Origin of the sequence: Planctomyces sp. SH-PL62 (assembly GCF_001610895.1) — a bacterium.
Lineage (GTDB): Bacteria > Planctomycetota > Planctomycetia > Isosphaerales > Isosphaeraceae > Paludisphaera.
Genome location: NZ_CP011273.1, coordinates 864,386 through 979,728, shown reverse-complemented (window position 1 = coordinate 979,728; position 115,343 = coordinate 864,386). Strand labels below are relative to the sequence as shown.

Below are 115,343 nucleotides of genomic sequence, written 5' to 3'. Positions count from 1 at the left end.
GCATCGAGGCCGGCGCGGGATCGACCGTGAGGATGAGGGTCTCGGATACCGCCTCCTCGTTCCATGCATCGCCCAGGTATTGGAATGTGATCGCATACTCCCCCGACCGGGGGAACGTGGCGGCATAGGTCACGGTCGACGGACCGGCCTCGCTGGAGCCGGGCCTCACGACACGCGCGGCACCGATGTCGTCGCCGATTCCGCGGATCAAGACGTAGCCGATCGGCCTGATCGATCCGCCCGGCTGGGCGAGGGGAATGATCGCGGACAGGTCCACCGGCCGGCCCGCCTCGATTCGCGTCGCCGGCGGCTGGAGCTCGACCGTGACGAACGCCTTGTGAATCGTCTGCCTCGTCTGGACGGAGCCCGAGCCGAATACGGGGTCGTCGGCCCCGTCGTAGATCGCCTCGATCCCGTAGTCGCCCGGCCCGAAGGTGTTGGCCGGGAACGTGAAGGTCGCGACGCCGTTGTAGACCCGGGCCGACGGCCTCATCGGGTCCATGCGGAGCTCGACGACGCCTCCGTCGGGCACTCTCGGGGTCGAGCCGTCCGAGTGGAGGCGCACCGCGAAGGTGACCGACTCATAGTAGGAGACGTAATTGTCCGAGACCTCGATCGTGATCAGCGGCGTGGCCTCGGCGACGGTCAGCGTCGCGGCTCGGCTGACGACCGTCTCGCCGCCGCCGTCGGTGAAGACGGCGCGGTACTGCTTCCCCGAATCGGCCAGGGTCGGCACGAAGGAGAGGTAGGGGCTCCGGGCCTGGGGGACGTCGGTCCAGGTCGAGCCGCCGTCGGCGCTCACCTGCCATCGCGCCGTGATCCCCTCGGCCCCGCCCGCGGCGGCGGTGAACGTGACCGTCGTCAGAGGGCGACCCAGCTGGTCGACGGGGTCCGTCACCACTTCGAGCCCCTGGGGCTCATGATAGACGACGACGGTGCCCTGCTCCTTGTTGGCCCCGACCGTCGCCCCGGGGGCGGCGACGGCAATCGTCGCGCCCCGGACGGCGATCTGGGTGCCGAAGTACGCCTGGTCCGCGTGGTCGGGGAGGGCCAACTTCGCGACCTGAGTCCAGGTCGAGCCGGAGCTCTTGAAGACGTAGGCCGCCCCCGAGTCGGCTCCGCCCGGCCCTTCTCGGCGAGGCGCGCCGATTACAGCCGTCAGGCCGTCCTGGCTCAAGGCGGTCCATTCGCCGTACGAGCCCTGCAAGGACGGCTCGGGATCGACCAGCTCGGCCGTCTGGATCCAGGCGGATCCGGATTTGGTGAAGATCAGCCCTTGATAGACGAGCCCCCCGGGGCCGTCCGAGGCCAGGCCCCTGGTGAGGAGCACCGAGCCGTCGCCGTTGAGGGCGACCTTCGCCCCGAGGGACGACCCCTGCGGGGCGCGCAACGTGGTCGCCAGCGCCCAGCCCGATCCCGATCGTTCGTAGACGTACACGCCCCCGAAGCCGAAGTCCTGCGAGGAGCTGCGCGAGAATCCGACGGCCAGAGTCTGGCCGTCGCCGCTCAGGGCGGTCGGCTCGCCGGAGATGTCCCCCGGCGCGCCGTCGGGCGCGACGACCGGTGGCTCCATCGCGTAGACGCCGTCCGTCCGCGAGAAGACGTAAGCGGCCCCGACTGCTTCCTCATCGAACCCAGCCCCGCCTGCGATGACGCCCCCATCGTCGCTGATGGAAATCCAGCCGCCGAACCCGTTGCCCGTCTCCATCGTCACCGTCTGCGTCAGGTTCCAGTCGGATCCCGATCGCGAATAGACATGCAGCGACGCCCCTCCGGTCCTCCATTCGCCTACCAGGGATGTAACGGCCAGGGTGGTCCCGTCGCCGCTGATCGCGACGCCCAGGCCGAATCGGTCGGCGGTGACGCCCGTGGGGGGCGCGAGCCTGGCGGTCTCGGTCCAGACTCGCTCGTTCTGCGCGTAGACGTAGACCGCCCCCGGCGTCGAGTCATCTCCGGGCGCTCCAATCGCCAGGGTCTCGCCGTCCGAGGTCAGCGACGTCCCCCACCCGAACTGGAGATCGTCGCCCGAAACCGGGGAGGTCAGCTGGGCCTGCTGAAAATAAGTATCGGTCGTCGATGAGGACGAGACCTGGACCGGCGGGATCGGAGCCCCGTCCAAAGCCGCCCAGCCCCCGAGGCCGGCGCCACTCGGCCCTCCAGCAACTCGGGCCGGGGCCGCAGCGAACGGCGACGGCGGGCGCCCGTGCGGGCGGGTCTCGACGCGGGGGCGGCCGACGGGGTCCCGCTCGCTCGGTCTGCGACGACGATCATGGGCGGCTCCCGGCTGCGAGGACGGGCGGCGGCTCGGCGTCCCTTTCGGTTTGGGACCCACTTCGCGGCCGCCACGCCCCTATTATGCAATCACGATCCCCGCCGTCCACCTGTCGGCATGGACGTTTCCGAATTTCATCGGACCGATCGTGCGGGCCGCGTCGGGATCGTGATTCAGGACTCGGCCGGATCCCCCGTGGGGGGGGCGAACCTTTCGAGCCCGCTTCTGAGCCTCGCCGAAGGCCGCCGGGGGACGGGGCCGACCGTTCCCGGGCCCCCCCCCGACCGCCGTTTCTCATGCTCCGCGATCCGTCCGTCCCGATCGCGCTCGCCCCGGGTCAGGGTCGGGCCGATCGCAGGGCGGGAGGCCGACGCAGGGCGAGCCTCGCCAGCCGCTCGGCCCTCGCGGTCGCGAACGCCGTCCGCCGCATCTCGGCCGCGGCCAGCGACTGGTCCCGCCGGGGGGACGGCGGGGCGGCCTGGCCGGAAGGCCCTCCCGAGGCCGGGATGGGATCGGCCAGCACCAACTGACGGAGGTGGTTCGACTGGCCCGTCGGGAAGCCCCCTCCCCCGAGGAAGACGGCGGTGATCAGGTATTCGCCGGGCGCGTCGAAGCGGGCCGCGAGCGTCGCCCGGCCGTCGGCGTCGATCGGTCTCTCCGCGATCGGCTTGAGGCCGAGATAGAATCGGACCAGCCCGGAGGTTGGCCGGGGCGAGCCCGACCCGCCGACGACGCCGCCAACCTGGGCGACGAACTCCAGCGCCTGGCCGGCCCGGATCGGGCTCGCCGTGGACCATACTGCGACGGCGGTCGCCGCCTCCGTGGGCGGGGCCGGGCGGGGGGTGACCTGCTGCACGACCTGGTTGGAGACGCTCCCCTGGAGGTTGCCCGACTCCACGAAGACGGCCGTCAGGGTGTAGCTCCACGCCGCGAGGTAGTAGGTCGGCACGCTCACGCGGCCGCCCGGCCCGAGCGCGTACCTGCCGGTGAGGCGACTCCCGACGTACAACTCGACGAACCCGGACGCCGGCGCGAAATCCGAGGAGGCGTAGCGGACGGTCGCGGTGACCAGGGCCATGTCGCCCTCGGCCACGGACGGGCGGGCGGTCTCCAGCGTCACGGTCGTCGGGGCCTTGTAGACGCCGATCGCCGCGGTGATCTCGCGGCTTGCGTGGAGGCCGTCCGGGTCCGTGTAGGTGAACGTCACGGAACGACCGCCGGCGGGCAGCCCCTGGATCGGGATCCTCGCCCGGCCCTGCGCGTCGAGGGCGAATTCGCCCGGGCCGGTGTAGAACGGGGACCGGACGGAGACGAAGCCGGGGGCCGGGCGGAGGTCGTCCGTCGTGACGGTCACCGTGTAGAAGACCGCCTCCCCGTAGTCGGCGTACTGCGTACCCGAGGGATCGAGCTGGATCGAGGTCGGCGCGGGATCGACCGTGATGAAGAAGTTGCCGGAGGCCAGCGGCTCATTCCAATCGTCGCCCGCATAGTAAACGACGACCGCATAGTCGCCCGGCCGGGTGAACGTGGCCGTGTAGGTCACGGTCGACGGCAGCACGGGGGGATGGGGGGGCCGTTCGAGGAATGCGGCGCCGAGGCCGTCGCCGAGGCCGTAGAACAGGGCGTAGCCCGTCGGCCCGGTCCCGTCGAGCAGGTCCGGCTCGACCTGGGAAATGATCGCGGACAGGTCGACTGGCCGACCCACGACCGGTCGCGTCGCGAGCGGTTGGGTCTCGACCTTCACGAAGGCCTTCTGGATGACCTGCGTCGTGTAGCCGAAGCCCGAGCCGAAGACCGGATCGGCGGCCCCATCGTAGGTCGCCGTGATGGTGTAGATCCCCGGCCGGAAGACGTTGGCCGGGATCGTCAAGGTCGCGACGCCGTTGTAGACCCGCACCGTCTGCTTGAACAGTTGCATGCCCACCTCGACGGCGCCGCCGTCGGGCACCCTCGGGGTCGAGCCGTCCGAGTGGAGGCGCACGGTGATCGTCATCGGTTCGTAGAAGAAGACGTGATCGTCCGAGACCTCGATCGTGATGAGCGGCGTGGCCTCGGCGACGGTCAGCGTCGCGGCCCGGCTGACGACCGTCGCGCCGCCGCCGTCGGTGAAGACGGCGCGGTACTGCTTCCCCGAATCGGCCAGGGTCGGCACGACGGCGAGAGAGAGGCCCCGGGCCTGGGGGACGTCGGTCCAGGTCGCGCCGCCGTCGGCGCTGACCTGCCATTGCGCCGTGATCCCCTCGGCCCCGCCCGCGGCGGCGGTGAACGTGACCGTCGACAGGGGGCGGCCCAGCTGGTCGACGGGGTCCGTCACCACCTCGAATCCCTGGGGCTCGCGGAAGACGAACGCCGCGCCCCCGCCGGCGGGGTTGTCCTTCGTGGGGTCGCCGACGACCACCGAGCCGCCGCCGATCGCCACCGAGGCCCCGAACCGGCTCCCGACGAACGCCTCGGGATCGGCCAGTTCGTCGATGCGCCCCCAGTTCGAGCCGGTCCGGGCGTAGACGAAGGCCGAGCCGGGGATGAAGCCCCGCCCGTCCACCCCGATGACGGCCCGGGTGCCGTCGGCGTCGATCGCCAGCGCCAGGGGGAGCCCGCCGGCATCTTCCTCGACCCCGACGAACGCGCCCTCGGCCACCCACCCGGACTCGTCGCGTGCGTAAGCGAACGCCCTGGAGTAGACCCGCTGCACATCCTCATCAATTTGGACGCCCCCCACGAGGAGGTGGTCGCCGTCCGCGCTCAAGGCGGTCTTCGGCCCGTCCCAGTATCGTTCGGAAGTCCCGATCCGGCTGGCGAGCCCCCAGCCGGCGTCGCCGTCCTCGAAGAGGAGGACCGAGCCGGACGCGTCCGGGGGGTTTCGGACGCCGACGGCCAGCGTCCTGCCGTCCCCGGAGAGCGAGACCGAGGTCCCCATCCCGTCGCCCCGGCTTTCCTCCGGGAATCTCAATTCGGCCGTCGACGACCAGGTTCCGCCCGATTCCTCGAAGGTTCGCACGAGTCCCCGGGCGTTCGGGTCTTCGGACCCGCCCGAGGGCAATCCGACCGCGATCACGCGGCCGTCGCCGCTCATCGCCAGGGCGCGATGGAAACCGGAGTCGGGGATCGTGATGGTCTGGGTCGAGGTCCACTCCCCGCCCGAGCGGTCGTAGACGCTCATCACGAGGGGGCCGCGCACGCTCTCGGTGGAGATCGCGAACACCAGGCGGTCGCCGTCCGCACTCATCGCCACCGTGTCTGTGTGCCAGGGGCCCCCCTCGAGCTCGGGAGGAGCGAGGACGGCCTCGCCGGCCCAAACTCCGTCCTGTTTCGTGAAGACCGTGACGCTCCCCGGCCCGGGGTCGCCCACGCGGGAGTCCGAGGTCGCGGCGATCGTGAGGCCGTCCTGGGAGATGGCGACCGATCCGGCGAGTGCGGCGTTCTGCGGCGGCGGAGTCGCCGCCAGTTCCGCCTGGAAGTAGAACGGGCCCGTCGTGGCGAGCACCAACCGGTCTTCCAGCAGTTCGGGCCGGGGCCGCAGCGAACGACGACGGCGGGGGCCGATGCGGGAGGACCTCGACGAGGAGGCGGCTGACGGAGTTCCGCTCGCTAGGTCGGCGACGACGATCATGGGTGGCTCTCGGCTGCGAGGACGGGCGGCGGATCGGCGTCCCTTCCGGGTTGGGACCCCCGCCACAGCCGCCACGCACCTATTATGCAATCACGATCGCCGCCGTCCACCGGTCCGACATGAACGTTTCCGAATTTCATCGGACCGGTCGTGCGTGCCGTGACCCGATCAAGATTCGACCGGATCGGCCGTGGGCGGGACGAACTTATCGAGGAGCACGGCGACAGTCATGTCGCCCAGGACGTTGGAGGTGGTGCGGCAGCGGTCGAGGAACCAATCGATCGTCAGGAGGATGGGGATCTTGTCGGCGGGGAGTCGCACGGCGGCGAAGATCAAGGGCATGGTCACGAAGCTCCCGGACGGGATGCCCCCCGCGCCGACGCTGGCGACCAGGGTCGTCAGCACGACGAGGATCTGGTCGGTCAGGCTCAGCGAGAAGCCCAGCGCCTGGGCCATGAAGAGGGCGGCGGTCGCCTGGTACAGGGCCGTCCCGTCGTTGTTGAAGTTCGTGCCGATGCAGGCGCAGAGCTGGCTCGACTGCCGCGAGACGCCCATCCGGTTCAGCGACCTGAGCGTGATCGGGATCGTGGCCGCCGTGCTCGCCGTGCTGAACGTGTTGGCCATCACGTCGGCCGCCCCGCTCAGAAATCGGATAGGGGACACCCGGGTGAAGACCGCCATCTGGAGCAGATACCAGACGACCTGGCAGCCAAGGCCAAGGACCACCACCACGACCAGCCAGATCAACGACAGGAAGATCCGCATCCCGTCCTGCTGACCTACGCGAGACGCCACCACGCCCAGCACCGCCAGGGGGACCAGGGCCACCACCCAGAGCAGGACCTTCATGAGCAGCTCGAAGCCGATCGAGAGCAGGTCGACCACCGTCTGGAACGACTCCTTGCCGGCCAGTCGATGGGCGTTGCGGATCTTGACCAGGCCGATCCCCAGGGCGAGCGTCAGGACGACGAGCTGCGCGATGTTGTTGGTGGCGAAGGCCTCGCCGATGCTCCGGGGGATCAGCTCGACGACCAGCTCGCTCGCGGACTTCTGGGCGATCGGCGCCGCCGCCCCTCCCGCATCGCCGAGCGACGCCCCCAGGCCCGGCCGGATCAGGTTCGAGAGGACCAGGCCGATCAGCATGGCGATCAGCGTGTTGATCAGGTAGAGGAGCATCATCACCCCCCCCTGCTTTCCCCGGATGTCGTTGGTGACGATCGCGTGCAGGATCGCCATCACGACCAGCGGGGCGGCGAGCGCCGTGAGCGCCCGCATGATCAGGTTCGGGAGCAGCTCCAGCGCCTGCGCCCCCTCGCCCCAGCCGAGCCCGATCGGGATCGCCAGACCGACCGCGATCAGGACCCAGACGTAGAGCGGCAGCCCGCCCGGCCGGCTTTCGGGCTCGTCCTCGACGACGAGGGCGCCGAAGGCCGGGTCGAAAACCGGGTCCTGGAACGACTGGGGCGCGTCGTGGTCGAACTCGCTCGGCGGCATCGCGGTCTCCGGAATTCGCGGGGGGCGTCGGAAGCGGGCGGGTCTGGTCCGAAGGAGAGGAGAGCGATTATGACCGCTGGCCGTCGCGATCGCGAGGCCGACGCCGATCAAGCGCCCCTCATTTCCCCTCGACGGCCTGCACCGGCGACCCGTCCTCGTCCACGAAGCGGACGTCCGCGGCTTCGGGAAGCTTGCGCAGCTCGGGCTCGATCGCATCGCGGTCGCCGACGATCAGCGTCGTCATGGCTTCGGGCTTCAGATAACGATCCGCGAGTTCCTGGATCCGCGCCCGATCCACGGCCTCGACGCGACGAAGGTAGGTCGCAAGGTAATCGTCGCCGAGGTCGTAGGCGGCCGGCTCCGAAAGCTGGTCGGCGACGTCGAACGTGGTCTCGAACCGCGAGGGGAATCCGTACACGACGCGCCGCCTGGCGGAGTCGAACTCGGCGTCGGTGATCGGCCTGGGGCCGTGCAGCTCGGCCAGCTCGCGACGGATCTCCTCGACCGACTCACGCGTGACGGCCGTCTGGACCGATCCCCGGACCTCGAACCAGCCCGGGGCCCGGAGCGACCGGAAGTCGGAGCCCACGCCGTAGCTGTAACCCTTCTCCTCGCGTAATTTCATGTTCAGGCGGCTGGAGAACTGGCCGCCGACGATCGCGTTGAGGACGCCGAGCGCCGGCGCCTCGGGCGACTTCCGCTCCACCCCCAGCCGTCCGATCGCGAGGACCGACTGCGCCGCGCCCGGCTTGTCCACGACGAAGACCGCGTCGGGGTTCGTCGTCGGGGGCGTCGGGACGACTTTCGGGGGCGCGGGGCGGGCCTTCCAGCCGCCGAAGCGGGCTTCCAGCGTCCGGGCGATCGCGTCGGGATCGACGTCGCCGACGACGATCAGGGTCGCGGCCGAAGGGATGAAATAGGCCTCGTGGAACGCCGCCGCGTCGGCCCGGGTGATCGATGCGACCGATTCCTCGGTCCCGAACTGTGGGCGTCCGTAGGGATGCTCGCCGCCGAAGAGGAGCTTGCGGAAGAGATCCTCGGCCACCTCGTCGGCCGAATCGCGCCGGGATTCGAGATCGGCGAGGCGGAGAAGCTTGCGGCGTTCGACCTCGTCCTCGGGGAACGTCGGGGCGAGGATCGCGTCGGCGAAAACGTCGAGCGCGCGGTCCATGTGGCGGAGGAGCGTGGTGACGGTGGCCCCGCTCCACTCCAGTCCGCAGGTCAAATCCAGGCTCGCGCCGATCTCGGCCAGCGCGCCGGCGATCTGGAACGAGTCTCGACGCTTCGTCCCCGCGTCGAGTAAACCGACGGTGAGCGAGCCGAGCCCTTCCTTGCCCCCGGGGGCGGACGTCTCGCCGAAGCCCACGACGAGCCGGAAGCTGACGATGGGAAGCTCACGACGCGGGACGATCCAGATCGGCAAGCCGTTCGACAACGTGCGACGGACGAAGGCCGGGGGCGTGAAGGCCGGAGGCGCCCCGACCTCGGGCATCACGACCGAATCGTCCGCCACGCGCGTCTGCGGCGTCGGCTCGAAGGGCGACGGCTCCGGGCGGGCGACCTCGGGCTCGGCCGGACGTTCGGGAGCCGGGCCGGGCGTCACGTCGAGCCGGATGAAGGCGTCGGTCAGGTAGTGGTTCGCCACCCGCCTGACATCCTCGGGCGTGACGGCGAAGAGACGCTGCAACTCGTCGCGGTAGCCCAGCGGATCGCCGGAGACCGCCTCATAGAGGCAGAAGACCTCGGCCCTGGCGAGCACCGATTGCAGGCCCAGGATCAGGCCGCTCTCGCGGGCGTTGCGGCTCTTGATCACCTCGTCGAGGGTCGGCCCCTCGCGCTTCAGGCGGTCGATCTCCCCCATGGCGATCGCGACCACATCATCCAGGTCGCCTCCCGGCGGCGCGAGCAGGTCGACCTCGAAGGAACCGGACAGTTCGAGCGTCGGGTGCTGCGCGTGGACCTCGGCCGCGAGGCGGCGGTCGTGCATCAGGGCCCGATAGAGCCGGTTCTCTTTGTCGAGCTGTCCCAGGACCGCCGCCAGGACGTCGAGCGCCGGCTCGTCCGGATGGTGGCTCGGGACGGTGGGCCAGACGAGCTGCGCGCGGGGGAGTGAGACCCGGTCGGTCTGGGCGATCCGCTTCGGACCGTCGAGCCTCGGGACCCACGGCGCGGGCCGATCGATCTTCGGGCCCCTCGGGATCGGGCCGAACGACTTCTGGATCCAGCCCTTGACCCGCTCCCGGTCGATATCGCCGGCGACGCACAGGATGGCGTTGTCGGGGGCGTAGTACGTCTGGAAGAACGCGGAAACGTCGCCCAGGTCGGCCGCCGAGAGATCGGCCATCGACCCGATGACCTCGTGCCGGTAGGGATGTCCTTCGGGATAGAGCGCCCGCCGGAGCGCCTCTTCGGCCAGGCCGTACGGGACGTTCTCGACGGACTCCCGGCGCTCGTTCTTGACGACGTCGCGCTGGTTGTCGAGCTTCGCCTGGGTGATCGCCGGGATCAGGAAGCCCATGCGGTCGGCCTCCAGCCAGAGGGCCAGCTCCGTCGCGTTGCTGGGGACCGACTCGAAGTAGACCGTGCGGTCCTCGGTGGTGTTGCCGTTGATCTCGGCGCCGAGCTTTTCGAGCGGCTCGAAGTAGTCGCGGTCGTGGTGCTGGGAGCCCTGGAACATGAGGTGCTCGAACAGGTGGGCGAAACCGGTCCGACCGGGCTTCTCGTCCTTCGAGCCGACCTTGTACCACAGGTGGACCGCCGCGATGGGCGTCTTGTGGTCCTCGTGCAAGATGACGGTCAGGCCGTTGGGAAGCGTGTATTTCTCGACGGCCAGGGCGGGGACCTCGTGGGTCCTCGCGGCGTCGGAAGGCGCCTGCTGAGGGCGAGCCGGCGTGGCCCCGAGGCACAGGAGCAGAGCGAGCGAAGCGCGCGCGACGAGCCTCATGCTGGCGATCCTCGGGGCCGTTGGCCTGATGAACCGGCGGGGGGGAAGGACGGCCTCGATCAATCGGCGGGGCGGGTCCCGGCCGGGACTCCCGTGACCGACGACCGCTGGAGGACGGCGACGGTGAGGTCGTTCTCGACGCGGATCTGGCAGGCGAGCCGGTAGCCGGGCAACTGGCCGGTGTCGCGCTCCAGCCGCTCGCGCTCGGCGTCGCCGATCGGCGCGACGTCGCCCGCCAGGATCTCGACCCGGCAGGTGGTGCAACGGGCGTTGCCGCCGCAGCGATGCATGATGTCGATCCCGGCATCCTCGATCGCCAGCACCAGCTTCACGCCGGCCTCGACCTCGAACGACTTCTCCCCGTCGACCGTTACCGTTGGCATCTTTTCCGAGGCTCCTGAGGGTGCGTGATGGGTGCTGGAGTTGATCAAGTCCCCGATCATGCCACACGCCCGGCGGCCGAGACAAGGCGATCGAATCGAGGCCCGGAGGTCGGGCCGGCAGGGTCTTGCAACGGCGTGAAGGCTGTGCCATAGTTCAGGCTCACGCCTCGCCCGGCCGGAGCGCCGGTGCGCACTCGCGCGGATCGACGCGGCGAGGCCCCGCCCGACGGGTCGCGGGATGGATTCGTCCGACGTCCCGAGTCGGGCCTGCATCGACGGCGATCGCAACCAAGGACGTTCGAACATGCCCTGGCAGGTGGGTCTCTACACGGCCGCCGTCTTGATTCCCCTGGCGGCCTTCCTCGTCGAGATCCTGTTCATCCGAACGCTGCGGCGGCACAACGCCGTCATCGCCACGGGCGCGATCGCCGCTTCCTGCGTCCTCAGCGCCATCGGCTTCGTCGACTACTTCCTCATCGAGAACCGCGCGGCCCTGGCCGAACCAGCCCACCATCAGGCCGTCGAGCCTGACGCCCACGCCCACTCCGGCTCGCTCGCCTGGAAGGGGAGCGTCGACTGGGTGATCCTGGAGACGCCGGAGTCCGACCGTCGGCTGTCGCTGCCGCTGGGCGTGCACATCGACAACCTCGCGGCGATCATGTTCCTGATGGTCACGACGGTCGCGACCTTGATCCACGTCTATTCGATGGGCTACATGGCCGACGACTCGCGATACCCGCGATTCTTCGCCTACCTGTCGCTGTTCTGCTTCTCGATGCTGGGGCTGATCGCGGCGTCGAACCTGTTCATGATCTTCGTCTTCTGGGAGCTGGTCGGCGTCTGCTCTTACCTGCTGATCGGCTTCTGGTATGAGGAGAAGCCGAACGCCGACGCAGCCAACAAGGCGTTCGTGGTCAATCGCGTGGGCGACGTCGGCATGCTGATCGGGCTGGGAATCCTCTGGTCCGCCCTCGGGACGTTCGACTTCCACGAGGTGAGCGCGGGACTGCGAGACGAATCGGGCCGTCTGAACGCGCCGAATCGGTTCGATCCCGCCGACGTCGTCCCGCTGCGACCGCCCGGCGCGGTCGCCGAGGACGACGGGGCGTCGAGCCGGTCGATCCCCTACGCGATGTTGACGATCGCCGGACTGGGGATCTTCGCCGGCTGCGCGGGGAAGAGCGCCCAGTTCCCGCTGCACGTCTGGCTGCCCGACGCGATGGCCGGGCCGACGCCCGTCTCGGCGCTGATCCACGCGGCGACGATGGTGGCGGCGGGGGTGTATCTGGTCGCCCGCTTCTTCCCCGTCTTCACGCCCGAGGTGCTGCTCTACATCGCCTACACCGGCGGCGTCACGCTGTTCATCGCCGCGACGATCGCGATGGTGCAGACCGACTACAAGAAGGTGCTCGCTTATTCGACGATCAGCCAGCTCGGGTTCATGATGCTGGCGCTGGGCGTGGGGGGCTGGGCCGCGGGGGTGTTCCACCTGTTGACGCACGCCTTCTTCAAGGCCCTCCTGTTCCTCGGCGCGGGGAGCGTCTACCACAGCGTCCACACCTATGAGATGGCGAGGCTCGGCGGGCTGCGTCGGAGGATGCCGATCACGGCCGGGACGATGCTCGTGGGGACGCTGGCGATCTCGGGCGTGCCGTTTTTCAGCGGGTTCTACTCGAAGGACGCGATCCTGGCCGCCGCGCTGGCGAGGGCCTGGCAGAGCCCAGAGCACGCCTTGCTGTTCGTCCTGCCGGTCGTCGGGGCGGTGCTGACGACATTCTACATGTTCCGGATGTGGTTCCTGGTGTTCGCCGGCGAGCCTCGGGGCTTCCCCGATCCGCACACGGCCCGCGTGGTCCACGTCGGGGACGAAGAGAACGTGCTGGCCGAGGAGGAGGCCGAGCACGGCGTCGGCGCGCCGTTGCACGACCTGAACCCGGCGGCCCACGCACACGAGAGCGAGCCGGTCATGACGCGGCCCTTGATCGCGCTGGCGGCGCTCAGCGTGTTCGCCGGCTGGACGATGTGGCTCGGGCTGCCGTTCGGAACTCCGGTCCTGGAACGGATGATCGCCCACGGCCAGCCCCCCGGCGTCGTCGACTCCCACTGGGCCCACTGGTACGCCGTGGGGACCTCGCTGCTGATCGTCGCGCTGGGCTTCCTGCTGAGTGCGCTCTACTACGGCCCCGCCGGGCTGCCGTTCGTCGCGACCTTCCGGTTGAGCCCCGCGAAGACGGCGGCGCGGTTCCGTCCGCTGTACGCCCTGTTCAAGAACAAGTGGTACTTCGACGAACTCTACGCCGCAACGCTGGTCCGGCCGTGCCTTCGGCTGGCGAAGGCCTGCGCGGGGATCGACCGCTATCTGATCGACGGGATCGTCGACGGTTCGGCGAGGTCCGTGGAGCTGCTCAGTCGGCTGGGGGGGCTGGTCGACCGCTTCGGCGTCGACGGCCTGGTGAACAACCTGGCGACGGCGGTGTACGTCGCCGGGGACCACGCGCGGTCCATCCAGACGGGCCGGATCCGTAATTACCTGATGTACCTGGCGCTGGCCCTCATCGGCCTGTTCGCCGGCGTCTACGCCTGGGTCGGCTGACGTCGCGACGAGGCCGACCGCGACCCGCACGCCCGATTCCCCCCTTGCCCGGTGCCCCCGCAAATGAGCGACAACCTGCTGCTGACGTCCCTCTGGCTCGTCCCCTTGATCGGCGCGGGGGCCGTGCTGCTCATGCCCAGGGGATCCGAACGCCTGGTCAAGTACGTCGCCACGGGCTTCACGGCGGCCGGCTTCCTCCTGACGCTGGTCGCGCTTTTCGCGTACGTCGGCGACGATCGGGCCCGGGCCCCGCTCGCGGAACGGGCGGCGAGCAACGTAGTGAGCTACGACGGAGGACTCGTCGCGGTCGACGAGTCGCGCGGCGAGGGCGACCTGGTCGTCCGCCGCGCGTGGATCCCGGCGTTCAACATCCAGTACTACCTGGGGCTCGACGGCGTCAGCGTCGGCCTGGTCGTGCTCACGGGGCTGGTGAGCCTGCTCGCCTGCCTCGCCTCCTGGGGGATCGAGAAGCAGGTGCGGGGCTATTACTCCCTCTTCCTGCTCCTGGTCGCGAGCATGACGGGCGTGTTCCTGGCGCTCGACCTCTTCCTGTTCTATGTGTTCTTCGAGGTGATGCTGCTGCCGATGTACTTCCTGATCGCCCTCTGGGGGGGCGAGGACCGGGAGTACGCGGCGATCAAGTTCCTGCTCTACACGCTGTTCGGCTCGGTCTTCATCCTGGTCGCGATCCTGATCCTGTACTTCTGGCCCGGCGACGCGGCGGCGGGGACGTTCCGGGGAGGGACGTTCGACATCCTGGCGCTGACCTCGATCGCGTCGACGACGGGCTATTACGGGCGCTGGATTCAGGACTGGATCTTCGCCCTGTTCCTGATCGGGTTCCTGGTCAAGCTGCCGTCGTTCCCGTTTCACACCTGGCTGCCGGACGCGCACGTCCAGGCGCCGACGCCGATCAGCATGATCCTGGCGGGCGTGCTGCTGAAGGTCGGCGGCTACGGCCTGATCCGCCTGGCCTGGCCGCTCGCGCCGGCGGGCGCCTTCGACTGGTCGTACGTCGTCGCCGCGCTGGGGGTGTTCAGCATCCTCTACGGGGCGCTCGCGGCGATGGCCCAGACGGACTTCAAGAAGCTGGTGGCCTATAGCTCGGTCAGCCACATGGGGTACGTCACGCTGGGCCTGGCGGTCATGAACCTGAGCGGAGGCGCGGGCTACTACGCGTACGGCGTGAACGGCGCGATGTACATGATGCTCGCCCACGGCGTGACGTCGGCCGCGATGTTCTTCCTGGTCGGGGTGATCTACGAGCGCGCCCACACCCGCGACCTGGACAAGCTCGGCGGGCTGAACGACGTGATGCCGGTCTACGGCGCGGTGTCCTACGTGATCTTCTTCGGCTCGATGGGCCTCCCCGGCCTCTGCGGCTTCGTGGCCGAGATCTTCGTGGTGCTCGCCGCGTTCCATTACAGCGTGACGCTGGGCGTGCTGGCCGCCGCCGCCGTGGTGCTGACGGCCGGTTACATCCTCTGGACGCTCCAGCGCGTCTTCCTGGGCCGCAACGAGACCTGGAAGGGCCTCCCCGACCTGACCGTCCGCGAGATCGTCATCGCCGCCCCGCTCGTCGTCCTGACCGTCCTCATGGGAATCTTCCCGCAGCCTCTCATCCTGCGCTGGATGAGCCCCTCGGTCGACCGGATGGTCCAGTCCGTCGCCGAGGGCGCCGAGCGGAACGCCCAGGGGCCGATGGCGTTGAACGAGGGTGCTCAACTCCGCGAGGCACCAGGCGGACGAGACGTCGACCTCGCCGCCAATGGACGGGCCTCCGCCGAATGACGGGGGCGGACGCCGTCTCAGGAAGCTGCACCGCGAGCGGCCCCCCGAATTCGGAGAGCCGTCCGCGTCGACGATCGCGACGGGGTCAGGCCACGAACCCGATCACATACAGCCAAACCCCCGTGAGGGACGTGAAGACCGTCCCGGCGAAGACCCAGTAGCCACGTCGGCGATGCACGGCTGAAAAGAGCTGCGGGTGCAGGTCCATCCGATGCTTCCAGGCCAGGACGACGAGCCAGGCCCAAAGCGCGAAGCTTGAGACGGCGACGGCGACGTGAGTGCGGAGCAGCCACTTCAGCAGCGAGGAACCCGCGTAGGGACTTCCCTCCAGGAACGCCTCGGTCCCGCCGCTCAGCCGGATGTCGATCTCGAAGAGGACGACCGCCACGAGCAGCAGCGTCAACAGGCAGGTTTGCAGGTTGCGGTGCGCCTTGTATCGCCCCGATCGGGCGAGCCGCACGGCCCAGAGAAACAGGAAAGGCGTGAGCACGATCGCGACCAGGACCGCGTCCATCAGGACGTCGCCGCGCGTGCCGAGGAACCCCTGGGGCAACTTCATCAATTCACCTCATTCCTCCCTCAACGCCGACCCGCCGGTCCGGCCCCCGGCCGTCGAGGATGCGTGAAGCGGACGACCGAGGAGGAATCGACCTCGACAGGCCCGCCGAATAGGACCGCCCCGACCGCCGCCGACCCTGCGACTTTTGAAGCAAGGTCCGGCGGCGACCGGGGCGGCACGAAGGATCAGGTCGCCTCCCGGCCTCCCCTGACGCGAGGGAAGGCCGGAGGGATCGACGGTTTTCAGGCTTCGACCTGGACCCAGTTGCGGGCCTTGGCGCTCTGGGCGATGGCCTCGCAGATGCGGACCTCGCGGTCGCCCTCGGCGAAGGTGGGGAAGTTGGGTTTGCCCTGGCAGCCACCCTGGATGTAGGTGTAGAAGGCCAGGTCGAGCTGCTTGAAGGCGTCGGGGAAGCCCTCGGCGTGGCCGCCGGGGTAATGGCTGAAGTGGCCGGCCTCGGCGCTGAGGATGGAGGGGTCGCGGTTCATGAGCTGGTTGGGGGCGCCGCGGCGGCCCAGCCAGAGCAGCTCGGGCGACTCGCTGTCCCATACCATCGAGCCTTCGGTGCCGCAGATTTCCAGGTACAGGCGGTTCTTCCGTCCGCCATGCATCTGGTTGACGTAGAAGACGCCGCGCGCCCCCTGCGAGAGGTGGAGCATCACCGCGCCGTAGTCTTCGGTCGTGATCTTCACGGCCTCGGACGCCTTCTTGGCGGCGTTCGGGCCGGAGTAGGTCTCGGCGCCGCCGATGGGGCGGTTGCGCTCGGGATGGAAGGTGGCGAGGTCGGCGTTGACCGACTCGATGTGCCGGCCGGTGATGAACTGGGCGAGGTCCATCCAGTGGGTGCCGATGTCGGCGATCGCGCGGAGGTTGGTGTGGCCGTCGGGCTCGACGCGCCAGTTGTAGTCGTCGACCATCAGCAGCCAGTCCTGGGTGTAGGAGCCGGCGACGGAGATGATGCGGCCCAGGTCGCCCCGGGCGACGCGGGCGTGCATCTCCTGGGCGAGCGGATAGAACCGCAGGTTGTAGTTCACGCCGGCCGCCTGGTTGGGGCGGCTCGCGGCCAGCTTCACCAGCTCGGCCGACTCGTGCGAGCTGACGGACAGCGGCTTCTCGCAGAGGACGTGCTTGCCGGCCTCGAGCGCCATCTTGGCGTGCTTGAAGTGGATGTCGTTGGGCGAGGCCAGGTGGACGGCGCCGATCTCGGGGTCGGCGAGGACCTCCTCGATGGTGTTGTAGACCTTGGGGATGCCCAGCTTCTCGGCCTGGGGGCGGGCCTTCTCGGGGGTGATGTCGAGCAGGCCGGCGACCTCGACGCCGATCCGGCGCAGGGCCTCGGCGTGGACCGGACCGATGAAGCCGCCGCCGATCAGGGCGACCTTCGGGGGGTTGGAAAGGACGTAGGGAGCGCCCATCGCAGGATTCCTCTCGCTTCGCTCGACGCGGACGACCCTCTCGGCCGGCCGGATCGTTGGGATTGGGTTAGGGGTGCGGGGATGAACGGCGGCGAGTCCTCACTTGACCTCGTCGAGCGTCACCGGGCGGCGTTCGATCGCGGAGATCATCGCGGCTTCCAGGACGCGCTGGGTCTGGTAGGCGTCCTCGAAATCGGGGAGCGGGACGACCGGCTCCTGGCCGCCGAGGACGCGGAGGATGTCGTACGCCTGGTTGGTGAAGCCGTGCTCATAGCCCAGGACGTGGGCGTCGGGCCACCAGTTCTCGGCGTAAGGGTGGTCGCCGCCGTGGGTGCACATGATCGTCGTCCAGCCCTGCACGGCGCGGGGGCGGGTGGCGTCGTAGAACTGCAATTCGTTCATGCGTTCGAAGTCGAACTTGAGCGCGCCCTTGGAGCCGTTGATCTCGAAGCCGTTGCGGTTCTGGTTGCCGGTGGCCTGGCGGGCGGCCTCGAACGACGCCACGCCGCCGCCGGAGGTCCGGGCGAGAAACAGGACGGCGTCGTCGACCGTCACCGGCCCGGTCTTCTCGGCCCCGCCGACGCCCGCGGCGATGCCGCCGGCGGTCGGCCCGGTCACCAGCTTGCGCTCCTTGATGAACGTCTCGGCGATGGCGCCGGCGATCTCGACGATCTCCTCGCCGGTGACGAACCGCACCATGTCGACGATGTGGGCGTTCAGGTCGCCGTGCGAGCCCGCGCCGGAGCCTTCCTTCTGGAACCGCCAGATCAGCGGGATCGACTCGTCGGCCCAGTCCTGGAGGTAGAACGCGCGGGCGTGGCGGATCGTCCCCAGCGCGCCGGACTTCACCAGGTTGTACGCCGTGGCGACGGCCGGGCAGCGGCGGTAGTTGTACCAGACGAAGGTCTTGCCCGGCGACTCCTTGGCCGCGGCGACCATCAGCCGGGCCTCCTCGATCGTCCGGGAGATCGGCTTCTCGCAGGCGACGTGCTTGCCCGCCTTCAGCGCGGCGAGCGCGACCTCGGCGTGCATGTTGTTCGGCGTGACCACGTCCACCAAGTCGATCGCCGGGTCGGCGACGGCGGCCTTCCAGTCGGTCGACGACTGCTTCCAGCCCCAGGTGTCGGCGAACGCCTTCGCGGCCTCGGCGTTGCGGCCGAAGACCGTGTGCATCACCGGCATGACCGGCGGCTTGAAGAACCTGGGGATTTGCGACCAGGCGTTCGAATGCGTCCGCCCCATGAACCCCTGGCCGATCATGGCCACGCTGATCTCACGCATAAATGACCCTCGATGAACGGACGGGAGAAGGACCAGGGACCGCTCCGGGACGCCGGCGATTCGTCCGACGCGATCGGGATCATGCCGGGGCGTCGGATCGACGACCGGTCGGCGCGGCGATCCAGGCCAATATAGCCGTCCCTCCGGGGCCGTCCAAGGGCCGACCGCCGCACGTCGGCCCACCCGCCGAAACCGAGGCGGCAGGCCCTCCGCGACGTCGCGGGCTCGACCGAGGGCGCCTGATCGGCCCGATCGACGCAAGCCCCCGAGTCGCACGCAGCCTTCCCCTTGCGGCCCGTCCCGTCGCGCGGCTACGCTCGACTTGCGACGCGAGCCGGATCGGGTCGATCGAGCCCACGACGTCGGAAGGCCGCCATGATGAAACGACGAAAGCTGCGGGTGGGGATGGTGGGCGGGGGCGGGTCGAACAGCTTCTTCGGGGCCCCCCACCGCCGGGCGATCCTGATGGACAACACGTCCGACCTGACCGCCGGGGCGCTGCGGAGCAAGCCCGACGATTCGCTGGCCGCCGCCGCGGAACTCTACTTCCCTCGCGGGTATCCCGACTGGAAGACCCTCGTCGAGCGCGAGGCGGCCCTCCCCGACGACGAGCGGATCGACTATCTGACGATCGTCACGCCCAACGACGCCCACGTCGGCCCGGCCGAGGCCGCCGCGACCGTCGGCATCCCCGTGCTCTGCGAGAAGCCGCTGACGACGAATCTCGACGAGGCCCGCCGCCTCCACGCGGCGGTCCAGGCCGCCGAGATCCCGTTCGTCGTCGCCCACACCTACACCGGCTATCCGATGATCATGTTCGCGCGCGAGCTGGTGCGCGACGGGCTCGTCGGCGAGGTCCGCAAGATCGAGGCCTGGTATCCCCAGGGCTGGCTCGCCTCCCGTCGCGAGGAGACGGGGAACAAGCAGGCGTCGTGGCGGACCGACCCGGCGCAGGCGGGCGCTTCGGGCTGCGGGGGCGACATCGGCTCTCACGCTTATGAGTTCATCCGGTTCGTGGCCGGCCTGCACGCGACGAAGCTGTCGGCGAGGATGAAGTCCGTCGTCCCCGGCCGACCGCTCGACGACGACTTCGCCGTCTTCGCCGAGCTGAACAACGGCGCGATCGCCACCGTGACGGCCTCGCAGATCAGCATCGGGGCCGAGAACGACAACGGATTCCGCGTGATCGGCACCGCCGGCACGCTCCAGTGGCGGCACACCCACTTCACCCAGCTCGAGCATTTCGTGGCCGACCGCCCCGTCGCGGTGTACCGCGCCGGAGCCGACTACAGTTACATGCCGGCCTCGATCCGGCCCTATCTCCGGATGCCCTGCGGCCACCCGGAAGGTTTCCACGAGGCCCTCGCCAACCTGCACCGCACGATCGAATGGTCGATCCGGGGCCGTCGCGGTGAGGACGCCCCGAAGCCGTTCGACCACCCCGGGATCATCGACGGCGTCGCCGTGATGGCGTTCCTGGACGCGGCCGTCGCCAGCGCCCGCGAGGATGGCGCGTGGGTCGACGTGCCGTTCTCTGGCTGAGAGCGTCCACACGACGCCGGGAGGATCGAGCCGTGAAAGAAAGCCTGGTCCGTTTCAGCGTCGCCATCGGCGGCGAACTGCTCCGAAAATTCGACGACTACCGCGAACGTCATCGCTACGCCAACCGCAGCGAGGCCGTCCGCGGCCTCATGCGCGACGCCCTCATCGACGAGGCGATCGACGAGGGGGCGACCGACGCGATGGGGGTCGTCACCCTGATCTACGACCACCACGCCTCCCGGATCGCCAAGCGACTGACCGAAATCCAGCACGAACACCTGGAGATGGTCGTGACCACCACCCACGTCCACCTCGACTCCGCCCGTTGCCTCGAAGTGATCCTCCTCCGCGGCCGCGCCTCGCTCGTCCACCGCCTGGCCGACGCCCTCATCGGCACCAAGGGCGTCGAGACCGGCCGCCTCGTCCTCGCCGCCGCCGCCCCCGTCGCCGACGGCCACCCACATTCGCACGGGCACGACCACCCGCATCCGCATTGAGGGGGACTTCGGTCTTCATCACCTCCGGCTCGCGGATCGAGGAGCGAAGACCGACGCCGTCGGGCGCACGACCGACCAGGCCCCTCGGCCGATCTCCTAAGGACGCGGCCCGACTCCCGGGTGCTGGCCTCGTATGATATAATGGACTGGACGCGGGTACACGAAGAATCCGCGTCATCCCCCCGCATGGAGCAAACCGGAATGTCGAGCCGACCGTTCTGCCATCTTCACTGCCATAGCCATTACAGCTTGCTCGACGGGGCGAACAAGCTGCCGGACCTGGTCAAGCATGTGAAGGCGAGCGGGATGTCGGCGGTCGCGGTGACGGACCACGGCAACCTGTTCGGCGCGGTGGAGTTCCTCCGCGAGGCGAAGTACGCCGGGATCAAGCCGATCGTGGGGATCGAGGCGTACGTCGCGCCGGGCAAGCGGTCGGACCGCTCGACGAACGGGTCGGGGGACGAGAAGTTCGCGTACCACCTGACGCTGCTGGCGAAGAACGGCGTCGGGTTCCGCAACCTGCTGCGGCTCTCCTCGCGGTCTTACCAGGAGGGGTACTACTACAAGCCCCGAGTCGACAAGGAGTTGCTCGCCCGCTACAGCGAGGGGCTCATCTGCCTCTCGGGCTGCGTGGGGTCGGAATTCTCGCAGCACCTTTTGCGAGACCGCTTCGAGCAGGCCGAGAATCTGGCGATCTGGTATCAGAAGACCTTCGGCGAAGGGAACTTCTACATCGAGATCCAGGACAACGGCCTGCAAATCCAGCGCGACGCGCGGGAGCGCCAGGTCGACGTGGCGCGGAAGCTCGGGATGCCGATCGTCGCCACCAGCGACGCCCACTACCTCCGGCAAGACGACAACCTCTCGCACGACGTTTTGCTCTGCATCAACACCGGCAAGACGATCGACCAGCCGCTGGACAAGCCCCGGTTCATCAACGACGAGGGCCGGATCTCCGACCAGTTCCACGTCCGTTCGCCGGACGAGATGTACGCCGCGGCCCCGGGCTTCGAGGAGGCCCTGAAGCAGTCGGCCCTGATCGCCGAGATGGTCGAGGAGAATTACACCAGCGCCGAGCTGGGCAAGCGCCAGTTCCCCTCGTTCCAGCCCCCGGACGAGAAGTCGCCCGAAGCGTACCTGCTCGAACTCTGCGAACAGGGGCTCCGGGAACGCTACCCGGATCCGCCGCCGCCGGAGGTTCGCGCGCGGCTCGATCACGAGCTGGGCACGATCAACCGAATGGGCTTCGCGTCGTACTTCCTGATCGTCTGGGACTTCGTGCGATACGCGCGGGAGAACAACATCCCGGCGCTGGCGAGAGGATCGGCCTGCGGCGCGCTGGTCAGCTACGTCCTGCGATTGAGCGACGTCTGCCCGATCAAGTACGACTTGCTGTTCGAGCGGTTCCTGGACCCCAACCGCTCCGAGGCGCCGGACATCGACATCGACCTCTGCCAGGAGCGCCGGTACGAGGTCATCGAGTACGTCCGCCGCAAGTACGGCGACGCCAACGTCGCGCAGATCGGCACCTTCGGCACCATGAAGGCCAAGGCCGCGATCAAGGACGTCGGCCGCGCGATGAATCTGCCGCTGTCGCGGGTCGAGGAGATCAACAAGCTGATCCCGACCCGGCTGAACATCACGCTCGACGAGGCGATCGTCGAGGAACCGGCGCTCAAGCGGATGGCCGAGCAGGACCCTGAAATCCAGAGGCTCCTCGACTTCGCCCGGCGGCTCGAAGGCTCGGCGCGGAACGCCAGCACGCACGCGGCCGGCGTGGTCATCGCCGACCAGCCGCTGGAGTCGCTCGTGCCGCTACAAGTGATCCGTCGCGGCGACAAGGAGGAGGTCCTCTGCACCCAGTGGGGCATGGGGGACGTCGAGAAGGCCGGCCTCCTGAAGATGGACTTCCTGGGCCTCCGCAACCTCACCACGCTCCAGGCCGCCGTCCGAATCATCGGCGAACGCTTCCCCGACAACCCCCTCGACATCGGCTCGCTGCCGCTCGACGACGCCAAGGCGTTCGAGCTCCTCCAGCGCGGCGAGACCAAGGGGGTGTTCCAGCTCGAATCGGCCGGCATCCGCGACCTCCTGGTCAAGATGAAGCCCGACCGCTTCGCCGACATCATCGCCACCAACGCCCTCTACCGCCCGGGCCCGCTCAACGGCGGCATGGTCGACGAATACGTCGACGTCAAGAACAAGCGCAAGCAGGCCTCGTACCTGCACCCCGTGTTGCAGGACGTCCTGGAAGAGACCTACGGAGTGATGGTCTACCAGGAACAGGTCATGCGGATCCTCAACCGCCTGGGAGACATCGAACTCTCCAAGGCGTACGCCTGCATCAAGGCCATCTCCAAGAAGAAGACCGAGATCATCGCCGAGGGCCGCGGCCAGTTCATCAAGGGGGCCGTCGAGAAAGGCCTGGAGCGCGACAAGGCGGCGCGGATCTTCGAGCTGATCGAGTTCTTCGGCGGCTACGGCTTCAACAAGTCGCACAGCACCGCCTACGCCTTGGTGGCCTACCAGACGGCCTACCTCAAGTCCCACTACCCGACCGAGTACATGGCCGCCGTCCTCTCGTCCGAGATGGGGGGCGCCGAGCGCGACAAGTTCTTCGTCGAACACATCGAAGACTGCCGCCGGATGGGGATCGAGGTCCTGCCGCCGAACATCAACCAGGGGGGGGCGACCTTCACCGTCCATACCGAGGGGAAGGTCGAGTTCGGCCTGGAGGCCATCAAGGGAGTGGGGGGCAAGGCCGTCGAGGCGATCCTCAAGGCTCGGGACAAGGACGGGCCGTTCCTGAGCCTCGAAGACTTCTTCGAGCGCGTCTCCATCAAGGAGGTCGGTGCCGGGGCCGCCGAGACCCTCATCCGCGCCGGGGCCTTCGACTTCCTGGGCGCCCGCCGCTCCCAGCTCCTCTCCATCCTCCCCCGCGCGATGCAGGCCGGGCAGTCCAAGCAGGAGGACCGCAAACGCGGCCAGCGTGGGCTGTTCGACGAGGTCGACGTCCCCGGCGACGGCGCCTCCTCCGGCGCGGCCCCGGTCGCCCACCTGCCGGACATCCCGGAGCTCCCCGACGTCGAGCTGCTCGGCGGCGAGAAGAAGGCGCTCGGCTTCTACATGTCCAACCACCCGTTGAGCCGCCATGCCGACAAGCTCCAGGCCCTGGCGACCCACCGCGCGGCCGACATGGCCGACGCCCCGAGCAAGTCGGAAGTCACGCTCGGCGGGATGATCACCAACGTCCAGGTCCGCAACGTGCAGAAGAGCCGGTCGGGCCTCACCCGCATGGCCAAATTCACGTTCGAGGACCTCAGCGGATCGACCCCGGCCATGCTCTGGCCCGAGGAGTTCGCCAAGCTCGGCGACCTGATCGCCAACGACGCCATCGGCTTCATCAAGGGGACGATCGACCGCCGACGCGAGCCGGCCGAGATCGTCGTCAGCCGGTTCATCCCGATCGAGAACGCCGACGCCGAACTGGCCCGCGGCGTCATCATCACGCTCCACAAGGGCGTCCAGCAGCAGGAAGACCTGGAGCGGCTCCTGCGGATCGTCCGCGTCCGGCCCGGCAACCTCGACCTCTACCTGGAGATCTTCGGTATCGAGCACGTCCGACGCGTGATCTACCGCGCGGGGTCGTCGCTGAAGGTCCGCTTCGACGACCGCATGGTCTCGGAGATGGGACAGGTCGTCGGCGTGGGGAACGTCCGCCTCCTCGGCGCCCGCGGCGCCACCGCCCGCGCCGACGCCTCCTCCGCCGCGCCCGCCCGGGCCCCGGTCGCCGTCGCCGTCATGGCCGGCGCCGACGCGATGGACGACATGAACGACTCCGACGACGACTGATACCTCGATCGACGGCCCCGAGCCGGCCCCTCCCCCGACGCCGCAGTCCCCCGCGGCGAAACTTCTTCATTTCCTCATATAAGCTTCGCCCCCCATTCGTCGTTCGCGCGGCTCGACCGGGTACAGTACCTCACGTCAGTCCTTCGACGATCGTGGAAGCTCCGGCGAGCCCCGTACGACGCCCCGCATCCGACCTCCCCCAGGCCCATCGCCTGGCGGGACGGTCGCGGCGACGGCCCGCGGTCTCGCCGCGGCGCATCGAGGCGTCGAAATTTCGACCACCATTGCGAATCGACCCCGCACGGGTCGGCCGCGGGCGTCCCGGCCCGAGCGGCGGGAGCTGGAGCCGAGAATGAGCGAGCATCCGATCGGAAGCCTGGCGCGATGGCTCACGGCTGCGGCCCTGGCGGTGGGAGCGGCCGGCTGCGGCGAGTCCCGGCCGGAGGTGGGCGTCCCGACGTACCCGGTGCAGGGCAAGGTCGTCCTCGCCGGCGGCGAGCCCCTGACCTCGGGCGTCGTCGTCTTCGTGCCGGACGGGGCGCAGACGCCTCCGGTCTCGGGGACGCTCGGCCCGGACGGGTCCTACACGCTGATGACCGACGGCGTCGTCGCCGGTGCGCCGGCCGGGGAATATAAGGTCCGAGTGGAGATCGACCCGGACGCCACGCCCGCGGCCAAGGCGCCGAAGAAGCGCGGCGGGCTCCCTTTCCCGGCCAAGTACAGCAAGGAATCGACCTCGGGCCTGACCGCCACGGTCAAGGCCGAGCCCGCGAACGAGCTACCCGCCTTCGAACTTAATTGATCCCCCACCGGCCTGGAGTCGGGACCGGCCCCATTCGGGCCTGCCGACCCCCCGGGCGAATCCGCCGACTGGAGTCCCGTCTCGATGAGTCGACGTCCTTTCTTCCCCGTCGCCCGGCGCTCAGCGTTCACGCTGATCGAGCTGCTGGTCGTGATCGCCATCATCGCCGTCCTGATCGCCCTGCTGCTGCCCGCTGTGCAGGCGGCGCGCGAGGCCGCCCGCCGGGCGCAGTGCACGAATAACCTGAAGCAGATCGGCCTGTCGCTGCACAATTACGAGAGCGCCAACAGCGCCTTCCCGCCGGCCGGCCAGGGGACCGACTTCACCGCGTCGCCGCCGCGGACGATCTTCGACGAGCCGGGCGTCTTCGTCCGCCTGCTGCCCTACCTGGAGGGCACCAACATCAGCAACGCCTACAACTTCAGCCTCCCCTACACGCACACCTCGGGCTCCAACAAGACGGCCACCGGCACGGTGATCAACGCCTACATCTGCCCGTCGAGCGTCCGCGACGGGTCCGGCGGCCTCGACCCGCTCGACCCGGCCGAGGCCTCGCTGCCGGCCGGCCTCCGGTTCGGCTACGGCTTCCAGGACTACGGCGCGCCCTGCTACACCGACATCAGCGCCCTCGGCGCCGCAGGCGGCGCCGGCAGCACCGCCATCACCCCCTATCGCAACAACTTCGACCGCGCCGACGGCCTCCTCAAGGTCAGCATGACCCGCATCGCCGAGGTGTCCGACGGCACCAGCAATACGATGATGATCGCCGAGGACGCCGGCCGCGACGCCCGCTACATCGCCAACACCATGTACGCCAACGGCGTCTCCTCGCCGCTGCACGCCCCGGCCAACCCCGCCCGCGACCAGTACTTCGACGCCGGCCTCCCCCGCCGGTTCTGGCGCTGGGCCGAGGCCGACGGCGCCTTCGGCGTCTCTGGCCAGATCAACAACAACAAGACCCGCATCGGCCTGGGCCGCTACAGCACGCCCTACCCGGCCGCCGGCCCAGACCCCAGCGACAACGGCCTCAACAAGGTCAACAACAACGCCGCCAACAACGACGAGATCTTCAGCTTCCACCCCGGCGGCGCCAACGTCCTCTTCGGCGACGGCAGCGTGAGGTTCCTCAAGGAGAGCACCAGCGTCGTGGTCCTTCGCAACCTGGTGACCCCCAAGGGCGGTGAAGTCATCAGCTCCGACGCCTACTGAGTCCGGCCCCCCCGTCGACTTTCATTCGGCCCCCGGAGACCCGTCCCACGACGGGTCTCCGGGGGCCTCTTCCTGCGCCCATCCCCCCCCCGGCCCCGTCACTTCTCATACAACGGGTCGAGCTGGACGATGCGGGCCGAGTCGCCGTCGTGGACGGCCATCTTGCCGCCGGGATAGATGCAGCCGCCGGCGAACGCGCCATCCTTGGAGACGGCGTAGAACGAGACGTTGAACGTGGTCTTGCCGTCCGGCCGCCGCCGCTTCGGGTCGCGCACGCTGGTCTCGGCGATCCGCTTGAGCGCCTCCATCACGGCGTCCTTGGGCCCGAGGCCCCGCCGCATGTTCTCGACGACGAGGTAGCTGGAGAGGTTCAGCAGGTTGGCCTCGCCGATCCCCGTCGACCCCGCCGAGCCCACGGCGTTGTCCAGATAGAGCCCCGCGCCCAGGATCGGCGAGTCGCCCACCCGCCCGGGGATCTTCCACGACAGGCCCGAAGTCGTGGTCGTGCAGCCCAGGTCGCCGTGGGTGTCCAGCACGGAGCAGTGGATCGTCCCGGTGACGCGCCTTTTCATATAATCATGAAGGTAGGCGGCGACCTCGGCATCGGGCGGGGGGACCCAATCGTCGTTCGGGTCGCGCGTCTCTTTCCAGTGCAGCCACACCCGGCGCGATTCCTCGGTGAGCAGGTCCACCTCGGGGAATCCGTGGGCGCGTGCGAATCGCAACGCCCCCTCGCCGACGAGCAGGCAGTGCCGGGTCCGCTTCATGACCAGCCGGGCGACGGCCGCCGGGTGCATGATATTGCGGATCGAGGCGACGGAGCCGCCGCCGTGGGTCGGCCCGTGCATGACGGCCGCGTCCAGCTCGACGACGCCGTCCTCGTTGGGGAGCCCGCCGTAACCGACCGAGTCGTCCTTCGGATCGGCCTCGACGATCGCCACGCCCTCGATCGCCGCGTCGAGCGGGTCGACGCCCTTCTTGACCAGCTCGATCGCCTTCTCGACCGCCCGGAGGCCGTTGCCGCTGGAAACCGCCACCGGCCGACGGTCCCCCGCCGGCCTCGGCTCCGACGCCCCGATCGCCAGCGTCCCCAGGCTCGCCGCGGCCGTCGTACCCATGAACAAGCGCCGATTCACGGTTCTTCTCATCCCGCCTCACCCCTAGGTTCCGGACGTCGCAGCGGAACCCGATGCGACTTACGTGGAAATATTCGCCGACTCTTGACATTCTTATTCAGCGACTGCAAGATCACCACGTCCAACCGGCGGAACGATCGGGAATCGCCACCTCTCCCGACCGTCCATCGCATCGCGGCGCTTCCCGGCCCCCTCGAATATCGGATGACCGTCGATGGAACGCCAGATCGCCGAACCCACCCGGGCGGCCGCGCGGCCGTCCAACATGATGAAGCTCTCGCTCCTGCTGAACGCCATCCTCCTGGCGTGGGTCGGCTACGCCCAGGTCGGCCGCCACCTTCTCGTCGGGGACGGCGTCTCCATCGTCCTGGCGAACGACACCGAATCGACGATGCTCGATCCGACGATCGAGTTTCCCGGCGGCTCCTTCCACCTTCCCGAGTTGGCGGCCTGGAAAGCCGTGGGGACCTCGATCCAGGTCCCGGGCCAATTCGACGCGACGCTGACCTACAAGGACGCCGACGGGGGTTCGCAATCCCGGAAGTTCACCATCAAGCCGATCGGCGAGCTTTTGGTCGTCCTCCATGTGATCCCCGGCCCCCCTTCGGCCCCGGTCGATGCGAGCGAGGCCGCCGAGGACGCCCTTCCCCCTTCCCCGCCTCGCGGCCCCCGCGTCATCGTCTCTTATCAAGGGGAGAACACCAACATCTAGGTCCGGGCCGCCCTATCCGCCGAGGTCGGTGACGCGGTCCCGCTCTTCTCGATCCGACCGCTCCCCGCGTCCAACGACGACGCCTCGCGACGCTCGGGCCCTCGAAGCACGACAAGTCTCGCGTTCGGGTGCGTCCCTTCGCCCCCGCTCCTGGGTTGGCGAATCCCTCACCCGCCCCCTTTTGAAGAGGAGTCCACCACCCCATGTGGAGACTGAAGGCGCCGCCCCGCTCCCTGACCCTGGGCTCCCTGATCGTCGCTTTCTCGGCCGGGCTGCTCCCCACGGCCGGCTGTGGCGAGCCCGAGGCCAAGGTCCTCTCGACCGACAAGGGTCGCGACGAGTTGCAGAAGGACATCGAAAACCCCTATGGGGTCGAGGTCAAGCAGACCAAGCCCAAGTCGCGCTCGCGACGTTGAGCCGACGTCGCCGGCCGTCGCCCGGGCCGGATTCCGAGGACATGGCACGAGGTTCCGAACGACCCCCGAATCTCCCTTCATCGCACGTCATGAACCAGGAGGTCCCGATGGATCGATTCCGATCCCGCCCCCGCGGCTTCACGCTGATCGAACTGCTGGTGGTCATCGCCATCATCGCCGTGCTGATCGCCCTTCTCCTCCCGGCCGTCCAGGCGGCCCGCGAGGCCGCCCGCCGCGCCCAGTGCGTCAACAACCTCAAGCAGATGGGGCTGGGGCTGGCGAACTACGAGAGCACGAACTCCCGATACCCGATCGGCGCCTTCCACCGGGGCACCCCGTGCTCCGGCAGCCACGAGCACAGCTTCCTGATCTCGATCCTCCCCTACATCGAGCAAGGCCCGCTGTACGACTCCCACAACTTCATGATCCACTACACGGACAACCAGATCAATCGGACAGTCTACTCTACGGGCGTTCAGGCGTTCTGGTGCCCCAGCGACGGCGCGGCGGCGACCCCCGACACGCGGAGCATGGGGTATCCGATCTACTTCACCAACTATCGCGGCTCCGCCGGGACCGCCTTCTACGTGGGGCGCTACAGCGAGCCGAGCTGCGACGGCACCTACGGCACCCGCTTGGCCCGCGCCGACGGGATGCTCTACTACGACAGCTCCGTCTCGATCTCGGCCATCACCGACGGCACCAGCAACACGATGGTGGCGGGCGAGGTCGCCTACGGCAAGATCCCGGCCGACGTCCGCTGGGACTGGGTCTGGTGGTACTCGGGCAACAACGCCGACACCCTGGCGAACACGCTCTATCCCATCAATCCCCAGAAGAAGCTGAATGAGAACTACGTCAACACCAATCAGCTCGGCATCAACGTGCAGATCATGTTCCACAGCTTCTCCAGCTTCCACCCCGGCGGGATGAACGCAGCCTTCGCCGACGGCTCGGTGAAGTTCCTCAAGGACAGCATCAACAGCGCGCCGTTCGACGCCGCGACAGGCCTCCCCCTGGCGATCGTCCCCGATTCCAACGGCGTCCTCCAGGTCACCCCGGGCCAGCAGCTCGGCGTCTGGCAGGCCCTCTCCACCCGCGCCAGCGGCGAGATCATCAGCGCCGATTCGCTCTGATCCCGGCCCCGACGGATAACCGAACCGCCCGACGCGCCCCCATCGCGCGTCGGGCGGCGTCACGTCCCGTTCGCACATCCCCCTCCTTCCCCGGACGAACACCGATGACCCCGAGCGTGAACCGCCGCTGTTTCCTCTCTTTGGGGACGACGAGCCTGGCCGCCCTCTCGATCGGCGCCCTGCCGGACAGGCCGCCGGGACCTCGCAAGCCGATCGTGATCGCCAGCGGTTGGGAGAAGACGGTCGAGATCGCGATGGACCTGGTGCGCAAGGGGGCCGACCCTCTGGACGCGGCCATCGCCGGCGTGGCGATCGTCGAGGCCGACCCCAACGAGCATTCCGTCGGCCTCGGGGGGACCCCCAATGAGGAGGGGGTCGTCGAGCTGGACGCCTCGGTCATGCATGGGCCGACCCACGGCGGCGCGGGGGTCGCCGGGCTCCGCAACATCGCGCACCCCGCGGCCGTCGCCCGCTGCATCCTCCAGCGCACCAAGCACGTCCTCCTGGTCGGCGACAACGCGCTCAAGTTCGCCAAGGAGCACGGCTTCTCCGAGCAGGACCTCCTCACCGAGGAGACCCGCAAGGCCTGGATCGCCTGGAAGGAATCCAAGCTCCGCGGCGCTCGGATTCCCCAGTCCGTCGCCTCGCTCGACCCGCCGATCCGCGAGTTGGTCCAGCGCCCCACCCACGGCACGATCCATTGCTCGGTACTGGACACCCACGGCGACTTCGGTGCCGTGACCACGACCTCGGGCCTGGGCTACAAGGTCCCCGGCCGCGTCGGGGATTCGCCGATACTCGGCGCCGGCCTCTGGCTCGACAACGCCGTCGGCTCGTGCGGCTCGGTCGGCCTGGGCGAGGTCAACCTGATCAACTGCGCCTCGTTCCTCGTGGTCGAGAACCTCCGGCGCGGGGCCAAGCCCAAGGACGCCCTGGTCGCCACCACCAAGCAACTCGTCGAGACCACGCTCCGCGATCCAAGGTTCCGCACCGAGGACGGCAAGCCCGCCTTCGACGTCGTCTTCTACCTGCTCACCAAGGACGGCAAGTACGCCGCCGCCAACATCCACGGCCCGGCGAACATCGTCGTCGCCGACGGAGACACGATCAAGACGGTCGACTCGGCGACTCTTCTCGACTGAGCCCGGAACGGACGCAGCCCGCCGAGGGGAGCGCGATCGCTCGCCCCGGCGGGCCGTGTGATTCCAGGGCTCGCTCGCAGGCTCAACGGCGCGTAGCTTCGGTCCGCGTCGCGGCGATGGCGGCCACCTTGGAGGGGGAGCTCAGGCAGCAGAGAAAGCTCTCCACCGCGCCCTCCTTGGCCTCGGCGGCCAGACGATAGCCCCGGTAGACGGTCTTGGCCGGCTGACCTTCCTCGCGGATCGTCAGGGCGATCGAGCAATTGCGATCGGCGCCACGGATCTTGACGTCCTTGAGCTCCACCAGGACCTGGCCGTCGGGCTTGACGTGGAGCGTCTGCGCCTTGAAGACGCACGCGGGGTTGCCCGGCTTGACGTCGATGTCGCAGCCCTTCGATCCCAGGCCGGCGATCGCCAGCTTGAGCTCGATGTCCCGCCCCTGCCCCTTCTCGGCCGAGGCGGCCGTCGGCGTCTTCTCGGCGGCCGCGGGCCTGGAACCCTGCCCGAAGCTGAAGGGGACGAGGACGGATGCGGTCACGAATCCCGCGGCCAGGGCCGACGCATTCCAGAACCTGAGACGCATAACGGTTCGACTCCATTCTCAAAGGGCCGGCCGACCCATCCTGGGCCGCCCGTCGTCGCCCGGTCATCGGGGCGGGGATTCCAACGCCGTCCGTCGACCCGTCGCGTCCGTCGACACGGCGATCCCCACGAGGCGGATCGACGGTCGCGGGGCGGGCGCCCGACGCCGTTTCCAGGACCACGCTCGACCGGGTCGGCTGGGGCGACCCGGTACTTGAGGCTCCTTCGAGGTGGGCCGCAGATTACTACGCCGGCCCTCGCCCGGCAAGAGCAAGATCGGCGTGCGGAGGGGCCGGAAACGCCGAAGGCCGACGGCCCGCCCTGGGGCGGCGACCGTCGGCCTTCGACGCTTGCTTGTTGGATTACCAGAGTCAATTCGAGAGCTCAGTCTCGGCTGTTGGCGATCTTCTGGAGCAGCCGGAGGATCTCAAGGTACAGCCAGACGAGCGTGACCATCAGGCCGAACGCCCCGTACCATTCCATGTACTTGGGGGCCTCGCGGCGGGCGGCTTCCTCGATGAAGTCGAAGTCGAGCAGCAGATTGAACGCCGCCAGGCCGACCACCAGGAGGCTGAAGCCGATGCCCATCGGCGTCGCGCTCCAGATCAGGGGCATCGTCACGCCGAACATGCGGAGGAGCATCGAGACGACGTAGAAGAGCGCCAGCGCCCCCGTGGCCATGATGATCCCCGACCGCAGCTTGTCGGTGACGCGGATCGTCCCGCTGGCGTAGAGGAACAGCATCACCAGCGTCACGCCGACGGTCAGCGATACCGCCTGCAAGGCGATCCCCTGGAACTGGCCGTTGAGCCCCTGCTGCGCCCGGACCTGGGAGTCGATGATCTGCGAGAGGCCGCCGAGGAACACGCCCTGCATCGCCGCATACACCGGCGCGGTCCAGGGGGCGAACGTCGGCTTGAAGATCGTCACCAGCGAGATCACGAAGCCGGCGAGGGCCGCCCCGATCATCACGCCGATCGACATCTGGCCGGTGCCGACCGCGTTCCACGACCAGAGGCCGGTCGCCGACAGGATCGCCAGGAGCAGGAAGGTCTTTCCCATCGTCCCCTGGACGGTCGTCGTCAGGCTCCGAGGCGCGCCGTACACCTGGTCATAGCCGGCGAACATGTCCTGGGAAAAGGCGGGATTGCTGGACGTCACGATTTAGATCTCCTGAAGGAACGCGACGGTTGAGGTCGGTCGTCCACGGCGGCGGTCGTCCGAGGCGGGCCGCCGAGCCGAGGGCCGTCGTCGACCCTCCATTCTCGGCGACTTCTCCAGATCCGGCAAGCAGAACCGCCGTCGCGCGGCACCGCCTCCCTACTCCTTATCATACGACCGGTTCTGCAACGAAGTTCGCCGAATCCGCCGCGATCTTGCGGTCCTGAACGGAAACTCATCCGGCCCCGATCGATCAGCGCGCCGTCGCCCTCGGCCAGGCGACGTCGACCCCCTGAGATTTCAGCTTGTTCTGGAACGTCGCGAACCGATTTTCGTCCGCCCGGATGGCCTTCGGCGTCTCCTTGGTCGCCAGGGCCTGCGCCACGACCGCGCCGGCGGCCTCGCCGATCAGCCACTCCACCGGGTGCAGCCGGTAGCAGCCGTTGGTGATGTGGGTCACGCCCAGGTTCTTGCAGGCGGCGAGGAGGTTGGAGACCCGGACGGGGAGGAGGGCGCCCAGCGGGATCTGGAAGGGCAGCGAGCTGACGTCCACGTAATTCCTCCCGCCGGTCGCCGGGTGGAGGTCGATCCGGTAGCTGCCGACCCCCACGGAATCCCGGAAGGGCTCGGCGTCGACGTCCTGCCTTCCCAACTTCATGCGCCGCGCTTCCAGGCCGACGTGCTCCTCGGTGACGGTGAATTCGGCCTTGATCCGGCGCGCCTCGCGGATATACGGGGCCTTGGCGAGGCCGTCGTCGGTCCCCATCATGTCGGGACGGAGGCGCAGCCCCTTCCAGCCGGTCCCGCCGTCAGGTCGCGGACATTCGGTCTGCAACCAGTAGAAGAGCGACAGGCTGAGCTGCCGGGCGCGGCGGACGCGCGCCTCGGCCTGCTCGGCGGTCTGGCCTTCGGCGACGAGGGGCCCCAGGAGGTAGTCGTTCTGCGGCCAGTTGACCAGCGTCGCGCCGCCGCCGTCGTACGCGCCGGGGCGATAGATGGAGGGGTCGAGGATTCGGCGGTAGAGCCACAGGCCCTGCCCCTTTCCCGAGGGATCGAACCCCAGGTTCATGGGCTTGAGAGTGACGGGGTGAGTATAGGTCAGGTCCAGGAGCTTGCCCGGCCACGGGGGGGCCAGTTCGGGGACGAACCCTCGCCAGAAGTCGTACTCCTCGGGCTTTTCAATGGTGTGATCCTCGCCGTCGCGATACTCCATGGCGAAGCAGACGGTGAACGCCTGCTGGACGCCGGGGTCGGCTTCCGTCGGGGCGTGAAGCTCGCCGGTCTGCGCCTGGCTCTCGGCCCCGACGACGTGCTCGACGCCGGCCAGCGGCAGGAGGTCCCCCAGCTCGGTGGCGTCGAGGAAATAGGGCGCCGTGAGCGCGACCTCGGCGCCGTTCCGCTTGTTGCGGACGTACACCGCGCGGATGCGGTCGCCGTCGACCTCGGCGCGGGTCGGCTCGTGTTCGAGCAGCGTCGCGAGGCGGCCGAGCGAGGCGAAGGGGGCGAGCAGATCGGTCAGCACGGAAAGACCGACGCGGGGCTCATGGCAGAGCCGGGAGACGGTGCCGCCCCCCGGATTGAGGAACGGGTTCGAGAGCGCCTCGACGGTCAGCGGCGAATGCTTCTTGTAGTACTCGCGGACCCCGGTGCGATAGCCGCGGTAGCTCAGGGAGGAACCGAACTGTTCGATCCAGGGGTGCTCGTCGGGGGGGACGGCCTGGCTGGTGAGCTGGCCGCCGATCCAGTCGGTCGGCTCCGTGAGCGCCACGCGGAGGCCCTGGCGAAGGGCGGAGAGGGCGGCGGCCACGCCCCCACCCCCCCGCCGACGATCACCAGATCGACGGCCAACTCGCCGCGAGGGGCGGCGAGCGCGGCGAGGGCCTCGCGACCGAACAGGGAGGGGCCGAGGAGCGGCAGGAGGGAGAGGCTCCGGCCGCAGCGCCGAAGCAGCGCGCGTCGCGTCGTCATGAGACTGACCTCTTGGGTGCGGACTACGATCCTGTTAGGATAAGCCCGGGCGGCGAGGTCCGCGATGGGATGCCCTCGCGAGAGTGGCGGAATTGGCAGACGCGCAGGATTTAGGTTCCTGTGCCGCAAGGCGTGAGGGTTCGAGTCCCTCCTCTCGCATTCCCGCGCATCCCCTTTCCCGATCCCGTTCGCGACGTCTTCGCCGGGACGTGTCGCCGCGATCGCGTCCCCGCGTTTCCGGGCGCCGCCCCCTCGGGGCGGGGCGATCGCCGCGGTCTGGGACGAGCCGGCCTCGCAGCGACCGACGAGCCGTCCGGCGTCGGTGCGGGGCGGATCCGTGATTGGGGCTTCTCGCGCATGGGCGAGTTTGAGCGGAAATCGACGCCTCCGATCATCCTGGTCGCCGTGGCCGCGACGGCCGCGGGCCTCGGCGGATTCGCGATCGAACGGCTGGGGCGGGTCGCGAGCGACCCGGGCTCGACCTCCCACGCCTGGCACCTGATCGCCATCCAGGGCCTGATCCTGGCGGTCCTCTGCATGACGGGCGTCGCCCTCTGGCATCTTCGCCGTCGCGACGAGGCCGAGGCGAGCGGTGCGGGGCTGCTGGCCGTGCTGGAGGCGGCCCCCAACGGCGTTGCGCTCATCGACGGCTCGTGTCGGGTGGTGCTGGTCAATGCGCGGGTGGAGTCGATGTTCGGCTACCATCGCGACGAATTGCTGGGGCGGCCGATCGAAATCCTGCTCCCCGAGGCCGCCGAGTTCCTCTGCCGTCGCGCCGCGCCAGAGGCCCCTCCGGTCCTTCGCCGCGACCTGGGGGCGATCCGGGGCCTGGAGACGCAGGGCCGACTCAAGGGGGGCGGGACGACGCCCGTCGCCGTCAGCCTCGGCATCGTCGAGCTGCGTGACGCCCCCGTGGCCGCGTGCATCGTCCACGACCTCTCGGACCGGCTCCGCGAGGAGGCCCGGCTCCGCGACGCCTATCGCGCGCTCCGGTTCGCCAACGCCCGCCTCCGGGGCGTGGTCGAGGGGACGACCGACCAGATCGCCGCGCTCGACCGAGACCGCCGATTCATCCTGCTGAACACCGCGTACAAGTCGCGATTCGCCGCCCTGTTCGGTCGCGAGATCGAGCAAGGCATGCGCCTCGACGACGCCCTGGCCGGCCGCACCGACGCCTTCGCGCGACTGGCGGCTCGCTGGGACCGCGCGCTGGCCGGGGAACGCTTCCAGACCGTCGTCGCCTATCCCGACGCCGATGGGGGCGTGATCCACCTGGAGTTGACGTACAGCCCGATCCGCGACGACCAGGGCGATCTTTTGGGCGCCAGCCAGATGGTCCGCGACGTCACCGACCGCATCGAGGCCGATGAGGCCCTCCGCCGCAACGCCGCCCAGCTCGAAGCGCTCGGCGCCTCGCGCGAGAAGGCGTACGCCGCCCTCCAGGCCGCCTACGACGAGTTGAAGCAGGCCGAGGGGCAGTTGGTGCAGGCCGAGAAGCTGTCGGCCCTGGGCCAGCTCATCGCCGGGGTCGCCCACGAGATCAACAATCCGCTCGCCTTCGTGGGGAACGACCTGGCCATCCTCCAGCGCGACGTGGCGGGGCTCGTCGAACTCGTCCGGCTCTATCAGCAAGCGGGATCGACCCTCGCCGATCGGCATCCCGAACTCGCCGCCGAGATCGACGCGCTCGCCGACCGGATGGACCTCGAATACTCGCTCGAAAGCCTGGAAAGCCTGACCAACCGGGCGCGCGAGGGCCTGGGGCGGATTCGTCGGATCGTCAAGGATCTCCGCGATTTCGCCCGCCTCGACGGGGGGGATCTGGAGGAAGCCGACCTGAACGCGGGGATCGCCACAACCCTCAGCATCATCGCCGGGCCGGCCCGCGATCGCCAGGTCGAGGTCGCGCCGGACCTTCAGGAACTGCCCGCCGTGACCTGTTCGCCGGGCAAGATCAATCAGGTGGTGCTCAATCTCCTGATCAATGCCATCGACGCCAGCCCTCCGGGCTCCTCGGTGACGCTCCGCACCCGGCCGCACGGCGACGGCGTGACGATCGAGGTGATCGACCAGGGCGTCGGCATCGCCCCGGACTTCCGAAGACGGATCTTCGACCCCTTCTTCACGACTAAGCCCGTCGGCAAGGGGACCGGGCTGGGGCTCTCCATCAGCTACGGCATCATCCAGGACCACGGTGGCCGGATCGAGGTCGAATCCGCCCCCGGGGAGGGCTCGCACTTCACCGTCTTCCTGCCGCTCTCGCCCCCCCGAAAAGTGCGACTTCCCGTCGAGGCCGCCCCCGTGTCCCGCGACGACGCCTGAACCCGCCGAGCCTTACCCCCCGGCCCAGGCGTGGCTCAGGCGAAGGCGTTCTTGATCGCGGCGAGCCCGCCCTGGTAGATCCCGTCGAAGAGTCGGATCGCCTCGTCGTCGGCGATCCCCACGGGGGTGAACGTCCCCGACCATTCGACGACCGCCGCCGACTCGTCCGCCGCCTCTCGCACCCGCAGCGTCGCGAAGTAGTCGCGCACCGAGAACGGCGACTGGACGAACGAGTACGAATAGGAGCGGTCGGCCTCGCTGAAGGCTTGCAGACGCTCCACAATCACGACCCCGTCCGAGGTCTTCAAGGTACGGATGCGTCCCCCCTCGCTGGGCGTGCTTTCCGAAATCAGCGGGAGCCAGTCCGGCAAGGAATCGAACCCGCCGATGAGTCGCCAGACCCGCTCGGCGGAAGCCGGGATTTCCAGGGAGGCCGTCGTCTTAAGCATGGGCTTCCTCCAGGTCCTTTTCCCTCTCCCTCCCCACGCGGACGCGGGAGGAGTGATCGTCCGGCCGATCCTCAATCCAGCGGCCGCCCCTGGCGGGCGCGGCGATCGGCCCGCCGATCCTGCCGGCGCTGCTGGCGGATTTCCTTCTGGAGTTGACGTTCCTCCGGCGTGCGCGAGAACGGCAGGCGGAAGCCGGGGAGCAGGAGTTCGGCGTCCGGATCGAGGCCCGGATTCGGCGGGGGAGGCGCGACGTCGCGATCACGAGTCGCGGGCGGAGGCGGCGGGGGGGCGTCTCGGGGGGCGCCTCGCTCGGGGCCTTCGAGGGGGGGGACGACCTCGACGGGGGGAGCAGGCTGCGCCCGGCCCCCGCCGCGTCGGAACAGGTCGCCGATCCCCGCGCCGACGCTCAGGGTGGTCTCCAGCAGCGACTCGCCGAAATCCTTGAATCCTTCCTTGATCCGCTCGCCGTTGATCTTGGGGTTGTCCAGCGTGCCCGTCAGGGGGACCTGGATCCGGGCGTTCTCCAGCAGCAGCGAGACGACCGGGATGTTGCGCTGGGGAGGAACGACCGCGAACGTCGCCAGCATGTCGATCCGCTTGTCGAAATCCATCCAGCCCTCGATCCCGATCACGGCGACGTCGCCCACCGGCAGGATCAGGCCCTCCTGATAGATCGTCCGGCCCAGGATCCGGATCGAGACCGGGTCGCGCAGCACGAAAATCGCCTTCCGCTCCAGGTTGAACGTGTTGATCAGCTGGTCGACCAGCGGGCCGGGCATGAATCGCACGTCGTCGAACTGCACGTCCCCCTCGACCTGCGTCTTGGTGGCGTCGCCGTCGAGCGAGAAACGGGCGTCGACCAGATCGAACGACACCTTCCCCTCGACGCGCGTCGACTGATCGAGCACCGGGGCGACATAAGCCAGGACCCGGTGCGACACCTCGTCGTTGACCACGGCCTCGGCCAGCGATGAGCCCCGGCCCAGAGAGAGCCAGCTCTTCCCCATTTCATCCTTGGCGATCGCGGGATCGAGCTTGAGCCGGCCCCCGTTCAGCATCGCGTCGATCGGCGAGATCTCCAGCTCGCCGTCGACCGTGCGGATGACCAGGGTCGTCTTCTCCAGCCTCATGCCGAAGACGTCGACGAGATCGAGCTGCAGCCCGGCCTCGCCGTCCAGGGTGGAGGGTTCGTCCCTGGCCTTCTTGCCCAGCGGGATCCGACCGGCCAGGCTCCAGGGGTGGGGCCGTCCCCGGACGGAGGCGTTGGGCTCGACTCGCGAGGCCAGCTCGCGAGTCAGCCGCTCCCAATCGGGGGCGAGCATCCCGTGGAGGTCCACCACCGGGGCCTCTCCCAGCTCGGTGACGGAGCCCTGGGCGTCCGCACGGAGGTAAGGGGTGTCGAGGGCCAGCCGCGCCAGGTCGAGCCGTCGTTCCTTCACCGCGATCTTCGAATCGAGCGTCAGCGTGACTTCTCCAACGTCCCGCTTCCCCCCATTGGCCTGGAGCTGCACCAGCTCGCGGACCTGGACGACGGCGTCGAGGTCCCAGAGGTCCCCATTTTGCTTGCCATCCACCTCGGCCGCGAGCAGCCCGGCCGCCTGGGGCTTCGTCATGCCGACGACGTCCTGGATCGCGACCAGGTCGCCCGAGAGGTCGACCTGGAACCAGGCCGCCCCCTTCGAGCGGAAGCCGCCGGCGAGCACGTGGTCGACCGAGAACGCCGGCGGCTTCTCGTCGGCGCCCGCGTCCGGGTCGCGACGGGTCAGCTTCAGCTCGTCCTTCTTGACGTCGTAACGCGCCGAGCCCCGCCAGACGTAGGGCTCCTCCGGGGGGATCGTCCCGCCCGGTTCGGCCACCGGGGCGGACGAGACCTTGAGGTTGCTCGCATCGACCGATTCCGGGCCGGCGACGACGCTGCCGGCGACCTCGACGATCCGCTTCGCGTTGTCGCCGCCGAGGTCCATCGTCGTGCGGGCCAGGGCCTTGACCATCGTCGGCGTCGGCTTGTCGGCGTCCGACGTGGTCTCCAGTTTCAACTCATCTTCCGCGCTCCGGCCCTGGAACGAGACGTAACGCCAATCGCGGGGGAGGCCGGACGGCTCGGCGTCGCCGCGCACGGCCAGTTCGCCGCGGACCTCGGCACGCGTCAACGTCTCGACGACCGGCAGGCCCTTCAGGACGAGCGCCCGGATCGCGCCGTCGGCGTCGAGCAAGTATCGGCTTTGCTCACGACGATACCGCGCCTGGAGCGTCCCCTGACCAGAGGCCTCGAAGGCCCCGACGTCGACCCAATCGCGGAGCCGCTTCTGCGCTTCGGCCAGGTCGTACGCAGCGTCCACGACGATCCCTTCGTCGAGGTTCCCCTTGCCGGTCGCGGTAAGGAACGGGGTCTGGACGTCGAGCTGGTCCAGGGTGACCGCGTCGGCGGTTCGATCGAGGCGGACGACGAGCGTGGTCGCGTCGTTCCAGACGATCTGGCTCGCCCCCTTCTTCGCGGCCAGGTCGGCGAGCTTCGCGGTGACTTCGATCCGCTGGCCGGCGGCGGGGTCGGGGCGGGCCTTCGCCTCGGCGAACAGTTCGACGGCGCCCTTCTCGATCGTCACGTCGTCCTGGAGCCGGAGCGTCCGGCGAAGTTGCCCCGCGAGCGCCGCGAGGTCGACGCGCCCCTGGAGCTTGGCCGAGCGATCGGCGGCCGGAGGGAATTCGCCGACGGCGGAGAGGGTCGCGGCCGGGGCGTCGAAGGCGAACCGCTCGATCTGGTACACGCCGTCGCGGCCCTGGGCCTTCCAGCCGACGTTCAGCTCGGCCTGGCGGAACTGGTCGCCCGAGAGCTTCGGCCCTTCGGCGAGGAAGTCGTGGATGTGGGCGTCTCCCTCGGTCGTCAACACGCCGTCGATGGTCCCGGCGGCGAGCGAGCCCGAGAACTCGCCGGAGGTCGCCAGCCCTTCCAGGTCGCCGAACGTCGGGGTGATCCGCCAGGGCCAGCCGTCGCCGGTGACCGCGAGCGACGCGTTCCGCATCAGGCCGTCCAGATCATCGGCGCGGCCGAGGCTGCCGGCGATGTTCATCCGGCCGGGCTCGGCCGCCGGCTTGTCGCGGGCGAGTTTCAGGTCCCAGGAAATCGGTTCGGGATAACGTGCCAGGTCGATCGCGATGTCCGCGTGGTCGGCGTAGAAGGGGTCGGCCACCCCTTCCTGGGTGAACTTGAGGGTGGCGCCCTCGATGCGGATCTGGATCGTGTGCGGGGGCTTGTCCTGGAGGATCGGCTTGAGGGTCTCCAGCAGGTCGACGTCCCCCTCCGTCGATCGGCCGATCTCCACCGCCCCCTTTTGCAGGGCCAGGGTGCCGACGACCGGCCTGGCGAACAAAATCTGCCAGAGGTTCCAGGAGAACGTCCCCGTCGGCGCGGCGACGAGCCTGGAGCCGTTCGCGTCCAGCAGCGCCGGGGCGTCGATCTCGGTCGGCCGGAACCAGGAAACGCGGATCCGATCGAACGCCACTCCGCCCGGCGCGAGGACCCGATTGGCGGCCGCCTCGATCCTGGGCTTCGCCCACGGCGAGCTCGCGATCCACGGCAGCGCCGCGAACAGCGCGACGGGGACGGCCAGGATGATCAGGGCCAGCCCGACCCAGAGCCGCCACCGCCTCGGCCGACGCGCCGGAACCTCGTTCGACATGCTCATGGAGTCCGCTCTCGATCCGCAAGGCCGAAGGTGTCCGCCGGCCGATGCTCCCGGCCCACGGTCGTCCACTATAACCGGAGGCCGCCGCGACCGTCCCGCCGATTCCGTCGGGAGCGGCGGCGAACCCCGGGCGGGGCCGGGATGTCCCTTGACCGTGGGGGCCGCCGGTTTCGACAATGAAGGACGGCGTCCCCGAACGTCGTCCACCGTGCCACCTCGCGAGGTCGCGACCCGATCGTCCTCGATTCGCCCAGACTAGACTAAGGATCGCGCGCTGATGTCCCATTCCGCCTCCCCCGAATCGTCCGCCCCCCCGACGCCCCGGCAGACGCCCGACGCCCTGGGCCGCTTCGGCGAGTTCGGCGGCCGGTTCGTGCCCGAGACGCTGATGGACGCCCTCAACCAGCTCTCGGAGGCCTACGAGGAAGCCAAGGCCGACCCCGAGTTCCGTCGCGAGCTGGAAGACTACTGGAAGGACTACGTCGGCCGCCCCTCGCCCCTCTATCGCGCCGACCGGCTGACGAAGTTCGCCGGCGGCGCCGCCATCTACCTGAAGCGCGAGGACCTGAACCACACCGGCGCGCACAAGATCAACAACGCGCTGGGCCAGGTGATGATCGCCCGCCGGATGGGCAAGACGCGGGTCATCGCCGAGACCGGCGCGGGCCAGCACGGGGTCGCCACGGCCACCGCGTGCGCCCTGTTCGGCATCCCCTGCACGATCTACATGGGGGAGGAGGACATTCGCCGCCAGAAGCTCAACGTCTTCAACATGCGGACGATGGGCGCGACGGTCGTCGGCGTTTCCAGCGGCTCGAAGACCCTCCGCGACGCCACCAACGAGGCGTTCCGCGACTGGATGGGATCGTCCAAGGAGACGCACTACACCATCGGCAGCGTCGTCGGCCCGCACCCGTTCCCGATGATCGTCCGCGACTTCCAGTCGGTCATCGGCCGCGAGGCCCGCGCCCAGATCCTTGAGAAGATCGACCGCCTGCCGGACGCCGTCGTCGCCTGCGTCGGCGGCGGCTCGAACGCCGCGGGGATCTTCTATCCGTTCATCGGGGATGAGGCCGTCGAGCTGGTGGGCGCCGAGGCCGGCGGCCGGGGCGGCAAGGTCGGCGACCACGCGGCGAGCCTCACCCAGGGCAAGCCCGGCGTCCTCCACGGCAGCTTCAGCTACGTCCTGCAGGACGACGACGGCCAGACCCAGGACGTCCACTCGATCTCCGCCGGGCTCGACTACCCCGGCGTCGGCCCCGAGCACGCCTACTGGAAGGACCGCGGCCGCGTCCGCTACGAGAGCGTCACCGACGCCGAGGCCCTCGCCGCCTACGGCGAGTCCGCCCGCCACGAGGGCATCCTCCCGGCCCTCGAATCGAGCCACGCCATCGCCCAGGCGTTCAAGGAGGCCCGCCGCCTCGGCCCCGGCAAGGTCCTCATCGCCTGCCTCTCCGGTCGCGGCGACAAGGACGCCTACGAGGTCGCCCGCCTGCGCGGCGAACCGATCGCCTGAGGCGTCACCGTCGTGATAAGGTACTTCTGAAAGCCATCGTCGCGCCGACGCGGGTCGTCGGCCGGCTTCGCGGGGGGGTCCGCCCGTCTTCCCCCCTCGACGAGCGATCCATTCAACGAGACGGGCCGCCTTGCGCAGCCGCCGGCTTCCCTCATGAACCGCATCGACGCCCTCTTCAGCCGCCTCAAAGCCGAGAACCGGCGCGCCCTCATGCCGTTCCTCACCGCCGGCGACCCCGACCTGGCGACGACGGCCCTCCTGATCCAGGAGCTGGTGCGCCGAGGGGCGGACCTGTTCGAGGTCGGGATCCCGTATTCCGACCCCGTCGCCGACGGCCCCGTCATCGCCGCGAGCTACCACCGAGCGCTGACGCAGGGAGTCCGGGTCGGGCACATCTTCCAGACCCTCCGCACCCTCCGGGCCGAGGGAGACGAGGCGATCCGCCAGACCCCGCTGATCTCGATGGTCTCGTACTCGATCGTCAACAAGATGGGCGTCGACCGATACCTGAACGACGCCGCGACCGCGGGCCTCGACGGCCTGATCATCCCCGACCTCCCCGTCGAGGAATCGGCCAAGCTCCAGGAGAAGGCGACCCTCCGCGATCTCAAGCTGATCCAGCTCATCACCCCGACGACCCCGCGCGCCCGGGCCGTCGAGATCGCCCGCCTGACCACGGGCTTCATCTATTACGTCTCGGTGGCCGGCATCACCGGCGAGCGCAAGGCGCTCCCGCCGGAACTGAAGGAGAACGTCGCCTGGCTGCGGACCCAGACCGACCTGCCGATCTGCATCGGCTTCGGCATCGGCTCCCCCGAGCAGGTCCATGAGCTGGCCGAGGTGGCCGACGGCCTCATCGTCGGCTCCGCCCTCGTCCGCCGCCTCGCCGACGCCCCCAACCGCCCCCGCGCCGACGTCGTCAAGGAGATCGGCGAATTCATCGGCTCGCTGGCCGACGCGCTGGGCGACGCGACAGGTCGTTGATCGTCCAGCCGCCGACCGTCGACCGTCATTTCAACGGTGGCCAATGTTCAGCCTTCGCGGGGCTTCTTGACGACCGCCTCGCCGACGCCCCTGGCGCTGGCGGGGTTCTGGCCGGTGATCAGGCGGCCGTCCTCGACGAGATGGCTGCCGAAGGCGAACCAGGCCTGGGAGTACTCGGCCCCTCGGTTCTGGAGTTCATCCTCCAGATTGTACGGGACCGCATCCTGGCGCTGGACCTTGGCCTCCTCGTTCCAGGAGAAGCCCGTCACCTTCTTGCCGGCGAGCAGCGGGGTGCCGGCGACCTTGACGTTCAGAAGCCCGGCGGGGCCGTGGCAGACGGCCGAGACCACCTTGCCCGCCTCCCAGAAGTCGGCGACGAGCTGCTGGAGGTCGGTTGAGTCGGGAAAGTCGAACATCGCACCGTGACCGCCGGCGAGGAAGATCGCGTCGTACTTCGCAGGGTCGACCTCCGCGAGCGTCATCGTCCGATCGAGCCGGTTCATGTAATCTCGGTCCTGGTAGCGTTCCTGCGTCCCCCCCTCGGACAGGACGCCGTGAGCCAGGCTCTCGGGATCAAGCGGCGCCTTGCCTCCTCGGGGACTGGCGACGTCGACGGTGAAGCCCGCCTCCTCGGCGACGTCGGTGAAGTGGGTCAACTCGCCGAGCCAGAGGCCCGTACGATAGCCGAGCTTCTTGTACTCGTCGGCGCTCGTCACGATCGCCAGGAGCTTGTTCGTCGCGGCCACGGTCGGTCCTCCCCTTCGTGTTCCGGATGTCGTTCGAGTCTCCCGACGTCTCCTCCCGATCGATGGTCCAATCCTCCTCGACGTCGGGCGAGGTCAAGTCGGGCTCGATAGAATGTCCCGTCCCCGTCGAGTCGGCGAGGATGTTCCTCGGCGGTCGATCGCACGCAGGATTCATGCCGGAGCTTCCGGGCTCCAGGACGCCCCGTTCGGAGAGGAGAAACACGCGATGATGATGTCCCGGCTCAAGGAGGCGACGCGCCCGCATCACGAGGCGATCGAGGCGAGGCTGGACTTTTTCAAGCTCTCCCGATCGATCGAGGGTTACACGCGCGTCCTCCGTCGGTTCCACGGCTTCCACCGTCCGGCGGAGGAGGCGTTCGACAGGCTTTCCGGCTGGGCCGCCGTCGGGATCGACCCGGCCGAGCGCCGGAAGACGCCGCTCCTGAAAGACGACCTGAAGATCCTCGGCCTGGACGAGGCGGCGATCGACGTCCTCCCCGTCTGCCCGACGCTCCCTCCCCTGTCCGACCTGCCCGAGGCGATCGGGTTGATGTACGTCCTGGAGGGCTCGACCCTGGGAGGCCAGTACATCCGCAAGCGCGTCGAGGCGACGCTCGGGCTGACGCCGGGGCGAGGGTGCTCCTATTTCGCCAGCTATGGCGACCGCGTGGGGCCGATGTGGAAAGCCTTCAGCGCCGCGGTCGACGCCTTTGCAACCTCCGAGCCCGCGCGCGAGGCGATCGCCCGATCGGCCGTCGCCTCGTTCGGGGCGATCGACGCCTGGTTCGCCGAGGATGCGCCCGGGGCCCGATGACGAGGGCGGATCGGCGCTCTAAATTGATAGGGTCGTCGTCGACGTATGGCCTTGAGGGATTGGGCCTATCGACGCCATACTGTTGAGTCTCGCGGGCCGGGCAGCCTGAAGATGGATCGATTGCGCGGGTCGCCCGAGGCCGTCGGGCGGTCGATCAATGGAGATCGGCCGTCGCGCATCCAACGCTTCGCCATAGGGGAACGCATGGTCGGTCAAACGAAACTCCTCGACAAGCTCAAGGAACTGGCCCGCAACCTCTGGTGGTGTTGGCAGGCCAACGTGATCGACCTGTTCCGCGAGCTCGATCCGACGCTCTGGCGCGAAGTCGACCACAACCCGGTCGAGTTCCTGAAGCGGCTGCCGACCGACCAGCTCGAACGCCGGGCCGCCGAGATGGCCCTGGACTCCCGGATCGACTACGCCTTCCGGCGGCTCTCCGAGTACCTGAAGGACTCCGACTCCTGGGGCGCCATCAACGCCACGATCCTCCGAGCTCGGCCGGTGGCCTATTTCTCGGCCGAATTCGGCCTGCACGAGAGCCTGCCGATCTACTCCGGCGGCCTCGGCGTCCTGGCCGGCGACCACCTGAAGAGCGCCAGCGACCTGGGCATCCCCCTGATCGGCGTCGGCCTGCTCTATAACCAGGGGTATTTCCGGCAGTCTCTGGACTCGAACGGCTGGCAGCAGGAAAGCTACCTCAACGCCGACACCGACCTGCTCCCGATCGAGATCGTGGACGGCCCCGACGGCCAGCCGCTCCGGGTCGCCGTCGAGACCACGACCGGCACGCTCCACGCCCGGGTCTGGCGGGTCGAGGTCGGCCGCACCCTGCTCTTGCTGCTGGACTCCAACGTCCCGGAGAACGGCGAGTACGACCGCCAGCTCACCGCCCGGCTCTACGGCGGCGACGCCCGCACTCGGATCCGCCAGGAGCTGCTCCTGGGCGTCGGCGGCGTCCGCGCCATCCGCGCCCTGGGGATCCGCCCTTCGGTGCTCCATCTCAACGAGGGCCACAGCGCCTTCGCCACGCTGGAGAAGATCCGCGAGCAGATGGAAGAGACCGGGATGCCGTTCGGCGAGGTCGTCCGCGACGTCGCCCAGATGACGGTCTTCACGACCCACACCCCGGTCGCCGCCGGCCACGACCGCTTCCCAGCGCAACTCGTCGAGGAGCACCTGGGCAAGATCCGAGAGGCCATGAACCTGTCGTACGACGACTTCATGGGCCTGGGCCGGGTCTACCCGCACGACCTCGAAGAACTCTACTGCATGACCGTGCTCGCCCTTAAGCTTTCGCGCTACGCCAACGGCGTCAGCTCGCTGCACGGCGTCGTCTCGCGACGCATGTGGCACCCGCTGTTCCCGAACGTCACCGAGGAACAGGTCCCGATCGGCCACATCACCAACGGCGTCCACGTCCAGACCTGGGTCGCCCCCCAGATGGCGATGCTCTTCAACAAGCACCTCGGGGTCGACTGGTCCAAGCGCCAGCGCCATCCCGAGACCTGGAGCGCCATCGAGACGGTCGACGACGCCGAGCTCTGGGAGACCCAGCAGGTCCTCAAGGCCCGCCTGATCAACTTCGTGCGAAGTCGGCTGATCTCCCAGGCGAGGAAGCGGAACGAGCCCGAGTCCCGGGTCCAGCGGTTTGCGAACGTCCTGGACCCGAACGCGCTGACCATCGGCTTCGCCCGGCGGTTCGCCACTTACAAGCGCGCCGGGCTGGTCCTCCAGGACGTCGACCGGATGGTCGACCTGATCAAGAACGCCGGCCGGCCGATCCAGTTCGTCTTCGCGGGCAAGGCCCACCCCGAGGACCGGATGGGCAAGGAGCTGATCCAGCACATCGTGAAGATCACCTGGGACGAACGATTCACCGGGAACATCGTCTTCGTCGAGGACTACGACATGAACGTCGCCCGGCACCTGGTGCAGGGCGTCGACGTCTGGCTGAACAACCCCAGGCGACCCCAGGAGGCCAGCGGCACCTCGGGCGAGAAGGCCGTGCTCAACGGAGCCCTCAACTTCTCGATCCTCGACGGGTGGTGGGCCGAGGCGTATGATGGGAGTAACGGCTTCGCGATCGGCGCCGGGACGACCCACGCGTCGATCCAGGTCCAGGACGAGCGCGACCACGCCTCGCTGATCGAGACGCTGACGAACCAGGTGGTGCCGATCTTCTACGACCGCGACGCGGCGGGGCTCCCCCGCAAGTGGATCGCCCGCCAGAAGGACGCGTTCCGCACCCTGGCCTGGAAGTTCAACGCCGATCGCATGGTCATGGACTACGTGAGCCGCAGCTATCTCCCGGCGGCCGGCGGCCTCTCGCGCCAGTGATCGGCCGGGCCGCCGATCGTCTCGAAGTCGGACGCCGGCGAGGGGCGGGGACGGGGATCGCCCCGCCCCCCGCCCCGTCCCGTCCTCCCCCACAAGCCCCAGCCGCCGCGCGTCGGCGAGGTCCATCATCGCCATGAGTCAGGGCTTCCTCGGCGAACAACTCGGCTCGTTCCGTCTGGAGGAGGTCCTCGGCTCCGGCGCCATGGGGATCGTCTTCAAGGCGACCCAGGAGACCACCGGCCGCCCGGCGGCCGTGAAGATCGTCCAGGGCGAGGTCGCCGACAACGCCAAGCTGCTCCAGCGGTTCAGCCGCGAAGCCGAGATCATCAAACAGTTCCGCCACCCCAACATCGTCCGCTGGCTCGCCACCGGCAAGTTCCGCGGGACCTATTACTTCGCCATGGAGTACGTCGAGGGCTCGACCCTCGACAAGGTCCTCCAGGAGCGCGGCGAGATCCCCTGGCTCGAGGTCGTCGACCTGGCGATCCAGATCTGCGACGCCTTGCAGTACGCGCACCAGCAGGGGGTCGTCCATCGTGACCTGAAGCCCTCGAACCTGATGGTCACCCCTGACGGCCGGATCAAGCTGACCGACTTTGGGATCGCCAAGGACCTGGACCGCACGGCCCTGACCGCGCCCGGCAGGACCCTGGGGACGGCCGCCTACATGGCGCCCGAGCAGATCCGTGGCACCCCGGCCGTCAGCCACAAGACCGACCTCTACGCCCTGGGCGCGCTGCTGTACCAGATGCTCGTCGGCAAGCCGCCGTTCAGCGGGTCGTCGGCTGTCGTGCTGATGCACTGCCACATCAACGAGCCGCCGCCCCGCCCCAGCGCCAAGGTCCAGGAGATCCCCAAGGCCCTCGACGACGTGGTCGTCGCCCTGATGGCGAAGAACCCGACCGAACGGCCGTGGGACGCCGACGCGGTGTCCGTGATCCTCCGCGAGCTTCGCGAGAAGGCCGAGAAGAAGCAGACGGTGGCCATGGTCTGGCCCGAGGCCGGATCGTCCGCAGCCAATCCCACCCGCGCCGGGATCGGCGTCGAGGCCGCGCCCCCAAAGGGGGCCGCCAAGAGCAAGAAGAAGAAGAAAGGTCGATCGTCCGGGGTCTCCTCGGCCGCGAATCTCGACGGCGACGAGCGGAGCTTCTTCACCCGCGACCGAATGGAGGTCGGGGGACTGGTCCTGGGCCTGGTCGCGATCGCCGCTCTCGTCGCCTACTGGCTCTGGCCCCCTGGCGCCGAATACCTCTACCGGCACGCCGTCCCGCTCATGGAGTCAACCCGGCGCTCGGACTGGCTGACCGCACGGGCCGAATACATCGACCCGCTCGACAAGCGGTTCCCCGACCACCCCTACCGCGAGGAGACCCAGGCCTGGCGGGACAAGATCGCGCTCGACGAGGCCGAGGGCCGCGCCAAGCTCCTCGCCAGCCCGACCCCCACCCCCTTCTCGCAGCCCCAGACCAATGGCGAGCGCCAGTTCGCCGCGTTCCACAGCCTGGCCTCGAAGGCCGAGGCCGAGGGGGACGAACTCACCGCCCAGCGCTACTGGCGGGAGATGATCGGGACCATCGCGGCCGACGACCCCGACGAGCGCAAATGGCTCCTCCTGGCCCACCATCGGGCCGACGACCTCGCCACGCGGATCCGGGAGCGTCGCGCGTTCGTGGAGCAGCAGTACCTCCGCGCCGTCGCGGCGCTCCAGGCCGGCCGGCCTCGCGAGGCCTCCGCGATCCAGGGGATGCTCCGCGAGAAATACGGCCGCTACACCGACCTCGCCGAATTCTTCGCTCCCGTCCCAACGCCCTCCCCCGAGCCGCCGCCCCAGCCCACCGACGCGTCCGATGGCGAGAAAAGCCCCGCCGAACCGGAGTGAGACCGCCCCGGTTCAACTTCATTGGGAGACTCGTCAAACAATTCGGGTCTCGCCGACGTAGCAACATACGACCCCATGATTGACGGACCGTGCTCCGGTTCGATAGTCTGGTGTGACCTTTCGTCCGCAAGCCGAGGCGATTCCCGTCTGTTCGCCTCAATGCGATATTTTGGTGCTAGCTTTGGGCCGAGCATGGCCCCGAGGATGCTGATGCCTCCGTCCCCGTCTCGTGTCCGCTTCATTGGCAGCCGCGAACTCCATCGAGATCTCCCGAAGGTGCTGGATAGCCTGGAAAACCCCGAATGTCGCTACGTCCTGACCATCCACAGCAAGCCCAAGGCCGTCATGATCGGCGCCGAGGCGTTCCTGAGCCTCCTCAGGGGTGCGACGCCCGAAGACCGGCTCCTGGCGCTCCAGCTCGGCGCATTGGTCCAGGGCCTGGAATCCTCCGTCGTCGACGCCGAGGAGCCCGAAGGCGACCTCGTCGAGGTCTGATCCAGACTTCGGACGGCCCCTTTTACGTCGTCTCCTCCCCCTTCGCGAAGGGGGAGGACGGCGCGGTCGTGGGTCGTCGATCGGCAAGGCGGTTCAGCTTCCCTCAGGCGTCTTCACACGGAATTCGCGGCTGCTGAAGAACCAGGCCCCCAGCGCCGTGAAGAGCGCGGCGGCGCCTGTCAGGACCGCCAGCGAGGTCGCGACGGCCGGTGCCTCGGCCGGGTCGATCGACCATGCGCCACCGTCCAGGCCCAGCAGCCGGACCGCCAGGACCCGGACGTGGAACAGGATCGTTCCGTACCGGACCAGAAACGGGATGTTCGACACGACCCCCTCGAACACCAGGATATAGCCCACGCCGATCACCAGCACCCGGCGCGTGAAGAGCCCGAGCAGGCCGAAGATCGCGATGTAGGCCAGCAGCGAAAGGGCCGAGAGCCCTGCCAGGACCCCGGCCTGACGGAACAGGTCCGATGGGTCCGCCTCGGGGAGCCCCACGCGAACCGCGGCCGTCACGGCCGTCGTGAAAATCGCGGCCAGGATCGACGTCACGAGCGTCGCCCCCAGCACCTTCACCAGGTAGATCGCCCACCTCGGGATCGGCCGGATCAGGAAATACGTCAGCGTCTGCTCCTCCACGTCGTCCTGCACCAGGCTCGACGCGAACAGCAACGCCGCCAGCGGCACGATCGCCTGCGGAATAAGGCCGTAGATCAGGGCCCGCTCGCTCGCCTCCGGATCGTAGGGCTGATCGTACCGGCGGACCAGCAGCGCGATCGCCACCGGGGCGGCGAACATGAGCACGAACAGCCAGATCCGCTTCCCCCGCATCTGACGGGCGATCGTAATCCGGAGCACCGTAGCCAGCGCACCGAGCGAAGGTCGGCCGGAGGACACGACCGGAAAGGCTCGAGAGGCCGCGATCGGAGGGATGCGGGGTTCGTCGGCGGGCGTTGCGGCCGGGATCATGGATTCACCAGATACTTGAAGACGGCTTCCAGATTGTCGTCGTCCGAGTAAATCTCCTCGATCGGCGAGTCGGCCTCGCGGGCCAGCCTCGGCAGGCGCTGATAGAACTGGTCCGGGGCGCGGGTCTCGACCACGATCGCCCGCTCGTCGCGTGGCAGCTCGATCCCCTCGACGTCGTCCCATCGCACGAGCTTGGCGGCCAAGGCGCGGCGGTCGGGCCCCTTGAGGACGATCCGATGGGGATGCTTGTCGATCAGGTCGCGGATCTGCCGGACGTCCCCGAAGGCGACCAGTCGGCCCCGATTCACCAGCACGATCTGGGACGTGAGGGCCTGCACCTCGTAGAGCACGTGGCTCGACACGAGGATCGTCCGCCCTTGGCGGGCGAGACCGGCGATCAGCTCCATCAGCTCGTGGCGGGCCACCGGATCGGTCCCGGTCAGGGGTTCGTCGAGAAAGAGGACCTCGGGGTCGTGGATTAAAGCCTGGGCGAGCTTCGTCCGCTGCCGCATCCCCTTCGAATAGCCTCGAACCGGACGGTCGGCGGCGGCGGTCATCCCGACCTGTTCGAGCATCCGGTCGGCGGCCTCGCGAGCGGCCCGCCGGCCCATCCCGGCGAGCGAGCCGCTGGCGCGGAGGAACGCTCGGCCGGTCATCCACTCGAACATCGCGTCCTGCTCGGGGCACAGGCCGACGTGGCGATTGAGGGCCGCGTTGTTCCAGGGCCGGACGCCCAGCACCCGGACGTCCCCCTGGCTGGGGCGGAGCTGGCCGGTCGCCAGTTGCAGGAGCGTGCTCTTCCCCGCGCCGTTGGGGCCGAGCAGGCCCGTCACCCCCTTGCCGATCCGCAGCGAGAGGTTGTTCACCCCGATCACCTGTCCGTACCACTTCGAGACCGACCGGAACTCGATCACCGGCGGCGCTTCGGGGGCGTCCGTCGTGCTCATCACCGTCTCCCTATTTCAAACGGTCGAGCGACCGGACCCGGGTGGAAAGGACGACGATCGACGCGACCCCCAGGCCGGCGAGCACGCCGGCCGACCAGGTCCACGGGGGACGTCGCGACGCCGGGTCCTCCCCGGCCGACGGTGGCGGCTCCGGCGGACGCGGAGGCCGAGGCGGGCCGAAGGGGAACGGGAAGCCTCGCCGCCGCCCTTCCGGGCCGATGCTCCCCGCCCCGTTCAGCATGGCGTCCTGGCTCGCCCGGAAGAGTTTCCTCAGGCGTTCCCATTCGGCGTCGGAGTCGAAGAGCGCGTCGCGGACGGAGGAGAGGTCGGCGGAGTATGAGACCAGGGGCACCCACTCGCGCCCGACCGAGCCGCTCAGGGCGTCGGCGGCCGCGCCGCCCAGCATCCAGACCCCCAGCCACATCGCCGTGACGAACCGGGAGTGCCGGGAGAGCGACGAGAAGGCCAGCATCAGGAGCCCGGTCGAGACGGTCACCACCAGACTGAACGCGACCGACGCGGCCAGGACTCGCCAGGTGTCGCGGAGGATGGCCGTGTCGAGGCTGAACGCCAGCCCGATCAGGTACGCCAGCACCGCCGGGATGAGCATGACCGCCAGCAAGAACACGGCGATCACCCCGAACTTGCCCAGGAAATAGTCGATCCGCCGCAACGGCCGCGAGAGGTAGAGCGGCAGCGCGTTGAACCGCAGGTCCTGGCTGATCAGATCCGGGCCGACCATCATCACCAGCAGGAACGTGAAGAAGAGCTGGACCTGGAAGAACTGCGTGTACGCCAGCGTCCAGAACGTCGTCCGGAACGCCCTCGGGCCGTCGCGGATCTCTTCCGGGAGCCCCTGGAACAGGAACAGGAAGGGGGTGAGGATCGACGACTTCTGCTCGAACAGCCCCCAAAGGATCAGGAACCCCGCCAGCACGAGCGCCGGAGCGAGCGCGCCGACGAGCGTCGAGATCAGCCAGCGGTTCTTGAACTGGGCCTTCACCCCCTGGCGGGTGATGGCCAGCCAGCGGAAGGCGTGGCCGCCGAGCTTGCCGTCCCAGTGCTGGTATCCCTGGTCGAGAATCGGCATCAGCTCGCCCTCCCGATCGCCTGGAGGAAGACCTCTTCCAGCGTGCTGCGACGAGGCCGAAGCAGGCGGATCTGTTCGGATGCGGCTTCCGCCGCCTCCCAGAGCGCGTCGACCCCCGCCCCGTCCGGCAGCTCGACCCGCAGGTGGTCGTCGACCGGCTCCGACCGGACGCCCCGCTCGGCCAGGATCGCGGCGAACCGCGATCGATCGCCGCGCACGCGGAGTTCGAACTCCCGGGAGTGCGGCTTCTTCAACTCCTCGATCCGCCCCTGCGCCAGCAACCGCCCCTGGCCCAGCACGACGACGTATTCGCAGACGGCCTCGACGTCCGGGAGCAGATGGCTGGAGATCAGGAGATTCATCCCCTTGTTCCGCGAGAGGTCGCGGCAGAGGGCGAGGATCTCCTGGCGACCGGCCGGGTCCATGCCGTTGGTCGGCTCGTCGAGGATCAACAGCCGGGGGTCGTGGACGATCCCCGAGGCGATCTTGAGCCGCTGCTTCATCCCCGTGGAATACGACTCGGCCCTCCGATAGCGGGCCTCGCCCAGCTCGACGTAATCCAGGACCTCATGGGCGCGGCGGAGGGCGTCGCGCGACGGCATGCCGACCAGTTCCCCGGCGTAGGCGACGAACTGGACCCCGGTCACGCCGGGAAAGAGGCATTCGTCCTCGGGGACGAAGCCGACCGCCTGGCGGATCGCCAGGGGCTGTCCCGCCAGGTCCATCCCGAGCACGCGGCCCCGGCCGGAGTCGATCCGGACGAGCCCGAGCAGGCTGCGGATCAGGGTCGTCTTGCCCGCGCCGTTGGGGCCGAGGAGCCCCACGGCCCCCTCGGGGAGCGAGAGCGAGAGTCCCGACAGGGCCGTCACCGCCCCGTAGGTCTTGGTCAGGTCTTCGAGCTCGATCAGCATCATTCACCGGATTGGGGCCGTCGCGTCGCGTCGCCTCGCGTCGCGCGGGGGGCGTCGCCTCAATCGGTTCGCCGCTCCCGCCCGAATATTGTGCGGCCCCGGCGGGCCCGCCGCAATCCGCCGGCGGGCCCCCGGATCGAGATCGGATCGATCAATTGAACAGGAAGTGGCAGATGTCGCCGTCCTGCATCACGTACGCCTTGCCCTCGACGCGGAGCTTGCCGGCGGCGCGGATCTCCTTCTCGGACTTGTAGTGCTCCAGGTCGGCGAGGGTGTAGACCTCGGCCCGGATGAAGCCCTTCTCGAAGTCGGTGTGGATCACGCCGGCGGCCTGCGGGGCCGTGGCGCCGATCGGGACGGTCCAGGCCCGGACCTCCTTCTCGCCGGCCGTGAAGTAGCTCTGGAGGCCGAGGATCCGGTACGCCTCCCGCGCCAGGACGGCCAGGGCGGGTTCGTCCAGGCCGGATGAATGGAGCATCTCCAGCCGGTCGGCCTCGTCCAGCTCGGCGATCTCGGACTCCAGCTTGGCGCAGACCGCGACCACCCCCGCGCCGATCTCCTTGGCCCGTTCGCGGACCCGGGCCGCCATCGGGCCTTCGCCGTGCAGGTCGCCCTCGTCCACGTTGGCGACGTAGAGGATCGGCTTGGCCGTCATCAGGCCGAAGCTGGAGATGGCGGCGGCCTCGGTCGGTTCGAGCGTCAGCGTCCGAAGCGGCTGGTCCGTCCCCAGGTGCTCCAGGCACTTCTTGATCGCGTCGACGCGGAGCTTGGCGTCCTTGTCGCCCCCCTTGGCGGTGCGCTCGGCCTTGGGGAGCGCGTTCTCCAGCGTCTGGAGGTCGGCCAGCATCAGCTCGATCTCGACCGTCTCCACGTCCGACAGCGGATCGACCCGCCCGGCGACGTGGACCACGTCCGGATCCTCGAAGCAGCGCACGACCTGGAGGATCGCGTCGACCTCGCGGATATGGCTGAGGAACTTGTTCCCCAGCCCTTCCCCCTCGCTGGCCCCCTTCACGATCCCGGCGATGTCCACCAGCCGGAGCGCGGCGGGGACGAGCTTCTTGGGGACGATGTGGCGGCTGATCCGCTCCAGCCGGCCGTCGGGGACGCTCACGACCCCCTCGTTCGGCTCGATGGTGCAGAACGGATAGTTCGCACTCTGCGCCGCCTTGGAACTGGTCAGCGCGTTGAACAGCGTACTCTTGCCCACATTCGGCAGACCGACGATGCCAGCCCTCATATCGACGCGACGCCCTTATCTATCACCTGGATCGAAGCGGACGGCCCGGCGGCCGATCAAGCGGACCATCGTACCCGCCCCGGCCCTCCGGCGTCTTCCCTGATTTCCGGCGACGGCGCCGGCGCGTCGATCCGCCGCCTCGTCCAATCACTTCGGGTCGATCGTCGGCAGCGGGAACATCTCGGAGCGGACGTGCTCCTTCGTCATCACCGCCTTGATGCGGTCGACGATCTCGGGACGATCGGCGGCGAGGTCGCGTCGCTCGCGCGGGTCGTCGTCCAGGTTGTACAGCTCGATCGCGTCGTTCCCTTGCCGAAGATCCCGGCAGACGCCCTTCCACGGGCCGATGCGGGCGGCCTGCCAGCCGCCGTAGGAGGCGAACTCCCAGTAAAGGAACTCGTGCGCGGGCTGGGCGTCGGGACGGCCGAGGAGGCTGGGGGCGAAGCTGATCCCGTCGAGGCCCGGCGGCAGGCTCGCGCCCCCTCCGATCAGCTCCATCAAGGTCGGCGCGACGTCCGGGAAGTAGCCGACGAAGTCGCACGTCGCCCCCGGCTTCACGCGGCCCGGCCATCGGACGATCATCGGGACTGCGATCCCCCCTTCGTACGCCGAACCCTTGAACCCCCGGAGTCCGCCGGCCGAATGGAAGAAGCCGCTATCCGCGCCGCCGGCTTCCTGGTTCGGACCGTTGTCGGAGGCGAAGATCACCAGCGTGTCGTCGTCGATCCCGGTCTCCCGCAGGAGGGCGAGGATCCGCCCCACCGTGCGGTCCATGCGGGTGACCATCGCCGCGTACGCGGCGCGGGGCTTCGGATGGGGCTGATAGCCGCGGCCGCCGGTGTAAGGGGTCTCCTCGAACCGGCCGGCGTACTCGGCCAGCGAATCCTCCGGGACCTGGAGCGCGACGTGCGGGATCGTGAACGGCAGGAACAGGAAGAACGGCGCGTCCTTGTGCGCGCGGACGTACCGGAGAGCCTCGGCTTCGAACAGGTCGTGCGAGTGCTGGGCGCCGGTCGCGCCGCCGTCGTTTCCCGCCAGGTCGATCTTCGCGCGATCGTTCCAGAGGTAGGTCGGGTAATGGTTGTGGGCGTGGCGCTGGCAGTTGTAGCCGAAGAAGTGGTCGAAGCCCTGGTTGAGCGGGTCCCCCTCGGAGCCGGGGAAGCCCAGTCCCCACTTGCCGATCGCCGCCGTGGCGTACCCCTGACGCTTGAACATCTCGGCGAGCGTGAACTCGGCGTCGGGGATCGGGGGCTGCCCTTCAGGCTGGATCTCCCGATTGTCGCGGACGTGGCCGTGGCCGGTATGCTTGCCGGTCATCAGGGTGCCCCGCGACGGGGCGCAGACCGGCGAGCCGGAATAGAACCGCGTGAACCGCATCCCCTCGGCAGCCAGGCGGTCGATCGCCGGCGTCTTGATCTTCTCCTGCCCGTAGGCCCCCACCTCGGCCCGGCCCAGGTCGTCGGCCAGGATGAAGACGACGTTGGGCTTGCCGTCGCGCGCCAGGGCGACGGGGCTCGCCTCAAGGATCGCGACGAGCATCATGGCGAGGACGACGGATGCCGATAGGCGACGGTTCATCGCGGGCTCCTCGGGACGACGGATTCAGGTGCGCGCCTTTCGTTGTATCCGTCGCACGCGATCTCCGCCAGGACCCGCTCCACGCGCCGCGACGAGGGCGGATTCCATCGTCACTCGACGGCGTCGCTCGGCGCGACCCCGGCGCGGCGGAAGAACTCCTCCATGAAGTCGTCGACGGCGCCGGGGACGGTCAAGTCCTGATCGGCGTGCGTGAGGCCGAGGAAAAGGATCATCATGTCGTCGTTCGTCCCCTCGCCCCAGCGGACCTCGCGGGGGGGGCGGGACGGGTTGCGCGGGTTGCCGGACGAGTTGTCGAACCGGGCTTCCAGGTGGACGGTGGAGCCTTCGGGGATGCGAAGCGGCTCGCGGAGGAAGTAGGTGTCCTGGCGGTTGAAATCCCAGTCGTCGATGCGGATCAGCGGCCGGGAGCGGCCGTCGGGCGTCACGACGCGGGCCGCCATCGACCGCCCGAGCATGTGCATGTGCGGCGTCATCGCGTGCAGGTCCACGTCCATCGGGATCTTCAACTCCGCCTTCCAGCGCACGTCCGGGTCGTCGGCCGGGATCACGAATTCCGCCGGATCGGCGCAAGCGGAGACCCACTGGAGGGCCTTCTTGACCGGCTTCCGGGCGAAGTGGATCCCAAGTCGAGTTTGGTCGCGCTCCACCTTGCCGATCGGATGGTAGTGGATCTGCAAGACGAGATCCGCCCCTTGTGGGAGCTTCTGGCCGACGCCGTCGCCGTAGAAATGGGGCTCGTTGCCGGGCGTCCAGCCCCCCAGTGCGCCGAAGATCGAATCGCCGTCGAAGCCGGAGAAGCACATGTAGCCCGGCTCCTCGTCGGCCTCGTCGCGCGATCGGCCCAGGCCGCGGACGTCCAGGTAGCCGAAGGTGTGGTGGACGACGCGAGGGTTGCCCGGCTTGACCTCGATGGCGCGGATCCAGCGGTCCTCGGGAAGGTCGGTCGGCAGGACGAAGCAGCGGTAGACGTCGCCGCCGGTCGGAGGGATCTCGAACGGCTCGGGCATCTCGAGGATCAGGTCGGGAGTCCCCAGGGCCCATTCGCCGACGGGGGGTGGCTCGGGGACCGGCTCGGCCGTTTGCGGGCCTTCGGGCGCTCCGGCTTCCGCCCAGGCGCGGAGCGTCGCGACCTCGTCCGGGAGCAGCGTCCGGTCGTGCAGGAGGGGCGGGCCATGCCCGGAAGAGGGCTTCCACGGGGGCATGAACCGCGATTCCACCACGTCGGCCAGGTCGCGCGAGCGGCGGGCCGCCTGGGCGTATTTCAGCAGCGAGAACGGCGCGGCCTCGCCCGGCCGGTGGCAGTCGCGGCAACTCCGGCGGAGGATCGGCTCGACGTCCTGCGTGTAGGTCGGCGAACTTCGGGCCGATGAAGGCTCGGGGATCGGCGTCCCCGTCGCGGGCTCGCCGATCGCGTCCGGCTCGACTCCCCGACTGGCCGCCGCGACGGCCTCGCGAAGCTCGCCGAGGTCGAACCGACCCCGATGGAGCAGGCGGGCCTCGCCGACGAGGACGAGCGACTCGGGGGTGGTCGCGACGCCGAACCGGCGGGCGATCGTCCCGGTCGGGTCGTGGACGACGGCCGAGCCGGCGGCCTCCCGAGGCGGCCCCTCGCCGACCGCCACGGCGATCGTCGCGACGACTCCGGGGGGGAAGGACTCGCGGAGCGTTTCCAGGCCGTCAGCCGCGACATCGGAGGCCGGGTCGTCGGCGGCGAGGAACGTGACGACCGTCGCGCCTCCGTCGGCGGGGCGGAGGTCGATCCGACGGCCGTCGATCGCCCGGAGCGCCGGGGGGCCTTCCAGGAAGGTCCTCCCCAGCAGCGACGGCGAGATCGGCCGACCGGCGGGCTTCGCCGTGCGCGAGGCGAGCGAAACGAACAGGGCCGCGCACGCCGGCGCGGCCAGGACGCAGATCAGGATGATTCGTTTCACGCCCCGCTCCTCCAGGGGATCGCGCACGGCCGATCGGCTCAGTGACGCTTCCGGCGCTTGGGATTCGTGGCGTTCTCGGGGAGGTTGGGGTCCTTCCAGTCGGCCCCCATGTTCTCCTGCACCTCGGGGGTCTCCTGCTCCTCGGGCGGGAGCTTCGCGAACTCCTCGGGCGTCAGCTTCGTGTAGGTGATCGAAGGGTCGTGGGGGTTGCCGCAGGCTGCCGAGCAGAGGGCGATCAGCGGCAGCGCGAGGGCGGCGAAGGTCGTCGCGAGGCGTCTCGATCGGAACATGAGCCTAACCGTCTCCAGGATGCGCGGTCGAGCCACCCGCCGACGCGACCACGGGAAGCGGTCGCGCCGGCGGGGCAATCTCGTCGGGTCAGAAGCTGTCGGACGAGATCACCTCGCCGCCGGCCCGGGTGGAGAGGCCGCGGTAGACGGGCTTGGCGATCCCCTCCTTGATGAACTTCACGGAACCGTCGGCGAAGACGAAGTTGGCCCCGCCCGGATGCTGGCTGCGGAACGAGTAGATGCCGCTCTCCTCGCTGGTGACGTCGTCGACGACCTTGTGGAGGTTGAACTTGCCCCAGGTCGAGAAGTTCAGCCCGCGCGGATAGCCGTGCGCCCAGACTCCCTGACCACCGCGATACTGTCCCGCGCGGGCGTGGGTCGAGCTGAAGAAGTCGTTCTTCAGGCCGTAGTCCTGCTCGCCGCCCAGGAAGCTGTTCGAGGACCCATCGGTGATCGAGGCGATCGTGACGGGAGGGTGGTCGACCGTCGTCAGCGGGGCGGTCGTGTCGCCGCTGTTCGTGCTGGTCGCGCCGATGATCACCCCCCGGGGAACGCCGTAGAGGTGCCGACCGCTATAGAGGTTGGCGTAGGCGTCGCCGTTATTGGTCGTGTAGCTGGAGGGGGCCAGAAAATCGTTCTGCGAGACGTCCGGCTTGGAGTACGGCAACGTCATCGAGGGGCAGAGGAACGACGCCACGATCGTCCCCGACGCGGTCGAGTTGGTCGTGGTCGACGCCCCGAACGACACATTGTACGTCGAGAACAGCGGCCCCTGCTCCACGAACGGCAGGATGCCCGTGAAGCACGAATACTTCGACGACGCCTGGATCAGCGCGAACGGGAAGCAGCCGTTGCCGTCGGCGTAGTTGTGCATCGCCAGCCCGATCTGCTTCAGGTTGTTGACGCACTGGGCGCGGCGGGCGGCCTCGCGGGCCGACTGCACGGCCGGCAGCAGGAGCGCGATCAGCACGGCGATGATCGCGATCACGACCAGCAACTCGATCAGCGTGAAGCCTCGGGGGCGTCGGCTCGACGGCATGGCGGGATTCTCCGAATGGGGGGGCGGGTCGTTTCGACCTCGATACCGGTGGGGGATCGGCGGGGCGTTCGCTCTCGTCCGGGAACTTCGGTCCTCACGGCCGCGTCGACCGCGACCGATGGACGCCACCCTGGCGGGCATCCCCGACCCCCGAGAAACGGCGAGGAATCGGGTGTCAAGGGCCACACCGCGATCACTGATTTCAAATCGACCTGAGACTGAATCTCAATTGCATTGCCAAACGATAAAGTAGCCAACCTGCCGTGTCAATTGAAATTCCAGGAAGGCCCCGTCTCCAGGTCGCCACTCGATCGTTGCCGGGGCCGCAGGAGGGGCCGGGGGTCGCCCCGACCGCGACGGCGATTTAAGATGCCGGTTCGCGGGATCGGGGACGCCGGCGTCCTTTCCCACGGTTCCGCCGGCGCTGAGACGCCGATGGTCGCCCCGGAGTGAGCGGTCGAGACTCCCGAAGCACCCTGACGAGACCCTTCCCAATGACCACGACGATGCGACGACTCACGGCGTGCTGGCTGGCGATCGCGGCGACGGCCGTCTCGGCGAGGGCCGGCGACGGCTGGTCGGCGGGGGCGGCGGCGGCCGACGTCACGCCGGCTGGGCCCGTCTGGCTGGCGGGCTACGCTTCGCGCAAGACGCCGTCGGAGGGGGTGACGATCCCCATCAAGGTCAAGGCCCTGGCGCTCCGCGATGGCGGCGGGGCGACGGCCGTCCTGCTCACGGCGGACGTCGTCGGATTCGATCGCGCCTTCGCCGACCGGGTGTTCGCGGCGATCCAGGCCGCGCACGGGCTCCCCCGCGAGGCCGTCGCCCTGTTCGCGTCGCACACCCACACCGCCCCGCTCGTCCGCGACGCCCGGCCGATGCTGGCGGAACGTGGGATCGACCTCGACCGGGCGAAGCCCAACGACGATTTCCGACGCGACGTCGAGGCGAAGCTGGTCGCGACCGCCGGCGCAGCGATCGCCGCGCTCCGGCCTGTCTCGCTGGCCTTCGGCGAGGGCGAGGTGTCGTTCGCGATCAACCGCCGCGAGAAGACCGCCTCGGGCTTCCGGATCGGCCGGAACCCCGACGGCCCCGTCGACCGCGCCGTGCCGGTGCTCCGCGCCGTCGCCGACGACGGCTCGCTCGTCGCGGTCCTGTTCGGCTACGCCTGCCACAACACGACGCTCACCGACAAGATCATGACCATCTCCGGCGACTACGCCGGTTTCGCCCAGGCGAAGCTGGAGGACGACCACCCGGGCGCCGTGGCCCTCTTCGTCATGGGCTGCGGCGGCGACGCGAACCCCGACCCGCGAGGGACCGTCGAGCTGGGGGTCCGGCACGGTCATGCGCTGGCGGACGCCGTCGAAGCGGTCCTGGACGACCCCGCCCGCCTGCGACCGGTCGCCGGCCGGCTGAACGCCGCGTTCGATGAAGCCCCGCTCCCGCTGGCGGGGCCGACCGACCGGGCCTCCTACGAGGCGAGGCTCCAGGAGACTCCCGAGAACCCCGCCCGACGCTCCCACGCGCAGCGACTGATCGCGGACATCGACGCGGGCCGGGGCGTAACGACGACGTATCCCGCCCCCGTCCAGGCGTTCGCCCTGGGCGACTCGCTGGTCCTCGTTGCGCTGGCGGGCGAGGTCGTGGTCGACTACTCCTTGCGGCTGAAACGCGAGGAAGTTTCGCCGGGACGCTCGCTCTGGGTGGCGGCCTACGCCAACGACGTCCTCGGATACGTCCCCTCGGCCCGCGTGCTGGCCGAGGGAGGATATGAAGGGGGCGACGCGCTTTACTACGCTTACGCCAGCCTCCCCGGCCCGTTCGCGCCGGAGGTCGAGCCGATCCTGGTCGGGGCCGTCAAACGGCTCCTGGAACGGGTCGGCCGGAAGCCCTGACCCCGACCTGCACTGCGACGAGGGACCCACGCGATGCGGATCTGCTGCGCGGCCGACCTGCACGGCCATCTCCCGAAGATCCCCGAGTGCGACCTGCTCCTCCTCGGGGGCGACCTGACGCCGGGATGGGCTCGCGACCCGCTGGACGGCCGCGACTGGCTCGACACGGAGTTCCGCGCCTGGCTGGAGGCGCTCCCGGCGCGCACGCAGGTGGTCGGAGTGGCGGGCAATCACGATTTCGTCTTTCAGGAGGACGCCGCGACGTTCGACGCCCCCCTGCGTTGGACGTATCTGCAAGACTCCGGGACGACCTGCGGCGGCCTCTCGATCTGGGGGACGCCCTGGCAGCCGACCTTCTTCGATTGGGCGTTCAACCTGGAAGAAGAGGAGTTGGCCGAGAAGTGGGCGCTGATCCCGGAGGGGATCGACGTCCTCTTGCTGCACGGCCCCCCCTACGGCCACGGCGACCCCACGCCCCGGGGCCCCGTCGGCTCGCCCAGCCTCTTGCGGCGGATCGAGGCCGTCCGGCCCCGGCTGGCCGTCGCGGGGCACCTGCATTCCGGCTACGGCATCCATCCGATCGGCCCGACGACGCTCGCGAGCTGCTCGCTGCTCGACGAGGAGTACGAACCCGCGAACCGGCCGATCGTGGTCGACTTCACGGACGCCGGAATCGTGGTTGTCGACTGCGGCCCGCGTTGATTTCCGTCCGCTCGTCCCTACAATTCGTCCCAGGATGCGACTTCCGATGCGACAAAAACCCTCGATCGTCCTCGCCGCGGTGCTGGCCGCGTTCACGCCCGTCGCGCTGGGCGACGACGCCCCGCGCCGACTACGCGTTTCGCCCGACCGGGCCGGTTCGGCGGCCGTGGTCGTCCCGATCGCCGCGCCCCTGGTTCATACGACGCAGTTCTTCCCGATCGACGAGGCGGGGCGGCTCGCGCCCGAGGACCGACAGATCGAGACGGTCCTGGATCGTCTGGACGCGGCGCTCCGCGCGGCCGGCTCCGACGCCTCGCGGGTCGTCCGGATGCACGTCGTCCTGAGCCGAGCGGACTGGCGCGACGAGGTCCGCAAGGCGTTCGCGAAACGGCTCGACGGCCGCGACGGCCCGGCCTGGACCTTCGTCGGCGGCGAGCCGCTCCGGCCGGGTGCCATCCTGGCCGTGGACGCCGTCGCGACGACGGACCACGCCCCTCCCCCCAATACGGCGCCCCGCTCGGCCACGTCCGCCGTCCTCCCCGGCGGGCCTCGGGTTTTCATCTCGGGCCAGGCCGAGCCCGACGCGGATCTCGCCGTCGCGACCCGGAAGACGCTCGAAAGCCTGGGCGATTCGCTGAAGACCCTCGGCCTCGACCGCGATCGGGTCGTCCAGCTCAAGGCGTTCATCCAGCCTTCGGACGCCCCCGCCGCCGAGGTCGTCGCGCGGGAGGTCGCCGCGTTCTTCGAAGGGGAGACGCCCCCTCCGCTGGTCGTCGTGGGCTGGAAGTCGTCGCCGTCTCAGCCCGTCGAGATCGAACTGATCGCCGCGTCGCACTCGCCCGGCGGCTCCGGCCGCCTGGAATTCCCGGCCCTGCCGCCGCTCAAGCCGTCGCCCGTCTACAGCCGCGCGGCGCTGGCGAGTCAGGGCTCGCTCGTCTTCGTCTCGGGCCTCATCGGCCCCGAAAACGCCCCCGGGGGCGATCAGGTCCGCGCGGTCTTCGACGAACTTCGCTCCGTTCTGGACGAGGCCCGGTCCGACTTCCGCCACATGGCCAAGGCCACCTATTACGTCTCCGATCCCGAAGCCGACGCCGCCCTCGCAAAGATCAGGACCGAGTTGTACGACCCCACGCGCCCCCCCGCCGCCTCGAAGGCGGCCGTCCGAGACGTCGCGTTCCCGGGCCGCGGCTTCGCGATCGACATGATCGCCGTCACCCCCTGACGGGACCCCGACCGGTCCCTCCCCGATCCATCTTCGGAGCTAGTTGTCGAACTATGAGCACGAAAGCCTACGCCGCTCAGGCCGCCGAGTCCCCGCTGGCGCCGTTCTCGTTGACCCGCCGCGATCCCCTGCCCAACGACGTCCTGATCGACATCCTCTATTGCGGCGTCTGCCATTCCGACCTGCACCAGGCCCGCAACGAGTGGGGCAACACGATCTATCCGTGCGTGCCGGGCCACGAGATCCTGGGGCGGGTTGCGAAGGTGGGCTCGGCGGTGTCGCGGTTCAAGGAGGGGGACCTGGCCGCGGTCGGCTGCATGGTCGATTCCTGCCGGAAGTGCCCCGCCTGCCTGGGGGGCCTGGAGCAGTACTGCGAGACCGGCGGCACGGTCTTCACCTACAACGGCCCCGACAAGATCCTCGGCGGCGTGACCTTCGGCGGCTATTCCGAGAACATCGTCGTCGACGAGGCGTTCGTCCTGAAAGTCTCGGACAAGGTCAAGCAGGCGGACCTGGCCGGGACCGCCCCCTGCTCTGCGCCGGGATCACGACGTACTCGCCGCTGAGGCACTGGAAGGTCGGACCGGGTCAGAAGGTCGGGATCGTCGGGCTCGGCGGCCTGGGGCACATGGGAGTGAAGTTCGCCCATGCGTTCGGCGCCCACGTCGTCCTGTTCACGACCTCGCCGGGGAAGGCCGAGGACGCCAGGCGGCTCGGGGCCGACGAGGTGGTCGTCTCCAAGGACCCCGACGCGATGGCCGCGCAGGCGCGGAGCTTCGACTTCATCCTGGACTGCGTCTCCGCCCAGCATGACATCAACGCCTACCTGCAACTGTTGAAGCTCGACGGCACCCTGACCCTGGTGGGCGCCCCGGAGCACCCGTTGCCGGTCGCGGCGTTCAACCTCCTCATCCCCCGCCGCAACTTCGCCGGCTCGGGCATCGGCGGCATCGCCGAGACCCAGGAGATGCTCGACTTCTGCGCCGAGCGAGGGATCACCTGCGACATCGAGATGATCGGCGTGCAGGACGTGGACACCGCGTACGAGCGGCTCCTCAAGGGGGACGTGCGCTATCGGTTCGTGATCGACATGGCCACGCTCAAGGACTCGGCGTGAGCCGCAGGGCCCCGGCCTGTTTGAGCGTATCCAGGAAGCGGAGCATCAGCCGGGACTGGTAGCGGTCCGGGTTCCAGCAGGCGGTGATGGTGCGGGTCGGCGTGTCGCCGTCGAGGCGGCGGTAGCGGAGGCGGTCGTTCGCGTTGGGGCGCACGGCCATCTCCGGGATCAGCGAGACGCCGAACCCCTGCGCCACCAGCTCCTGCACCGTGGCGAGCTGGCTGACGCGGCCCGTGCTGACCGGCTGGAACAGCTTGCGACGGCAGAAGCCCCGGATGTCGTCCGACAGGCAATGGGCCTCGTCCAGCAGGACGAACGGCAGGTCGCGGAGGTCCTCCAGCTCGACGCGGTCCCGGCCGACGAGCGGGTGGTCGGCCGAGGTGACCAGGAGCAGCTCCTCCTCGAACAGGTTCTCGAACCGGAGATACCCGCGCGACGCCGGCAGCGCCAGCACGCCGACGTCGATCTCGCCCAGGGCGCAGCGGCGGAGGATGGCCTCGGTCACCTCCTCGTTCACCTCCACCTGCGCCCTGGGGTGGTCCCGATGGAACGCTTCCAGCAGTTCGGGCATGAGGTAGGGGGCGATCGTGGGGATCGCCGAGACCACGATCTTGCCGGTCTCGCCGTCGTCGCACAGCAACCGCGCGGTATCGTCCACCAGCGAGACGATCTGCAAGGCCCGCCGCCGGAGCAGCTCCCCCGCCTCGGTCAGGGCCACCTGCCTCCCCTGACGCTCGAACAGGGGCCTCCCCAGGGTCGCCTCCAGCCGCGCCACCTGCTGGCTGATGGCCGGCTGGCTGACCCCGAACTCGCGCGCGGCGCGGGTGAAACTCCCCTGCTCGGCGACCTTCAGGAACATGCGGAGCTGCTGGATTTCCATAACGAATCCTTATAGAATCTATAGCGGTCCGAAGTCTTGAATTATACCGGCGAGCGTCTATCATGACGAGTAGGACGCCGGACGGACCGAAAGCCGGCGATGGCCGCCGGGCTCGCCGAGGCCGGCGAGCGGGCGGGGCGAGGACGATCTCGCCTCGCCGGGGTCCCGTCGGCGCGTCCCGACGGACCGAGGAATCCACTTTCAGCACGCCTTCGTCGCAAGCCGCGGCGCGGGCGACCGAAATCCCCTAGATATTTGGAGATCGAGCGCGATGTTGAGCGTCGGCGACAAGTTCCCGGAATTCACGGCCAAGGCGAGTCTCGGGAGCGGCCCGGAGGCCCTGGTCACCGTCAGCAGCGAGCAGTTCCAGGGCAAGTGGGCGGTCTTCTTCTTCTACCCGAAGGACTTCACGTTCGTCTGCCCGACTGAGCTGGTCGAGTTCAGCCGTCGCCTCAAGGAATTCGAGGACCGCGACGTCGAGGTCGTGGGCGGCAGCACCGACAACGAGTTCTCCCACCTGGCCTGGTGCAAGGACCACGACGACCTGCACGACCTGGGCTACCCCCTGATCGCCGCCCAGAAGCTGGCCCCGGCCCTGGGGATCTGCGACCCGGTCGAGGGCTACGCCAACCGCGCGACCTTCCTGGTGGACCCCAATGGCGTAATCCAGTGGGTGGCCGTTTACAATGGCAACGTCGGCCGGAACGTGGACGAGGTGATCCGCGTCATCGACGCGGTCCAGTCCGACGAGCTTTGTCCCTGCAACTGGAAGCAGGGCGAGGCGACCATCCAGGCCTGACCCGCCCTCGGGTATCGGGGCGGGGCCGCCCGGCGTCCGGCGAATCGGCCCCGTCCCCGCCCCTATACTGAGAGGAATGGAACGATGCGCTCTCTCGATGATCTGAAGTCCTCGCTCGGCGACGACACCAAGGACCTCCGCCTGAACCTGGGGAACGTGCTGGACACGGGCGACCTGGAACCCGGCGAGCGCTGGGCGACGGCCCTGGCCTCGGCCTACTTCCTGCGCGCGGGCGAGCTGGTCGCGGCCCTGACCGCCGCCGGCGCCCCCCACCTGACCCCCGCCGCGATCGCCGACGCCCGCGCGGCCGCCGCGATCATGGGCATGAACACCGTCTACTACCGCTTCCGCCACATGATCGGCAAGCCGAGCTACTCCCAGCGCCAGGCGGGGCTGCGGATGAGCCGGATGGGCAAGCCCGCCACGACCAAGGGCTTGTTCGAGCTGGCCTCGATGGCCTGCGCCGTCCTGGCGGGCTGCGAGGCCTGCATCAAGGCCCACGAGCACAGCCTGCTCCACGAGGGCTACACCGAGGACCGCGTCCACCAGGCCGTGAGGATCGCCGCGGTGGTCCAGGGCTTCGCGATCGCCGTCGCCGCCGAGACCCCCGCGGGCGTCTCCTGACCGCCGCCCCATCCCTTGCGACCGCGCGGATTGACCGCCTTCGACGCGATTCCTAGAATGGATCGATCCAGGTCGTCGAAGGCGACCGCGCGTCTCTCTTCGGCCGGGCGGGGACGCCTCGCGTGGCGTGGGCCGGCCGATCCTCGGGCGTCAGATGGCGATCACCTACTACAAACGGCTCCGCATGGAGGTCGACCTCGACGGGTCGAACCTCTCCCAGCCGCTCCCCGGGCCGTTCTTCTGGGCGCCCTGGGACGAAACGCTGCTGATCCAGCACGCCGAGATCAAATACCTGAGCTTCCGCGAGGAGATCGACGCGGCCGTCTTCCCCTGCCTGGGAGACCGCCAGGGCTGCCTCCGGCTGATGCGCGAGATCCGCCGCAAGCCCGGCTTCCTCCCCGGGGCCACCTGGCTGATCGCCTGCCCCGAGGGGTACGTGGGGACCATCCAGGGGGTCGTCGACTACGGCCCGATCGGCTCGATCCAGAACGTCGGCGTCCTGCCGGCCTATCGGGGCCTGGGCCTGGGACGGGCGCTGGTCAGCCGGGCCTTGTGGGGCTTCCACCAGGCGGGCCTCCGCCGGACCTACCTGGAAGTCACCGCCGAGAACCGCTCGGCCGTCCAGCTCTACCGCGCCCTGGGCTTCCGCAAGGCCAAGACCCTCTACAAAGCGGTCGGGGGCTGACGCGAGGGCGAAACGGGACCAGATCCTTCCGCGCCGGGGCTCGGCCGGGTATCCTCGGAAGGGCCTCCCCGCGAGAGGCCCGGACTCGACCTCGCCGCGCGGATTCGCGACGGCCGGTCGCCGTACCGGATTGGGCTTCTTCTTCAGGACGACGCGACGCCCGAGGCCGCGGGATGCGGCGGGGCGAAGCGCGAAAACGAGGGACCGCCGTGCCGGCGCCATCCGCGACGATCCAACAGCACGAGTACTCCAACGGCCTGGTGCTCGTCGCCGAGACGATGCCCGGCGTGCAGTCCGCCTCGTTCACGCTGCTCATCCCCGCGGGCGCGGCCTATGAAGCGGCCGAGGGCCTGGACTCCGGCGGCGGCGGCGCGGCGAGCATGGCCTGCGAATGGCTGACGCGCGGCGCCGGCTCTCGCGACAGCCGCGAACTCCTCAACGCGCTGGACAACCTGGGCGTCAGCCACTCCGAGAGCGCGCAGACGCTGCACACCAGCCTCGCCGCCGCCACTCTCGGCGTCAACCTGATCCCGGCCCTGGAGATCTTCGCCGACATCGTCCTTCGACCCCGGTTCGACGACGAAGAGGTCGAGCCGATCCGGGCCCTGGGCCTCCAGAATCTCCGGAGCCTGGAGGACGACCCCGGCTCCAAGGTCATCTACGAGCTGCGCCGTCGGCACTTCCCGGAGCCCTGGGGGCGCCCCTCGCCGGGCTCGCCCGAGGACGTCGCCCGGATCACGCCGGCGAACCTGCGGGCCTTTTATGAAGCCGCCTACCGCCCCAACGGGGCGATCCTGGGGGTGGCCGGCGCGATCGACTGGCCCCGGCTCCGGGACGCCGTCGGCCGACTCTTCGACGGCTGGGCGACCCGCCCCGACCCCAGGCTCGTCGAGAAGCCCGCCGGCCCCCGGATCGGCCACATCACCCGCGAGACACAGCAGATCCAGATCGCGATGGCCGCGCCGGCCGCCACCGTCGCCAGCGACGACTACTACCGCGCCCGGGCCGCCGTCGCCATCCTCGGCGGATACTCCTCCGCCCGGCTCTTCACCGAGGTCCGCGAGAAGCGCGGGCTCTGCTACTCGGTGTACGCCAGCTACGAAGGCCAGCGCGAGCGGGGGGCCATGCTCAGCTACGCCGGCACCTCCACCGAGCGGGCCCAGGAGACCCTGGACGTGATGCTCGCCGAGTTCCGCCGCCTGGCGACCGGGGGCGTCGAGCTGGAGGAGCTGGAGACCATGCGGGCGGGCCTCAAGAGCTCGCTGATCATGGCCCAGGAATCCAGCATGAGCCGCTCCAACGCCCTGGCGTCCGACTGGTACTTCCTCGGCCGCGTCCGCTCGCTCGACGAGATCGCCGCCGAGCTCGACGCCCTCACCCCCGGCTCGGTCTCCGATTACGCGAAGACCCTCCTGAACCTCCAAGACCTGACCATCCTGACGCTCGGCCCCACCCCGCTGGACGTCCAAATCCCGGCCTGAACGGGAGAGGCGGAGACCCGATCCATGCGATTCCACCGCACGACCCTGGACAACGGCCTGGAAGTGATCGCCGAGCTGAACGACGACGCGCACTCGATCGCCGCCGGCTTCTTCGTCAAGGCCGGCAGCCGCGACGAGACCCCCGAGCTGGCCGGCGTCTCCCACTTCCTCGAGCACATGACGTTCAAGGGGACCGCCCGCCGCGACGCCCTGGCCGTCAACCGCGACTTCGACCGCGTCGGCGCCAAGCACAACGCGCAGACGTCCGAGGAAGACACCTTCTACCACTTCACCTGCCTGCCCGAGTACCTCCCCAGGGCGTTCGACGTCCTGGCCGACATCCTCCGCCCGACCCTCCGGGAAGACGACTTCGAGACCGAGAAGAAGGTCATCATCGAAGAGATCCGGATGTACCTGGACAACCCCATGTCGGTCGCCTATGAGGCGGCCAAGGCCGCCCACTTCGGCGGGCACCCGCTGGGCAACAGCATCCTCGGGACGATCGACTCGATCAACGCCATGAAGGCCGAGGACATGCGGGCGTACTTCGCCAGCCGGTACAGCCCGGCCAACATCGTCCTGGGCTTCGCCGGCAAGGGAGACTGGGACCAGCTCGTCGAGCTGGCGTCGGCCCACTGCCGCTCCTGGACCGGCGACCATCCCACCCGCCTGGCCGAGCCCGCCCGCGGCAAGCACGCCTTCCAGACCATCCTCCGCGAGGAGGACCTCCAGCAGACCGTCGTGGGCGTCAGCGACGGCCCCTCGCTGGAGAGCGACGACCGCTACGCCGCCCACCTGCTGGCGACGATCCTCGGCGACCACACCAGCTCCCAGCTCTACTGGGCCCTCGTCGACCCCGGCTACGCCGACGGCGCCGAGATGAGCTACCAGGACTACAACCAGTCCGGCGGCTTCTACTCGTTCCTCTCCTGCGAGCCGGACGACGTCCAGGACAACCTCGCCCGGATGGCCGACGTCTACCGCGGCGCCATGGCCAGGGGGGTCACCCAGGACGAGCTGAACCAGGCCAAGAACAAGGTGCAGGCCCGCTCCGTGCTCCGCAGCGAACGCCCGATGGGCCGCCTGGCCTCGCTCGGCTTCCACTGGGTCTACCGCCGCGCTTACCTCCCGGTCGAGCAGGAGCTGGAAGCCTTCGCGGCCGTCACGGTCGACCAGATCGGCCGCCTCCTCCGGGAGTGGCCCCTCTGGCCCATGACCATCGTCTCCGTCGGCCCCACCACCGAGGTCGAGCCGCCGAAGTGAGGCGGCGCCCGCCCGATCATTCGCCGGCGGGCCGCTCCGCGAAGCGGGGCCCGTCGACGCGAAGCCGCCGGCCCCCCCCCTTCCCCGGCGAGGAGGTTCGAGATGACCGCGACCGCCCGAGACTCGCTCCAGATCCTCGATCGCGACTTCCTGGAGATCCGCGCCAAGATCCTCGAAATCGCGGCCGGACTCGACCGGATCGGCCGCGCGCCCGCCCACCACGGCGAACATCCCGACCCTCGCATCGGCCAGATCCGCCAGGCCCTCGACGCCCTCCTCAAGCCCGACCCCGACCGCGCCGAGACCGTCCAGCTCATCTTCTCGCTCGAATACGACGACGCCTGGCGCGAGAAGACCGGCGTCGACCGCGACCGCCCCGCCGGCCCTCGCGACGCCCGCTAGCGACTCGACCGCCCCGCCGAACCGCCCCGCGAGTCGACGGCCTTTTCCTTTGCGTTTCCCGCTCCGGAGGCCTAGCGTATTCGGGGGTCCGGCCGCCTGGCGGCGGGGCGCTTCGGGCGAATGAGGCTTGCGGTCGGAAGGATGGATAGGTCGATGCGAGTGGCTTGCCGGATTGCGTTGGCGTTATCGGTGATGTCCGCCTGGGATGTCGGCCGAGCCTCGGCGGACGACGTGCGCTGGCGCGACGCCGCGACGTTGGAGATCGAGGGGAAAGGTTGGGCGGACACGGCGAGCCCGTTCGTCCGGCTGCCGGATTCCGTGAAGGACAAGTTCTCGCCCCTGGCGTGGCAGTTGAGCGCGGAGAGCGCGGGGATCTGCATCCGGTTCGACACGGACGCCGCCGCCGTCAGCCTTCGGTGGTCGGTCGCCAGCGAGTCGCTCGCCATGCCTCACATGCCCGCGACCGGGGTCAGCGGGCTGGATCTGTACGCCCGCGACGACGACGGCTCTTGGCGGTTCATCGGGAACGGCAGGCCGGCAAAGCGGGACGGCAATCTCGCCAGGATCGAGTTCCCGGAAGGGCCCAGGCGGCGGCGGGAATGCCTGGTGTACCTCCCCTTGTACAACGGCACGAAGTCGCTGGAGATCGGGGCGCCGCCGGACGCCGTCCTGGAGAAGCCCGCGCCGCGTCCCGAGGATCGTCGCAGGCCGATCGTGGTCTACGGGACGTCGATCGTCCAGGGCGGGTGCGCGTCGCGGCCGGGGATGGTCTGGACGGCCATCCTGGGTCGGATGCTGGATCGGCCCGTGATCAACCTGGGGTTCTCGTCCGCGGGGACGATGCAGCCTCCCGTCGGGGAGGCACTCGCCGAGCTTGACCCCGCGGCCTACCTGATCGACTGCACCTGGAACATGGGCGACGGCCAGGAAGTGTACACGGAGAGGGTGACCCGACTCGTGCGGACGATCCGCAAGGCGCGTCCGCATACGCCGATCGTCTTCGTGGCCCAGTCGCACATCCGACCGGAGACGCATCCCACCGAGCTTTCCCGAAGGCTGGAGGCTCCGGTGCTGAGCCTGAAGAACGAGGGGGTCGAGGGGCTCTTCCTGGTTCCGGGAGCGGACCTGATCGGCTCCGACGGCGAGGGGACCGTGGACGGCGTCCACCCCAACGACCTCGGGATGGACCGGCAGGCCCGTTGCCTCCATCCGATCGTCGACAAGATCCTCGGCGGTTCGACGCCGCCCCGCGTCTACATCGACACCGACCTGGCGGCCGAGGTCGACGATTCCTTCGCCGTCTACCGGGCTCTGATCGCCCCGGAGTTCCACGTCGTCGGCCTGTCCACGATCGGTTGGGAGGGCCCGCTCGACTTCCCGACCAACACCCGGGCCAGCCAGAAGATGAGCGAGGAGATGCTCGGCCTCCTGAAGCTTGAGGACCGCATCTCGCATCCGATCGGGGCGCCGAATCCGATGCCGGCGGCCTCCACGCCCGTCGACTCCCCCGCCGCTCGCGACATCATCGCCAAGGCGAAGGAGACCCCCGCCGGCCAGAAGCTCCAGGTCTTCGTGCTCGGATGCTACACGAACGTGGCCTCCGCGCTGTTGCTGGACCCGAGCATTACGGACAAGCTGACCGTCCACGTGATGGGATTCCGCTACGACGACGAGCGTCTTACCCCCAACGAATCCAACACCCAGGGCGACCCGCACGCCGCCGCCCATCTCCTCAAGAGCGGCGTCGAGCTGAAGGCGATGGTCAACAGCACACTCCGCCACTTCCAGTGGACCAAGGCCGACGTGGACGCCCACTTCAAGGGGAAAGGGGGCGTACGCGACTATCTGGCCCAACGATGGGAATCGTACAGCCCCAACGACCCCCAGCGCACTCTATGGGACATCGCGGTGTTCGAAGCCGTCCTGCGCCCGGAGCTGGCGACGCTCACCGAGGTCGTCCACGACGGCTCCAGGCTTCACGTCTGGACTCAGGTCGATATCAAGGGGATGAAGGCCGATTACTGGGAAGCGGCGGAAACGCTCGCCTCCGGTTCGTCGAAGCCGCACGCGGCCGCCGAAGCTTCCACCGTCAAGACTCTGGACGGGCCGTCGAAGCCCCACGTCTACATCGACGCCGATACGGGGAACGAGGTCGATGACCCGTTCGCGATCTACCGGGCTCTCGTCGCCCCGGAATTCCACGTCGTCGGCCTGTCTTCGGCCGGCTGGGGGGAGACGGAGGCCTTTCCGACCAACACCCGAACCAGCCAGCGGATGAACGAGGAGGTGCTCGGCCTCCTGAAGCTTGAGGACCGCATCTCGCATCCGATCGGGGCGCCGAATCCGATGCCGGCGGCCTCCACGCCCGTCGACTCCCCCGCCGCTCGCGACATCATCGCCAGGGCCAAGGCGATGCCGGCCGGGCGAAAACTGCAAGTCTTCGTGCTCGGCGCCTACACGAACGTGGCCTCCGCGCTGTTGCTCGACCCGAGCGTCACGGACAGGATGACCGTCCACGTGATGGGATTCCGCTACGACGACGAGCGTCTCACGCCCAATGAATTCAACTCGCAGGGCGACCTGCACGCCGCCGCCCATCTCCTCAAGAGCGGCGTCGAGCTGAAGGCGATGGTCAACACCACCCTCGACCATTTCCAGTGGACCAAGGCCGAAGTCGACGCTCGCTTCAAGGGGAAAGGGGGCTTGCGAGACTATCTGGTCCAGCGTTGGGAGTCGCACGCCCCCAACGACCCCCAGCGGATCCTTTGGGACATCGCGGTGTTCGAAGCCGTCCTGCGCCCGGAGCTTGCGACGCTCACCGAGGTCGTCCACGACGGCTCCAGGCTTCACGTCTGGACCCAGGTCGACGTGAAGGGGATGCAAGCCGACTACTGGGACGCGACGGCGGCTCCGGCCCCCGTCTCGTCGAAGCCGCCGGCGTCGGTCGATCCCATCGTGATTTCCAGGGGCGAGCAGGCGCACTCGTACCAGGCCTTCCCCGACGCCTGCCGCCTGAAGAACGGCGACATCCTCGCGGTTTTTTACGCCGGCTACACCCATGTTTCGCTCCCGGCCGACGATTTTCCGCTCGGCGGTCGCATCTGCATGGTCCGCTCCTCAGACGAAGGCCGCACCTGGTCGGAGCCGGCCGTCCTGTACGACGACGAGGACGACAACCGCGATCCCCACGTCTCCCAGCTCGACGACGGCACGCTGATCTGCACCTTCTTCTCGATCGCCGAGAAGGACCGCAAGCGCCTGAAGACCATCAAGGACCCGAAACTCTTCGAGCAGAACAGGAGCGACACCGGCGTCCAGATCGTCGTCAGCCGCGACGACGGCAAGACGTGGGAAGCCGAGGCCCGCTCGGTGTTCCCGGATTGGGTCTGCTCCGCCCCCGTCCGCCAACTTCCCAACGGCGTCTGCGTTCTGGGCCTTTACCGCGGAGACGAAGAAACGGGGCTCAGCATCGCCGGGACCGCCCGCTCGACCGATCGCGGCCTGACCTGGGAAGCCCCCGTCGCGATCAAGGCGCCGCCGGGCGTCGGGCTCAACGCCGAGACCGACGTCATCCGCCTCGCCGACGGTCGCCTGTATGCAGCGATGCGTTCCTTCGCCGACGACATGTACTACGCGATCAGCGATGATGAGGCCAGGTCCTGGTCGGAGGCGAAAAAGGCCGGCTTCCCGGCCCATTCCCCGCATCTGACCCGGCTGAGCAGCGGCGAGATCATCCTGAGCCATCGCCTCCCGAAGACGTCGATCCACATCAGCGGCGACGACGCAGAAACCTGGCGGGGGCCGTATCCGATCGATTCGTGCATCGGCGCCTACCCCGCCACCGTCGAGTTGAAGGATCACAGCATCCTCATCATCTATTACGTCGAAGGCGGCGGCAGCGTCATCCGCGCCCGCCGATTCAACCTCAAACCCGACGGCATCGAATTCCTCCCTCTTTAACCGCGCCTCCCGAGATCGGATGAGCCTCGGCTCGCAAGCCCGAGCCGCCGGCCGCGGGATCGCGTGATCTCCCCGGCCGGGATCTCGCGGCGTTCGGCCGCGTGGACGGGTTCGCGAGCGGTTCGTGCCGAGGCCGATTCCCCCTCGCACGGGCGATCGGCGATCGGGTAAGATCGCGAAATGGGCGAGCTTCACGACGACGGGTTGACGCTCCGCGAACTCCAGCGGACCATCTTCGAGATGTACGGGACCAAGGACGCCGCGCGCGGGGCCGAGGCGACGTTCCTCTGGCTGGCCGAGGAGTTCGGAGAGCTGGCGACGGCGCTCCGCTCCGGCAGCCACGAAGAGCTGGCGCTGGAGATGGCCGACGTGCTGGCCTGGCTGGCGACGCTGGCGAACATCCGGGGCGTCGATCTTGAGGACGCCGTACGACGCAAGTACGGCGTGGGATGTCCCGGCTGCGGCCGCTCGCCCTGCGTCTGCGACCCGGCGGAGAAGCCGTGAACCTTCGGCCGCCCGCCTCCGTAGCTTAGCCTAGCGTAGCCCCCGACGCTCATCACCTGTGGCCGCCATCCATGATGATCAACTCCCGTCCGCCGCTGCGTCGCCGCCCCCGATTGGCATCCTGGATCGTCCTGTCGGCGCTCGTCGGAGCGTTCGTCCTGGTCGCGCCCGGCCCGGCGCGGGCGGCCCTGCCGGTGGAGGTCGAGAACCTTCGGATCGGCTTCGGCGGGGCCGACGTCTTCAAGATCGGCGCGTGGACGCCGGTCTGGGTGCAGGTCAAGGGGGGGGGCGTCCCGTTCCGGGGCTTCCTCGACGTGGTGGTCGGCGACGACGACGGCGTCCCCACCTCGGTCCGACAGCCGATCGACCTGCCGGCCGGCGAGACCCGGACCTACGTCGCCTACACCCGCGCCGGGGGCCGCGACGGCGAGTTCTCGGTCCGGTTTTATGACGAGGGCGGCCGCTGGCTGGGCGCGCGGACCCGCGACCAGATCGCCCGCACCGACCTGACCGCCCTGGCCCCCGACGATTCCTGGATCCTCACCGTGGGGAGGCCCCAGGGGGTCGACCAGGTGAAGGAGGTCGCCGGCTTCAAGCGGTCGGACGGCCGCGAATCGGAGCTGGTCCTCACCGCGATCGACGCCGAGGCCGACCGCCTCCCCGGCCGCTGGCTGGGCTACGACGGCGCGCGGGTCGTCGTGCTCGACACCGCCGACCGGGCCACGCTGGAGATGCTCGCCGGCCCCCGAGGCGAGGCCCTCGTCGAATGGGCCAGGCGGGGCGGCCACCTGGTGGTCGCCGTCGGCGAGAACTGGCAGGCGGTCCGCGAATCCTCCCTCGGCCAGGCGCTCCCGGCCCTCCTGACCGGTCGCGAGCGGGTGCAGTCGCTGGAGGCGCTCGACACCTTCGCGAACTCCACCAAGCCGATCACCCCCCCCGGCAGCCCGGCCCACATGGCGACGAAGATGGAAGAGGTGGAGGCTCGCGGCGGCAAGGTCCTGGCGTCGATCGCCAACCTGCCGCTGATCGTCCGGGGGCCTCTCGGCTTCGGCCGGGTCACGCTGATCGGGGTCGACGTCGAGGAGAAGGTCTTCGCCGACTGGACCGACCGCGGCCTCTTCTGGGTCCAGGCCCTCGACCTGCGCCGCGACCGCTTCCAGGAGGACGCCGGCGCCGCCATGATGGGGGGGACGGGACGGTTCTACGCCACCGGCGTCACCGACCTGGCGAGCCAGCTCCGGGTCGCCCTGGAGCAGTTCCCGCGCGTCAAGCTGGTGCCGTTCGGGCTGGTCGCGTTCCTGATCTTCCTCTACATCCTGGCGATCGGCCCGGGGGACTACTTCTTCCTCAAGAAGGTCCTCAAGCGGATGGAGCTGACCTGGATCACGTTCCCCCTGATCGTGACGGCCGTCAGCCTGCTCGCCTACTTCGCCGCCTACCGACTCAAGGGGAACGACCTGCTGGTCAACAAGGTGGACCTGGTCGACGTCGACCAGGTCTCCGGGCTGACCCGAGGGCGATCGTGGGCGACCCTGTTCAGCCCGCAGAACCGCGACTACGACCTGGGCTTCCTGCCGATGCCGGTCGACGGCCCGGCCGACGCGCCGCCGCTCGCGCCGGCCTCGACCGGCGAGCCCGCCCGTCCCGCCCCGGGCGTCGAGGTGGTGACGAGTTGGTTCGGCGTGCCCGAGAGCCAGTTCGGCGGCATGGGGGGCTCCACGGGCCGCTTCTCGTTCTCCGGCGGCGGCTACTCGTACGCGCCGACCGGCGGGCTCGACCGGCTGGAACGGGTCCGCATCCCGATCTGGAGCACCAAGACCGTCTCCTCGCGATGGTTCGGCCCGGCCTCGCCGGTCGTCGAGTCCGACCTGGCCGTCGCCGGCTTCGACCGCCTCCAGGGGACGATCACGAACCTGCAAACCTACCCGCTGACCGACGCCCTCCTCGCCTTCGGCAAGCAGGTCTATCAGCTCGGCGACCTCGCCCCCGGCCAGACGATCCGGGTGGAATTGCAGAGCGACCGCACCCTCTCGGGCGAACTCAAGTCGCGCGAGCCCCGCTACATGAAGGGGGAGACGGGGACCCCCGACGCCCTCCTGAACCGGGGCGACCTGCTGCTGTCCGTGATGTTCCACGAGAGCGAGTCCCGCCGCACGGGCCAGGAGCAGCCGCTGGGGAACTCGACCCTGCACGACCTGGACCTCACCGGCCAGCTGGCGCTCCAGCGGCCGATGCTCGTCGCCCGGACGAAGCGCCCCGCGGCGCAGGTGGCCATCGGCAACGCCCCCAACGAGGCCCGGATCGAGCAGACGACGCTGCTGCGGGTCGTCCTGCCGCTCAAATCGCCCGGCGCCAGGGTCGCGGCCGTCTCCGCCGCCTCTGATCCGACCCGGCCCTGATACCCGTCACGAGAAGCCGACGCGAACAGCCCCCAGACCGACCGATGAGACGAGGCGGACCGCGATGATCGAGACTCACGACCTGACGAAGATGTACGGCGACATGTACGCCCTGAACCGCCTCAACCTGACGCTCAATCAGGGGGACGTGTACGGCTTCATCGGTCCCAACGGCGCGGGCAAGACCACCACGATGCGGATCCTCGCCACGCTGCTCAACCCGAGCTGGGGCGAGGCCACCGTCTGCGGCTACTCGATCTACACCAAGTCCAAGGAGATCCGTCGCGTCATCGGCTACATGCCCGACTTCTTCGGCGTGTACGACGACATGAAGGTCATCGAGTACCTCGAATTCTTCGCCGCCGCCTACCGAATCAAGGGCCCCGCCCGTCGCAAGATCTGCGAGGAAGTCCTCGAGCTCGTCGACCTGACCTACAAGCGCGATGCGATGGTGACGAGCCTCTCGCGCGGGATGACCCAGCGCCTGGGCCTGGCCCGGACGCTGCTGCACGACCCCCAGGTGCTCCTCCTGGACGAGCCCGCCTCGGGCCTCGACCCCCGCGCCCGGATCGAGATGCGGGCGCTGCTGAAAGAGCTGCGGAGCATGGGCAAGACGATCCTCGTCTCCAGCCACATCCTCCCCGAGCTGGCCGACATCTGCAACAAGATCGGCATCATCGAGCAGGGCTGCCTGCTGGTGAACGGCGAAGTCACCGAGGTCATGAAGCGGGTCCGCACGGACATCGTCCTGAACATCAACGTCGCCGAACGCCTGAACGAAGCCGCCGACTTCCTCGAAGCCCAGCCCGAGGTCGAGACCGTCGACGAGAAGGCCGGCGTGCTGATCGTCAAGCTCCGCCCCGGCGTCCACCAGTACGGCTTCCTCGCCAGCCGGATCCTCGAGAACGGCTTCGAGCTGACCCTCTTCAAGGAAGACGAGATCAACCTCGAAACCGCCTTCATGCATCTCACGAAGGGCATCACGAGCTGAACCGCCGGTCGGGCGCGATCGCGCGCCCACGTCGACAGACCAAACATGCGCCGGGTCGGCCTCGACGATCCAGCGTTCCGGGCCTCTCCACCCTCAGCACCTCTCGCGAGACCGCTTCATGCGCCTTCGCCTTCCTTCCGTCGTCCTCCCCGGTCTCCTCGCGGTCCTGGCCTCGACGGCCCTCCCCGGCCGATCGGCGGTCGCGGAAGACGGCTCGGCCACGGCCCGTCCAGTCGGGCGGATTCCGGAGCCGGCGGAAGCCCTGAAGTCGCTGCGCGTCGCGCCCGGGTTCCAGGTCGATTTGTTCGCGGCCGAGCCGCTGGTGGCGAACCCGGTCGCCTTCCACGCCGACGCGAAGGGTCGGTTCTTCGTCGTCGAGACCTTCCGCCACACCGACGGCGTGACCGACAACCGCAGCCACATGAACTGGCTGGTGGACGACCTCGCCGCCCGGACCGTGGCCGACCGCGTCGCCATGTATCGGAAGTTCTTCACGGCCGAGGAGTTCGCGAGGTTCGGCGTCGAGAGCGAGCGGATCCGGCTCGTCGAGGACCGCGACGGCGACGGCAAGGCCGACCACGCCCAGATCTTCGCCGAGGGCTTCGACGGCCCCGAGACCGGTATCGCGGCCGGCGTCCTGGCCCGCAAGGGCGACGTCTACTTCGCCAACATCCCCGACCTCTGGCTGCTCAGGGATACGGACGGCGACGGCAAGGCCGACGTCCGCAAGTCCCTTCACACCGGCTACGGCGTGCACGTCGGCTTCCTCGGCCACGACCTCCACGGCCTGATCTTCGGGCCCGACGGCAAGCTGTACTTCTCGATCGGCGACCGGGGCTTCAACCTCGTGACGCCCGAGGGCCGGAAGCTGGCCGTGCTCGACAGCGGCTCGGTCCTTCGCTGCGACCCCGACGGCGCGAACCTGGAGGTCGTCGCCACCGGGCTGCGGAACCCGCAGGAGCTGGCCTTCAACGACACCGGCGACCTCTTCACCGTCGACAACAACTCCGACGGCGGCGACAAGGCCCGCTTCGTCCACATCATCGAAGGGGGCGACAGCGGCTGGCGGATCGGCTACCAGTTCATCGAGAAGCCGAACAGCCGGGGCGTCTGGAACAGCGAAAAGATGTGGACGCCGGAGCTCGAAGGCAAGCCCGCCTACCAGATCCCACCGCTCGCCAACTTCTCCGACGGCCCCTCCGGCCTGGCGATCTATCCCGGCGTCGGCCTGAACGACGGCGAGAAGGGCCGCTTCTACCTCAGCGACTTCCGGGGCGCGGCGGCCACCAGCGGCGTCCGCTCGTTCGCCGTGCGGCCGAGGGGGGCGTCGTTCGAGCTGGTCGAGCCGAAGGAGTTCCTCTGGGGCCTCCAGGCCACCGACTGCGATTTCGGCCCCGACGGCGCGCTCTACGTCAGCGACTGGATCAAGGGCTGGAACAAGACCGACAAGGGCCGCATCTGGCGCGTCTCCGACCCCGCCGCAGCCGACCCCCGCGTCGCCGAGGTCAAGCGGCTCCTCGCCGAGGGCTTCGACGCCCGGCCGAACGACGAGCTGGGCCGCCTCCTCGCCCACCCCGACCGGAGGGTCCGCCAGGAGGCGCAGTTCACCCTGGCCGATCGCGCGAAACCCGAGTCGGGGCCGGCCGTCCCGCGCACGGGCGCGCTCGCGACGCTGCCGAAGGCCGACCGAGAAGACGCGTTGGCCGCGCTTCGGAACGCCGCCGCGAACGGCGAGGGGTACGGGCGGCTGCACGCGATCTGGGGCCTTGGCCAGGTCCTCCGGGCTTCGGACGACGACCGCCGCCGCGAGCTTTCGCCGCCGCTCCTCGCCCTCCTCAAAGACCCGGACGCGGAGGTCCGCGCTCAGGCCGCGCGGGCGCTGGCCGAGGCCGTCGTCACGCCGCCGTCGGCGATCCTACCGCTGCTGGACGACGAATCTCCGCGTGTCCGGCTCTACGCGATGCTCGCCCTGGCGCGACTCCTCCCGTCGGCGGAGGTCGTCGAGCCGATCATGGCCCGGATGCGGGCCGGCGACGGCGGCGACCCCTACCTGAGATCGGCCGCGACGTCGGCCCTGGCCCGCGCCGCGAGCGGCGACGAGAAGGCGATCGCGGCGATCGAGGCGCTGGGTTCGGACCCCTCCTCCGACGTCCGCATGATCGTTCTGCTCACGATGCGGGAGCGCGGGAATCCGGCCGTCGCCCGGTTCCTCGACGATCCCGTCGCGTCGATCGTCCTGGAGGCTTCCCGCGCCGTCACCGAGGAGCCCGCCCTGGCGGAGGGCCTGACGAAGCTCGCGGCCCTGGCCACCCGACGCGACCTGACGGAGCCGGTCTGGCGTCGCGTGCTCGCGGCCTGCGAGGCCGTCGGCCAGCCCGGCGACCCGCGCGTCCTGGCGGCGGTCGCCGCGCGGAAGGACGTGCCCGAGTCGATCCGCGTCGAGGCTCTCCAGATCCTCTCGCGATGGGGCGCGCCGTCGCCGCTGCACCCGATCACCGGCCTCTACCGGGGCGAATCGAAGCGGCCCGCCGACCCGGCCGTGGCTGCGCTGGCCCCGGTCCTGCCGAGCCTGGTCACCGACCCTTCCGACCGCGTCCGCGAGGCCGCCGCCTCGGCCGCGGGCGAGTTGAAGGTCGCCGACGCCGGGCCGTCGCTCCGCGGGCTGGCCGCCGACGCCTCCCGCCCGGCCGCTTCGCGCGTCGAGGCCCTCCGCGCGCTCGACGCCCTGAACGACGAGAAGCTCGGCGAGGTCGTCGCCGCCGCGAGGAAGGCCGACTCCGACGCGGTCCGCGCCGAGGGACTGCGGATCCTGGCCCGCCTGGAGCCCGACCGCGCGGTCGACGAGGCCGCCGGCGTGCTCGATCGGGGCTCGATCCTGGAGAAGCAATCCGCCTTCGCCATGCTCGGCGCGGTCCCGGGCGCGCAGGCCGACGCCCTGCTCGGCCGCTGGCTGACGAAGCTGGAGGCCGGCGAGGTCCCCCCCGAGATCCGGCTCGACCTGACCGAGGCCGCCGCCGGGCGGGAGTCCGCCGACGTGAAGGCCGCGCTCGCCCGCTACGACGCGCTCCGCAAGGCCGACGACCCGCTGGCCGCCTACCGCGACGCACTTGCGGGAGGCGACGCGGCGCGCGGCCGCCGGATCTTCCGCGAGAAGGCCGAGGTCCAGTGCCTCCGCTGCCACAAGGTCGCCGGCGACGGCGGCGAGGTCGGCCCCGATCTGGCGGGCGTCGGCCGTCGCAAGGGCCGCGAGTACATCCTGGAGTCGATCGTCCTCCCCAACAAACAGATCGCCGAGGGGTTCGAGTCCCAGGTCCTGGCCCTCGCGAGCGGCCAGGTCGTCGCCGGCGTCGTCAAGGGCGAGGACGACCGCGAGGTCCGGCTCCTCACCCCCGAGGGCGCCCTCGTCGTGGTCCCCAAGGATCAGATCGAGGAGAAGTCCCGAGGCGGCTCGGCGATGCCCGAGGATCTGATCAAGGATCTGAACCGACGCGAGATCCGCGACCTCGTCGAGTTCCTGGACTCCACCGAGCCCCCCGCCGCCCCCTGAGCGGGGCGTCCCCTCGCACGCGAAGGCCCCCGTGAAGACGACAGACCCCGCCCCCCTCGGACTGATGGACTACCTCAAGAAGATCCTGACCGCCCGCGTTTACGACGTGGCGGTCGAGACGCCGTTGCAGCACGCGCCCAAGCTCTCCGCCCGCCTCGGCGCCGAGGTCTGGCTGAAGCGCGAGGACGAGCAGCCGGTCTTCAGCTTCAAGCTCCGCGGGGCCTACAACAAGATGGCCCTCCTGTCGCCCGAGCAGCGCGGGCGAGGGGTCGTCTGCGCGTCGGCGGGGAACCATGCGCAAGGGGTGGCGCTGAGCGCGCGGAAGCTGGCCTGCCGGGCGACGATCGTCATGCCGGTGACGACGCCGAGCCTGAAGATCGACGCCGTGCGCGCCCTGGGCGGCGAGGTCGTCCTGCACGGCGAGAGCTACTCCGACGCCCACGTGCACGCCCTGGAACTCTGCGAGATCCACGGTTACACGTTCGTCCATCCGTTCGACGATCCCGACGTGATCGCCGGCCAGGGGACGATCGCGATGGAGATCCTCCGCCAGCATCAGGGGCCGATCCACGCGGTCTTCGCGGCGATCGGCGGCGGCGGCTTGATCTCCGGGGTCGCGGCCTACATCAAGGCGGTGAGGCCGGAGATCAAGGTGATCGGCGTCCAGACGACCGACTCCGACGCCATGATCCGATCCGTCCGCGCGGGGGATCGGGTCGCGCTGGCCGACGTCGGCCTCTTCTCCGACGGCACGGCGGTCAAGCTCGTCGGCGAGGAGACCTTCCGGCTGGCCCGCGAGCTGGTCGACGACTTCGTCGCGGTCGACGCCGACGCCGCCTGCGCCGCGATCAAGGACGTGTTCGAGGACACCCGGAGCATCCTGGAGCCGGCCGGGGCGCTGTCGGTCGCGGGGGCCAAGCAGTACGCGGCGAAGCACGGCCTGCAAGGCGAGACGCTGGTGGCGATCGCTTGCGGGGCGAACATCAACTTCAACCGCCTCCGGTTCGTCGCCGAGCGCGCCGAGGTGGGCGAGGAGCGCGAGGCCCTCTTCGCCGTGACGATCCCCGAGCGTCGCGGCAGCTTCAAGCGGCTCTGCGAGCTGATCGGCCACCGCAGCGTGACCGAGTTCAACTACCGGATCTCGGACGCGACCTCCGCCCACCTGTTCATCGGCCTGGCCGTCGGCGACCGCGCCGAATCGGCCGAGCAGGCGCGTCGGTTCACCGACGAGGGCTTCCCGGTCGTCGACCTGACCGGCGACGAACTGTCCAAGGAGCACGTCCGCCACATGGTCGGCGGTCGTTCCCCCCTGGCCCGCGACGAGCGGCTCTACCGCTTCGAGTTCCCCGAGCGCCCCGGCGCGCTCATGCGATTCCTGGCGAACATGCCCCCGAACTGGAACATCAGCCTGTTCCACTACCGCAACCAGGGGGCCGACTACGCCCGCACCCTCGTCGGCCTCCAGATCCCCGACGACGATCTCGCCGCCTTCCACGACTTCACCGCCGGCCTCGGCTACCCCTGCGTCGACGAGACCGACAACCCCGTCTACCGCCTCTTCCTGCGCTGAGCCTCGCGCAGCCGGGCCGCGCGACGAGACGACTTCGGGATCCGAACCGACCCCCGATCGACCGACCGGATTGACCTTCCGGGCAAGCCGAAACTAGGATGTGAAGAAGGTTGCGGTCGACTGATCGGTTCGCGGGCTGTCCTGGCTGTGGGGCCACGACGATGGAACGGGCGACCGCGAAGGGACCCCGGCGCCGCCTGAGTCTCAGCGTCCGGGGGTTGATGCTCCTGGTGCTCGGCCTCGGCGTCTGGCTCGGCTGGCAGGTCCGCCTCGCCCGGGAGCAGCGCGAGGCCGCCGCCGCCCTCACGGCGTACGGCGGCGTCGTCCGGTTCGATTGGGAGTTAGGCGACGGCCTGCTCGCCTCCGCCGGTGCCGCGTGGGTGCCCGATTGGCTGAGGCGGGCGATCGGCGATGACTTCTTCCAGAGCGTGGTCGAGGTCAACATGATCTACGCCGACAGGCGCGGGAAGCCGATCCTCACGGCTCGCGAGCTGGAAGACCTCGCGTCGAAGCTGTCGGCTTTCCCGAGGCTCCGCCACCTCGACATCACCCCCGAACTGACGACCGACCGGACGATGGACGTCATCGAGGGGCTGACGGAGCTCGAGACCCTCAGGATCTGGGGCCACGCGCTCACCGAGGCCGGCTTCGCGAAGATTCGAAGCCTCCGGAACCTCAAGGTGCTCCAGGTGAACGTGCTCGAGGTCGACGATGCCGAGCTCCAGGACGACGCCCTGGCGCACCTGGCCCCGCTGGTCCGGCTGGAGCACCTCGACCTGAGCGGCAATCCGATCACGGACGCCGGGCTGGTCCACCTGAAGGGCCTGAAGTCCCTGGCGTTTCTGAACATCAACCGCACCAGGGTGTCGGACGCCGGCCTGGAGGAGCTTCGCGGCCTGGTGAATCTGAAGGAGGTCTGGGTGGGCCAGACGGCCGTCACCGGAGAGGGCTGGGAGCGGTTCTGTGCGAAGATGCCCAACGTCGATCCGGATCCCTAGGCCGGGACTCGGCCCCGGCCGCCCGGGGTCGCCGGCGGAAGACCTCGTCCGTCCTCGAACCTGCGAGGAAGGCCCGGAGCACCTCGCTCGCGGCGGGAGGGTGCCATGAAGCGACGCATCATGATCGTGTCGGCGATGGCCGTGTTCCTCGTCCTGGGGCTGGTCGCCGTCTATCTCGTCCGGCGGGAGGGCGAGAGGTTGCGACTCGCCGCGCAGCTCGCGGCCCAGCTCGACGCCACCCGGTCGGTCATCACCAGAGCCGGGGAGGACCTTCCGCAGCCCGGCCCCCTGTCCCGCGAGTCGCGGGTGAGCGTCAGCGGCTCCCAGCGGGACTGGCACCTCGAGGCGGAGACGAAGGAGCACACGGGGCCTGTCATCGGCCTGGAGGCCGAGGGTGAGGCGTCGGACGGCGGGCTCCGACCGATCCGCATCGTGGACAAGGTCGGGAATCGGAACGCCGAGATCATCGAGCGGCTGGCCGACGAGTACCGAAAGCGCGGTTGGACCTACGTCATCGAGCATGCCGAATAATCCCGGACGCCTTGGGGAGCCGGCTTGCTGATCCGTTACCGCAACCAGGGGCCGGCTGCGCCCGAATCCTCCTGCGACGAGCCGGGCCCGCTTGAGGAGTGGGGCCGAACCTTTTCCCTCCTTGCGAGTCAGTCCGAGGCGAGGCCCATCTTCACCGAGGCCCCTTTCGTTCGGAGGCTCGACATGCCGACCCGAGCACCCCGGAGGCTCCTCCGCTACCTCGAGGATCAGCCCGACGACTTCCGAGCCCTCCACATCCTGGGCCGATGGTACAGCCGACGAGGTCGCTTCGCCGAGGCGCGCGACGCCCTGGCCCGGGCCCTCCAGGCGGACCCGACCGACGTGTTCACGCATCTCTACATCGGCAACCTGGCGTACCGGGAGCGGGACTGGGAGGTCGCCCTGATCTGGTTCGAATTCGCGGCCCTGATTGCCCCCGACTCGCCCGCGCCGCTGTGGTGCCAGGCCGACGTTTATGAGTTCCAGGAGAAGCAGGACCTGGCGGAAGAATTCTTCCGCAGGGCCGTGGAAGTGGACCCGGACGACGAGCAGCCGAGGCGCCTGCTGATGGAGTGGCGGCGGAGGCGGCTTTGGGCGCAGGCCCGCGAGCACGAGGCCCGGGGCCGCCGGGATCTCGCGGACGGCTTGCTTCGCGAGGCCCTGGAACTCGACCCGGACAGCGAACTGGCGCGGCAGGTCATGGAGGAGTGGGAGGAGCGCCGCCGCGACGAGTCCGCACCGGCGGATCGACGCCCGCCCTCACACGTCCAGCGAGGCGAACTCCGGCGCGTATCGCACGAGCCCCGCGCCGACGGGCAAGGCACCGGGGACTAGTTCGGCGACCTGGAAGGCGTCGCCGCCGCCGTATTCGTCGGCCAGCCCCACGCCCGGCGCGGGTCGGAAGCCGAAGCGGGCGTAGTAGCGAGGCTCGCCCAGGACGACGGCCCAGCCGAAGCCGGCCGTGCAGCAGGCGGCCAGGCCCTCCCCGATCAGCATCCCGCCGACCCCCCTCCCCCGATTCGCCGACCGCACCGCCAGCGGCGCGAGCCCCGCGCCGATCACCCCCGGCCCCACCGTCACCGGGCTGAACGCGACATGACCGACGACCTCGCCGTCGACCTCGGCGACCAGCGAGACCGACAGCCGCCCCGCCTCGCGGAGCAGGTCCACCAACCGCGCCTCGGCCTCGGTGGGGAATGCGGCGGCCACCACGGCTCGGATCGCCGGCTCGTCGCCGGGCCGCTCGGGACGGATGATCGTCATCGCCGCGTTCCTCTCCCGGGCGTCAGGCCCGCTTGTTCCTCATGGCGAGGACCACGTCCACGCCCTCGATCTCGCCGCGCGCGAAGCGGGCGTACTCGTCCGACTCGACCCCGACGATCGCGATCCGCCCCTCCTCGTCGTGATGCACGCCCCAGCCGTAAGACTTCGGCAAGGGAGAGGCCCGCATGCAGGGGTGGGGCTTCGCGAACAGCTCGGCGCGGATCGCCTCGGCGTTCCGCGCGGCCTCGACTTCCGAGATCCCCGCGCGGCGGACGTGCACGGCGAGGATGAGGTGCTCTAGCCTCAGGGTATACGGTCGTGTGGTGAGTAATTCATACTGAATCCGGGCGACCGTCGGGTTCGCTCCCCTCGCGGGCGGCTCCGTCCCCCTCTCCACCGGGCAGTCGGCGGCGACCAGGACGAACGTCTTGCGGATCGGCTTCATCGAATGGTCTCCTGGACGCGAAAGCGTCGGGAAGGTTCGCGCCGTATCATGCCCGAGCCGACGGCGGGCCGCAACCACATCCGAGAGCGACCATGAGCTGGCCCCGCTTTTTCGTCTTCGTCTTCGGCGTCGCCTGGGGCTTGGCGATCTGGCTGCCGCTCCGGATGGCGATCGGTCGGTTCCGCGGCGTCTCGCGCCTCGGACTCGCGGCGATCCTCGTCGCCGCGGCGATGGTCCATCTCTACGGCTTCCGCCACTTCGCCGACCTCCGCGACTGGGCGTACCACGAGGCCTGCGAGCGGGAATTCCGCCAGAGGCTCGAACTCCGGGTGAACCTCGACGACTCCGCCTCGTCCCTCGAACTCCACCGGGGTCTGAGGCGCGCCGCCTTCGATCGCCTGCTCCGCCCCTGAAGCGCGGAAGGACGCCTCACCGGTTTTCGCGCCCCCTGGGAATTCGCGGGCGCAATCTTGAATTCATGGTCGCGCGGTTCTAACCTCTTAGGCACAACGAAAGCGACGCGCGCCCGACCTCGCCCGGTCGGACGACGCGGTGCGGCCTCGGATCGGGTTCGGCGGCGACGCGGGATCGGACCCGAGGCGGACCCTCGCCGAAGGTGCCGCGATGCTCTGGAAGGCCCCGTTCGCCGTCTTGAAGCCCCGCTCTCGCCCGTCGCGCAGGCTGGCCTGGGACTCCCTGGAAGACCGAACGGTCCCGTCGACGATCGCCGACTTCGCCTCGGCGTTCGCGGTCGGGGGGGAAGGGACGATCACGATCCGGGAGGCGCGGGCCGGAATCCTCGGCGGGCCCTGGGTCGTCGGCTCGTTCACGGGGACCGTCGATTTCGACCCGGGCGAGGGGGTGGTCGCGCGGACCAGTGCGGGGGGCGAGGACGCGTTCATCGCCTCGTACGACCGCATGGGACGCCTGCGCTGGGCCCGGTCGTTCGGCGGGCCGGGGGACGACCGGATCAACTCCCTCGTCTTCGACGACTCCGGGGTCGTCGTCGCCGGGGTCTTCTCGGCCTCCGTGGAATTCGGCCCGGGGTACGGGGAAACCCGGCTGACCAGCGAGGGGGCGACAGACGCCCTGCTGGCCCGGTTCCGCGCCGGCGACGGGTCCCTGGAATGGGCCCGTGGCTTCGGGGGGCTCGGCGACGACGAGGCGTTGGGGCTCTCGCCGAACTCCTGGGGCGACCTGTTCTTCGTGGTCGGATCGTTCAGCGGGACGGCCAATTTCGACCCCTCCCTGCGCCTGGCCGGGTCGACGCGCACGATGACCTCGGCGGGAGGGACGGACGCCTTCTATGTGCAACTGGCGCAGGACGGCACCTGGTGGCCCCCGCTCTCGTCGGCCGCCCGCGCCGGCGGGCCCGGGAACGATGCGGCCGTGAAGGCCGCCGGCTCGTCCATCCTGGGCACGTTCGAGGGGACCGCCGACCTCAGCTTCGGGGACGGGATCGGCCTGCGATGGATCTCCGACGGGTCCAGGGAGCGGACGAGCGCCGGTGGCCGCGACGGCTTCCTCGTGATCCTCTGGGCCGTCGGCTATGATCCCCGCAGAATCCAGACGTTCGGCGGCGCCGGGGACGACCGTCCCACCGACCTGGGCCTCGTCGACAACAGCACGTACACCCCGTACCGGCCCAGCTTCTATTACGTCTCCGGCGCGTTCGAGGGCCGCGTGGACTTCGGCGGGGCGGGGGACGCGGGGGTGCGGACCTCCTCGGGGGGGGCCGACGGCTTCCTCGCGCGGTATGACCTGGAGACCGGCGCGCTCGACTGGGTCGCGACCGTGGGGGGTGCCGGCGACGACGCCGTCGAGGCGATCGCGTTCGACATCTACCTCAGCGTCTCGGCGACGGGAGGGTTCGCCGGCGCCGTCGACTTCGACCCCGGCGCGGGCGTTCGCATGCTCCAGGATTCCGGCCGCGGCAGCGCGTTCCTGTGGCGGATGGATTCTTCGGGGGAGGTCGAGGTCGCGCGAACCCTGAGCGGAGACGGTTCGGCGCGGGGACTCGGCGTGACGTCCGGGATCTACGGCCCGTATTTCGTCATCGGCCGCTTCGAAGGCGCGGTCGATGTCGACCCGAGCGAGTCGGGAACCCACGTCCTGACCTCGATCGGCCGCTCCGACGCGTTCGTCGTGAAGTTCGTGGAACAGCCCGACATGATCCCGATCGCGGTGGACGACATGTACCGCGTCGAGGCCGGCGGGAAGCTCGTCGTCTGGCCCCCGCCGGGCGGCGACGCGGGGATCGGCTTCCACTCGAACGACATCCTCCGGGTCGGGGCCGGGCGCGGGACGGTCTACCGGCTCACGAACCCCGCGCACGGCCACATCGCGTCGGGCTTCGAGGGGCAGTTCGAGTACGAGCCGGACGCGGGGTTCACGGGGACCGACTCGTTCACCTATCAGATCCGCGACGGCGACCTCTTCTCCAACGTCGCGACGGTCCACTTCACGGTTGTCGAGCCCGGTGGCGTGCCCGCGACGACGCCGGCGGTCTACCTCGACCGCGGAGATCGCGGCGTGTGGAGCTGGTCGCTCGAAGACGGCTTCCGTCAGATCCACGCGGACGATCCCGAGGGGATCGCCTCGGCGGCGGACGGGACCCTCTATCTCGACCTCGGCCCGCGCGGGCTGTGGGCCTGGGCGGCGGGGGCATACCGCAAGCTCAACGACGCCGACCCCCAGGGGATCGCGGTCGGGCCCGGCGGCGCGCTCGCCGTCGACTACGGTGCGTTCGGGCTCTGGCTCCGGGAAGGGGGCTCGTTCCGTCGGATCAACGCCGCGAACCCGGAAGGCCTGGCGTTCGCGCCGGACGGCGCGCTCTACATCGACTTCGGCCCCCACGGCCTCTGGAGGTGGGGTCGGGGGGCCGGCGTCAGCCGGATCAACGGGGCGAACCCCGAGGGCCTCGCTGCCGGCCCCGGGGGCGTCCTGTACGTCGATTACGGCCCGCACGGGCTCTGGGACTGGCGCGAGGGGACGGGCTTCCGTCGCCTGAACGCCGCCGACCCCGAAGGTTTCGCGACCACCCCGGCCGGGACGCTGGCGATCGACTACGGCTCGTTCGGGCTCTGGCGATGGAGCGAAGCGACGGGCCTCTCGCGGCTGGACGAGGGAGACGCCCTGAGGATCACGGTCGGCTTGCAGGGGACCCTCTTCGTCGACTTCGGACCGCGAGGCCTCTTCCGGTGGGTTGACGGCAAGCTCGTCCGCGTCGAGGTCCGTTGATTTTTCCCGACCCGCCGTTCGCAACCGTCGAGCGTGCGCCATCCTGTCTTAATGGCCTCGATCGATTCGCGGCCCGAGCCCGTCGCCCCGGCCCCCGGTCGAAGACTCGCGGACGATGGAAGAATAGCCGAACGAACCCGATCCTCGCCCCTCGACATGGAACCCAAATTCATTCACTACAGACTCTTGCGCCGGATTGGGTCCGTTCGCACGGCGTGAGAACGAACCCAATTCGAAGCCGATGGCGGGGGGCGCGGAGGCCGCCGCGAGGCCCGGACGGCGAGGGTCGGTCGCGGGTGGAAGCTGGGCCGGCGGGGACTTCGGATTTCGGGCGGGTCGGCCGGAGGAGTATCATGGAGATCGCCGGGGCGGATGCGCCGTCTTCGCGGCGGTGGGCTTCGGCGAATGCGCGTGCCGGTGGTTGAGGTGGAGAAGCGGCGGCTCTACGACGCGGCCGTGCGCGCGACGAGCCTGGGGCTGGTCGTCAACCTGGCGTTGGGGGGGCGAAGCTCGTCGGGGGGATCGTCGGCGGCTCGCTGGCGATGGTCTCCGACGCGGTGAACTCGCTGGGGGACGTCTTCACGTCGTCGGCCGTCCTGATGGCCTTCCGCGTGGCGCAGAAGCCGGCCGACGCCGAGCATCCCTACGGCCACACCCGGGCCGAGGCCATCGCCGGGTCGAACGTCGCGGTCCTGGTGATCGTCTCCGCCCTGCTCGTCGGCTGGAACACCCTGCGGTCCTTCCCCCCCGAGCCGACGTCGGAGATCCCGCCGTTCTGGACGCTCCTGATCGCCGGCGGCAACGTCGTGATCAAGGAGGCGCTCTACCACTACAAGATCCGCCTCGGCCGTCGGCTCGGCTCCAGCGCCCTGATCGCCAACGCCTGGGACCACCGATCCGACGCCCTCAGCGCGCTGGCGGTGCTCATCAGCCTGGCCCTGGTGCGGGTCCTCGGCCCCCGTTATTCGTTCCTGGACGGCCTCGCGGCGCTGGCGGTCGTGGGGGTGATCCTCTATTCGGCGACCCACCTCCTCGTCTCCAGCGCCCAGGAGTTGATGGACGCCCAGGCCGAGCCGGAGTTCGTGGAGGCGATCCGCGAGGCCGCCGCCGACATGCCTCGGGTCCGCAACGTCGACAAGCTCTGGGTCCGCAAGACGGGCCTGGAATACCTGGTCGACATCCATGTCCAGGTTTCGGCGGCGATGAGCGTCGACGAGGGGCACCGGATCAGCCATCAGGTCAAGGATCGGATCCTCGACCGCTTCCCGATCGTCCGCGACGTCCTCGTCCACCTGGAGCCGTTCCCCCACCCCCACGAGCACTCCGAGGACGCCTGACCCGCCAAGCCCGTTGCACCGCGACCCCGCGGCCCTTATAACGGCGGAAACCGCCCACCACACCCGAGGATCCCCCCATGGCGCGCGCGTTCTCCCGCTGGTTCGGCCCGGCCTGCTTGCTCCTCCTCCCCCTCGCGGCGAGGGCCGCGGACGAGCCGGCCAAGGCCGAGGCCCCCCACGTCGTCCTCATCAGCGGCGACGAGGAGTATCGCAGCGAGGAGTCCCTGCCGATGCTGGCGAGGATCCTCGACGAGACCCACGGGTTCCGCGTCTCGGTCTGCTACGCCCTGAACGAGCAGGGGAAGGTCGACCCGAACGTCCTGACGAACATCGCCGGGCTGGAGGCGCTCGACGACGCCGACCTCGTCGTCATGTACACCCGGTTCCGCAAGCTGCCCGACCACCAGCTCGACCGGATCCGGAAGTACGCCGAGAGCGGCCGACCCATCATGGGCTTCCGCACCGCCACCCACGCCTTCCGGTACGACGGCGGCCCCCACGCGGCCGAGATGAACGAGGCCTGGGAGCGCAAGGTCTTCGGCCAGAAATGGATCACCCACCACGGCCACTTCGGCGACGGACTGGAGATGCTCACCGCCGTCTCCCCCGAGCCCTCGGCCGTCGGACACCCCACCCTCCGGGGCGTGACGCCGTTCGAGACCTACTCGTGGCTGTACCACGTCGAGGGGGGAGGCGACGCGCTGGAGGGAGATTGCACCCGGCTCCTGATCGGCAAGGCCCTGAAATCGGGCCACGCGAAGGAGTTCGACCGATTCCCCGAGACCAACCCCGTCGCCTGGACGAAGACCTACACCGGCGCGAGCGGCAAGCCCGCCCGGGTCTTCTTCACGACCCTGGGCCATCCCTTCGACTTCAAGGCCGAGTCGATGCGGAAGCTGGCCCTCAACGGCGTCTTCTGGGCGCTCGGGCTTGAGGAGAAGATCCCCGCCGACGGCGTGAAGGCCGACTTCGTCGGACCTTACGAGCCCAACAACTCGGGCGTCGGCGGGTTCAAGAAGGACCTCAAGCCGGCCTACCTGGCCGGCCCGAAGCCCTGATCGACGACGGGGGGTCAGGCCAGGTCAGGCCGTGATGGTCCCCAGGATCCGGATCGGCGGGACCGGCGTCGGCGGGGTGGTGGTGGTGTCGGGCGGGACGTTGTTCTCCTTGGCGCTGAAATGGCTCAGGCCCGTGAAACTGCCGTTCACCTGGAGCTGATTGTCGATCCCCCGGCCGATCGCGAACTGGCTGCCGGGGTTGATGACGACGTCCCCCTTGATCAGGCCCGAGACCGGCGGGAACTGCTGGGTCGTCTGGGTGCCGACGAGCGGGACGTTCAGGGTCAGGACGTTGGAGCCGGTCGCGGTCCCCTTCGGCGGCTGCGGGACCAGGCCGAGGTCGCGGTTGATGAAGAGGTTGCTGCCGTTCGCCAGCACCAGGTCGCCGCCGACGTTCAGGAGGTTGAGGTCGCGGCCGATCGAGATCGAGCCGCCGCTGAGGGTGGCGCCGGCGAGGATGTCGAGCGTGTCGACGTCGCCGCCGGTGGTGATCGCCCCGCCCGGCCCGATGGAGCGGAAGGCGATCCGGTCGATGGCCCCACTGCCGCTGACCGTGACCGGGCCGGTCAGGTTCGCGGTGTGATAGCCGAGGATCGAGGCGATCGAGCCGCTGTTGACCGTGATCGAGCTGACGTCCAGGACGCGGGTCTGCTCGGCCTGGCCGTAGGCGAAGCTGTGGGCGTACCCCTTGCGGATCGACCGGGGGAGCGGGTTGATGGTCAGCTCGGTGTTCGAGGTCGAGCCGTCCACGATGATGCCGACGGAGCCGTCGGGCCGGGGGTAGACGCGCACCGTCCCCTGGGGCTGGGGCGTCTCGGTCGGCTGCGCGATGCTCAGCGCCGTCTGGCCCGAGCCGACCGCGTAGGCGCCCGCGGCACCCTCGTTGGCCGAGGTCTGCTGGGTGTTGGAGACGTAGCCGAGCTGGATCCGGAACCGGGAGCCGTCGGTGGTCACGACGTTGACCGCCTGGCCGCCACGGATGGTCTGGATCGCCGGGGCGTAGATGGTCCGGGGGTTCTCGTGGACCCCGGGGGCGTTCTTCGTGAACGCCGGGAAGCCGACGACGCGGGCGAGCCGGGGCGACGGGTTCGCCAGCAGCCGCTGCGAGATCGTCAGGTACTCGTGCAGCGTCACGGGCGCGTTCGACATGACGATCCGCTCTTCGAGGCGGGCGTCGGCGCCCGCCGTCGGGCGGAACGTGTGACGCGACGTGCGGGCGCGGTTCGATGAGGCCGACATGCGACGATCCTCCATGATCGCGAGAGGCGAGGCGGCGGACGGCGGGACTCCTCCCCCGGACGGACGATCCGTCCGAGGCCCGACGCCGCGACGGAGACCGACGGAATTCCCCCGCCGGTTCCCAAACTGATTTCTGTATCGGCCCCGCACCGAGGCGAACCGTTCCCATTCAGCCCACGCGACGCGAGGGTCGATCGCGACGAACGGGTTGGATCCGTCGATCCGGTCGCGCCCGTCGCGACGCCTGGAGAAGCTGCACCGCCCCTCGGCGATCCTCCCGATCAGAGGTCCGGCGCGTTGAACGTGTCGCCCTGGTTGACGTCGCCGGTCTGGAGCCCCTTGGTGAACCAGCGGACCCGCTGCTCGGACGTGCCGTGGGTGAAGGAGTCCGGCACGGTATAACCCTGCGCCTGCTTCTGAAGCGCGTCGTCGCCGATGGCCGTCGCCGCCCGGAGCCCCGACTCGATGTCGCCGCTCTCCAGGACGTGCCGCTTCTTCTCGATGTGGTGGGCCCAGACCCCGGCGAAGAAGTCGGCCTGAAGCTCCAGCATGACGGAGAGCCGGTTGGCCTCGGCCTTGCCGGACTGCTGCTGCGCCCGAGAGATCTTCTCGCTGATCCCCAGGAGGTTCTGGACGTGGTGGCCGACCTCGTGCGCGATCACATACGCCTGGGCGAACTCGCCGGGGGCCTTGAAGCGGGTCTTCAGCTCGTCGTAGAAGGACAGGTCGATGTAGACCTTCTGGTCCCCCGGGCAGTAAAACGGCCCGACGGCCGAGCTGGCGAAGCCGCATCCCTGGGTGGCGACCTGGCCGGAGAACAGGACGAGCGTCGGCTCCTGATACTCCCGGCCCATCTCGGCGAACTGCTCGTTCCAGACGTCCTCGGTCATCGCCATGAGCGCGCGGACGAACTGGCCCTGCTCCTTCTCCTGCGGCGTCAGCTCGCGCTCGCGTTGCTGCTGCTGGGGCGCCCCACCCGGCGCGCCCCCCTGGAAGACCCTGAGCAAGGGACGCGGGTCGATCCCCAGGAAAAGGGCGAGCACGATCACGATCAGCGTGCCGATCCCGCCGCCGACCGCCGCCGGTGACACCCCCCGGCGATCCTCGACGTTCTCACTTTCTCGTCCGCCTTGCCAGCGCATGGGGTCGACTCCCGGTGGTTCCGCATCGAATGGCCGCCCTCGATCCCGCCGCCGGGAAATCCGCGCAGCCGTCGTGGATCAAGGGTATCGGGAACACCAATGGTACGCAAAGCACATGCCGGCTGCTTCGTCGACGAATGTCGGGGCGGTCGGACTTTCCGACGCCTGCGGCGGAGGGGATGCGGAAGGAGCAAGGAACCGCATCGTCGCGCCGAGATGGACCCCCATGAGAACATGCGGATTTGACGCAAAGGTGTGCCGCTCGGGAATCGGCTGATCCCAGGTCGAACGCCCCTCTCCGGATTTAGGCTCGCCGTTTGCACTGCAATTTCTCCTTCATCGGCCAGCTCTTGACGGGTTCGGAGTCGTGACGAAGCAGGACCTGAAAATGAACGAGATGAGGGTCGCCCGCGGCCTGGGTTGGTTCAGCATCGGCCTGGGGTTCGCCGAGATCGTCGCGGGCCGCGAAATCGGCCGGGCGCTCGGGATGGAGGACAAGGATTGGCTGTTTCGCGTCTTCGGCGCAAGGGAAGCCGCCACGGGCGTCGCCATCCTTGCGATGGAAAACCCCAAGGCGGGGGTCTGGGCTCGGGTCGCGGGCGACGCCCTCGACCTCGCCGCGTTGGGCTCGGGCTTCACCGAGGACAACCCCAGGAAGAAAAACCTCGCCGCCGCGTTCGCGGTCGTCGCCGCGATCACGGCGCTCGATTACTGGTGCGCCAGGCGGCTCGGCAGCGCCAGGCCGCACGGTTCCATCGCCACCCACCGCGCGAACGTGGCGGACGGGTCGGCGCCGCACTACCGCGAGGCGAGCGAGGCCGTGTCGGGACGTTGAAAATCCAACACCCTACGATCACCGGAGGCGAGACACCATGAGAGCCCTCTGCTGGCACGGGAAGGGCGACGTCCGCGTCGACACCGTCCCCGACCCCACGATCGAGAAGCCGGGCGACGCGATCATCAAGATCACGAGCACCTGCATCTGCGGGTCCGACCTCCACCTCTACGACGGCTACATGCCGACGATGGAGGCCGGCGACGTCCTTGGCCACGAGCCGATGGGCGTGGTCGTCGAGGTCGGAAAGGACGTCCGGAAGCTCAAGAAGGGCGACCGGGTGGTCGTCCCGTTCACGCTCTCCTGCGGCGAATGCTGGTACTGCAAGCGGGGCGAATTTTCGCTCTGCGACACCTCCAATCCCAACGCCGAGGTCGCCCGAAAGGCGATGGGCCAGTCGCCCGCCGGGCTGCTGGGCTACTCGCACATGCTCGGCGGCTTCCCCGGCGGCCAGGCCGAATACCTCCGCGTCCCGTACGCCGACATCGGCCCCCAGGTCATCCCCGACGGCCTCCCCGACGAGCAGGTCGTCTTCCTCTCCGATATCTTCCCCACCGGCTACATGGCGGCCGAGAACGCCCAGATCCAGAAGGGGGACACGGTCGCGATCTGGGGATGCGGTCCCGTGGGCCAGTTCGTCATCCGCAGCGCCTGGCTGCTCGGCGCGGGGCGCGTCATCGCCATCGACACGGTGCCCGAGCGTCTGGAGATGGCCCGTCAGGGCAAGGCCGAGACCATCGACTTCATGGAGAAGGACGTCTATGAGACGCTGATGGAGATGACCAAGGGCAAGGGGCCGGACAGCTGCATCGACGCGGTCGGCGCCGAGGCCCACGGGACGGGGAGCATCGGAGCCATGGTCGACAAGGCCAAGGCTGCGGTGGGCTTGGCGACCGACCGTCCCGCAGCCCTCAGGGACGCCATTATGTGCTGCCGCAAGGGTGGCACGGTGTCGATCCCCGGCGTCTACATCGGCTTCCTCGACAAGCTGCCGATGGGTGCGGCGATGAACAAAGGGCTCACCTTCAAAATGGGCCAGACCCACACCCAGCGTTACACGAAGCCGTTGCTGGAAAAAATCCAGTCCGGCGCGATCGACCCCTCGTTCGTCATCACCCACGAAGTGCCCCTGGAGAAGGCCCCCGAGATGTACAAGACCTTCCGCGACAAGCAGGACAATTGCATCAAGGTCGTCCTGAAGCCGTGATCGGTCCGAGGGCTTCAACCGATGCGAGATCGACCGGGCGGGGAAGTTCCGACCGCCCGGCGCGATGCACAGGACCCTTCCGCCCTCCCGGCGCCCGCGGCGATTAACGTCTTGCGGAAGCGGCCCATCCGGGCGGAAGGCTTGTCTCAGTACGAGTCGGCCGAGACGACCTCGCCCCCGGCGACGCTCGCGAGCGACCGCCAGATCGTGAGGCCGACCGAGTCCTTGACGAACTGGACGTGGCCGTCCGCCAGCAAGGCCTGGACGCCGCCGGGATGCCGGCTCCGCGCCGCGACGTCGAGCGACAGCTGATGCCAGAACGGGTCGCGCTTGTCGCTGTGAGGCAGTCCGCCCCGGCAGTCGCCCCGGGCGTCGTTGGGCGTCCGACGGTGGTTGTACATGCTGTGGCCCGGGGCCCCGTAGTGCCATTTGCTCCCTCGCGTCACCTGGAAGCCGGCCGGCGGGTTCGCGAGGCAGAGCGTCGCGTAATCGGCGTCCGACGTGATCGGCGGGCCGCTGGTCCTGTTGTCGCCGGTGATCACGAAGCCGTTGAGCTTGTCGGCGTCGAAGCCGACGCCGGGGACCGAGCGGATCGACTCGCCGACCGCGACCGTGTTCGAGAGGCCGTCGACGACCGCCTCGAGCCGCAGCGCCGAGTTCTCCGCGAACATCCCGTCGGGCCGGACGCCGAGCGCGCGGCCCGAGGCGTCGAGCGGGGCTTGGGTCACCGGGTGGCGGCTGCCGACGCAGACCGGGTAATTGTGCATCCCGTAATTCGCCTGGGCGTACTGGGGCGGGCTGGGATCGCTCGGGCAGAGGAAGGTGGAGATGAAGATCGCCCCGGCCGTCGTGTTGGCCGGGGCGGTGTCGGGCGCGAGATCGAAGTTGAAGGCGTTGAAGACCGTCGTCAACTCGAGCTGAGGCAGCAGTTGGGCGTACGCCCCCCAGGTGTTCCCCAGGCCGGCGACATGGCTGTTGACCCGTCCCGGCGGGAAGACCCCGTGCGTCGAGACATAGCCGTGAATCGCCAGGCCGACCTGCTTCAGGTTGTTGGCGCACTGCGCGCGCCGGGCCGCCTCGCGCGCGGCCTGGACGGCCGGCAGCAGCAGCGCGATCAAGACGGCGATGATGGCGATGACCACCAGCAGCTCGATCAGCGTAAAGGCCCTTGAGGCTCGTCTCGGCGGCATGGCATCCTCCCATGGGGCGTTCCGTCCCGGCGTGCGACGGTCGTATGATTCTAAACGCACGGACGCGGTCGCTCTCGACATTTGAAGCTCGTCGAGCCGGATGGGTAAGCTGGAGGACGATGGAGCATCGACCCCGGGGCGTTCCTCGATGCGGGAAATGGAGCCGATGACACTCGCTAGGAGACGCGCCGGCTCGGTCGCCTGGAACGTGCTGACGGCGCTCTCGCTGTTGCTCTGCCTGGCGACCCTGGGTTCATGGGTGCGCAGCTACTGGATCCGGGACTCGATCGGCTTCGGCTGGGCGGGGGGAAACTGTCACGTCGCCCAGTCGATCCTCGGCCGCTTGCACCTGCTCACCACCCTCGGCGGCGGCTGCAGCGGCGGGACGACCTATGGGGCCGACCGCCTGTGCCACAGGCGATCTGGACCGGCGGCATGTCCAACTACCCCAGCCGCGTCCGATGGCGGCTGGGCTTCGTCTGGCAGACCGACAGCCGCCTCCACATGGGGCTGGGACGCCCTTACACGGGCGCTTACCGCCTGATCGTCGTACCGTACTGGTTCCCTGCCGGCGTCCTCATGCTGGCGCCGCTGGCCTGGGCGGCGGGCTTGAGGCGGCGGGTCGGCTTGATCGACCTGATGATCCTGGTCGTCGCGATCGCCCTGGTCCTTGCACTCCCGGCGTTCCTGGCTCGCTCGATGAATCAGACCCGGGGCGGCCTGGGGTCAGGGAGGCTCGAAGCCGCCGGGTCCGGGCGCCCGAGCCGCGAGGAGGCCCCGATCCATCGTTTCGACGCGGCTGTTCTGGCCCGCGCAGGGCCCGGACTGTAGGCTATGACGCTGATGGATCGCCGTCGATCCGTCCCGCTCTCCGACGACGCAACCTCGGGCCTCCGCGCCGGAGGTCCGACTCTCGATGGTCCTTTGAGGAGTATTGCATGAAGAGCCTGATCTGCGGTGCGAGCCTGGCGGCCCTGATCCTCGCCGCGGGCCTGTCGGCCGCGCGGGTCGACGCGGCCGACGAAGCGGCCAGCGTCGAGGTCGTCATGAAGAAGCTGTTCGCCGGCAAGAGCTCGCCGAACGGCACGCTCAAGGCCGCCGCCAAGAGCGACTCGCCCGACTGGACCAAGGTCAAAGAAGCTTCGGACGTCTTCGCCAGGTACGCCCCGGCCCTGGGCGAGAACGCCCCCCCCAAGGGCGACAAGGACTCCTGGGACAAGTTGACGAAGGGGCTCGCCGAGCACGCCAAGACCCTCGGCGCGGCCGTCGAGAAGAAGGACGTGGAGGGCCTGAAGGCCGTCGTCCAGGGCATCGGCGGCTCGTGCAAGGCCTGCCACGCCGCCCATCGCCCCGAGTGACCCGCTCCCCCCTTTACCATCCGGGCCGCCGCCGCGCGCCGTCGCGGCGGCGGCCCTCCTCGAACCCGAGTCGCCCCACGATGCAGCATCCGTTGATCGCCGCCAAGGCCGCGCGGTTCACCGACAGCGTCATCCGCGGGATGTCGATCGAGGCCCGCCGCCACGACGCCGTGAACCTGGCCCAGGGCATGCCCGACTTTCCCGCCCCCCAGGCCCTCAAGGACGCCGCCTGCCGCGCCATCCAGGACGACGTCAACCAGTACGCGATCACCTGGGGCGCGCACGACCTCCGCCAGGCCGTCGCCGAGCACGCCGGCTGGCACCTGGGGCTCGCCGTCGACCCCGAGTCCGAGATCACCGTGACCTGCGGCAGCACCGAGGCCATGCTCGTCGCCCTGCTCTCGATCATCAACCCGGGCGACGAGGTGATCCTGACGCAGCCCTTCTACGAGAACTACTGGCCCGACTGCGTGCTCGCCGGCGCCACCCCCCGGTTCGTCCCCGTCCGCCCGCCGGACTGGAAGTTCGACCCCGACGAGCTGGCCGCCGTCTTCAACGACCGCACCAAGGCCATCGTGCTCTGCAACCCCAACAACCCCACCGGCGCGGTCTTCACCCGCGAGGAGCTGGAGGCGGTCGCGGCCCTCTGCCGCAAGTGGGACGTGGTGGCGATCACCGACGAGATCTATGAACACATCCTCTTCGACGGCCGTGAGCACGTCGCGCTGGCGGCCCTCGACGGCATGTGGGAGCGGTCGGTGACCGTCGGCGGGATGTCGAAGACCTACTCCGTCACCGGCTGGCGCGTGGGGACGATCCTCGCCCCTCCCCACCTGTCGAAGACGTTCCGCCAGGTCCACGACTTCGTCTCCATCGGCGCGGCGGCCCCGCTGCAAGAAGCCGGCGCGGTCGCCTACCGACTCCCCCGAAGCTACTATGACGCCCTCGCCGCCGGCTACCAGACGCGCCGCGACCGGTTCTGCAAGGCTCTATGGGAGATCGGCTTCGAGTTCGAGGCCCCCCAGGGCGCCTACTACGTCATGGCCGGGATCACCCCCTTCGGCGCCGACGACGACGTCGCCTTCGCGGGCAAATTGGTCCGCGAACTGGGCGTCGCCACCGTTCCCGGATCCAGCTTCTTCCGAGACAAATCCCTGGGAAGCTCCTACGTCCGATTCTGCTTCTGCAAACGGGATGAGACCCTCGACGAGGCGGCGCGGCGGCTTCGGGCGTTGCGGGTCATCGTCTGACTTGGCTTCGCAAACAGCACGGATTGCATGGACTCGGGCGACCGCCCTTTCCGGACTCGAAAGGCGGCTTGAGCCCCTCGGGCTGATTTGAGATCATCGTGACGTCCGTCGGTCGACGGAGATCTCTCCCCTCGCTTTCCAAGCCTCCCCCTGGTCGCCAGGCACGGGCCCGTGCCTGGTCCGGTCGAAACAGTCCTGGGCCGCGGATCCTCGCCGGAATTGAAGACGACTACGATCTCGATCGACCAGGTCATCGACCGAATCCCCGCCTGGTCGGGGCGCTCTCCCGTCGTGACGCCGCTCATCGGGGGGCTGACGAACCAGGCTTACCGCGTGGCCGTGGACGGGCACGCGTTCGTCGTGCGCATCCCGGGGGCGGGGACCGAATGGCTCGCGATCGATCGCGGCAACGAGCTTCACAACACCCGGGCCGCGGCCGAGGCGGGGGTCTGCCCGCGAGTCGTCCACCACTTCCGCGACCTGAACGTCCTGGTCCTCGAATTCATCCCCGCCGAGACCATGACCCTGGAGTCGATGCGAGGCCCTCGGATGCCGATCCGGCTCGCGCAGGTCCTCAAGCGGCTCCACGCGGGGCCTCGCTTCTTGCACGATTTCGACATGTTCGAGCTGACCCGGCGCTACCTTCGGATCACGCGGGAACTGGAGATTCCCATCCCGGACGACTACGTCCGCTACATGCCCGAGGTCGAGCGGATCGAGTCCGCCTTCTCCCGGCACCCGGTCCCCACCGTCCCCTGCCACAACGACCTGCTTGCGGGGAACATCCTGGACGACGGACGCCGACTCTGGCTGATCGACTTCGAATACAGCGGCAACAACGACCCGACGTTCGAGCTGGGGAACGCCTGCCAGGAGCTGGAGTACGACGAGCCGCGCGTCCAGGAGATGTGCGCCGCGTACTTCGGCGACGCCTACCCGGACAAGCTCGCCCGGATGAAGCTCAACATCCTCATGTCGGACGTCGGCTGGACGCTCTGGGCCGCGATCCAGTGGAAGGTCTCCACGATCGACTTCGACTTCTGGAGCTGGGTCGACCAACGCTGGGGACGGGCCCGGGCCGCCCTCAACTCGCCCGAGTACCGCGAGTGGCTCCATGTGCTCGAAAGCTCCGAGCCGACGGCCGTCGTCGGGCGCTGATCGGCCGAGAACGCACGACGGCGCGAACTCATCGTCGTCGCCTGACGGATGAGTAGGGAAACGACGACGCCCCCCGGGACGCGATGGTCCCGAGGGGCGTGGGGCGTTCGGATCAGCGGGAGGGCCGTGGGGCCGGGGTTCAGGCGGCGCGGCGGGACTTGCGACGGGCCAGGGCGAGGACCCCGAGGCCGCCGAGGCCCATCATGGCGATCGAACCAGGCTCGGGGACGGCGGAGCTGGCCAGGTCGCGGAGCGGGGCGGTCTGGAAATTCGGGATCAGGGTGGTGTCTCCGGTGAGGCTCACGTTGTACCACTTGCCGGCGTTGACGCCGTCGTGCTGCTGGCCGATGATGCTGCCGTCGCCGAGCATGGCGAGCTGGAGCTGCGGCGTGCGAGAGTTCAGCAGGGTGAAGGCGCCGGGCGTCGCGCCGGAGACGTCCAGCGAGAAGAAGCCCCGGCTGGACGAGCCGTAGAGGATGCCCTGGGTGCTGATCACGATGTCGCCGAAGCCGTAGCTCGAAGCGGCCGAGCCGTCGAAGTCGAGGAACGTGGTGACGGTCGCGGTCGGGGTCGAGAGGTCCACCTTGACCAGGTCGTCGGTGTTGTTCTGGACGTACCAGTAGGCGTTCGCATAGTAGGCGGCGCTGGCGGACGAGCCGGGGAGCGGCGTCGCGGTGGCGACCGTCGTCAACAGGTTGGTGGTCAGGTCGAAGGCCCGAAGCGCCGAGGCGTCCGGCGACCTGAACAGGAGCCTGTTGGCGTTGGTGTCCAGCGCGAGCCCGTTCGCGCTCCCTCCCAGACCGGTCGTCGCCACGACGGTCTCCGTCTTCGTCACGGTATCGACCTTGATGATCCGACTGGCGTTGTCGACCCCATAGACGGTGCCGGCCGAGGCCGCTCCGCCCAGGCCCATCATGCCCAACGCCGCCAGGCCCAGCCCCTTGATCCACCGTCGCATCATCATAGTTCGCCCTTTTGTTCCGGTTGCACTGCCGGCCTCGGTCGAGTCTCCATTCGCTCGTCCCTCGGCTCCAACGCACTTTAGGAGGATGGCCCCCGCCCGTGAATGCGTGGATGCCGAGGATCCACGCGCGTTGCATTCGGGGAAGAAACGATCGCATCATCCGCGGCGAATCGGCGTCGAAATCGCCGTCGCGTGCATTCCGGCCAACATAAGTTGATGCGAAGAAGCCGATTTTCGGAGGCCTCCGACGGATCGCCGGCCGGGGAAAAGGATTGACAGCGGTGTGGTGGGCGATAGGATGGGAAAGACGTAGTCCCACCCGCGTCGTCCCTGTCGAGACGCACTGGCCTATGGTCGGCGCCGATCTGTCGGCCCCCATCAACGCGACGGCGTCCCGTGTGCGAACCTCCCCCGGCCTTCCGCCCCCCGCGGACCGTCCCCAGGACTCGACCCATCGCCGCGCCTCGCGCGGCCGAGGCGTCGCTCAATGCCCGCGAGCATCGGGCGAGGCGCGATGATCGGAATCCGCGAACTGGTACTGATCGTGATGGTCGCCCTGGCGCTCTACGGACGCTCCGGGGTCCTCAAGACCGAACGCGCCCGGACGGTGCTCCCCTGGATCAGCCCGGTCCGTCGGGGCCCCCGACGTCGATCCCCCCCCTCCCCCGTCGCGTCCGTCCGACGGCGCGTCCTCGGGGCCTCGTTGACGCGGGGGGGGCGATTCTTCTGGTTCCTGACGATCCTGGCGGCCACGGCCGTCGCCACCTGGATCGTCGCCCGGACCCTGATCACCAGCGACGTGACGCCCTGAGCTTCAACCGGACCTGAATCGAACCGACTCGAACCGACCGACTGAGGACCCAGCCATGCTGTTCGCCTTCCTGCCGAACCTCGGCACCACCGAGCTCGTGATCGTGGCCTTCGTCTCCCTCCTGATGTTCGGCAACCGCCTCCCCAGCGTGATGCGCTCGCTCGGCAAGAGCGTCACCGAGTTCAAGAAGGGCGTGGCCGGCATCGAGGACGAGATCGACGAGGCCGTCAACGTCGACAAGAAGATCACCCCGCCGACCCCCTGAACCGGGAGCGTCGCGGGGACGGATGGACGGACCATCACACGATTCGGTGGCACACGACACGGAGCCTGCCGCATGCTTCCCAACCTCGGGCCGATGGAGATGATGATCGTGATGGGGCTGGCCGTCTTGCTCTTCGGCAAGCGGCTCCCCGAAGTGGGCCGCTCGCTGGGCAAGGGGATCGTCGAGTTCAAGAAGGGGCTCAACGAGGTCACCAGCGGCCTCGACGACTCCTCGTCGGCGATCTCCAACTACGCCTCGCCCTACCAGGCGCCCAAGCCGTCCGGGATGTACGACGCCCCCCGCGCCTCCACGCCCCCGGCCGACGAGGCGGTCCCCAAATTCGAGATCCCCGGCGCGGTCTCGACGGCCGCCGTGGTCGAGGCCCCTCGGCCGGCGTCGGACTGATCAGAGGAAATCCCGGCTGTGCCGCCTGGCCTCGTCGCGACGGGCCAGGCGGATGGCCTGGCGGGCCTGGGCGGCCTCGTCCCGGATCCGGTCGGCCTCGGTGATCGACAGCAGCGGCGGGACCTCGTGGGGCCGCTTCCCCGCGTCGTCGAGGGCCACGTAGAGCGCGAACCCGGAGCCCACCTTGCGACGGCCGGGATGCTGGAGCGCCTCCGCGTAGATCTCGATCCGCGTCTCGATCGACGTCCGGCCCACGTGAGTCACCTCGGCGACGATCTCGACCCGTTCGCCCACGTACACCGGGTTGAGGAAGGTCATCGAGTCCAGCGCGGCCGTCGTCACCTGCCCCCGCCCGACGTGCCGGAGCGCCGACACCGCGCCGCACTCGTCGGCCATGCGAAGCATGACCCCGCCGTGCAGGGTCCCAAAGGGATTGGCCTGCTCGGGGACCGTCAGGATCGCCAGCGTCACGCGAGAGTCGATCGCCGCCCGAGGGGCCAGGGGATCTTCGTTCCTGGGCACGTCCATCGTCTCAAGTCCCTCCATTGATCGATCCCGCCGGACGCGGGCTCCGATTCCCGCCGTCGCGGCGACGTCCCAAGTCTAGGCCGACCGTCAACTCCCCCGGTCGCGCGGAAAGGTTTCCATGTCGGTCGCGCCCGCCCCCCACGACGCCACGCCCACGGGGCCCGAATACGAGGGGCCGACGACGGTCTCGATACTCACGATCGCCGGACGGGCGATCCGCCTGGCCCGGCCGGTCGAGCCCGACCGCCTGCTCGACGACCCGGACGTCCACGCCCGCAACCGCCGCGACGACTACATGCCCTACTGGGCCTACCTCTGGCCCGGCGCGGGGATGCTCGCCGAGGCCGTCCTCGCCCGCTGGGGGGGCGTCGATCCCGGTGAGGAGCCGGTCCTGGAACTGGGCTGCGGGCTGGGCCTGGGGGGCCTGGCCGCGATGGCCCTGGGATTCCGCGTCTGCTTCAGCGACTACGACCCCGCCGCCTTCGGCTTCATCCGGCGGAGCGTCGCCGAGAACGGCTTCCCCGCGGAACACGCGAGCACGACCCTGCTGGACTGGCGCGAGCCCCCCGACGTCCGCTTCCCCCGGATCATCGCGGCCGACGTGCTCTATGAGAAGCGACTCGTCCCCCTGGTCGCCCAGGTGCTCGCCGAAATGCTCGCCGCCGGCGGCGAGGCCCTGATCGCCACCCCCTACCGCGTCTCCGCCGAGTCCTTCCCGGCGGAGGCCGCCGCGCGGGGGCTGATCGTCGAGCCCGAGCCGGCCTGGACCCTGGACGAGGCCGGCGAGCGCCGGCCGGGGACGATCCATCGGGTCGTCCGCGAGGGGGGCTGAGACGGCGCTCAAGTCGAGGCTCCGGATGCGACGATCTTCGTCCGGGGCTCGCGCGAAGCCGCGCGGCCCGCGCCCCGACCGCTTTCCAACGCGAAGGGACTCGCGCATGAGCATCGACGACTACAATCGCGGCTATCAGGCGGGCGCGACCGGCTGGTACACGGGCCCGCCGAGGTCCGCCGCCGAGATGGTGGGCCGCTGGAACGCCGAGGCCGACCGCCAGCGGTGGCAACAGTCCGCCTCTTCCGGCCCTCCCGGGCCATCCGGCGGGGGCGGCGATTCGATCGGCGGGCCCGTGTGGGCGGGCCTGATCGGGGCGCTGGCGGGCGGGCTCGCGAGCCAGTCCTGGATCGCGGCGATCGCCTCGGGAGTCGCGGCCGGTTTCGCCTGGCCCCTCGTCGTGATCGCCCTGATCGGGCTGCTCCGGGCCCTGGCCTGGGTCTTCGGCGGGCTCCCCAAGATGAAGCTCGTCACGTCCGGGGCCTCCTGCGGGCTGACCGTCTGGGTCCTCCTGGAGGGGTTCGCCCACGGGCAGACGGTCCTGGGGCCGGTCGGCGCGGCCGTAGGGGGAGCCGTCGCCGCGCTCGGGCTCGGCATGGCGGCGTGCGTCCTGCTGGTCCCCTTCCGGGCGCTCGCGCGGCTTCGTTGATCGGGGCGTCTCAGTCGCGGTTCGATCGGGCGGTCCCGATGAAGTCGGCGACGGCGGCGACGCCGGCCTCGTCCAGCGCGCGGGCGATCCCGTCGAGGACGTTCTCGGCGGCGGCGGGGTTGTAGAAGCTCGCCGTGCCGACCTGCACGGCCGACGCGCCGGCTACGAGGAACTCGAGGGCGTCGTCGGCGTCGGCGATCCCGCCGACGGCGATGATGGGGAGCGTAGGCAGGGCGCGGGCGACGTCCCAGACGATCCGCAGGGCGATCGGCTTGATCGCCGGGCCGCTCAGGCCGCCGACGTCGTTCGCCAGGATCGGCCGGCGTCGGCGCCAGTCCACGGCCATCCCGCGGACGGTGTTGATGAGCGTGACGGCGTCGGCCCCGGCCTCCGCGGCGGCCGCGGCGATGGCCACGACGTCGGTCACGTTGGGGGTCAGCTTGGCGATCACCGGTATCGGGCAGACCTCCCGCACCCGGCGGACCAGCCGGCCCACGGCCGCCGCGTCGATCCCCAGGTCGAGCCCATGGCTGACGTTCGGGCAGGAGACGTTCAACTCGACCGCCGCGACGCCGGGCTCGCCGCCGATCGCCTCGGCCATCGACACGAACTGGTCCTCGTCCTCGCCCGCGATGTTGGCGATCACGGCCGTCCCCGTGGTGCGGAGGTACGGCAGGTGGTGCTCCCGGAAGTGGTCGATCCCGTCGTTGTCGAGGCCGATGGCGTTGAGCAGCCCGGCGCGGGTCTCGACGGTTCGGGGCGTCGGGTTCCCCGCGCGGGGGCGTTGAGTCACAGTCTTGGGGACCACGCCCCCCAGGCGTTCCAGGCGGACGAATCCCGCCATCTCGCGGACGTACCCGAACGTCCCCGACGCCGTCAGCACCGGATTCGCAAGCGACAACCGCCCCAGCTTCACGCGCAAATCGACCACCGCTCGCAGGCTCCTTTCGACGCTCTTCCCCGACAGGACCGGCAAGGCCGCCGACGGCCTCCGGCTCCCGCCCCTATCATCGCCTTTTCGGGCCGGCCCCGCCACGGCATCAGGCGAGCCATCTGATTCCGATTCTCAACGTTGAATCCGAGCGAGGAAAAAGTCGAACGATTTTCGTAGTCCGTCCTCGTCATGAGAGTGCCTCCTTGGTAGGTTGTATCCACATCCCTCGAAGCCGGAGGGATCGTCCCATCCACTACGTCCGTGCCCAACTCTTCCTCGTTCGGAAACGCTCTCAGGAGTCGCCGTCCCATGTCCAGGACTTCGAAGGCGCGCGCATTCACGCTGATCGAGCTGCTCGTCGTCATCGCCATCATCGCCGTCCTCATCGCGCTGCTGCTGCCGGCCGTCCAGGCCGCCCGCGAGGCCGCGCGGCGGATCCAGTGCACGAACAACCTGAAGCAGCTCGGGCTGGCGATGCACAACTACCATTCCGCCGGCAACAGCTTCCCGACGGGCTGCATCCGCGGCGTCGGCGCGATCATGGCGCCCGGGGTGACCGCCTGCGGCACGAACATCTTCAATAATTGCCAGAACACGCCGTGGTTCTGCCTGATGCTGCCGTACATCGAGCAGGGGAACCTCGCGAACTCCTACAATTACGCGATCGGGTCCGAGGGTCCGATGGCCCCGCTGCCGCTCGGGTTCTGGATCAACAGCACGGTGGCCTCGACGAAGATGAGCTCGTTCCAGTGCCCAAGCGACCGCGTCAACGTCTGGCAGGTCGCCCCCTCCTACGTCAGCAACGCCCCGCTGAACGCGCTCGTGTTCACGAAGGGGAATTACGCCGCCAACTGGGGCAACCTCTGGTGGGGGCAGGACACGAGGGCGGCCTCCAGCCCGATGGTCGACCCCGCCACGGGGGCCCCGCCGACCTTCCAGAAGGGAGCGTTCGGGTTCTACACGATCGGCGTGGAGGGGGTGAGCGACGGCACCAGCAACACGGTCTTCGCCGCCGAGATCCTCCAGGGCAAGACGTACGACGTCCGAGGCCTGATGTGGTCGACGCTCCCCGGAGGCGCGTCGTACCAGTCGCGGCTGGCCCCCAACAACCCGAACGACTACTACCGCTCGGGGCTGACGGGCGACTTCCTGAACCAGGTCCCGATGTGCGACAGCGAGCCCGTCCAGGGCCTGCCCTGCACCGGCGGCGCGGGCGACAAGCCGGCCTACGCCGGGGCGCGGAGCCGGCACTCCGGCGGGGTCAACGCGCTCATGGGCGACGGGTCGTGCCGGTTCATCAAGAACAGCGTGAACATGCCGACCTGGCTCGGCCTGAACACGATCGCCGGCGGCGAGGTCGTCAGCGCCGACTCCTACTGATCGGGCCGGCGACGCCCGGCCGACGCTCCCCGGACGCCGCGCCCGGCCTGATCGGATCGATCAGTGCCAGGTGCCGGCGTCGGGGTTCGCGACCCATGCCTGGATCGTCGTGGCGATCGAATCCAGCGGGACGACGTACTTCGCCGCCCCCCGTCGGATCGCCTCGCGAGGCATGCCGAAGACGATGCAGCTGGCCTCGTTCTGGGCGATGGTCAGGGCCCCGGCCTCGCGCATCTCCAGCAGCCCGCCGGCGCCGTCGTCCCCCATCCCGGTCATGATGACGCCGGCCGCCGCCGGCCCCGCGGCCTGCGCGGCGGATCGGAAGAGGACCTCCACGCTCGGCCGGTGGAGGCAGACCGGCGGGCCCTCCTGCATCTCCACGCGGTAGCCCGAGCCGTGCCGCTTGATCATCCCGTGCGACGTCCCGCCGGGGATGATCAACACCCTCCCGGGCCGGACCGGCTCGTGGTGCCGGGCCTCGGTCACTTCGAGCTTGATCCGGGCGTCGTTGTTCAGCCGCTCGGCGAACGCGCCGGTGAAATCGGCCGGCATGTGCTGGACCACGACCAGGCCCGGCGCGTTGGCGGGGAAGCCGGCCAGGAGCGCCTGGATCGCCTGCACCCCGCCCGTGCTCACCCCCACGACCACCAGGGGGTCGCTCACCGTCCCGCGCGGCATGTAGGGCGAATAGGGGAGGACGGCGTCGGCCGAATGGCGCGAGTCGACCTGGCCCGACGGCCGGTCCTCGCGGAGCGGGAGCCGGCCGGCGCGGGCCGCGTTGCGGATGCTCTCCAGCAGGTTCGCCGACCATTCCGGCAACCGCGAGGCGTCCAGCCAGTTGGGCTTGGCGATGACCTCGATGGCCCCCATCTCCAGCGCCGTCACGGCCCGATCGGCGACCGACGTGCAGAGCACCACGGGCATCGGGTGCTGCTTCATCAGCTTGCGCAGGAACGTCAGCCCGTCCATCCGGGGCATCTCGACGTCGAGCACGATGACGCCGGGGACCGACCGGCTGAGCATGGCGACCGCCTCGTACGGGTCGGCCGCGAGGGTGACGCGGAACCGATGGTCCGACTCGATGATCGACTTCAGCCGCTGACGGATCACGGCGCTGTCGTCCACCACCATCACCTCGATCGCCGAGTGATGCGCGGGCGGGACCGGCGGTTGGGAGCGATCGCGCAGGGCCATGGCGGCTCAAGCCTCTTTCTGGAAAATCGACGGCGACTGCTTGTGGAACACCGCCGGGACCGACGGCAGGATCTCGCCGTTGCCCATCACCAGCCAACCGGCGGGCCGGATGTGCTGGGCGAGCCGATTGAGCAGAACCTGCCGCTCCTCGTCGGAGAAGTAGATCGAGACGTTGCGGCAGAAGACCACGTGGAAGTCGGTCGGGATCGCCCAGTGGGCCGTTCGCAGGTCGATGTGCCGGAACTTCACCAGGTCGCGGATCTCGGGGACGATCCGGAACGAGCCCTCGCGGGGGCCGCGGCCCAGCAGGAAGAATCGCCGGAGCCGCGCCTGCGAGACCCCCTGGACGTCCCGCGTGGTGTAGATCGCCCCGGCGGCCACCTTGAGCATCTCCAGCGACAGGTCGCTCCCCCAGATGTCGATCCGCGAGAGGCTGTGGGGCGGCAGGGCCTCGGCCAGGGCCATCGCCATGCTGTAGGGCTCCTGCCCGGACGAGCAGCCGGCCGACCAGATCCGCACCGAACTCGTCGGCGACTCCCGGAGCCACTGGGAGACCTTCTCGATCAGGAAGGTGAAGTGGGCCGGCTCGCGGAAGAACGAGGTGTGGTTGACCGTGCTCAGGTCGATCAGCAGCTGCGCCCCCCAGCCCGTGGGGTCGGGCCGCAGCGCCTGGTCGTAGAACTGCGAGAAGCTGGCGATCCCCCGCGCCTGCAGGCGAGAGCGCAGTCGCGCCTGGAGCAGCCCCAGCCGGTGCGTCTCCAGGCTGATGCCGATCTGGCTGCGGAGGAACACAATGACGCAGCCGAAATCTTTTTCGGACCACGCATCGGGTTCACCCGAGGGCGAGGGTGGCAGCAGGCCCGACGTCGCCACGTTAAACTCCCCCGCCATTGATCGAGGCCAGAACCGAGAACACACGGTCCACGTCAAGCACCAGCAGGAAGGCGTCCTGGTGTCGGATCAGCCCCCGGACGAACGGCGTGGTCTTCCCCAACCCCAACTGCGGCGACGGCTGCACCTCGTCGGGCGCGAACTCCAGGACGTCGGAGACCCGATCGACCAGGAGTCCCGTCACCTCCGAATCGTTCCCCGCCTCGGTCTCCACGATCAACACGCTGGGCGCGCGAGCGGGCTTGGGGTCGACCGGCAGTCCGAACGGGATCCTCAAATCATACACCGGCACGACATGCCCGCGTAGGTTGATCACCCCCAGCAGGCATCGCGAGGCCCCCGGGACCTCGGTGATCGCCAGCACGTCCAGCACCTCCTGGACGCGCATGACCTCCAGCGCGTAGCCCTCCCCCCCCAGGCGGAAGACGACGTACGATTGGGCGCGGTCCCGTTCCCGTTCGATGACGTCGTCGGTGGTCATGTCGATCATCCGCGGCGGTCCTTCAGGGGATCGCCTCGGCCGAGAGGCGAGGCGTGGAGGTCGGATCGAGTTCGGATCGACGCGGCGGGCGTCTCGCCCCCATCAGAATCGCTCGAAATTGTCGTCGTCGTCAAGGTTGACCACCACCCCGCCCCTCGGCGGGGGGACCATGCCGGCCGACGAGGCCCCGGCCCCGGCGGCCGACGGGGGGGGCCCGGCAGCGGCCCCCCGGCATGATGGCCGTGGCCCTGGGCCGAGGGATGCCCCGGCCCGGTCCCATGCCCATGCCCCGTCGCGACCGGGTGGTCGACGCCGTGGCGGCCGTCGCTCGCGAGGGCGGCGGGGGCCCGATGGACCGGGTGGTGGGCGCTCCCCCGCGACCCGTGTTCCAGCCCCCGACCCGGCGAGGGGGCGAGCGGGGGCTTGTAGGCTCCGGCGTCCAGCCGGAAAAAGTCGACCTCGCGCTGGAGGCTGGACGACTGCAGCGCCAGGTCGGTCGAGGTGGCCGCGAGCTCGTGGCTGGCCGCGGCGTTCTGCGAGACCACGTCTTCCAGCTGCTTCACGCCGATGTTGATCTCGCGGATCGCGTTCATCTGCTCCTGGCTGGCGGCGGCGATCTCCGAGATCAGCTCGGACGTGTCGCGGATCATCGGCACCGTCCGCTCCAAAAGTTGGCCGGCGTTCTCGGCGACCGCCACGCTTTTCTTGGCCAGATCGCTGATCTGCTGGGCCGCCGCCTGGCTCCGCTCGGCCAGCTTCTTGACCTCGCCGGCGACCACGGCGAACCCCCGGCCGTGCGGGCCGGCGCGGGCGGCCTCGATGGCCGCGTTGAGCGACAGCAGGTTCGTCTGGTAGGCGATGTCCTCGACGATCAGGATCTTCTGGGTGATCTCACGCATCGCGGCGACGGTCTCGTGGACCGCCTCCCCTCCCCGGCCGGCCTGGGCGCTGGCCTCGTTGGCGGTCCGGGCGGTGTCGCGGGCGTGCTGGGCGTTGCGGGCCACCGAGCCGTCGACCGACTGGAGGCTGCTGCCGATCTCCTGGAGGGTCGCCGCCTGCTGGTGGGCCCCCTGGGCGAGCTGCTGGGCCGAGGAGTTCAGCTCGTTGCTCGCCGTCGAGACCGACGCGGTCATGTTGCGGATCTGGCCCACGACCTCCGAGAGCTTGCCCACCACCGAGTCGGTCAGCCCGGCCAGCTCGCCCATTTCGTCCGAGCGGACGATCCCGGTGCGGTTGTAGAGGTGCCCTTCGTGCAGGTCCTCGGTGACGCGGATGATCTGGAGCAAGGGGCGGATGAACCAGCGGCCGAACAGGAAGCCCAGGAGGATGGTGAGCGGGATGATGGCGCCCAGGAGCATCAGGATCTTGCTCTGCGAGCCGTAGATCGTCTCGTAGGCGTTCTTGCGGGGCACGGCGACGAGGACCGCGTAGCCGTGCTCGTCGCCGGGCGCGAGGGTCGTCGCCAGCCGGATCGAGGCGAAGCCGACGACCTCGGGCTCCAGGTAGGTCTCGCCCGAGACCGGCTCCACGTGATCGTGGCCGATCGCGTTCTGGGCCCGGTTGACGGTCGCCCGGTATCGGGATTCGAGCGTGTCGGCCTTGTCGTCGAACGAGCCGGCCGGTCCCCGGTGGCGGATCACGACGCTGTTCCGCGGGTCGACGACCATCACCTGGGTGTTGGCCAGCTCGAACCGCGAGACGACCTCGGAGATCGCGTTCTGGGTCATCCGCCGGGTGGCGTCGTCCAGGTTCCACTCCGGCAGCGCCAGCCCCTCCTGTTCGGGGGCGTCCGCCGTCGCCGGGGCCGTGGCCGGCCTGGTCTTCTGGTTGGTCAGGGCGATGGTGTGGATCTTGTCGCTGATCGCGGACGCGGCGGTCTGGATGATCAAGTCTTGCTTGCGCTTGAACTGGTCGTCGGCGATGTAGGCGGTCGCCGCGACGATGCCCGCCGGGATCAGGCCGAAGGCCACCAGCGCCAGGGTGACTTTCTTCCGCAGGGTCAGTCTCATCGGACGGTCTCCGCCCTCACGCCTGCCATCGGCGTGCTTCGTAAGGTGTTCTCGGCGATCCGCGATTCCGAAACGAGCGCCGCCAGGTCCAGGATCAGGGAGACCGAGCCGTCCCCCAGGATGGTCGCGCCGGAGAACCGTCCCAGGCCGTGCAGCCCCTCGCCGAGCGACTGGATGACGGCCTGGACCCGCCCGCTGAGGCGATCCACGGCCACTCCCACGCGCCGGCCGGCGTACCGGGTGAGGAGCAGTTCCTGACGAACCGGGGGGGGGCCCTCGATCCCGAAGAGCCGCCGCAGCGAGATGGTCGGCACCAGCTCCCCGCGCACCGTCACGCAGGACCGATCCTCGGAGAGGGCCGTCTGGACGCCCCCCAGCGCCACGCACTCCTCGACCTGGGCCAGGGGGACGACGTAGCGTCCTCCGCCGGTCTCGATCAGGAGCCCGTCGATCAGGGCCAGGGTCAGCGGCAGGCGGAAGGTGAACGAGGTCCCCTTGCCCGGCGTACTCTCGACCCCCAGGCTCCCCCGGAGGGCCCGAACCGAATCGCGGACGACGTCCAGGCCCACGCCCCGGCCGGACATGTCGCTCACCTGATCGCGTGTCGAGAACCCGGCCTCGAAGATCAGGCCCACCACCCGGGGGTCGTCGGGGGAGGTGCCGGGCGGGATCAGGCCCCGGTCGATCCCCTTGCGGACGATCCGCTCGCGGTCGAGGCCGCGTCCGTCGTCCTCCACCTTGAGCGCCACCCGATCTCCCTCATGACCCGCCGTGAGCGTGATCCGCCCGACCCGGGGCTTCCCCGCGGCGAGCCGCTCCTCCGGGAGTTCGAGGGCGTGGTCGACGGCGTTGCGGATCAGGTGGATCATCGGGTCGCCGAGACGCTCGATGATCGTCCGGTCGAGTTTGGTCTCCTGCCCGAAGATCCGAAGCTCGATCTCCTTGCCCGAGCGGTCGGCCTGGTCGCGGACGAACCGGGGGAACCGCGAGAAGAGCTCGTCGACCGGGACCATCCGGAGGTCGAGCGTGGTGTCCCGGATCTCACGGCTGACCCGCAGCAGCGATTCCAGGGTGGCACCCCAGGGGGCCGCGCTGCGGACTTCGCGAAGCCCCTGCAGGTTGTCGGAGATGACCGCCAGTTCGCCGGCCAGGCCGACGAGGTCGTCGAGTTGCTGGGCGTCCACCCGGATCCGGCCGTGCGCGCGGGCCGCCGGGACGTTCGTCGCGACCACGGGACGCTTCGCGCCGTCGGCGGCGGCGGCCGACGCGGGCGCGGCGGGCGTCTCGATCGGGGCCGGGGCGGGGACGGGCTGGGACCTGGCGACGGGCGTCGGCGGCGACGACACCGGCGTGCCCCTCGGCAGCTTCAGGAGCGGGGTCTCCACCGGCTCGAACGACCCGTCGTCGAGCCGTCGCTCGACCCCGATCGCGCCGTCTTCGGCCACGAACAGGAAGACGTCGTCCAGCCGCTCGGGCTCCACGTCGGTCCGGAGCGTACAGGTCCAGCTCAGGTAGCAGCGCTCGGCGTCGAAGTCGTCGAGGGTCGGCACGGCCTCGGCGTCCGCCAGGACCTCCAGCTCACCCAGCTCGCGCAGTTCATCGAAAACCCCCAGCAGGTTGACGCCTCGCTTGAGGACGTCGGGGCCGGGGGCGAATCGGATGCGGTAGAGGGGCTTGGGTTCCCCCTCCGGCTCGGCGGCCTTCGGGGCGGCGGGCGACGCCGAGGGCATGGACCTGCGCTCGGCGGCCTTCCCTCGGGGGGGGGCCTTGGGTTTGGCCTCGGCTTTCGTCTCCCCACCGGCCTCGGCGGGCTTCTCGGTCTTGCGTCGCGAGCGTTTCGGCTTCGCGGCGGGCTTCGACTCGGGGCTGCTTTCGGCCGCCGGCGGCTCGGGCTCGTCGGGCTTCGTCGGTGGGCCGGTGGCCGGGGGCGGCTGGGGTGCCTCGGGCCTGGGCTCGGGCGACTTCGACGG

General features: G+C 69.5%; 91 protein-coding genes, 1 tRNA gene and 1 pseudogene (2 of these 93 running past the window's edge). 55 read left to right on the top strand and 38 right to left on the bottom strand.

Going from position 1 to position 115,343, the window contains the following annotated elements; translation table 11 throughout:
• The 5 genes from VT85_RS03830 to VT85_RS03810 form a co-directional block, all read right to left on the bottom strand.
• Positions 1-2,119, bottom strand: partial view of a hypothetical protein gene (locus VT85_RS03830; protein ID WP_068410752.1) — the 5' portion only. 1,064 nt of this gene lie to the left of the window's left edge; 2,119 of the gene's 3,183 nt are visible here — the first part of the coding sequence; its start codon is at positions 2,117-2,119; its stop codon lies beyond the left edge, outside the window.
• Positions 2,120-2,609: 490 nt separating this feature from the next.
• Positions 2,610-5,756, bottom strand: a complete 3,147-nt coding sequence (locus tag VT85_RS03825) for an Ig-like domain-containing protein (RefSeq protein WP_156512659.1) — start codon at positions 5,754-5,756, stop codon at positions 2,610-2,612.
• Between the two features lie 294 nt (positions 5,757-6,050).
• The gene (locus VT85_RS03820) at positions 6,051-7,376 is read right to left on the bottom strand and encodes a dicarboxylate/amino acid:cation symporter (RefSeq protein WP_082858333.1); all 1,326 of its coding nucleotides are present in this window, start codon (positions 7,374-7,376) and stop codon (positions 6,051-6,053) included.
• 118 nt (positions 7,377-7,494) lie between these two features.
• Positions 7,495-10,320, bottom strand: coding sequence for a M16 family metallopeptidase (locus VT85_RS03815; protein WP_068410746.1), 2,826 nt, complete (start codon positions 10,318-10,320; stop codon positions 7,495-7,497).
• A gap of 59 nt (positions 10,321-10,379) precedes the next feature.
• A complete protein-coding gene (locus tag VT85_RS03810) occupies positions 10,380-10,703 on the bottom strand; it encodes a 2Fe-2S iron-sulfur cluster-binding protein (RefSeq protein WP_068410743.1) in 324 nt (107 codons plus the stop codon).
• Between the two features lie 304 nt (positions 10,704-11,007).
• Here VT85_RS03810 and nuoL point away from each other — a divergent pair, with 304 nt between their 5' ends.
• Together nuoL and VT85_RS03800 are read left to right on the top strand one after the other, a co-directional pair.
• Entirely contained in the window at positions 11,008-13,296 is a 2,289-nt protein-coding gene (nuoL, locus tag VT85_RS03805) for an NADH-quinone oxidoreductase subunit L (protein ID WP_068421341.1), read from the top strand.
• Positions 13,297-13,359: 63 nt separating this feature from the next.
• Positions 13,360-15,087 carry a NuoM family protein gene (locus VT85_RS03800; protein WP_082858332.1) on the top strand — a complete coding sequence of 576 codons (1,728 nt, stop codon included), beginning with the start codon at positions 13,360-13,362 and terminating at the stop codon, positions 15,085-15,087.
• 85 nt (positions 15,088-15,172) lie between these two features.
• Here the strand turns inward: VT85_RS03800 and VT85_RS03795 are convergent, their stop codons facing one another.
• The 3 genes from VT85_RS03795 to VT85_RS03785 form a co-directional block, all read right to left on the bottom strand.
• Positions 15,173-15,646, bottom strand: coding sequence for a DUF420 domain-containing protein (locus tag VT85_RS03795; RefSeq protein ID WP_068410740.1), 474 nt, complete (start codon positions 15,644-15,646; stop codon positions 15,173-15,175).
• A gap of 242 nt (positions 15,647-15,888) precedes the next feature.
• A complete protein-coding gene (locus VT85_RS03790; RefSeq protein ID WP_068410737.1) occupies positions 15,889-17,061 on the bottom strand; it encodes a Gfo/Idh/MocA family protein in 1,173 nt (390 codons plus the stop codon).
• Between the two features lie 99 nt (positions 17,062-17,160).
• Complete coding sequence (locus tag VT85_RS03785; protein WP_082858331.1) at positions 17,161-18,342, bottom strand: Gfo/Idh/MocA family protein; 1,182 nt, start codon at positions 18,340-18,342, stop codon at positions 17,161-17,163.
• Between the two features lie 375 nt (positions 18,343-18,717).
• On the opposite strand from VT85_RS03785, the gene VT85_RS03780 reads away from it, so the two are divergent.
• The 5 genes from VT85_RS03780 (at position 18,718) to VT85_RS03760 (ending at position 26,244) form a co-directional block, all read left to right on the top strand.
• Positions 18,718-19,884, top strand: coding sequence for a Gfo/Idh/MocA family protein (locus tag VT85_RS03780; protein WP_197491076.1), 1,167 nt, complete (start codon positions 18,718-18,720; stop codon positions 19,882-19,884).
• 32 nt (positions 19,885-19,916) lie between these two features.
• The gene (nikR, locus tag VT85_RS03775) at positions 19,917-20,381 is read left to right on the top strand and encodes a nickel-responsive transcriptional regulator NikR (protein WP_068410733.1); all 465 of its coding nucleotides are present in this window, start codon (positions 19,917-19,919) and stop codon (positions 20,379-20,381) included.
• A gap of 201 nt (positions 20,382-20,582) precedes the next feature.
• Positions 20,583-24,233, top strand: coding sequence for a DNA polymerase III subunit alpha (gene dnaE, locus VT85_RS03770; RefSeq protein ID WP_082858330.1), 3,651 nt, complete (start codon positions 20,583-20,585; stop codon positions 24,231-24,233).
• 352 nt (positions 24,234-24,585) lie between these two features.
• Positions 24,586-25,035, top strand: a complete 450-nt coding sequence (locus tag VT85_RS03765) for a carboxypeptidase-like regulatory domain-containing protein (protein ID WP_068410731.1) — start codon at positions 24,586-24,588, stop codon at positions 25,033-25,035.
• Between the two features lie 84 nt (positions 25,036-25,119).
• The gene (locus tag VT85_RS03760) at positions 25,120-26,244 is read left to right on the top strand and encodes a DUF1559 domain-containing protein (RefSeq protein WP_068410730.1); all 1,125 of its coding nucleotides are present in this window, start codon (positions 25,120-25,122) and stop codon (positions 26,242-26,244) included.
• 98 nt (positions 26,245-26,342) lie between these two features.
• Here the strand turns inward: VT85_RS03760 and VT85_RS03755 are convergent, their stop codons facing one another.
• The gene (locus VT85_RS03755; RefSeq protein ID WP_197491075.1) at positions 26,343-27,380 is read right to left on the bottom strand and encodes a N(4)-(beta-N-acetylglucosaminyl)-L-asparaginase; all 1,038 of its coding nucleotides are present in this window, start codon (positions 27,378-27,380) and stop codon (positions 26,343-26,345) included.
• A 214-nt stretch (positions 27,381-27,594) separates the two neighbouring features.
• Between VT85_RS03755 and VT85_RS03750 the strand changes: the two genes are divergently transcribed.
• From VT85_RS03750 to VT85_RS03735, 4 genes are all read left to right on the top strand, one after another.
• Positions 27,595-28,092, top strand: a complete 498-nt coding sequence (locus VT85_RS03750; RefSeq protein ID WP_068410724.1) for a hypothetical protein — start codon at positions 27,595-27,597, stop codon at positions 28,090-28,092.
• 203 nt (positions 28,093-28,295) lie between these two features.
• Entirely contained in the window at positions 28,296-28,508 is a 213-nt protein-coding gene (locus VT85_RS03745; protein ID WP_068410722.1) for a hypothetical protein, read from the top strand.
• A gap of 107 nt (positions 28,509-28,615) precedes the next feature.
• Complete coding sequence (locus VT85_RS03740; protein WP_082858913.1) at positions 28,616-29,644, top strand: DUF1559 domain-containing protein; 1,029 nt, start codon at positions 28,616-28,618, stop codon at positions 29,642-29,644.
• A 104-nt stretch (positions 29,645-29,748) separates the two neighbouring features.
• Positions 29,749-30,786, top strand: a complete 1,038-nt coding sequence (locus tag VT85_RS03735; protein WP_068410708.1) for a N(4)-(beta-N-acetylglucosaminyl)-L-asparaginase — start codon at positions 29,749-29,751, stop codon at positions 30,784-30,786.
• Between the two features lie 82 nt (positions 30,787-30,868).
• Here the strand turns inward: VT85_RS03735 and VT85_RS03730 are convergent, their stop codons facing one another.
• From VT85_RS03730 to VT85_RS03720, 3 genes are all read right to left on the bottom strand, one after another.
• Positions 30,869-31,366: a hypothetical protein gene (locus VT85_RS03730; RefSeq protein WP_068410705.1), complete on the bottom strand. Its 498-nt coding sequence runs from the start codon at positions 31,364-31,366 to the stop codon at positions 30,869-30,871.
• A 383-nt stretch (positions 31,367-31,749) separates the two neighbouring features.
• The gene (locus VT85_RS03725; RefSeq protein ID WP_068410701.1) at positions 31,750-32,526 is read right to left on the bottom strand and encodes a Bax inhibitor-1/YccA family protein; all 777 of its coding nucleotides are present in this window, start codon (positions 32,524-32,526) and stop codon (positions 31,750-31,752) included.
• Positions 32,527-32,779: 253 nt separating this feature from the next.
• Positions 32,780-34,333, bottom strand: a complete 1,554-nt coding sequence (locus VT85_RS03720; RefSeq protein WP_068410697.1) for an FAD-dependent oxidoreductase — start codon at positions 34,331-34,333, stop codon at positions 32,780-32,782.
• 238 nt (positions 34,334-34,571) lie between these two features.
• Between VT85_RS03720 and VT85_RS03715 the strand changes: the two genes are divergently transcribed.
• Both VT85_RS03715 and VT85_RS26500 read left to right on the top strand, forming a co-directional pair.
• A tRNA-Leu gene (locus VT85_RS03715) sits at positions 34,572-34,653 on the top strand.
• Between the two features lie 198 nt (positions 34,654-34,851).
• Entirely contained in the window at positions 34,852-36,816 is a 1,965-nt protein-coding gene (locus VT85_RS26500) for an ATP-binding protein (RefSeq protein WP_082858328.1), read from the top strand.
• A gap of 35 nt (positions 36,817-36,851) precedes the next feature.
• On the opposite strand, the gene VT85_RS03710 is transcribed toward VT85_RS26500, so the two are convergent.
• Both VT85_RS03710 and VT85_RS03705 read right to left on the bottom strand, forming a co-directional pair.
• Positions 36,852-37,265 carry an SRPBCC family protein gene (locus VT85_RS03710; RefSeq protein ID WP_068410694.1) on the bottom strand — a complete coding sequence of 138 codons (414 nt, stop codon included), beginning with the start codon at positions 37,263-37,265 and terminating at the stop codon, positions 36,852-36,854.
• Between the two features lie 71 nt (positions 37,266-37,336).
• Positions 37,337-40,948, bottom strand: a complete 3,612-nt coding sequence (locus VT85_RS03705) for a hypothetical protein (RefSeq protein WP_068410691.1) — start codon at positions 40,946-40,948, stop codon at positions 37,337-37,339.
• Between the two features lie 277 nt (positions 40,949-41,225).
• On the opposite strand from VT85_RS03705, the gene trpB reads away from it, so the two are divergent.
• On the top strand, positions 41,226-42,464 hold the full coding sequence (gene trpB, locus VT85_RS03700; protein WP_068410688.1) for a tryptophan synthase subunit beta: 1,239 nt from the start codon (positions 41,226-41,228) through the stop codon (positions 42,462-42,464).
• 153 nt (positions 42,465-42,617) lie between these two features.
• Complete coding sequence (trpA, locus tag VT85_RS03695; RefSeq protein WP_068410685.1) at positions 42,618-43,448, top strand: tryptophan synthase subunit alpha; 831 nt, start codon at positions 42,618-42,620, stop codon at positions 43,446-43,448.
• A gap of 47 nt (positions 43,449-43,495) precedes the next feature.
• Here trpA and VT85_RS03690 read toward each other — a convergent pair whose 3' ends face one another.
• Positions 43,496-44,194, bottom strand: a complete 699-nt coding sequence (locus VT85_RS03690; RefSeq protein WP_068410683.1) for a type 1 glutamine amidotransferase domain-containing protein — start codon at positions 44,192-44,194, stop codon at positions 43,496-43,498.
• Between the two features lie 226 nt (positions 44,195-44,420).
• On the opposite strand from VT85_RS03690, the gene VT85_RS03685 reads away from it, so the two are divergent.
• The 4 genes from VT85_RS03685 (at position 44,421) to VT85_RS03670 (ending at position 49,719) form a co-directional block, all read left to right on the top strand.
• A complete protein-coding gene (locus tag VT85_RS03685) occupies positions 44,421-45,008 on the top strand; it encodes a biliverdin-producing heme oxygenase (protein ID WP_068410679.1) in 588 nt (195 codons plus the stop codon).
• Between the two features lie 204 nt (positions 45,009-45,212).
• On the top strand, positions 45,213-47,345 hold the full coding sequence (glgP, locus tag VT85_RS03680; RefSeq protein ID WP_068410676.1) for an alpha-glucan family phosphorylase: 2,133 nt from the start codon (positions 45,213-45,215) through the stop codon (positions 47,343-47,345).
• A gap of 133 nt (positions 47,346-47,478) precedes the next feature.
• Positions 47,479-49,224 (top strand): serine/threonine-protein kinase, encoded by a 1,746-nt coding sequence (locus tag VT85_RS03675; protein ID WP_068410673.1) that lies wholly within the window; start codon positions 47,479-47,481, stop codon positions 49,222-49,224.
• A 276-nt stretch (positions 49,225-49,500) separates the two neighbouring features.
• The gene (locus tag VT85_RS03670; protein WP_197491074.1) at positions 49,501-49,719 is read left to right on the top strand and encodes a hypothetical protein; all 219 of its coding nucleotides are present in this window, start codon (positions 49,501-49,503) and stop codon (positions 49,717-49,719) included.
• Between the two features lie 93 nt (positions 49,720-49,812).
• On the opposite strand, the gene VT85_RS03665 is transcribed toward VT85_RS03670, so the two are convergent.
• From VT85_RS03665 to VT85_RS03625, 9 genes are all read right to left on the bottom strand, one after another.
• Positions 49,813-50,688 (bottom strand): ABC transporter permease, encoded by an 876-nt coding sequence (locus VT85_RS03665; RefSeq protein ID WP_082858326.1) that lies wholly within the window; start codon positions 50,686-50,688, stop codon positions 49,813-49,815.
• Positions 50,685-51,635 carry an ABC transporter ATP-binding protein gene (locus VT85_RS03660; RefSeq protein ID WP_068410667.1) on the bottom strand — a complete coding sequence of 317 codons (951 nt, stop codon included), beginning with the start codon at positions 51,633-51,635 and terminating at the stop codon, positions 50,685-50,687. Before VT85_RS03660 ends, VT85_RS03665 begins: the two co-directional genes overlap by 4 nt.
• Positions 51,636-51,645: 10 nt before the next feature.
• Complete coding sequence (locus VT85_RS03655; protein WP_068410664.1) at positions 51,646-52,725, bottom strand: ABC transporter permease; 1,080 nt, start codon at positions 52,723-52,725, stop codon at positions 51,646-51,648.
• Complete coding sequence (locus VT85_RS03650; RefSeq protein ID WP_068410660.1) at positions 52,725-53,639, bottom strand: ATP-binding cassette domain-containing protein; 915 nt, start codon at positions 53,637-53,639, stop codon at positions 52,725-52,727. Before VT85_RS03650 ends, VT85_RS03655 begins: the two co-directional genes overlap by 1 nt.
• 148 nt (positions 53,640-53,787) lie before the next feature.
• Positions 53,788-54,876 (bottom strand): redox-regulated ATPase YchF, encoded by a 1,089-nt coding sequence (ychF, locus tag VT85_RS03645; RefSeq protein ID WP_068410656.1) that lies wholly within the window; start codon positions 54,874-54,876, stop codon positions 53,788-53,790.
• A 147-nt stretch (positions 54,877-55,023) separates the two neighbouring features.
• Positions 55,024-56,454, bottom strand: coding sequence for an arylsulfatase (locus VT85_RS03640; RefSeq protein ID WP_068410654.1), 1,431 nt, complete (start codon positions 56,452-56,454; stop codon positions 55,024-55,026).
• A 110-nt stretch (positions 56,455-56,564) separates the two neighbouring features.
• Complete coding sequence (locus VT85_RS03635; RefSeq protein ID WP_156512657.1) at positions 56,565-58,406, bottom strand: AhpC/TSA family protein; 1,842 nt, start codon at positions 58,404-58,406, stop codon at positions 56,565-56,567.
• Positions 58,407-58,444: 38 nt separating this feature from the next.
• Positions 58,445-58,696 (bottom strand): oxidoreductase, encoded by a 252-nt coding sequence (locus VT85_RS03630; RefSeq protein WP_068410648.1) that lies wholly within the window; start codon positions 58,694-58,696, stop codon positions 58,445-58,447.
• Between the two features lie 88 nt (positions 58,697-58,784).
• Complete coding sequence (locus VT85_RS03625; RefSeq protein ID WP_068410646.1) at positions 58,785-59,735, bottom strand: DUF1559 domain-containing protein; 951 nt, start codon at positions 59,733-59,735, stop codon at positions 58,785-58,787.
• Between the two features lie 494 nt (positions 59,736-60,229).
• On the opposite strand from VT85_RS03625, the gene VT85_RS03620 reads away from it, so the two are divergent.
• From VT85_RS03620 to VT85_RS29930, 4 genes and pseudogenes are all read left to right on the top strand, one after another.
• The gene (locus tag VT85_RS03620) at positions 60,230-61,633 is read left to right on the top strand and encodes a neutral/alkaline non-lysosomal ceramidase N-terminal domain-containing protein (RefSeq protein WP_068410644.1); all 1,404 of its coding nucleotides are present in this window, start codon (positions 60,230-60,232) and stop codon (positions 61,631-61,633) included.
• 33 nt (positions 61,634-61,666) lie between these two features.
• Positions 61,667-62,335 carry a metallophosphoesterase gene (locus VT85_RS03615; protein WP_068410641.1) on the top strand — a complete coding sequence of 223 codons (669 nt, stop codon included), beginning with the start codon at positions 61,667-61,669 and terminating at the stop codon, positions 62,333-62,335.
• 46 nt (positions 62,336-62,381) lie between these two features.
• Positions 62,382-63,557, top strand: a complete 1,176-nt coding sequence (locus VT85_RS03610) for a RidA family protein (RefSeq protein WP_068410638.1) — start codon at positions 62,382-62,384, stop codon at positions 63,555-63,557.
• Positions 63,558-63,610: 53 nt separating this feature from the next.
• Positions 63,611-64,674: pseudogene (locus VT85_RS29930) on the top strand (NAD(P)-dependent alcohol dehydrogenase).
• Here the strand turns inward: VT85_RS29930 and VT85_RS03600 are convergent.
• Complete coding sequence (locus tag VT85_RS03600; protein ID WP_068410635.1) at positions 64,658-65,554, bottom strand: LysR family transcriptional regulator; 897 nt, start codon at positions 65,552-65,554, stop codon at positions 64,658-64,660. The pseudogene VT85_RS29930 and the gene VT85_RS03600 overlap by 17 nt on opposite strands.
• A gap of 271 nt (positions 65,555-65,825) precedes the next feature.
• Here VT85_RS03600 and VT85_RS03595 point away from each other — a divergent pair, with 271 nt between their 5' ends.
• The 15 genes from VT85_RS03595 (at position 65,826) to VT85_RS03525 (ending at position 86,142) form a co-directional block, all read left to right on the top strand.
• Positions 65,826-66,353 carry a peroxiredoxin gene (locus tag VT85_RS03595; protein ID WP_068410632.1) on the top strand — a complete coding sequence of 176 codons (528 nt, stop codon included), beginning with the start codon at positions 65,826-65,828 and terminating at the stop codon, positions 66,351-66,353.
• A gap of 84 nt (positions 66,354-66,437) precedes the next feature.
• Positions 66,438-66,977 (top strand): carboxymuconolactone decarboxylase family protein, encoded by a 540-nt coding sequence (locus VT85_RS03590; protein WP_068410629.1) that lies wholly within the window; start codon positions 66,438-66,440, stop codon positions 66,975-66,977.
• A gap of 154 nt (positions 66,978-67,131) precedes the next feature.
• A complete protein-coding gene (locus VT85_RS03585) occupies positions 67,132-67,662 on the top strand; it encodes a GNAT family N-acetyltransferase (RefSeq protein ID WP_068410626.1) in 531 nt (176 codons plus the stop codon).
• Positions 67,663-67,871: 209 nt separating this feature from the next.
• Positions 67,872-69,143 carry a M16 family metallopeptidase gene (locus VT85_RS03580; protein ID WP_197491073.1) on the top strand — a complete coding sequence of 424 codons (1,272 nt, stop codon included), beginning with the start codon at positions 67,872-67,874 and terminating at the stop codon, positions 69,141-69,143.
• 24 nt (positions 69,144-69,167) lie between these two features.
• Entirely contained in the window at positions 69,168-70,406 is a 1,239-nt protein-coding gene (locus VT85_RS03575) for a M16 family metallopeptidase (RefSeq protein ID WP_068410621.1), read from the top strand.
• Positions 70,407-70,508: 102 nt separating this feature from the next.
• Positions 70,509-70,808 carry a hypothetical protein gene (locus tag VT85_RS03570; protein WP_068410618.1) on the top strand — a complete coding sequence of 100 codons (300 nt, stop codon included), beginning with the start codon at positions 70,509-70,511 and terminating at the stop codon, positions 70,806-70,808.
• Positions 70,809-71,000: 192 nt separating this feature from the next.
• The gene (locus VT85_RS26495; RefSeq protein WP_197491072.1) at positions 71,001-74,768 is read left to right on the top strand and encodes an SGNH/GDSL hydrolase family protein; all 3,768 of its coding nucleotides are present in this window, start codon (positions 71,001-71,003) and stop codon (positions 74,766-74,768) included.
• A gap of 180 nt (positions 74,769-74,948) precedes the next feature.
• The gene (locus VT85_RS03560; protein WP_068410615.1) at positions 74,949-75,272 is read left to right on the top strand and encodes a MazG nucleotide pyrophosphohydrolase domain-containing protein; all 324 of its coding nucleotides are present in this window, start codon (positions 74,949-74,951) and stop codon (positions 75,270-75,272) included.
• A gap of 71 nt (positions 75,273-75,343) precedes the next feature.
• Positions 75,344-77,671 carry a hypothetical protein gene (locus VT85_RS03555; protein ID WP_156512655.1) on the top strand — a complete coding sequence of 776 codons (2,328 nt, stop codon included), beginning with the start codon at positions 75,344-75,346 and terminating at the stop codon, positions 77,669-77,671.
• A 64-nt stretch (positions 77,672-77,735) separates the two neighbouring features.
• Entirely contained in the window at positions 77,736-78,662 is a 927-nt protein-coding gene (locus tag VT85_RS03550; RefSeq protein ID WP_068410612.1) for an ABC transporter ATP-binding protein, read from the top strand.
• A 118-nt stretch (positions 78,663-78,780) separates the two neighbouring features.
• On the top strand, positions 78,781-82,209 hold the full coding sequence (locus VT85_RS03545) for a PVC-type heme-binding CxxCH protein (protein ID WP_068410609.1): 3,429 nt from the start codon (positions 78,781-78,783) through the stop codon (positions 82,207-82,209).
• Between the two features lie 64 nt (positions 82,210-82,273).
• On the top strand, positions 82,274-83,779 hold the full coding sequence (gene ilvA, locus VT85_RS03540; RefSeq protein WP_082858324.1) for a threonine ammonia-lyase, biosynthetic: 1,506 nt from the start codon (positions 82,274-82,276) through the stop codon (positions 83,777-83,779).
• Positions 83,780-83,940: 161 nt separating this feature from the next.
• Positions 83,941-84,777 (top strand): leucine-rich repeat domain-containing protein, encoded by an 837-nt coding sequence (locus VT85_RS03535; RefSeq protein WP_068410603.1) that lies wholly within the window; start codon positions 83,941-83,943, stop codon positions 84,775-84,777.
• A 105-nt stretch (positions 84,778-84,882) separates the two neighbouring features.
• Positions 84,883-85,308, top strand: a complete 426-nt coding sequence (locus VT85_RS03530) for a hypothetical protein (protein ID WP_068410599.1) — start codon at positions 84,883-84,885, stop codon at positions 85,306-85,308.
• A 183-nt stretch (positions 85,309-85,491) separates the two neighbouring features.
• Positions 85,492-86,142 (top strand): tetratricopeptide repeat protein, encoded by a 651-nt coding sequence (locus VT85_RS03525; RefSeq protein WP_156512654.1) that lies wholly within the window; start codon positions 85,492-85,494, stop codon positions 86,140-86,142.
• Here the strand turns inward: VT85_RS03525 and VT85_RS03520 are convergent.
• Together VT85_RS03520 and VT85_RS03515 are read right to left on the bottom strand one after the other, a co-directional pair.
• Positions 86,068-86,571, bottom strand: coding sequence for a GNAT family N-acetyltransferase (locus tag VT85_RS03520; RefSeq protein ID WP_068410593.1), 504 nt, complete (start codon positions 86,569-86,571; stop codon positions 86,068-86,070). The two genes, VT85_RS03525 and VT85_RS03520, sit on opposite strands and share 75 nt — an antisense overlap.
• Before the next feature lie 22 nt (positions 86,572-86,593).
• Complete coding sequence (locus VT85_RS03515) at positions 86,594-87,016, bottom strand: DUF6157 family protein (RefSeq protein WP_068410590.1); 423 nt, start codon at positions 87,014-87,016, stop codon at positions 86,594-86,596.
• 92 nt (positions 87,017-87,108) lie between these two features.
• On the opposite strand from VT85_RS03515, the gene VT85_RS03510 reads away from it, so the two are divergent.
• From VT85_RS03510 to VT85_RS03495, 5 genes are all read left to right on the top strand, one after another.
• Complete coding sequence (locus VT85_RS03510) at positions 87,109-87,429, top strand: hypothetical protein (RefSeq protein ID WP_068410587.1); 321 nt, start codon at positions 87,109-87,111, stop codon at positions 87,427-87,429.
• Positions 87,430-87,640: 211 nt separating this feature from the next.
• Positions 87,641-90,256, top strand: a complete 2,616-nt coding sequence (locus VT85_RS03505) for an Ig-like domain-containing protein (RefSeq protein WP_156512653.1) — start codon at positions 87,641-87,643, stop codon at positions 90,254-90,256.
• Positions 90,257-90,667: 411 nt separating this feature from the next.
• A complete protein-coding gene (locus VT85_RS28225; RefSeq protein ID WP_197491071.1) occupies positions 90,668-90,817 on the top strand; it encodes a hypothetical protein in 150 nt (49 codons plus the stop codon).
• Positions 90,799-91,593, top strand: coding sequence for a cation diffusion facilitator family transporter (locus tag VT85_RS03500; protein ID WP_197491070.1), 795 nt, complete (start codon positions 90,799-90,801; stop codon positions 91,591-91,593). Before VT85_RS28225 ends, VT85_RS03500 begins: the two co-directional genes overlap by 19 nt.
• A 77-nt stretch (positions 91,594-91,670) precedes the next feature.
• Positions 91,671-92,651, top strand: coding sequence for a ThuA domain-containing protein (locus tag VT85_RS03495; RefSeq protein ID WP_068410579.1), 981 nt, complete (start codon positions 91,671-91,673; stop codon positions 92,649-92,651).
• A gap of 24 nt (positions 92,652-92,675) precedes the next feature.
• Here VT85_RS03495 and VT85_RS03490 read toward each other — a convergent pair whose 3' ends face one another.
• On the bottom strand, positions 92,676-93,890 hold the full coding sequence (locus VT85_RS03490; RefSeq protein WP_068410577.1) for a hypothetical protein: 1,215 nt from the start codon (positions 93,888-93,890) through the stop codon (positions 92,676-92,678).
• Positions 93,891-94,171: 281 nt separating this feature from the next.
• Positions 94,172-95,032, bottom strand: a complete 861-nt coding sequence (locus VT85_RS03485) for a neutral zinc metallopeptidase (RefSeq protein ID WP_068410574.1) — start codon at positions 95,030-95,032, stop codon at positions 94,172-94,174.
• A gap of 388 nt (positions 95,033-95,420) precedes the next feature.
• Between VT85_RS03485 and VT85_RS03480 the strand changes: the two genes are divergently transcribed.
• Both VT85_RS03480 and VT85_RS03475 read left to right on the top strand, forming a co-directional pair.
• Complete coding sequence (locus VT85_RS03480) at positions 95,421-95,867, top strand: hypothetical protein (RefSeq protein ID WP_068410571.1); 447 nt, start codon at positions 95,421-95,423, stop codon at positions 95,865-95,867.
• A gap of 37 nt (positions 95,868-95,904) precedes the next feature.
• Positions 95,905-97,074, top strand: a complete 1,170-nt coding sequence (locus VT85_RS03475) for a zinc-dependent alcohol dehydrogenase (protein ID WP_068410569.1) — start codon at positions 95,905-95,907, stop codon at positions 97,072-97,074.
• Between the two features lie 146 nt (positions 97,075-97,220).
• Here the strand turns inward: VT85_RS03475 and VT85_RS03470 are convergent, their stop codons facing one another.
• Positions 97,221-98,264, bottom strand: a complete 1,044-nt coding sequence (locus VT85_RS03470) for a DUF1559 domain-containing protein (protein WP_068410565.1) — start codon at positions 98,262-98,264, stop codon at positions 97,221-97,223.
• 435 nt (positions 98,265-98,699) lie between these two features.
• Between VT85_RS03470 and VT85_RS28220 the strand changes: the two genes are divergently transcribed.
• From VT85_RS28220 to VT85_RS03450, 4 genes are all read left to right on the top strand, one after another.
• A complete protein-coding gene (locus VT85_RS28220; protein ID WP_068410562.1) occupies positions 98,700-99,095 on the top strand; it encodes a hypothetical protein in 396 nt (131 codons plus the stop codon).
• A 107-nt stretch (positions 99,096-99,202) separates the two neighbouring features.
• A complete protein-coding gene (locus VT85_RS28215; RefSeq protein ID WP_068410559.1) occupies positions 99,203-99,622 on the top strand; it encodes a cytochrome c in 420 nt (139 codons plus the stop codon).
• 80 nt (positions 99,623-99,702) lie between these two features.
• Positions 99,703-100,872 carry a pyridoxal phosphate-dependent aminotransferase gene (locus VT85_RS03455; RefSeq protein ID WP_068410555.1) on the top strand — a complete coding sequence of 390 codons (1,170 nt, stop codon included), beginning with the start codon at positions 99,703-99,705 and terminating at the stop codon, positions 100,870-100,872.
• Between the two features lie 219 nt (positions 100,873-101,091).
• Positions 101,092-102,030 (top strand): choline/ethanolamine kinase family protein, encoded by a 939-nt coding sequence (locus VT85_RS03450; RefSeq protein ID WP_068410552.1) that lies wholly within the window; start codon positions 101,092-101,094, stop codon positions 102,028-102,030.
• Between the two features lie 139 nt (positions 102,031-102,169).
• Here VT85_RS03450 and VT85_RS03445 read toward each other — a convergent pair whose 3' ends face one another.
• Positions 102,170-102,994, bottom strand: coding sequence for a PEP-CTERM sorting domain-containing protein (locus VT85_RS03445; protein ID WP_068410549.1), 825 nt, complete (start codon positions 102,992-102,994; stop codon positions 102,170-102,172).
• Positions 102,995-103,508: 514 nt separating this feature from the next.
• Here VT85_RS03445 and VT85_RS03440 point away from each other — a divergent pair.
• The 3 genes from VT85_RS03440 to VT85_RS03430 all read left to right on the top strand — a co-directional run bounded on the left by VT85_RS03440 (position 103,509) and on the right by VT85_RS03430 (position 104,475).
• Positions 103,509-103,805, top strand: a complete 297-nt coding sequence (locus VT85_RS03440; protein WP_197491069.1) for a hypothetical protein — start codon at positions 103,509-103,511, stop codon at positions 103,803-103,805.
• 55 nt (positions 103,806-103,860) lie between these two features.
• Positions 103,861-104,070, top strand: a complete 210-nt coding sequence (locus VT85_RS03435; protein WP_068410542.1) for a twin-arginine translocase TatA/TatE family subunit — start codon at positions 103,861-103,863, stop codon at positions 104,068-104,070.
• A 72-nt stretch (positions 104,071-104,142) separates the two neighbouring features.
• Positions 104,143-104,475 (top strand): twin-arginine translocase TatA/TatE family subunit, encoded by a 333-nt coding sequence (locus VT85_RS03430; RefSeq protein WP_068410539.1) that lies wholly within the window; start codon positions 104,143-104,145, stop codon positions 104,473-104,475.
• Here VT85_RS03430 and VT85_RS03425 read toward each other — a convergent pair whose 3' ends face one another.
• Positions 104,476-105,003, bottom strand: a complete 528-nt coding sequence (locus tag VT85_RS03425) for an acyl-CoA thioesterase (RefSeq protein ID WP_068421326.1) — start codon at positions 105,001-105,003, stop codon at positions 104,476-104,478.
• 118 nt (positions 105,004-105,121) lie between these two features.
• Between VT85_RS03425 and VT85_RS03420 the strand changes: the two genes are divergently transcribed.
• Complete coding sequence (locus VT85_RS03420) at positions 105,122-105,835, top strand: class I SAM-dependent methyltransferase (RefSeq protein WP_068410536.1); 714 nt, start codon at positions 105,122-105,124, stop codon at positions 105,833-105,835.
• Positions 105,836-105,941: 106 nt separating this feature from the next.
• Positions 105,942-106,484, top strand: coding sequence for a hypothetical protein (locus tag VT85_RS03415; RefSeq protein ID WP_068410532.1), 543 nt, complete (start codon positions 105,942-105,944; stop codon positions 106,482-106,484).
• A gap of 10 nt (positions 106,485-106,494) precedes the next feature.
• Here the strand turns inward: VT85_RS03415 and VT85_RS03410 are convergent, their stop codons facing one another.
• The gene (locus VT85_RS03410) at positions 106,495-107,415 is read right to left on the bottom strand and encodes a dihydroorotate dehydrogenase (protein ID WP_068421323.1); all 921 of its coding nucleotides are present in this window, start codon (positions 107,413-107,415) and stop codon (positions 106,495-106,497) included.
• 312 nt (positions 107,416-107,727) lie between these two features.
• Here VT85_RS03410 and VT85_RS03405 point away from each other — a divergent pair, with 312 nt between their 5' ends.
• Positions 107,728-108,798: a DUF1559 domain-containing protein gene (locus VT85_RS03405; protein WP_068410529.1), complete on the top strand. Its 1,071-nt coding sequence runs from the start codon at positions 107,728-107,730 to the stop codon at positions 108,796-108,798.
• A 60-nt stretch (positions 108,799-108,858) separates the two neighbouring features.
• On the opposite strand, the gene cheB is transcribed toward VT85_RS03405, so the two are convergent.
• The 5 genes in view from cheB to VT85_RS29735 are tightly spaced (at most 6 nt apart) and all read right to left on the bottom strand, a layout consistent with a single transcriptional unit that may run on beyond the window.
• Positions 108,859-109,992, bottom strand: coding sequence for a chemotaxis-specific protein-glutamate methyltransferase CheB (cheB, locus tag VT85_RS03400; protein ID WP_068410526.1), 1,134 nt, complete (start codon positions 109,990-109,992; stop codon positions 108,859-108,861).
• Between the two features lie 6 nt (positions 109,993-109,998).
• The gene (locus VT85_RS03395) at positions 109,999-110,865 is read right to left on the bottom strand and encodes a CheR family methyltransferase (RefSeq protein ID WP_197491068.1); all 867 of its coding nucleotides are present in this window, start codon (positions 110,863-110,865) and stop codon (positions 109,999-110,001) included.
• 1 nt (position 110,866) lies between these two features.
• Positions 110,867-111,373 (bottom strand): chemotaxis protein CheW, encoded by a 507-nt coding sequence (locus VT85_RS03390; protein ID WP_068410523.1) that lies wholly within the window; start codon positions 111,371-111,373, stop codon positions 110,867-110,869.
• Complete coding sequence (locus VT85_RS03385; protein ID WP_068410520.1) at positions 111,370-113,373, bottom strand: methyl-accepting chemotaxis protein; 2,004 nt, start codon at positions 113,371-113,373, stop codon at positions 111,370-111,372. Before VT85_RS03385 ends, VT85_RS03390 begins: the two co-directional genes overlap by 4 nt.
• Positions 113,370-115,343 carry the 3' portion of a chemotaxis protein CheA gene (locus VT85_RS29735; RefSeq protein ID WP_082858320.1) on the bottom strand. It continues 459 nt past the right edge of the window, so 1,974 of the gene's 2,433 nt are visible here — the last part of the coding sequence; its start codon lies off the right edge, out of view — the gene reads right to left on this strand; its stop codon occupies positions 113,370-113,372. Before VT85_RS29735 ends, VT85_RS03385 begins: the two co-directional genes overlap by 4 nt.

What these genes read in the sequence shown, in the direction of transcription:
- VT85_RS03550 (WP_068410612.1), top strand. Translation starts at nt 77,736, where the DNA reads ATGATCGAGACTCACGACCTGACGAAGATGTACGGCGACATGTACGCC.
- VT85_RS03435 (WP_068410542.1), top strand. Translation starts at nt 103,861, where the DNA reads ATGCTGTTCGCCTTCCTGCCGAACCTCGGCACCACCGAGCTCGTGATC.
- VT85_RS03575 (WP_068410621.1), top strand. Translation starts at nt 69,168, where the DNA reads ATGCGATTCCACCGCACGACCCTGGACAACGGCCTGGAAGTGATCGCC.
- dnaE (WP_082858330.1), top strand. Translation starts at nt 20,583, where the DNA reads ATGTCGAGCCGACCGTTCTGCCATCTTCACTGCCATAGCCATTACAGC.
- VT85_RS03545 (WP_068410609.1), top strand. Translation starts at nt 78,781, where the DNA reads ATGCGCCTTCGCCTTCCTTCCGTCGTCCTCCCCGGTCTCCTCGCGGTC.
- VT85_RS03585 (WP_068410626.1), top strand. Translation starts at nt 67,132, where the DNA reads ATGGCGATCACCTACTACAAACGGCTCCGCATGGAGGTCGACCTCGAC.
- VT85_RS03415 (WP_068410532.1), top strand. Translation starts at nt 105,942, where the DNA reads ATGAGCATCGACGACTACAATCGCGGCTATCAGGCGGGCGCGACCGGC.
- VT85_RS03640 (WP_068410654.1), bottom strand. Translation starts at nt 56,454, where the DNA reads ATGAACCGTCGCCTATCGGCATCCGTCGTCCTCGCCATGATGCTCGTC.
- VT85_RS03800 (WP_082858332.1), top strand. Translation starts at nt 13,360, where the DNA reads ATGAGCGACAACCTGCTGCTGACGTCCCTCTGGCTCGTCCCCTTGATC.
- ilvA (WP_082858324.1), top strand. Translation starts at nt 82,274, where the DNA reads ATGGACTACCTCAAGAAGATCCTGACCGCCCGCGTTTACGACGTGGCG.
- glgP (WP_068410676.1), top strand. Translation starts at nt 45,213, where the DNA reads ATGGTCGGTCAAACGAAACTCCTCGACAAGCTCAAGGAACTGGCCCGC.
- VT85_RS03820 (WP_082858333.1), bottom strand. Translation starts at nt 7,376, where the DNA reads ATGCCGCCGAGCGAGTTCGACCACGACGCGCCCCAGTCGTTCCAGGAC.
- VT85_RS03785 (WP_082858331.1), bottom strand. Translation starts at nt 18,342, where the DNA reads ATGCGTGAGATCAGCGTGGCCATGATCGGCCAGGGGTTCATGGGGCGG.
- VT85_RS03600 (WP_068410635.1), bottom strand. Translation starts at nt 65,554, where the DNA reads ATGGAAATCCAGCAGCTCCGCATGTTCCTGAAGGTCGCCGAGCAGGGG.
- VT85_RS03505 (WP_156512653.1), top strand. Translation starts at nt 87,641, where the DNA reads ATGCTCTGGAAGGCCCCGTTCGCCGTCTTGAAGCCCCGCTCTCGCCCG.
- VT85_RS03440 (WP_197491069.1), top strand. Translation starts at nt 103,509, where the DNA reads ATGATCGGAATCCGCGAACTGGTACTGATCGTGATGGTCGCCCTGGCG.
- VT85_RS26495 (WP_197491072.1), top strand. Translation starts at nt 71,001, where the DNA reads ATGTCCGCCTGGGATGTCGGCCGAGCCTCGGCGGACGACGTGCGCTGG.
- VT85_RS03430 (WP_068410539.1), top strand. Translation starts at nt 104,143, where the DNA reads ATGCTTCCCAACCTCGGGCCGATGGAGATGATGATCGTGATGGGGCTG.
- VT85_RS03555 (WP_156512655.1), top strand. Translation starts at nt 75,344, where the DNA reads ATGATGATCAACTCCCGTCCGCCGCTGCGTCGCCGCCCCCGATTGGCA.
- VT85_RS03455 (WP_068410555.1), top strand. Translation starts at nt 99,703, where the DNA reads ATGCAGCATCCGTTGATCGCCGCCAAGGCCGCGCGGTTCACCGACAGC.
- VT85_RS03485 (WP_068410574.1), bottom strand. Translation starts at nt 95,032, where the DNA reads ATGCGCTGGCAAGGCGGACGAGAAAGTGAGAACGTCGAGGATCGCCGG.
- VT85_RS03815 (WP_068410746.1), bottom strand. Translation starts at nt 10,320, where the DNA reads ATGAGGCTCGTCGCGCGCGCTTCGCTCGCTCTGCTCCTGTGCCTCGGG.
- VT85_RS28220 (WP_068410562.1), top strand. Translation starts at nt 98,700, where the DNA reads ATGTCCAACTACCCCAGCCGCGTCCGATGGCGGCTGGGCTTCGTCTGG.
- cheB (WP_068410526.1), bottom strand. Translation starts at nt 109,992, where the DNA reads ATGGCCCTGCGCGATCGCTCCCAACCGCCGGTCCCGCCCGCGCATCAC.
- VT85_RS03760 (WP_068410730.1), top strand. Translation starts at nt 25,120, where the DNA reads ATGAGTCGACGTCCTTTCTTCCCCGTCGCCCGGCGCTCAGCGTTCACG.
- VT85_RS03560 (WP_068410615.1), top strand. Translation starts at nt 74,949, where the DNA reads ATGGGCGAGCTTCACGACGACGGGTTGACGCTCCGCGAACTCCAGCGG.
- VT85_RS03385 (WP_068410520.1), bottom strand. Translation starts at nt 113,373, where the DNA reads ATGAGACTGACCCTGCGGAAGAAAGTCACCCTGGCGCTGGTGGCCTTC.
- VT85_RS03405 (WP_068410529.1), top strand. Translation starts at nt 107,728, where the DNA reads ATGTCCAGGACTTCGAAGGCGCGCGCATTCACGCTGATCGAGCTGCTC.
- VT85_RS03475 (WP_068410569.1), top strand. Translation starts at nt 95,905, where the DNA reads ATGAGAGCCCTCTGCTGGCACGGGAAGGGCGACGTCCGCGTCGACACC.
- VT85_RS03535 (WP_068410603.1), top strand. Translation starts at nt 83,941, where the DNA reads ATGGAACGGGCGACCGCGAAGGGACCCCGGCGCCGCCTGAGTCTCAGC.
- VT85_RS03615 (WP_068410641.1), top strand. Translation starts at nt 61,667, where the DNA reads ATGCGGATCTGCTGCGCGGCCGACCTGCACGGCCATCTCCCGAAGATC.
- VT85_RS03570 (WP_068410618.1), top strand. Translation starts at nt 70,509, where the DNA reads ATGACCGCGACCGCCCGAGACTCGCTCCAGATCCTCGATCGCGACTTC.
- VT85_RS03630 (WP_068410648.1), bottom strand. Translation starts at nt 58,696, where the DNA reads ATGTTCCGATCGAGACGCCTCGCGACGACCTTCGCCGCCCTCGCGCTG.
- VT85_RS03665 (WP_082858326.1), bottom strand. Translation starts at nt 50,688, where the DNA reads ATGATCCCGGCCGCAACGCCCGCCGACGAACCCCGCATCCCTCCGATC.
- VT85_RS03625 (WP_068410646.1), bottom strand. Translation starts at nt 59,735, where the DNA reads ATGCCGTCGAGCCGACGCCCCCGAGGCTTCACGCTGATCGAGTTGCTG.
- ychF (WP_068410656.1), bottom strand. Translation starts at nt 54,876, where the DNA reads ATGAGGGCTGGCATCGTCGGTCTGCCGAATGTGGGCAAGAGTACGCTG.
- VT85_RS03470 (WP_068410565.1), bottom strand. Translation starts at nt 98,264, where the DNA reads ATGCCGCCGAGACGAGCCTCAAGGGCCTTTACGCTGATCGAGCTGCTG.
- VT85_RS03650 (WP_068410660.1), bottom strand. Translation starts at nt 53,639, where the DNA reads ATGATGCTGATCGAGCTCGAAGACCTGACCAAGACCTACGGGGCGGTG.
- VT85_RS03595 (WP_068410632.1), top strand. Translation starts at nt 65,826, where the DNA reads ATGTTGAGCGTCGGCGACAAGTTCCCGGAATTCACGGCCAAGGCGAGT.
- VT85_RS03780 (WP_197491076.1), top strand. Translation starts at nt 18,718, where the DNA reads ATGATGAAACGACGAAAGCTGCGGGTGGGGATGGTGGGCGGGGGCGGG.
- VT85_RS03390 (WP_068410523.1), bottom strand. Translation starts at nt 111,373, where the DNA reads ATGATCGACATGACCACCGACGACGTCATCGAACGGGAACGGGACCGC.
- VT85_RS03420 (WP_068410536.1), top strand. Translation starts at nt 105,122, where the DNA reads ATGTCGGTCGCGCCCGCCCCCCACGACGCCACGCCCACGGGGCCCGAA.
- VT85_RS03675 (WP_068410673.1), top strand. Translation starts at nt 47,479, where the DNA reads ATGAGTCAGGGCTTCCTCGGCGAACAACTCGGCTCGTTCCGTCTGGAG.
- VT85_RS03620 (WP_068410644.1), top strand. Translation starts at nt 60,230, where the DNA reads ATGACCACGACGATGCGACGACTCACGGCGTGCTGGCTGGCGATCGCG.
- VT85_RS03425 (WP_068421326.1), bottom strand. Translation starts at nt 105,003, where the DNA reads ATGGACGTGCCCAGGAACGAAGATCCCCTGGCCCCTCGGGCGGCGATC.
- trpB (WP_068410688.1), top strand. Translation starts at nt 41,226, where the DNA reads ATGTCCCATTCCGCCTCCCCCGAATCGTCCGCCCCCCCGACGCCCCGG.
- VT85_RS03480 (WP_068410571.1), top strand. Translation starts at nt 95,421, where the DNA reads ATGAACGAGATGAGGGTCGCCCGCGGCCTGGGTTGGTTCAGCATCGGC.
- nuoL (WP_068421341.1), top strand. Translation starts at nt 11,008, where the DNA reads ATGCCCTGGCAGGTGGGTCTCTACACGGCCGCCGTCTTGATTCCCCTG.
- VT85_RS03510 (WP_068410587.1), top strand. Translation starts at nt 87,109, where the DNA reads ATGAGCTGGCCCCGCTTTTTCGTCTTCGTCTTCGGCGTCGCCTGGGGC.
- VT85_RS26500 (WP_082858328.1), top strand. Translation starts at nt 34,852, where the DNA reads ATGGGCGAGTTTGAGCGGAAATCGACGCCTCCGATCATCCTGGTCGCC.
- VT85_RS03655 (WP_068410664.1), bottom strand. Translation starts at nt 52,725, where the DNA reads ATGCCGATTCTCGACCAGGGATACCAGCACTGGGACGGCAAGCTCGGC.
- VT85_RS03610 (WP_068410638.1), top strand. Translation starts at nt 62,382, where the DNA reads ATGCGACAAAAACCCTCGATCGTCCTCGCCGCGGTGCTGGCCGCGTTC.
- VT85_RS03495 (WP_068410579.1), top strand. Translation starts at nt 91,671, where the DNA reads ATGGCGCGCGCGTTCTCCCGCTGGTTCGGCCCGGCCTGCTTGCTCCTC.
- VT85_RS03765 (WP_068410731.1), top strand. Translation starts at nt 24,586, where the DNA reads ATGAGCGAGCATCCGATCGGAAGCCTGGCGCGATGGCTCACGGCTGCG.
- VT85_RS03710 (WP_068410694.1), bottom strand. Translation starts at nt 37,265, where the DNA reads ATGCTTAAGACGACGGCCTCCCTGGAAATCCCGGCTTCCGCCGAGCGG.
- trpA (WP_068410685.1), top strand. Translation starts at nt 42,618, where the DNA reads ATGAACCGCATCGACGCCCTCTTCAGCCGCCTCAAAGCCGAGAACCGG.
- VT85_RS03730 (WP_068410705.1), bottom strand. Translation starts at nt 31,366, where the DNA reads ATGCGTCTCAGGTTCTGGAATGCGTCGGCCCTGGCCGCGGGATTCGTG.
- VT85_RS03705 (WP_068410691.1), bottom strand. Translation starts at nt 40,948, where the DNA reads ATGAGCATGTCGAACGAGGTTCCGGCGCGTCGGCCGAGGCGGTGGCGG.
- VT85_RS28215 (WP_068410559.1), top strand. Translation starts at nt 99,203, where the DNA reads ATGAAGAGCCTGATCTGCGGTGCGAGCCTGGCGGCCCTGATCCTCGCC.
- VT85_RS03735 (WP_068410708.1), top strand. Translation starts at nt 29,749, where the DNA reads ATGACCCCGAGCGTGAACCGCCGCTGTTTCCTCTCTTTGGGGACGACG.
- VT85_RS03740 (WP_082858913.1), top strand. Translation starts at nt 28,616, where the DNA reads ATGGATCGATTCCGATCCCGCCCCCGCGGCTTCACGCTGATCGAACTG.
- VT85_RS03660 (WP_068410667.1), bottom strand. Translation starts at nt 51,635, where the DNA reads ATGAGCACGACGGACGCCCCCGAAGCGCCGCCGGTGATCGAGTTCCGG.
- VT85_RS03810 (WP_068410743.1), bottom strand. Translation starts at nt 10,703, where the DNA reads ATGCCAACGGTAACGGTCGACGGGGAGAAGTCGTTCGAGGTCGAGGCC.
- VT85_RS03515 (WP_068410590.1), bottom strand. Translation starts at nt 87,016, where the DNA reads ATGAAGCCGATCCGCAAGACGTTCGTCCTGGTCGCCGCCGACTGCCCG.
- VT85_RS03745 (WP_068410722.1), top strand. Translation starts at nt 28,296, where the DNA reads ATGTGGAGACTGAAGGCGCCGCCCCGCTCCCTGACCCTGGGCTCCCTG.
- VT85_RS03795 (WP_068410740.1), bottom strand. Translation starts at nt 15,646, where the DNA reads ATGAAGTTGCCCCAGGGGTTCCTCGGCACGCGCGGCGACGTCCTGATG.
- VT85_RS03750 (WP_068410724.1), top strand. Translation starts at nt 27,595, where the DNA reads ATGGAACGCCAGATCGCCGAACCCACCCGGGCGGCCGCGCGGCCGTCC.
- VT85_RS03790 (WP_068410737.1), bottom strand. Translation starts at nt 17,061, where the DNA reads ATGGGCGCTCCCTACGTCCTTTCCAACCCCCCGAAGGTCGCCCTGATC.
- VT85_RS03685 (WP_068410679.1), top strand. Translation starts at nt 44,421, where the DNA reads ATGATGATGTCCCGGCTCAAGGAGGCGACGCGCCCGCATCACGAGGCG.
- VT85_RS03525 (WP_156512654.1), top strand. Translation starts at nt 85,492, where the DNA reads ATGCCGACCCGAGCACCCCGGAGGCTCCTCCGCTACCTCGAGGATCAG.
- VT85_RS03520 (WP_068410593.1), bottom strand. Translation starts at nt 86,571, where the DNA reads ATGACGATCATCCGTCCCGAGCGGCCCGGCGACGAGCCGGCGATCCGA.
- VT85_RS03490 (WP_068410577.1), bottom strand. Translation starts at nt 93,890, where the DNA reads ATGTCGGCCTCATCGAACCGCGCCCGCACGTCGCGTCACACGTTCCGC.
- VT85_RS03445 (WP_068410549.1), bottom strand. Translation starts at nt 102,994, where the DNA reads ATGATGATGCGACGGTGGATCAAGGGGCTGGGCCTGGCGGCGTTGGGC.
- VT85_RS03530 (WP_068410599.1), top strand. Translation starts at nt 84,883, where the DNA reads ATGAAGCGACGCATCATGATCGTGTCGGCGATGGCCGTGTTCCTCGTC.
- VT85_RS03500 (WP_197491070.1), top strand. Translation starts at nt 90,799, where the DNA reads ATGGTCTCCGACGCGGTGAACTCGCTGGGGGACGTCTTCACGTCGTCG.
- VT85_RS03590 (WP_068410629.1), top strand. Translation starts at nt 66,438, where the DNA reads ATGCGCTCTCTCGATGATCTGAAGTCCTCGCTCGGCGACGACACCAAG.